The sequence below is a fragment of the Dyadobacter flavalbus genome, from assembly GCF_006149045.1.
Taxonomy (GTDB): Bacteria; Bacteroidota; Bacteroidia; order Cytophagales; family Spirosomataceae; genus Dyadobacter; species Dyadobacter flavalbus.
The window spans coordinates 57,672-143,846 of the sequence record NZ_VBSN01000010.1 but is presented as its reverse complement, the minus strand read 5'-3'; the positions used below and the strand labels follow the sequence as shown (position 1 = coordinate 143,846).

The 86,175-nt window shown below is 44.5% G+C and carries 87 protein-coding genes (1 of these 87 cut by a window edge); 49 read left to right on the top strand and 38 right to left on the bottom strand.

The window, feature by feature from the left end; all coding sequences use genetic code 11:
* Positions 1 to 41 precede the first annotated feature (41 nt).
* Together FEM33_RS01500 and FEM33_RS01495 are read right to left on the bottom strand one after the other, a co-directional pair.
* Positions 42 to 392 carry a TolC family protein gene (locus tag FEM33_RS01500; protein ID WP_229214026.1) on the bottom strand — a complete coding sequence of 117 codons (351 nt, stop codon included), beginning with the start codon at positions 390 to 392 and terminating at the stop codon, positions 42 to 44.
* 115 nt (positions 393 to 507) lie between these two features.
* Positions 508 to 1,743, bottom strand: a complete 1,236-nt coding sequence (locus tag FEM33_RS01495; protein ID WP_138281049.1) for a spore maturation protein — start codon at positions 1,741 to 1,743, stop codon at positions 508 to 510.
* 102 nt (positions 1,744 to 1,845) lie between these two features.
* Here FEM33_RS01495 and FEM33_RS01490 point away from each other — a divergent pair, with 102 nt between their 5' ends.
* Positions 1,846 to 2,340, top strand: coding sequence for a hypothetical protein (locus FEM33_RS01490; RefSeq protein ID WP_229214025.1), 495 nt, complete (start codon positions 1,846 to 1,848; stop codon positions 2,338 to 2,340).
* Between the two features lie 75 nt (positions 2,341 to 2,415).
* Here the strand turns inward: FEM33_RS01490 and FEM33_RS01485 are convergent, their stop codons facing one another.
* The 3 genes from FEM33_RS01485 to FEM33_RS01475 form a co-directional block, all read right to left on the bottom strand.
* A complete protein-coding gene (locus tag FEM33_RS01485; RefSeq protein WP_139010345.1) occupies positions 2,416 to 3,318 on the bottom strand; it encodes a sugar phosphate isomerase/epimerase family protein in 903 nt (300 codons plus the stop codon).
* 3 nt (positions 3,319 to 3,321) lie between these two features.
* Positions 3,322 to 4,581, bottom strand: a complete 1,260-nt coding sequence (locus FEM33_RS01480; protein ID WP_139010355.1) for a Gfo/Idh/MocA family protein — start codon at positions 4,579 to 4,581, stop codon at positions 3,322 to 3,324.
* Positions 4,582 to 4,936: 355 nt separating this feature from the next.
* Complete coding sequence (locus FEM33_RS01475; RefSeq protein ID WP_139010344.1) at positions 4,937 to 6,463, bottom strand: S8 family serine peptidase; 1,527 nt, start codon at positions 6,461 to 6,463, stop codon at positions 4,937 to 4,939.
* Positions 6,464 to 6,627: 164 nt separating this feature from the next.
* Here FEM33_RS01475 and FEM33_RS01470 point away from each other — a divergent pair, with 164 nt between their 5' ends.
* From FEM33_RS01470 to FEM33_RS01435, 8 genes are all read left to right on the top strand, one after another.
* Positions 6,628 to 7,917, top strand: a complete 1,290-nt coding sequence (locus tag FEM33_RS01470; RefSeq protein ID WP_139010343.1) for an aminopeptidase P family protein — start codon at positions 6,628 to 6,630, stop codon at positions 7,915 to 7,917.
* Between the two features lie 282 nt (positions 7,918 to 8,199).
* Positions 8,200 to 9,048, top strand: coding sequence for an EboA domain-containing protein (locus FEM33_RS01465; protein WP_139010342.1), 849 nt, complete (start codon positions 8,200 to 8,202; stop codon positions 9,046 to 9,048).
* Positions 9,049 to 9,060: 12 nt separating this feature from the next.
* Positions 9,061 to 10,089, top strand: coding sequence for a TatD family hydrolase (locus tag FEM33_RS01460; protein ID WP_139010341.1), 1,029 nt, complete (start codon positions 9,061 to 9,063; stop codon positions 10,087 to 10,089).
* A 1-nt stretch (position 10,090) separates the two neighbouring features.
* Complete coding sequence (gene eboC, locus FEM33_RS01455) at positions 10,091 to 10,960, top strand: UbiA-like protein EboC (RefSeq protein WP_161597047.1); 870 nt, start codon at positions 10,091 to 10,093, stop codon at positions 10,958 to 10,960.
* A 153-nt stretch (positions 10,961 to 11,113) separates the two neighbouring features.
* Positions 11,114 to 12,292: a 3-dehydroquinate synthase gene (locus tag FEM33_RS01450; protein ID WP_139010340.1), complete on the top strand. Its 1,179-nt coding sequence runs from the start codon at positions 11,114 to 11,116 to the stop codon at positions 12,290 to 12,292.
* Between the two features lie 42 nt (positions 12,293 to 12,334).
* Entirely contained in the window at positions 12,335 to 13,537 is a 1,203-nt protein-coding gene (gene eboE, locus FEM33_RS01445; RefSeq protein ID WP_139010339.1) for a metabolite traffic protein EboE, read from the top strand.
* On the top strand, positions 13,530 to 14,894 hold the full coding sequence (locus tag FEM33_RS01440) for an alkaline phosphatase family protein (RefSeq protein WP_139010338.1): 1,365 nt from the start codon (positions 13,530 to 13,532) through the stop codon (positions 14,892 to 14,894). Before eboE ends, FEM33_RS01440 begins: the two co-directional genes overlap by 8 nt.
* 195 nt (positions 14,895 to 15,089) lie before the next feature.
* Positions 15,090 to 16,301: a saccharopine dehydrogenase family protein gene (locus tag FEM33_RS01435; protein WP_139010337.1), complete on the top strand. Its 1,212-nt coding sequence runs from the start codon at positions 15,090 to 15,092 to the stop codon at positions 16,299 to 16,301.
* 282 nt (positions 16,302 to 16,583) lie between these two features.
* On the opposite strand, the gene folB is transcribed toward FEM33_RS01435, so the two are convergent.
* From folB to FEM33_RS01420, 3 genes are all read right to left on the bottom strand, one after another.
* Positions 16,584 to 16,934, bottom strand: coding sequence for a dihydroneopterin aldolase (gene folB, locus FEM33_RS01430; RefSeq protein ID WP_139010336.1), 351 nt, complete (start codon positions 16,932 to 16,934; stop codon positions 16,584 to 16,586).
* 6 nt (positions 16,935 to 16,940) lie between these two features.
* Entirely contained in the window at positions 16,941 to 17,945 is a 1,005-nt protein-coding gene (locus tag FEM33_RS01425) for a DivIVA domain-containing protein (RefSeq protein ID WP_139010335.1), read from the bottom strand.
* Positions 17,946 to 18,052: 107 nt separating this feature from the next.
* The gene (locus tag FEM33_RS01420) at positions 18,053 to 18,952 is read right to left on the bottom strand and encodes a WD40 repeat domain-containing protein (RefSeq protein ID WP_139010334.1); all 900 of its coding nucleotides are present in this window, start codon (positions 18,950 to 18,952) and stop codon (positions 18,053 to 18,055) included.
* A gap of 97 nt (positions 18,953 to 19,049) precedes the next feature.
* Between FEM33_RS01420 and FEM33_RS01415 the strand changes: the two genes are divergently transcribed.
* A complete protein-coding gene (locus FEM33_RS01415; protein ID WP_139010333.1) occupies positions 19,050 to 19,685 on the top strand; it encodes a 4'-phosphopantetheinyl transferase family protein in 636 nt (211 codons plus the stop codon).
* On the opposite strand, the gene FEM33_RS01410 is transcribed toward FEM33_RS01415, so the two are convergent.
* Positions 19,682 to 20,530, bottom strand: coding sequence for a transglutaminase-like domain-containing protein (locus tag FEM33_RS01410; RefSeq protein ID WP_139010332.1), 849 nt, complete (start codon positions 20,528 to 20,530; stop codon positions 19,682 to 19,684). The two genes, FEM33_RS01415 and FEM33_RS01410, sit on opposite strands and share 4 nt — an antisense overlap.
* A gap of 212 nt (positions 20,531 to 20,742) precedes the next feature.
* On the opposite strand from FEM33_RS01410, the gene galE reads away from it, so the two are divergent.
* Genes galE through FEM33_RS01375 form a run of 7 tightly spaced genes read left to right on the top strand, consistent with a single transcriptional unit; the run spans position 20,743 to position 27,843 of the window.
* Positions 20,743 to 21,762 (top strand): UDP-glucose 4-epimerase GalE, encoded by a 1,020-nt coding sequence (galE, locus tag FEM33_RS01405; protein ID WP_139010331.1) that lies wholly within the window; start codon positions 20,743 to 20,745, stop codon positions 21,760 to 21,762.
* Positions 21,759 to 22,814, top strand: a complete 1,056-nt coding sequence (rfbB, locus tag FEM33_RS01400; protein WP_139010330.1) for a dTDP-glucose 4,6-dehydratase — start codon at positions 21,759 to 21,761, stop codon at positions 22,812 to 22,814. The genes galE and rfbB overlap by 4 nt, the downstream gene beginning before the upstream one ends.
* A gap of 27 nt (positions 22,815 to 22,841) precedes the next feature.
* Positions 22,842 to 23,708 (top strand): glucose-1-phosphate thymidylyltransferase RfbA, encoded by an 867-nt coding sequence (gene rfbA, locus FEM33_RS01395; RefSeq protein WP_139010329.1) that lies wholly within the window; start codon positions 22,842 to 22,844, stop codon positions 23,706 to 23,708.
* Positions 23,709 to 23,750: 42 nt separating this feature from the next.
* Positions 23,751 to 24,395 (top strand): O-methyltransferase, encoded by a 645-nt coding sequence (locus tag FEM33_RS01390; RefSeq protein ID WP_139010328.1) that lies wholly within the window; start codon positions 23,751 to 23,753, stop codon positions 24,393 to 24,395.
* Positions 24,396 to 24,427: 32 nt separating this feature from the next.
* Positions 24,428 to 26,914, top strand: a complete 2,487-nt coding sequence (locus FEM33_RS01385; protein ID WP_139010327.1) for a LysM peptidoglycan-binding domain-containing protein — start codon at positions 24,428 to 24,430, stop codon at positions 26,912 to 26,914.
* 13 nt (positions 26,915 to 26,927) lie between these two features.
* Positions 26,928 to 27,521, top strand: coding sequence for a DUF3109 family protein (locus tag FEM33_RS01380; RefSeq protein WP_139010326.1), 594 nt, complete (start codon positions 26,928 to 26,930; stop codon positions 27,519 to 27,521).
* Complete coding sequence (locus tag FEM33_RS01375; RefSeq protein WP_139010325.1) at positions 27,481 to 27,843, top strand: MGMT family protein; 363 nt, start codon at positions 27,481 to 27,483, stop codon at positions 27,841 to 27,843. The genes FEM33_RS01380 and FEM33_RS01375 overlap by 41 nt, the downstream gene beginning before the upstream one ends.
* Before the next feature lie 49 nt (positions 27,844 to 27,892).
* On the opposite strand, the gene FEM33_RS01370 is transcribed toward FEM33_RS01375, so the two are convergent.
* The 3 genes from FEM33_RS01370 to FEM33_RS01360 all read right to left on the bottom strand — a co-directional run bounded on the left by FEM33_RS01370 (position 27,893) and on the right by FEM33_RS01360 (position 30,760).
* Complete coding sequence (locus FEM33_RS01370; RefSeq protein ID WP_139010324.1) at positions 27,893 to 28,288, bottom strand: hypothetical protein; 396 nt, start codon at positions 28,286 to 28,288, stop codon at positions 27,893 to 27,895.
* 237 nt (positions 28,289 to 28,525) lie between these two features.
* Positions 28,526 to 29,098, bottom strand: a complete 573-nt coding sequence (locus tag FEM33_RS01365; protein ID WP_139010323.1) for a hypothetical protein — start codon at positions 29,096 to 29,098, stop codon at positions 28,526 to 28,528.
* A 186-nt stretch (positions 29,099 to 29,284) separates the two neighbouring features.
* Positions 29,285 to 30,760 carry a sodium:solute symporter gene (locus FEM33_RS01360; RefSeq protein WP_139010322.1) on the bottom strand — a complete coding sequence of 492 codons (1,476 nt, stop codon included), beginning with the start codon at positions 30,758 to 30,760 and terminating at the stop codon, positions 29,285 to 29,287.
* 106 nt (positions 30,761 to 30,866) lie between these two features.
* Here FEM33_RS01360 and FEM33_RS01355 point away from each other — a divergent pair, with 106 nt between their 5' ends.
* From FEM33_RS01355 to FEM33_RS01345, 3 genes are all read left to right on the top strand, one after another.
* Positions 30,867 to 31,142 (top strand): ATP-dependent Clp protease adaptor ClpS, encoded by a 276-nt coding sequence (locus tag FEM33_RS01355; RefSeq protein WP_139010321.1) that lies wholly within the window; start codon positions 30,867 to 30,869, stop codon positions 31,140 to 31,142.
* Positions 31,143 to 31,232: 90 nt separating this feature from the next.
* Positions 31,233 to 31,847 (top strand): recombination mediator RecR, encoded by a 615-nt coding sequence (gene recR / locus FEM33_RS01350; RefSeq protein ID WP_139010320.1) that lies wholly within the window; start codon positions 31,233 to 31,235, stop codon positions 31,845 to 31,847.
* A gap of 28 nt (positions 31,848 to 31,875) precedes the next feature.
* Positions 31,876 to 32,586, top strand: coding sequence for a superoxide dismutase (locus tag FEM33_RS01345; protein WP_139010319.1), 711 nt, complete (start codon positions 31,876 to 31,878; stop codon positions 32,584 to 32,586).
* A 169-nt stretch (positions 32,587 to 32,755) separates the two neighbouring features.
* Here the strand turns inward: FEM33_RS01345 and FEM33_RS01340 are convergent, their stop codons facing one another.
* Complete coding sequence (locus tag FEM33_RS01340; protein WP_229214024.1) at positions 32,756 to 34,099, bottom strand: tetratricopeptide repeat protein; 1,344 nt, start codon at positions 34,097 to 34,099, stop codon at positions 32,756 to 32,758.
* Positions 34,100 to 34,292: 193 nt separating this feature from the next.
* On the opposite strand from FEM33_RS01340, the gene FEM33_RS01335 reads away from it, so the two are divergent.
* On the top strand, positions 34,293 to 34,838 hold the full coding sequence (locus FEM33_RS01335; RefSeq protein WP_139010318.1) for a TlpA family protein disulfide reductase: 546 nt from the start codon (positions 34,293 to 34,295) through the stop codon (positions 34,836 to 34,838).
* Between the two features lie 65 nt (positions 34,839 to 34,903).
* Here the strand turns inward: FEM33_RS01335 and azu are convergent, their stop codons facing one another.
* Positions 34,904 to 35,401: an azurin gene (gene azu, locus FEM33_RS01330; RefSeq protein WP_139010317.1), complete on the bottom strand. Its 498-nt coding sequence runs from the start codon at positions 35,399 to 35,401 to the stop codon at positions 34,904 to 34,906.
* A 104-nt stretch (positions 35,402 to 35,505) separates the two neighbouring features.
* On the bottom strand, positions 35,506 to 36,108 hold the full coding sequence (locus tag FEM33_RS01325) for a DUF6962 family protein (protein ID WP_139010316.1): 603 nt from the start codon (positions 36,106 to 36,108) through the stop codon (positions 35,506 to 35,508).
* Positions 36,109 to 36,211: 103 nt separating this feature from the next.
* On the opposite strand from FEM33_RS01325, the gene sucD reads away from it, so the two are divergent.
* The 8 genes from sucD to FEM33_RS01285 all read left to right on the top strand — a co-directional run bounded on the left by sucD (position 36,212) and on the right by FEM33_RS01285 (position 45,428).
* Positions 36,212 to 37,090, top strand: coding sequence for a succinate--CoA ligase subunit alpha (gene sucD / locus FEM33_RS01320; RefSeq protein ID WP_139010315.1), 879 nt, complete (start codon positions 36,212 to 36,214; stop codon positions 37,088 to 37,090).
* 147 nt (positions 37,091 to 37,237) lie between these two features.
* The gene (locus tag FEM33_RS01315) at positions 37,238 to 38,332 is read left to right on the top strand and encodes a DUF4271 domain-containing protein (protein ID WP_229214031.1); all 1,095 of its coding nucleotides are present in this window, start codon (positions 37,238 to 37,240) and stop codon (positions 38,330 to 38,332) included.
* A gap of 42 nt (positions 38,333 to 38,374) precedes the next feature.
* Complete coding sequence (locus FEM33_RS01310; protein ID WP_139010313.1) at positions 38,375 to 39,157, top strand: uroporphyrinogen-III synthase; 783 nt, start codon at positions 38,375 to 38,377, stop codon at positions 39,155 to 39,157.
* A 129-nt stretch (positions 39,158 to 39,286) separates the two neighbouring features.
* Positions 39,287 to 40,264, top strand: coding sequence for a PorP/SprF family type IX secretion system membrane protein (locus FEM33_RS01305; RefSeq protein WP_139010312.1), 978 nt, complete (start codon positions 39,287 to 39,289; stop codon positions 40,262 to 40,264).
* A gap of 352 nt (positions 40,265 to 40,616) precedes the next feature.
* Positions 40,617 to 41,690 carry a T9SS ring complex lipoprotein PorK/GldK gene (porK, locus tag FEM33_RS01300; protein ID WP_139010311.1) on the top strand — a complete coding sequence of 358 codons (1,074 nt, stop codon included), beginning with the start codon at positions 40,617 to 40,619 and terminating at the stop codon, positions 41,688 to 41,690.
* A 125-nt stretch (positions 41,691 to 41,815) separates the two neighbouring features.
* Positions 41,816 to 42,631: a type IX secretion system motor protein PorL/GldL gene (porL, locus tag FEM33_RS01295; protein ID WP_139010310.1), complete on the top strand. Its 816-nt coding sequence runs from the start codon at positions 41,816 to 41,818 to the stop codon at positions 42,629 to 42,631.
* 99 nt (positions 42,632 to 42,730) lie between these two features.
* Positions 42,731 to 44,323: a type IX secretion system motor protein PorM/GldM gene (porM, locus tag FEM33_RS01290; RefSeq protein ID WP_139010309.1), complete on the top strand. Its 1,593-nt coding sequence runs from the start codon at positions 42,731 to 42,733 to the stop codon at positions 44,321 to 44,323.
* 37 nt (positions 44,324 to 44,360) lie between these two features.
* A complete protein-coding gene (locus FEM33_RS01285; protein WP_201747680.1) occupies positions 44,361 to 45,428 on the top strand; it encodes a gliding motility protein GldN in 1,068 nt (355 codons plus the stop codon).
* 100 nt (positions 45,429 to 45,528) lie between these two features.
* Here FEM33_RS01285 and FEM33_RS01280 read toward each other — a convergent pair whose 3' ends face one another.
* The gene (locus tag FEM33_RS01280; RefSeq protein WP_139010308.1) at positions 45,529 to 46,134 is read right to left on the bottom strand and encodes a hypothetical protein; all 606 of its coding nucleotides are present in this window, start codon (positions 46,132 to 46,134) and stop codon (positions 45,529 to 45,531) included.
* Between the two features lie 116 nt (positions 46,135 to 46,250).
* The gene (locus FEM33_RS01275; protein WP_139010307.1) at positions 46,251 to 46,922 is read right to left on the bottom strand and encodes a DUF4230 domain-containing protein; all 672 of its coding nucleotides are present in this window, start codon (positions 46,920 to 46,922) and stop codon (positions 46,251 to 46,253) included.
* A 44-nt stretch (positions 46,923 to 46,966) separates the two neighbouring features.
* Between FEM33_RS01275 and miaA the strand changes: the two genes are divergently transcribed.
* Positions 46,967 to 47,893, top strand: coding sequence for a tRNA (adenosine(37)-N6)-dimethylallyltransferase MiaA (miaA, locus tag FEM33_RS01270; RefSeq protein ID WP_139010306.1), 927 nt, complete (start codon positions 46,967 to 46,969; stop codon positions 47,891 to 47,893).
* A gap of 43 nt (positions 47,894 to 47,936) precedes the next feature.
* On the opposite strand, the gene FEM33_RS01265 is transcribed toward miaA, so the two are convergent.
* The 4 genes from FEM33_RS01265 to FEM33_RS01250 all read right to left on the bottom strand — a co-directional run bounded on the left by FEM33_RS01265 (position 47,937) and on the right by FEM33_RS01250 (position 51,564).
* Positions 47,937 to 48,233 (bottom strand): rhodanese-like domain-containing protein, encoded by a 297-nt coding sequence (locus FEM33_RS01265; RefSeq protein WP_139010305.1) that lies wholly within the window; start codon positions 48,231 to 48,233, stop codon positions 47,937 to 47,939.
* Between the two features lie 26 nt (positions 48,234 to 48,259).
* Positions 48,260 to 50,128, bottom strand: a complete 1,869-nt coding sequence (locus FEM33_RS01260) for a T9SS type A sorting domain-containing protein (RefSeq protein WP_229214022.1) — start codon at positions 50,126 to 50,128, stop codon at positions 48,260 to 48,262.
* Positions 50,106 to 50,903 carry a PASTA domain-containing protein gene (locus FEM33_RS01255; protein WP_139010304.1) on the bottom strand — a complete coding sequence of 266 codons (798 nt, stop codon included), beginning with the start codon at positions 50,901 to 50,903 and terminating at the stop codon, positions 50,106 to 50,108. The genes FEM33_RS01260 and FEM33_RS01255 overlap by 23 nt, the downstream gene beginning before the upstream one ends.
* 67 nt (positions 50,904 to 50,970) lie before the next feature.
* Positions 50,971 to 51,564 (bottom strand): riboflavin synthase, encoded by a 594-nt coding sequence (locus tag FEM33_RS01250; RefSeq protein ID WP_139010303.1) that lies wholly within the window; start codon positions 51,562 to 51,564, stop codon positions 50,971 to 50,973.
* Positions 51,565 to 51,748: 184 nt separating this feature from the next.
* On the opposite strand from FEM33_RS01250, the gene hisB reads away from it, so the two are divergent.
* From hisB to FEM33_RS01230, 4 genes are all read left to right on the top strand, one after another.
* A complete protein-coding gene (gene hisB / locus FEM33_RS01245) occupies positions 51,749 to 52,873 on the top strand; it encodes a bifunctional histidinol-phosphatase/imidazoleglycerol-phosphate dehydratase HisB (protein ID WP_139010302.1) in 1,125 nt (374 codons plus the stop codon).
* A gap of 335 nt (positions 52,874 to 53,208) precedes the next feature.
* On the top strand, positions 53,209 to 53,568 hold the full coding sequence (locus FEM33_RS01240) for a hypothetical protein (protein WP_139010301.1): 360 nt from the start codon (positions 53,209 to 53,211) through the stop codon (positions 53,566 to 53,568).
* 103 nt (positions 53,569 to 53,671) lie between these two features.
* A complete protein-coding gene (gene can, locus FEM33_RS01235) occupies positions 53,672 to 54,319 on the top strand; it encodes a carbonate dehydratase (RefSeq protein WP_139010300.1) in 648 nt (215 codons plus the stop codon).
* A gap of 50 nt (positions 54,320 to 54,369) precedes the next feature.
* Entirely contained in the window at positions 54,370 to 55,947 is a 1,578-nt protein-coding gene (locus tag FEM33_RS01230) for a SulP family inorganic anion transporter (protein ID WP_139010299.1), read from the top strand.
* Positions 55,948 to 56,074: 127 nt separating this feature from the next.
* Here FEM33_RS01230 and FEM33_RS01225 read toward each other — a convergent pair whose 3' ends face one another.
* The 8 genes from FEM33_RS01225 to FEM33_RS01190 form a co-directional block, all read right to left on the bottom strand.
* Positions 56,075 to 56,530 carry a hypothetical protein gene (locus FEM33_RS01225; RefSeq protein WP_201747679.1) on the bottom strand — a complete coding sequence of 152 codons (456 nt, stop codon included), beginning with the start codon at positions 56,528 to 56,530 and terminating at the stop codon, positions 56,075 to 56,077.
* An 18-nt stretch (positions 56,531 to 56,548) separates the two neighbouring features.
* Positions 56,549 to 56,989, bottom strand: a complete 441-nt coding sequence (locus FEM33_RS01220) for a hypothetical protein (RefSeq protein ID WP_139010298.1) — start codon at positions 56,987 to 56,989, stop codon at positions 56,549 to 56,551.
* Positions 56,990 to 57,043: 54 nt separating this feature from the next.
* The gene (locus FEM33_RS01215; RefSeq protein ID WP_139010297.1) at positions 57,044 to 57,586 is read right to left on the bottom strand and encodes an RNA polymerase sigma factor; all 543 of its coding nucleotides are present in this window, start codon (positions 57,584 to 57,586) and stop codon (positions 57,044 to 57,046) included.
* 204 nt (positions 57,587 to 57,790) lie between these two features.
* Positions 57,791 to 58,744, bottom strand: a complete 954-nt coding sequence (locus FEM33_RS01210; protein WP_139010296.1) for a transketolase family protein — start codon at positions 58,742 to 58,744, stop codon at positions 57,791 to 57,793.
* 56 nt (positions 58,745 to 58,800) lie between these two features.
* Positions 58,801 to 59,658 (bottom strand): transketolase, encoded by an 858-nt coding sequence (locus tag FEM33_RS01205; RefSeq protein ID WP_201747678.1) that lies wholly within the window; start codon positions 59,656 to 59,658, stop codon positions 58,801 to 58,803.
* Between the two features lie 90 nt (positions 59,659 to 59,748).
* Positions 59,749 to 60,204, bottom strand: a complete 456-nt coding sequence (gene bcp, locus FEM33_RS01200) for a thioredoxin-dependent thiol peroxidase (RefSeq protein ID WP_139010294.1) — start codon at positions 60,202 to 60,204, stop codon at positions 59,749 to 59,751.
* Positions 60,205 to 60,209: 5 nt separating this feature from the next.
* Positions 60,210 to 62,168 (bottom strand): M23 family metallopeptidase, encoded by a 1,959-nt coding sequence (locus tag FEM33_RS01195; RefSeq protein ID WP_139010293.1) that lies wholly within the window; start codon positions 62,166 to 62,168, stop codon positions 60,210 to 60,212.
* 54 nt (positions 62,169 to 62,222) lie between these two features.
* Complete coding sequence (locus FEM33_RS01190) at positions 62,223 to 62,834, bottom strand: fumarylacetoacetate hydrolase family protein (RefSeq protein WP_139010292.1); 612 nt, start codon at positions 62,832 to 62,834, stop codon at positions 62,223 to 62,225.
* A 286-nt stretch (positions 62,835 to 63,120) separates the two neighbouring features.
* Between FEM33_RS01190 and FEM33_RS01185 the strand changes: the two genes are divergently transcribed.
* The 3 genes from FEM33_RS01185 to FEM33_RS01175 all read left to right on the top strand — a co-directional run bounded on the left by FEM33_RS01185 (position 63,121) and on the right by FEM33_RS01175 (position 66,726).
* Positions 63,121 to 63,741: a C40 family peptidase gene (locus FEM33_RS01185; protein WP_139010291.1), complete on the top strand. Its 621-nt coding sequence runs from the start codon at positions 63,121 to 63,123 to the stop codon at positions 63,739 to 63,741.
* Between the two features lie 112 nt (positions 63,742 to 63,853).
* Complete coding sequence (locus tag FEM33_RS01180) at positions 63,854 to 65,077, top strand: hypothetical protein (RefSeq protein WP_201747677.1); 1,224 nt, start codon at positions 63,854 to 63,856, stop codon at positions 65,075 to 65,077.
* Positions 65,074 to 66,726 carry a DUF8832 domain-containing protein gene (locus FEM33_RS01175; RefSeq protein WP_139010290.1) on the top strand — a complete coding sequence of 551 codons (1,653 nt, stop codon included), beginning with the start codon at positions 65,074 to 65,076 and terminating at the stop codon, positions 66,724 to 66,726. Before FEM33_RS01180 ends, FEM33_RS01175 begins: the two co-directional genes overlap by 4 nt.
* Before the next feature lie 8 nt (positions 66,727 to 66,734).
* Here FEM33_RS01175 and FEM33_RS01170 read toward each other — a convergent pair whose 3' ends face one another.
* Positions 66,735 to 67,391, bottom strand: a complete 657-nt coding sequence (locus FEM33_RS01170; RefSeq protein WP_139010289.1) for an HAD family hydrolase — start codon at positions 67,389 to 67,391, stop codon at positions 66,735 to 66,737.
* Between the two features lie 362 nt (positions 67,392 to 67,753).
* Between FEM33_RS01170 and FEM33_RS01165 the strand changes: the two genes are divergently transcribed.
* The 4 genes from FEM33_RS01165 to FEM33_RS01150 all read left to right on the top strand — a co-directional run bounded on the left by FEM33_RS01165 (position 67,754) and on the right by FEM33_RS01150 (position 70,511).
* The gene (locus FEM33_RS01165; RefSeq protein WP_229214021.1) at positions 67,754 to 68,170 is read left to right on the top strand and encodes a hypothetical protein; all 417 of its coding nucleotides are present in this window, start codon (positions 67,754 to 67,756) and stop codon (positions 68,168 to 68,170) included.
* A 12-nt stretch (positions 68,171 to 68,182) separates the two neighbouring features.
* Positions 68,183 to 68,656 (top strand): hypothetical protein, encoded by a 474-nt coding sequence (locus FEM33_RS01160; protein WP_139010288.1) that lies wholly within the window; start codon positions 68,183 to 68,185, stop codon positions 68,654 to 68,656.
* Positions 68,657 to 68,838: 182 nt separating this feature from the next.
* On the top strand, positions 68,839 to 69,339 hold the full coding sequence (gene ispF, locus FEM33_RS01155; RefSeq protein WP_139010287.1) for a 2-C-methyl-D-erythritol 2,4-cyclodiphosphate synthase: 501 nt from the start codon (positions 68,839 to 68,841) through the stop codon (positions 69,337 to 69,339).
* A 38-nt stretch (positions 69,340 to 69,377) separates the two neighbouring features.
* Entirely contained in the window at positions 69,378 to 70,511 is a 1,134-nt protein-coding gene (locus FEM33_RS01150) for an amidohydrolase family protein (RefSeq protein ID WP_139010286.1), read from the top strand.
* Position 70,512: 1 nt separating this feature from the next.
* Here FEM33_RS01150 and FEM33_RS01145 read toward each other — a convergent pair whose 3' ends face one another.
* The gene (locus FEM33_RS01145) at positions 70,513 to 71,622 is read right to left on the bottom strand and encodes a tetratricopeptide repeat protein (RefSeq protein WP_229214020.1); all 1,110 of its coding nucleotides are present in this window, start codon (positions 71,620 to 71,622) and stop codon (positions 70,513 to 70,515) included.
* A 155-nt stretch (positions 71,623 to 71,777) separates the two neighbouring features.
* On the opposite strand from FEM33_RS01145, the gene FEM33_RS01140 reads away from it, so the two are divergent.
* The gene (locus FEM33_RS01140) at positions 71,778 to 73,028 is read left to right on the top strand and encodes a M16 family metallopeptidase (protein ID WP_139010284.1); all 1,251 of its coding nucleotides are present in this window, start codon (positions 71,778 to 71,780) and stop codon (positions 73,026 to 73,028) included.
* Between the two features lie 192 nt (positions 73,029 to 73,220).
* Here the strand turns inward: FEM33_RS01140 and FEM33_RS01135 are convergent, their stop codons facing one another.
* Positions 73,221 to 74,513: a M16 family metallopeptidase gene (locus FEM33_RS01135; protein WP_139010283.1), complete on the bottom strand. Its 1,293-nt coding sequence runs from the start codon at positions 74,511 to 74,513 to the stop codon at positions 73,221 to 73,223.
* A gap of 91 nt (positions 74,514 to 74,604) precedes the next feature.
* Here FEM33_RS01135 and FEM33_RS01130 point away from each other — a divergent pair, with 91 nt between their 5' ends.
* The gene (locus FEM33_RS01130) at positions 74,605 to 75,723 is read left to right on the top strand and encodes a glycosyltransferase family 4 protein (RefSeq protein WP_139010282.1); all 1,119 of its coding nucleotides are present in this window, start codon (positions 74,605 to 74,607) and stop codon (positions 75,721 to 75,723) included.
* A gap of 12 nt (positions 75,724 to 75,735) precedes the next feature.
* Here FEM33_RS01130 and FEM33_RS01125 read toward each other — a convergent pair whose 3' ends face one another.
* Positions 75,736 to 77,142, bottom strand: coding sequence for a tetratricopeptide repeat protein (locus FEM33_RS01125; RefSeq protein WP_139010281.1), 1,407 nt, complete (start codon positions 77,140 to 77,142; stop codon positions 75,736 to 75,738).
* 78 nt (positions 77,143 to 77,220) lie between these two features.
* Positions 77,221 to 78,219, bottom strand: a complete 999-nt coding sequence (locus FEM33_RS01120; protein WP_139010280.1) for an NAD-dependent epimerase/dehydratase family protein — start codon at positions 78,217 to 78,219, stop codon at positions 77,221 to 77,223.
* Positions 78,220 to 78,377: 158 nt separating this feature from the next.
* On the opposite strand from FEM33_RS01120, the gene metG reads away from it, so the two are divergent.
* Positions 78,378 to 80,453 (top strand): methionine--tRNA ligase, encoded by a 2,076-nt coding sequence (metG, locus tag FEM33_RS01115; protein WP_139010279.1) that lies wholly within the window; start codon positions 78,378 to 78,380, stop codon positions 80,451 to 80,453.
* 61 nt (positions 80,454 to 80,514) lie between these two features.
* Here metG and FEM33_RS01110 read toward each other — a convergent pair whose 3' ends face one another.
* From FEM33_RS01110 to FEM33_RS01100, 3 genes are all read right to left on the bottom strand, one after another.
* Positions 80,515 to 80,850, bottom strand: coding sequence for a hypothetical protein (locus FEM33_RS01110; protein ID WP_229214019.1), 336 nt, complete (start codon positions 80,848 to 80,850; stop codon positions 80,515 to 80,517).
* Between the two features lie 232 nt (positions 80,851 to 81,082).
* On the bottom strand, positions 81,083 to 81,505 hold the full coding sequence (locus FEM33_RS01105; RefSeq protein WP_139010277.1) for an Hsp20/alpha crystallin family protein: 423 nt from the start codon (positions 81,503 to 81,505) through the stop codon (positions 81,083 to 81,085).
* A gap of 257 nt (positions 81,506 to 81,762) precedes the next feature.
* Entirely contained in the window at positions 81,763 to 82,038 is a 276-nt protein-coding gene (locus tag FEM33_RS01100) for an Rdx family protein (RefSeq protein ID WP_139010276.1), read from the bottom strand.
* Between the two features lie 403 nt (positions 82,039 to 82,441).
* Between FEM33_RS01100 and FEM33_RS01095 the strand changes: the two genes are divergently transcribed.
* From FEM33_RS01095 to FEM33_RS01075, 5 genes are all read left to right on the top strand, one after another.
* Positions 82,442 to 82,858, top strand: coding sequence for a hypothetical protein (locus FEM33_RS01095; RefSeq protein ID WP_139010275.1), 417 nt, complete (start codon positions 82,442 to 82,444; stop codon positions 82,856 to 82,858).
* A gap of 211 nt (positions 82,859 to 83,069) precedes the next feature.
* Positions 83,070 to 83,582, top strand: a complete 513-nt coding sequence (locus FEM33_RS01090) for a hypothetical protein (protein ID WP_229214018.1) — start codon at positions 83,070 to 83,072, stop codon at positions 83,580 to 83,582.
* Positions 83,569 to 84,432 (top strand): sensor histidine kinase, encoded by an 864-nt coding sequence (locus FEM33_RS01085; protein ID WP_139010273.1) that lies wholly within the window; start codon positions 83,569 to 83,571, stop codon positions 84,430 to 84,432. Before FEM33_RS01090 ends, FEM33_RS01085 begins: the two co-directional genes overlap by 14 nt.
* A 4-nt stretch (positions 84,433 to 84,436) precedes the next feature.
* Entirely contained in the window at positions 84,437 to 85,093 is a 657-nt protein-coding gene (locus FEM33_RS01080; RefSeq protein ID WP_139010272.1) for a response regulator transcription factor, read from the top strand.
* 95 nt (positions 85,094 to 85,188) lie between these two features.
* A complete protein-coding gene (locus FEM33_RS01075; RefSeq protein ID WP_139010271.1) occupies positions 85,189 to 85,869 on the top strand; it encodes a type 1 glutamine amidotransferase domain-containing protein in 681 nt (226 codons plus the stop codon).
* An 11-nt stretch (positions 85,870 to 85,880) separates the two neighbouring features.
* Here the strand turns inward: FEM33_RS01075 and rfbC are convergent, their stop codons facing one another.
* A protein-coding gene (gene rfbC / locus FEM33_RS01070) for a dTDP-4-dehydrorhamnose 3,5-epimerase (RefSeq protein ID WP_139010270.1) crosses the window boundary here: on the bottom strand, positions 85,881 to 86,175 show its 3' portion. Its footprint extends 257 nt past the window's final position; 295 of the gene's 552 nt are visible here — the last part of the coding sequence; its start codon lies off the right edge, out of view; it ends in the stop codon at positions 85,881 to 85,883.

Below are 86,175 nucleotides of genomic sequence, written 5' to 3'. Positions count from 1 at the left end.
AAGGGCTGTTACCTTAAATGTTTCAGCGGAAGAAGGAAAAATCAGACAAGTGGCATCCATGATAAGTCTGAACGCCTAAATGGTAATTTACAATGCACATACATACCACCAAAATTGGGGAAGAACCCGAAACTGAACCCCTGCCCGGCACTGAAGCTTACGCTCGGAAACCGCTGCCATTTGGACTGCTGGTAAATGTTGTTGTCCGACTGCACCTGAAGTTCCGCCTGTTTCACCTGCGGATTGGTTTCAAGCGCAATCCGGATACAATCTTCAAGAGAGTACGTATTTGCCGGCTGGTTGACATTGTTTTGTGCAAAGGCTGCCGGCAGTAACATCATTCTGAAAATCAGAACGGAAACAAGCAGGAATCTGGAGAAATGTTTCAGCATAAACTGTCCGTAGTTAGATAATCAATATTACGCCTTCCATTAAAAAACAGCCATCCATTTTGTACGGACGGTTACTTCAAAGGGTAAAACGGTAACTGGAACGGAGCAGGAAATTTTAGTGAAAAAACAGGTAACCCAGCCATATTCCGGCCAGAACGCCGATCAGATCGGCAATTAACCCCGCTACAATGGCGTACCGCGTGTTTTTGATGCCGACAGAACCAAAATAAAGCGCTACAATGTAAAGGGTCGTATCTGCAGAGCCATTGAAAATACATACGAGACGGCCAATAAATGAATCCGGCCCGAATTCTTTCATCGCATCGATCATCAGCGCTCTTGCCCCGCTCCCGCTCAGCGGCTTCATGAGCGCAACCGGCAAGGCATCCGCAAAGTCGGTATTCAATCCGGACAATGAAAAAAGCCATTTCAGTCCTTCAATCAGATAATCCATGGCGCCGCAGTTCCGGAACGCACTAATGGCAACGAGCAACCCGACGAGGTAAGGAATGATGGTCACGGAAGTTGTAAAGCCGCCTTTTGCGCCTTCAATAAAAGTTTCAAAAACATTGACCTTTTTATACATTCCCCAAAACAGAAATCCGGCTACGATAAACAGTAATATGGAATTTCCTGTCAATACGGAAATCAGTTCAATCTGTTCTTTCGGCAGGCCGGACAAATACCATAATGCAAGCCCGATGAATGCCGTTACACTTCCGAGCCCGAGCATAACGGTCCGGTTGAAGAGATTAATCTTTTGCCAGGTTGCCGTAATGATCATACTCACAACCGTCGTGACGTAAGTCCCGACCACGCACGGAATGAATACGTCGGAAGGACTTGCAGCGCCCAGAATGGCCCTTTGCGCAATAATGGACAACGGAATTATCTGCAGACCGGAGGTATGCAGCACCAGAAACATGATCTGTGCGTTGGAAGCCGTGTCTTTACTCGGATTGAGTTCCTGAAGACTTTGCATGGCTTTAAGCCCGAACGGCGTTGCGGCATTGTCCAGACCGAGCATATTGGCCGAAAAATTCATGATCATTTGTCCGTTTGCGGGATGATCTTTCGGGACTTCGGGAAAAAGTTTATTGAAAAACGGGCCTATAAATCTGGCAAGCACATTGATGATCCCGGCTTTTTCGCCCACGTTCAGAATACCCAGAAAAAACGTCATGACGCCGGTCAGCGGCAAGGCAATATCCATAACTGCAACTTTGGCCATTTCCAGCATTCCTTCCGTTATCGCCTTGAAAGTCTGAACATCGCCGGTCAGGATGAATTTTAAAGTGGCTAACAGAAAGGCAATTACAAAGAATGCAACAAAAATATAGTTCAATGCCATGGTTTAAGTAAAAGATATGAGGCGGGATATCGGCGCTTGGTTTTAAATGTAACTGGTAAAATATTTCATTTAATGCAAATAACAAAGGTATATTGCAAAAGCATGTCGACCTTTAACCAAATGATTCTTGTCATGAAATATTACAGCTTCTTCATTTTACTGGCCATGCTTGCCTGTAACCAACAAAATAAGCAGGATAGCAAAGCAGAACCGTCCATGAAGGTAGTCAATGACACCATCAATACGGAAAGAACGTCTGTAAATTCTTCGCCTGTGGCGAGTTATTCGGAAAAGGTGAAAGATCCGCTGAATGACTGGAAATTTGCCGTCGATGTGTATGAAACAAAGTCAACTTTCGATTTTCTTGTTAAAATGAAATACAAGGAACTGGAAGCCGAAGACTCGATAACGATTCCGAATTTCGGCATTGAACCCAAAGTGGAAATCCGGAAAGGCGACAAGGAACAGTCGTGCATCATCGGTTTTCTGGACAAGAACAAGGAGTTCAAATCTTACAAACTGGTGCAGATCACTAACAAGCAGCTGAAAATTTCAACCCTGCGCCATTATGCAAGAACGCGTTACAAAGTCAAGTAAAACTGTTTTTCAAAAAGCCGTAAAATCAAAAGAGCCTGAAATTTCAGGCTCTTTTGATTTGGTAAAATGATATGATTACGCTTTGAAGACTTCATCCATTTTTTCACGGATCGTCAGCAGCCGTTTTCTGTCTCCGCCTGCCACTTCCGCAGAAGCCCATCCGGAATAGCCGATTTTCTGAAGCGCTTTGTTTACGTCGGCCCAGTTACAGTCGCCTTCCATAAACTCAACGTCAAAACCTTTCCACAGGCCAAGCTCGTTTTGTTTCTTGAAGCTGAATTCTTTCAGGTCCAGTTTCAGGATGCGCTTGTCCAGTGCTTCAATCCAGGAAGCGGGCCAGCTGTAACGCAGTACATTTCCTACATCGAAATACCAACCGACCATCGGATGATTGAACTCGTCGACATAGCGTGCGGCTTCCAGCGGGCTCAGCAAAAACTGGTTCCAGACATTTTCGAAAGCGATTTTAACGCCTGTTTCTTCTGCAACCGGCAACAGCTTGCGGATTTCCGCCTGCGAACGCTCGTATGCTTCTTTGTAACTCACACTGGCATTGACAACACCCGGCACCACCAGAACCGTTGTTCCGCCATATTGCTTGGTATCGCGCAATGCTTTTTCAATGGATTTCACGCATTCTTCCCTTTTCTTCGGATCAGGATCGGAAAGCGGCAGTTTCCAGTGCATCGAATTGACAGTTCCCGGCAGTTCCAGACCTGTTTTGTCTCTTGCTGCCAACACTTCTTTCATATCCAGATTGTCCGGCGAATCCAGTTCGACACCGTCATAGCCCAGATCTTTCAGCAGCTTGAACTTGTCCATAATGGAAAGTTCTTCTTTGACCATTCCCCATTTCAGACTTTTTTTGATCATTGGTCTGGCCATCGGGGCGGCCGTGGCTTCGGAAACCAGCGTAGTTCCCACTGCTGCGGCCGTAGCCGCAAGCGCAGTGTTTTTCAGAAATTCCCTTCTTTGCATATATTATGAAAAAGCAGTGATACCAGGTTTGGCAACTTCAACAACCGGCGGTTTCATATCAAAGCTGTATGTATCCGGTCCGAGTTTTTCTGTTGAGTTCATTGCTTCATTCCAGGTAATGCGTTTTCCGGTGTAAGCGGCCATTCTTCCCATGATGGCAAGAAGGGTGCTTTGCGCCATGAATTCGCCGTCATTCACATGCTTTCCGCTTCGGATGGAAGCAAACAGCTCGTTATGTTCTGTCTGGTACATATCATTCTGTACACCTTCGTATTTCCATGGATTCTGTCCGTAGATTTCGTGTACGTTACGCGCGCAGTTCACCATGGCGCGTCCTTTTGTTCCGATCGTTTCCACCAGATAACTGTTTTCGCAGTTGGCCTGCTGTCTGGAATGATGGAATCCTTTTACGCCGTTCTCATATTCATATGTTACAGCAAAGTGATCGAAAATGTTTCCGAACAATGCATCCGTACGAACTTGTCTTCCGCCGGTTCCAACGCATGACAAAGGCAGCTTTCCGCCCATTGCCCATGACATCATGTCAATGCTGTGAACGGCCTGTTCTACAATGTGATCGCCTGCCAGCCAGGTATAATAAGTCCAGTTGCGCAGCACATATTCAGCATCTGTCCAGCCGGCAACGCGCGGGAACGACCAGAGTGTTCCGGTATCGTACGTATTGTAAACAGCAGAAATATCGCCTACCGCGCCGTCCAGGATTTTCCCGAAGCTGGCACGCTTTGGCTCATGGTATCTCCAGCAGAAACCGGACATCAGCGAAACGTTCTTCTGCTTGGCCAGCTTTGCAGCATCCAGGACTTTACGAACGCCGGGTGCATCTACGGCTACCGGTTTTTCACAGAATACATGTTTTCCTGCATTGATTGCAGCAGTAAGGTGCTCGGGACGGAAATGCGGCGGCGTAGCCAGAATAACCACATCGACGCCTGAATCCAGCACTTTTTTGAATGCATCAAAACCGATGAACTTGTGGCCTTCGTCCACCTTTACTTTCGCACCATGCACTTTGGTCAGGTTTTCAAGCGACGAATCCATTTTGTCCTTGAAAATATCGCCCATGGCATGCAGTACAACGTTCGGATCAGCTTTCAGGGCCTGGTTTGCAGCACCGGAACCGCGTCCGCCGCAACCGATCAAACCAACTTTCAGCGTTTCGCTGTTCACACCGGCGAATGCACGGTTCGGATTGAGAATGGTGACAGCAGGCATTGCGCTGCCGGCAAGTGCGAGTCCTGCCATTTTCAGAACGTCTCTTCTGGATGTACTCATTATTATCAGGGATTAGGTAAATAGTTTTGAACAAATTACGCCTGGATTTTTAATTACCAACTCAAATTCAGGAGTTTTACAAGATATAAAGATAACGAATATGTTATTTTTTTCTGCTAATATAAGTCTAAATTCCTATTGCGTGTTCGATCACACACAAAAGTTTATAATGCCGGTTTGTATTTTTGCAGTTTATATATTCGGCAACTGCCGGTTCGGCGGATTTAATGATTTCAGCTTCCGCTTCGAAAAAGCTGTTTGATAAAGCGTTAAAGACATAAAAGCTGCAATTCCGAAAGCACGCATTTACAAACCGGAAACTTCCTTAATTCCACTGCACTTCCACAACGGAATCCTTCAGATCGATGGTTGTAAATCGTTCGCCGTTCTGGCGTTTGAGTGAAATCTTGCCGTTCTGTATTTTTCCGACTTGCTGCGACAAAACGTCCTTGTCATTCTTTTTCCGGTAAATCGCAACCAGCGAGTCCTGACTGGCGACTTCTATTTCGCACGTACGGCCGCTTGCCGTAACAAGCCTCGAATTGTTCGGCAGATAAGGCGCTTTTGCCAGTGCAAGCGCACGGGAAGCCAGCGGCACGCCGTAGCCGACGTAATTATTTCCGTACGGATACAAATGCGCCGATTTTTCGATCAGCGAAAGCAGTTCCTTGTTGGTCAGGTTTGGATTGGCCTGTAAAAGGCAGGCTGCAAAGCCCGTAATGACCGGCGCGGATAGCGAGGTTCCGTACAGTGAAAAACAGGAAACATTGGGCTTTACATAAGGCAAAAACTCCGGCCCGGTGCTGCTGTAACCAATCCGGTTCCACAACTTCCCGTTTGTTGCACCTACGGCCAGAACGCCCTGCGCATCGGCTGGTGCGGATATGATTTCCCAGCTTTTATCCTCGCCTTCATTGCCTGCGGAAACGATCAGCATAATCCCTTTTTTGTCCGAAGCAATCTGTGCGGCACGCGTTATGGCACTCGTTTTTCCGTCCATTTGCGAAGGAACATAATTTTCTTTCGGGTCCGAAAACCCTTTTGCGTAGCCAAGCGAAGTGTTGATCAGGCGCACGCCCAGACTGTCCATCCATTCCATGGCGGCAATCCAGTTATCCTCTTCGCCTCTGTATTCGCGGAGCGAGTAATCGGTTCTGGCCAGATAAAATTTTGCGTTGATTGCCATTCCGTACTGCATCTGATCCTTGTAGTCCATTCCGGAAATAGCAGCCAGTACTTCCGTTCCGTGCATGTCTGAAAATGATTCCGCCGTACTGAACAGCAGATTTCCCGGGCGGCCGGGTTTTACATAATCCCTGATTCCCAGAATCCTGTTATTTGAAAATATTTTGGTCAGCGACATGGACGAATCCGCACCGTAAAAGCCCGCATCAATAACACCGATCGTTACGTCTTTTGCCGTAATGCCTTCTTTCAGAAATACATTGGCCTGAACCTGCGACATCACCGGTGCCATCTGTGCTTTTTCGATTGGCTGCGTACGGGCAATATAAAATCCCGGATCAATCGGAACGACTTCCTGCACGAAATCCAGCTGACGCACCTTCATGGCCTGCTCGCTTGTAAGTGTCGCGGATACAGCATTGAGCCATTTGGAACGGTTAATGATTTTTACGGATTCATTCTGAAGAGCAACTTCATACTCCTGTTTTACCGGCAGATCGGTTTCGTCCGCGTTGACAAGCCCGAGTTTTTGCCTGTTTTCCAAAGTAAGCATGGAAACGGCCGGCGCAGCATTCAGATCTTTATCTTTGAGATAAATCCAGTATTTGGAACTTGCGGATAATATACCAGGAATGAAGAAGAAGGCAAGTAAAAGAAATTTTTTCATGGAGCTGAATGTATAGTTGGTTTTTTTCCGGCTAAATAAAAACAAAAAAAGCGGGCAGCGGCAATATTTGTCAATGAAGAATATTAAGTCTGTTTATTCTGATATTCCGAACAAGATAAACGTAATTTTACAAAATAAATTACCAGTTACAAAAAATACACAACATGCGTTACTTCCCTGTTGACAAATCCCTGTTTATAGAAAACCGCCGGCGTCTTTCCGAATTGCTGAAACCCAGGTCTTTGGTTGTACTGAACTCCAACGACATCATGCCGACGAGCGCGGACGGTTCCATGGGATTCAAACAGAACCCGGATTTATTTTACCTTACGGGCGTCGATCAGGAAGAAACGGTTCTGGTTATTTCCCCGGATCATCCCGACGAAAAGTTCAGGGAAGTGCTTTTTGTAAGAGAAACCAATGAACTGATCGCAGTCTGGGAAGGCGAAAAACTCACAAAAGAGCAGGCACGGGAAGTTTCGGGCATCCGGTCCGTTTACTGGACGCATCAGTATGAAACTATATTTCAGGGAATCGTTTTTGAGGCCGAAAATGTATATCTGAACACCAACGAGCATACCCGCAACGATTCGCCGGTCCAGACCAGAGAAGCCCGCTTTGTGCATGAGTTCAGGGAAAAATATCCGGTTCATAATCTTGTGCGCCTCGCTCCGATCATGCATCACCTGCGCGCAATCAAACAGCCTGCTGAAATCGGGTTACTGCAGAAAGCGTGTGAAATTACAGGTAAGGGCTTTGACAGGTTACTGAAATTTGTAAAGCCGGGCGTTCAGGAATTTGAGGTGGAAGCAGAGCTGCTGCATGAATTTGTGCGCAGCCGTTCAAAAGGGTTTTCCTACCAGCCGATCATCGCTTCCGGCGCCAATGCATGCATTTTACATTATATTCAGAATAACCAGCCCTGCAAGGACGGCGATATATTATTACTGGATGTTGCCGCCGAATATGCCAATTACGGAGCCGATCTTACGCGGAGCATTCCGGTAAACGGCCGTTTCAGCAAACGTCAGCGCGAGGTTTATGACGCCGTTTTACGCGTATTCAAAGCTTCCAAAAGCATGCTGGTAACGGGCAATATATGGGATGAGTATCATAAAGAAGTGGGAAAAATCATGGAAAGCGAACTGATCGGCCTGGGGCTGCTGACCAGGGAATCCATTGAAAAGCAGGATCCCGACTGGCCGGCATACAAAAAATACTTTCCGCACGGCACTTCGCATTTTCTCGGCCTGGACATTCACGACGTCGGAAACAAATACCGCCGTTTTGAACCCGGAATGGTTTTCACCTGCGAGCCGGGAATATATATCAGAGAAGAAGGTTTGGGAATCCGTCTGGAAAATGATATCCTGATCACGGAAGACGGCAATCTGGACCTGATGAGCTTTATTCCGATTGAAGCGGATGAAATTGAAGAGATAATGAACAGCTAATGATTTCTTGTTGGCAGAAACAGCGAAACCGTTGTACAAATGCTGTACTATCTTTTCGGAACGAAAATCCTGAAAACAGGGCTTAAAGCAGCATTGATATTAGATTTTCATTAAAACTGGCAGCAATCATGATTTTAAATGAGACTTCCGGAAGCCAAAAGCGTTATAATAGCGGTAACGTAAACTTTATGTTAACAATACGGTTCTGATTTTTGAATAACACACCATAAAAGACGGATTGCAGGATAGTTTTCTGTAATCCAAGTATAAGTTTCATACGTTATGTCCGATTTCATAAAACAAAAACTCTGGGAAATAATTGTCCTGAACACCTCTGCTCAGGAAGCCGAATGGCTGCGGCAAAAAAGCACTTCCAGCCCGATGGAACTGATGACGGGATTTGTAGCCGTTCCGCGCTCTGTTTCAAAAAAAATCATCAGCATTCCTGCACAGGTTCAGTCAGAACTGAATGCAGCAATCAAAGGCTTTTCAGTCGAAAACTGGTCGCTTGCCAGGCTGAGCCGCGTATGGCTGCTGACGCAGCTGGATTCGTCGGACAAAGAAGCGTATGTCAAAAATATCGAGACGCTTTTTGATACGGCGGAAATGAATGAACTCGTGGCGCTTTACTCCGCATTGCCGCTGCTGGCTTATCCGGAACAGTGGCTTTTCAGGGCAACGGACGCCGTGCGTTCCAATATGGGTTTTGTTTTTGATGCCATTGCACTGCGTAATCCGTATCCTGAAATGCATTTCTCCGAACTTGCATGGAACCAGCTGGTACTGAAAACGATTTTCAACGACAAGCCCGTGCATCTGATCGAAGGACTTGGAAACCGGGCCAACGAAAAACTGGCTGCCACGCTTTCCGATTTCGCGCATGAACGCTGGGCGGCCGGACGGAGCGTTCCCTCGCAGGTCTGGCGACTGGTCGGAAAATACATCAATGAAGCTTTGTTGCCCGATATGGAACATTTGTTTCAGTCGAATGATCCTGCTGACCGGAAAGCTGCGGCACTGGCCTGCAGTGAATCGGATTTTCCTGCTGCAAAAGATTTATTAGCCCGTTACGGTGATCTTGAAAAATCTGTAAAATCCGGATCGCTGAACTGGGCGGAACTTGAATACTGATCATTATATACTATGTGCCTGAATCATAACGAAAATATACAGAACCCTTCTCACTTTGAAGAAAGTGAAGAAGCCAATGCCTCGCCCGCACACCGCGAAATTGCCTGGAACGAATACAAGGACCTGATTAAAGGAATGCAGTTTTTTGATCCGCATATTCACATGGTTTCACGTACAACAGATGATTACGAAGCCATGCGCCAGGCCGGAATCATCGCACTCATCGAGCCTGCATTCTGGGTCGGGCAGCCGCGTACGGGACTTTCCAGCTTCAAGGATTATTACAGCAGTCTGGTCGGCTGGGAAAGGTTCCGTTCTTCACAGTTCGGGATCAAGCATTACTGTACAATGGGCCTGAATTCCCGGGAAGCGAACAACGAACCGCTTGCTGAACAGGTGATGGAAATCCTGCCGCTTTACATTTACAAGGAAGGCGTCGTCGGAGTCGGCGAAATCGGTTTTGATGACCAGACACCTGCCGAAGAAAAATATTACCGTCTTCAGCTGGAACTGGCCAAAGAAGCAAAACTTCCTGTTCAGATCCATACGCCGCACCGCGACAAAAAGAAAGGAACGATACGCAGCATGGAAATTGCTTTGGAACACGGCATTGATCCGTCGTGGGTCATTATCGACCATAACAATGAAGAAACGGTAAAAAGTGTGCTGGACAATGGATTCTGGGCAGCTTTCACGATTTATCCGTTTACCAAAATGGGCAATGAGCGGATGGTGAAAGTGGTGGAACAATACGGGCCGGAACGCATTATGGTTAATTCCGCGGCCGATTGGGGAATTTCCGATCCGCTAGCGATTCCTAAAACGGCTGCGCTGATGAAAATGCGCGGAATTTCAGACGAAACGATCAAGCTTGTAACGTATCAGAATGCCATTGATGCCTTTGGCAAAAGCGGACAAATAGACGTTACCGATTTTGAGGCCGGACATGCAGTTGATCAGTCAGCCAAATTCCACGGTAACAGCATTTTAAGAGGCGGGCAGCAACCGGCTTCTGCCAAAGATTCCCTAGTCATTCAATAAAGTGAGCAGTTTAAAACCTTATATTCAATTAACAAGGCCGGCCAACCTTGTTACTGCGGTTTCGGACATACTGGCCGGAATGGCCATTGCCCAATTTACTTTCGCTGACCTTTCGGCGGGATTGCTGGTTGTTTCCACGTTGGGCTTGTACGGCGGCGGCGTTGTTATGAATGACGTCTTTGATGCCAAACTGGACAGCATTGAACGTCCGGAGCGGCCGATTCCGAGCGGGAAAGTTCCGTTAAGGTCAGCCACTTTAATGGGCATCAGCCTTTTGTTCCTTGGCGTACTGGCGGCCGCCATGTTCGGTTTTACAAGCGGAATGATTGCGCTTGTTGTGGCCGTGCTAACGGTTGTTTATAACCGGTTCGCCAAGCATTCCGTTTTTCTGGGACCGTTGTTTATGGGTTTGTGCCGCGGCGGAAACCTGCTTCTGGGCATGAGCGTGGTGCCGGAATCTTTTGATAAATGGGGCTGGATTGCACTGCTGCCTATTGCCTACATCGGTGCCATTACGCTGATCAGCCAGGATGAAGTGCATGGCGGAAAACGCAGGACGCTTTACATAGCCGCATTTCTTTATCTGATCGTACTGGCTTCCCAACTGGCGATTGCACGCAGTCAGGGCAATATCTTGCTGACACTTCCATTCGTACTGCTGCATGCATGGCTCATCGGGCGCCCGCTGTGGAATGCAGTCCGGAATCCGGTTGGACCGATGATCGGGAAAGCGGTAAAAGCCGGTGTGATTTACCTTATAGTCATGAATGCATCGTGGTGCGTGGCCTTCGGGTTGTGGCCGGTTGCACTGGCAGTTATGGCTTTGCTGCCGTTATCGATCTGGCTGGCGAAGGCGTTTGCCGTAACCTGATTTTTACCCCTCAATAATGGTTTTTTATCCCAAAAGAGTCATTATTAAACAAGTTGAGAATTAAATTTGATCAGGCATCGTTTAGGTAAAAACGCCTTCTTTCAACGTTTAGTTATTACAGCCCTTTTAATTTCAATTAGTACCGCTACCGGAATGCAAACCATACAACAAAGTTTTAAAGTCGAATACAGTTATGCTGTATTTTTCACACATTATCTGTTTGACCAGAAAAACCCTTTACTGAAAAATTTCTTCAATGATTATTCCGAACAGGGTTTTCAGCGCAAGGCACTGGTTATAGCTGATGAAGGATTCTTACATCATCATCCTGAAATCCCGGGTCAGATCAGTTCCTATTTCAGTGAATCCGTTCCGCAGGTTCAGCTGGCTTCGGAAATCATATCGGTTCCGGGTGGGGAAACTGCAAAGAACGATATCAATACTTTTAACCGGCTTGTAGAAGCTGTTGATACTTATGGCATTGACAGGCATTCTTTTATCATAGCAATAGGCGGAGGCGCCGTACTTGACCTTGTGGGCTACGCCGCAGCCGTTTCACACCGCGGTATCAAGCTGATCCGCATACCGACCACCGTGCTTTCCCAGAACGACTCGGGTGTTGGCGTAAAAAACAGCATTAATTTCCATGGCAAAAAGAATTTCCTGGGCACATTCGCACCGCCCGTCGCCGTATTCAATGACCTTACTTTCCTGAAAAGCCTCGACGACCGTGACTGGCGTTCAGGAATTGCGGAAGCCATTAAAGTTGCGCTTATTAAAGATGCAGGCTTTTTTGAATGGATGGAAGAGCATGCAACCGCACTTGCGCACCGCGATACGGAATCCATGGCTTATCTGATTCACCGCTGCGCCGAAATGCATACAGACCATATCGCAGGCGGCGATCCTTTTGAATTTGGTTCCTCACGGCCGCTGGACTTTGGCCACTGGGCAGCGCACAAGCTGGAATATCTGACCAACTTTGAAATCCGTCACGGCGAAGCCGTTGCCATCGGTATTGCGCTGGACTGCGTGTACGCGGCCAAAGCCGGCAGATTGCCGGAAGCCGATCTCAACCGTATTCTGGAAGTGCTGCATAAGCTTGGTTTTGAACTATATCATCCGAAACTTTCTGAAAACGATAAAATCAACCTGCGCAACGGCTTGCAGGAATTCCGCGAGCATCTGGGCGGACAGTTAACGATCATGCTTCTGGATAAAATCGGAAAAGGAACAGAAGTGCATGAACTTGATACAGAAATCATTTCTGATGCCGTAGATTTCCTGTCTGCATTTCAGGCTCAGTTGTCCGAATCCAGGGTTCTGGAATAATTATTTGTGCCGTAAAAGCACAGAAGCAGAAATATATGAACTATGAATACTCCATACGGACATTTAACTTACTGCAGCAACATTCATCCGGGCGAAAAATGGGCCGACCATTTCAGGTCCCTGCGTGAAAACATCCCTTACATTCGTGAGCAGCTTGCCGGAAATGAGCCGTTTGGCCTTGGTTTACGCATTGCAAACGATGCTTCCGTTGAGCTCTTCAAGCCGGAAGTTCTGGCCGAATTCAAAAGCTGGCTGCAGGAAAACAACGTTTATGTTTTTGTGATCAACGGTTTTCCTTACAGCGGATTTCATAATACGGTTGTAAAAGACGATGTGCATACGCCGGACTGGACCACAACCGACCGGCTTGTGTACACAATCCGGCTTTTCAATATTCTTGCGACATTACTTCCGGAAGGCATGCATGGCGGTGTTTCAACGCCGCCTTTATCGTACCGGCTCTGGTGGAAAACGGATGAAGAAAAACACGGAGCCGTAGAAACGGCAACCAGCCATATTCTCCATTTGCTTGACAAGCTGATCATCATCGAAAATGAAACCGGAAAGTCTCTTCATCTGGACATTGAACCCGAACCGGACGGCATTCTGGATAATACAACCGATTTCGTAAACTGGTACCGCGATGTGCTTTTACCAAAAGGCATTGCACATCTGGAAAGGACAAACGGCTTTTCTGCTTCACAGGCCCGGGAAACGATTTTAAAACACATTCAGCTCTGCTACGACATTTGTCATGCAGCCGTCGGTTATGAACAACCGGAAGAAATTTTACAATCGCTTGCTGAAACCGGCATTCAGGTCGGGCGGATTCAGGTGAGCTCGGCGCTGAAGGTGAACTTTTCAAATGAAAAGGAAATCAAGCTCAAAGCAATAGAAAATTTCAACGAGCCCGTTTATCTTCATCAGGTAGTTGCGAGAAATTCCGATAACAGTAAAAAACATTACCCGGACCTTGACAAGGCACTTTCCGACTGGAATGAAAATCAGGAAGAATGGCGCGTCCATTTTCATGTTCCGCTATTTATAAATACGTATGGCGTTCTGGAATCCACGCAGGACGATATTATAAAAACACTCGCGCTTCATCGTGAAAAATCTTTTTCTTCCTTTCTTGAGGTTGAAACCTACACTTGGGGCGTATTGCCCGAAGACATGCAGAAGCCAATCGGCGAATCCATCGTCAGGGAAATTGAATGGGTGAAGAAAATACTCAGTTATGAATAAAACAGTTGTTATTGACATAGTCGGGCTAAGCACCAGCGTAATCGGCGAGCATACGCCTTTTCTGAAGAGTTATCTTGAAAAACATCATCTGACGCGGATCAAGCCGCTGCTTCCGGCGCTTACCACTACTTCACAAAGTACTTATGTAACAGGCAAGTGGCCTTCTGAAAACGGAATCGTGGCAAACGGCTGGTATGATCGCGAGGATTCTGAAGTGAAGTTCTGGAAACAGTCCAACAAGCTTGTCAAAGGTGAAAAAATCTGGGAAGCAGCCAAAAAGCTGGACCCGAATTTTACCTGCGCCAAAATGTTCTGGTGGTATAATATGTATTCAAGTGCCGATTTCTCAGTAACGCCGCGACCTCAGTATCATGCCGATGGTGTAAAAGCGCCGGACTGCTACTCCTACCCGCCCGAACTGCGTGACGAACTGCAGAAGGAACTTGGCCAGTTTCCCTTGTTCAATTTCTGGGGCCCGAATGCCAATATCAAAGCGACCAAATGGATTGCAGATTCTTCCATGTGGGTTGAAAAAAAGCATAATCCGACATTGACATTAATATACCTTCCACATCTCGATTATTGTCTGCAGAAGTTCGGACCTGATTTTTCAAAGATCACCAAAGAACTGAACGAGATTGACACTACGGTGGAAGAACTCGTAAAATTTTACGAAGCCAGAAATGCGAAAGTAATCCTGCTTTCCGAGTACGGCATCAATCCGGTAAATAATCCGATTCATATCAACCGGCTTTTAAGAGAAGCAGGACTTGTTTCCGTCCGTACAGAGCGTTGGTATGAATTACTTGACGCAGGCATTTCCAAGGCATTTTCCGTTTCGGATCATCAGATCGCACATATTTATCTGAATGACGAAACGGTGAAAGAACAGGTTTTGAATATTCTTAAAAAAACACCGGGCATTGACCTTATTCTGGACAAAGAAGCTCAGAAACAGTATCATATCGATCACGAACGCTCGGGAGACATTGTGGTTCTGGCCAAGCCGGACAGCTGGTTTACTTATTATTACTGGCTCGACGATGCAAAAGCGCCGGATTACGCGCATTTGGTGGATATTCATCGAAAACCCGGATATGATCCCGTTGAAATGTTTATGGACCCTAAAAATCCGTTGATCAAATTGCGTGCGGGATATAAGCTGGGCCGTAAGCTGCTTGGATTCCGTTATCTGATGGATGTCATTCCGCTTGATGCAACGCTGATCAAAGGTTCTCACGGCGGCATCAATGTTTCCAAAGAATATTATCCCGTTTGTATTACGGACAATTCACTTGAAAAAGATGAAATTGAAGCCGTCGACGTTTACGATGTAATCTGGAAGCATCTGGTTTAGAAAACGTTTTCGTCTTTTTATCATTCCAATTTATTACTGCTTTAACCGGCTTCTTTCATCTGCTGAAAAGAAGGGTTTAAATTCTTTGTCCGCGGAAATTGAAAAATTAGCCGGCAAGTCTATATTTGCCGGTAGTTTAAAATTGACTTGCCGTTGTAAAACCGGACGGTCCGTCAGGTAATTAAAATATATATTATGTCCAAGGTTCTAATTATTGGTGCAGGAGGCGTTGGCAGTGTGGTTGCACACAAATGTGCGCTTAACAGTCAGGTTTTCACCGAAATCATGCTGGCAAGCCGTACCAAAGCCAAATGCGATAAAATAGCAGCCGAAATTCTCGAAATGCACGGCGTTAGTATTGAAACTGCTCAGGTCGATGCGGATATTGTTTCTGAAACGGTATTGCTGATCAAGCGTTTTCAGCCGAAAGTCCTGATCAACGTAGCATTGCCTTATCAGGATCTGACCATTATGGAAGCTTGTCTGGCAACCGGCGTTCATTATCTGGATACGGCCAATTACGAGCCGAAAGATGTGGCAAAGTTTGAATACAGCTGGCAGTGGGCTTATCAGGAAAGATTCAGGGAAGCCGGGTTAATGGCTGTACTCGGCTGTGGTTTCGATCCTGGCGTCACGCAGGTTTATACCGCTTATGCCAACAAACACCACTTTGACGAAATGCATTATCTGGACATCATCGACTGCAATGCCGGTGATCACGGAAAAGCGTTTGCAACGAATTTCAACCCGGAAATCAATATCCGTGAAATTACACAGCCCGGACGTTACTGGGAAAACGGCGAATGGGTCGAAATTCCGGCCATGTCCATTCACAAACCGATCGACTATCCGGGAATCGGACCGAAAGAAAGTTATGTGCTTTATCACGAAGAGCTGGAATCGCTTGTAAAAAACTTTCCTACTCTAAAAAGAGCACGTTTCTGGATGACGTTCGGCCAGGCTTATATTACACATCTGAACGTGCTGGAAAATGTCGGAATGACCAGCATACATCCGATCAAGTTCAAAGGCATTGACATTGTTCCCTTGGAATTCCTGAAAGCGGTACTTCCTGCTCCTGATACTTTGGGAGAAAACTATTCCGGCCAGACTTCAATCGGCTGCCAGATCAAGGGCATCCAGAACGGTGAAGAAAAGACTTATTACGTATGGAACAACTGCGACCATGCCAAGTGCTATGAAGAAGTAAGAGCGCAGGCTGTAAGTTACACAACCGGCGTACCCGCCATGATCGGTGCCATGCTGATGCTGACAAATGAAGAATGGATGAAACCGGGCGTTTATAACGTAGAAGAACTAAATCCCGATCCTTTTATGGAATTGCTGAATCAGCACGGCCTTCCATGGAATGAACTTATCAATGTAGAGCTTCCGCATGAGTATTGATTTGTCATGTTGAATGCAGTGCAAGTACAGTCATGAATTGTCATTTTTAGTCATGAATGGTCATGGATTGTCAATTATAGTCATGGATTGTTATTTGTTGTCATTATAGTCATGGATTGTCATTTTTAGTCATGGATTGTCATTTATTGTTAATGTTTACAATCCATGACAACATTTAACAATCCATGACAACACATGACAATTCATGACAACACGTGACTACCAATGACAACACGCGACTACCAATGACAACCCATAACCAGACGTTACAACATTGTGCAACTACCCTTCCATCGTAATAACTGCGCGGGTGCATACGCCACCAACCGGCGGGTTGAATTTGGAAACTCTTACGGTAATATTGGAAATCAACGGGTAATGCTCGCGGATTCTTTCTATGACGGTAAAACCGATATGTTCCAGTAGTTTGGCAGGTTCCTGCATGACTTTGGAAGCAATCTGGTAAATGGTTTCATAATTTACCGTTTCGCTGAGCTTGTCTTGTTGTGCAGCTTTTATAAAATCGGTTGTAATGATGATATCCAGCGCGTATTTGTTACCGATTCTCTGCTCTTCGGGATAATAACCGTGATATGCAAAAAATTCCAGTCCTTCCAGGCTTATCGTTCCCAATGTAAATCAGATTTGATCAAAAAATGAACCGCCTGTTTTCTTCGGCTGATTGCTTTCCGGCGTCCTTGGTCTGTTGATGCCCGGAGAAGTGTCTCTTGCTCTTTCCGCAGCACGATGCATTTCGGCCAGCGCTTCGTTGGCTTCATCTGCGGCGCTTCTTCTGGGTTCTTCCTGCACGCGGTACTGAATTTCGGCTAATGCCGGTTCGGCTACTGCAACCGGTTCCGGCTCCGGTTCAGGCTGCGGAGCGGTAACTTCTGTTTCCACTTCTTGCTGCGGTGCCGTTTCGGTTTCTGCAATACCATTTTCCAGATCACTTACATCAAAAATAATATCCGGTCTTTCGTCCTGCAAAATGATGTTTACTTCTTCGGTTTCCTCAACTTCTTCTCCGGTTTCTTCCGCTTCCGGCAATGCAACCGGTTTTTTCGGAATTTCTATTTCATTGATATGAAGCTTGATTTCTTCCATTCTATTTAAAATAGATTCTTTATCAAACTTCTGCTCAAAGCGTTCAACCGTTTCAACCGTAGAGTTGGCCAGAGATGAAAGCTGCACAATCAGATTGTCCCGGAAATTTTCAATAGCCTTGAAGTCACGTTCCTGCAACCGGATTTCAGCAGCAAATTCTTCTTTAAGCAGTCTCAGACGCTCTTCAGTTTCGGAAATGATCCGGCTTGTTCGGTTTTCCGCTTCGGCAACAAGGTCATCCGCTACCGAACGTGATTCTTCAATCCGTTTTTCGGCCATTTCATTTGCTTCTTTCTCGATCAGCCTGCTTGTATCCTCGGCCGCTTTCAAGGTCCGGAAAAGCGTGGATTCAATGTCCTTCAATTTACTAAGTTCCTTTTCAGCATATTCAAGCTGCATTTTCAGCAAATTGTTTTCGCTTGCAATGCGCTCCCATTCCTGAGACAGCGAGTTAAGAAAAGCGTCTACTTCATCGGGATCATAACCTCTGAAAATCTTTTCAAAAGTGTGCTTGCGTATGTCTATAGCGGAAATTTTCATAATGCACTTTATGCTTTGGTACTTGGTTAAAAACGGCCTTGTAAGTTAAAGATATATGTAGCATTTTTCAAAGTATTTGCCAATAATACCATATTATAAGTATTGCATCAGCCAATCTTCCATACTGAAATCATGCGGTCATCGCTGCACGAAACAAGCTGATTTTCAAAGGTTGTCCAGAGCAGTTTGTTAACCGACGTTCCATGCCCGGCATGCCTTGCACGGTCAATGATCTTTCTGAGTTTAAAGGTAGCTGTTTCCCAAACTTTTACCGATTTATCCATACTGCATGTTGCAAAATAATGACCGTCGGGGCTGAATTCGATATCATTGATCGCGTACAAATGTGCCGGAATGTCGGCGATCATTTCATAGCCGGCGGCAACATTCCAGATTTTGAGATGTGCATCGCGGCCCGTAGTAAAAAGATATTTGCCGTCCGGTGAATAGGTAACGGAAAAAACCGAATTTGAATGTGACCGGATCGTTTTCTTTAATTTAAAACCGTCCAGGTCAAAAATATGAACATTGCATTCGCTGTCGCCGGAAGCAAACTCGTTTGTTGCAGGATTAACCGAGATGGAACGGATGCTTTTGCCGGAAACCTTTATATGCTTCTGAACGGCAAAGCTGGAAATATCCATGACAATCATAACGCCGTCGCCCATGGCAAGCAACGCTTTACTGTCAGCAATCTGAATGTCAAAAATGGCTGCGGACGTGATTTTGGAAGTTTTTTCAATCTTGTTATTGACCGTATCAAGTACCTGAATACCTTCGTAATTTTGTCCGATCCAGAGCGAATTGCTGCTTTTGTCGAGTGCCAGCGCGTAAACAGAACTTCCCGCGCGTGCAGCCAGATTTCCAAGATCCGGCTTGTTCAGATCCCAATGGATCACAAAACCGTCACCGCCAGCCGAATAAAAACCATGATCCGTATGATCAGAAATAATTGTGTAAACACTGTCTCTGTGACCGGAAAAAGTATCTACTTTGTGAATATTCATTCTATTTATTTTGCGATAGAAATTCAGTTTTTCAAATCCGGGCAAAAGTATACAGGCCGGTTACAGAACTGAAATAAAAATTGTAAACAGAATTATCATGCCGCTCGTTCATTCCGAAAAGATACACCAAACCAGTACATTGCTGCTCTGGGAACTCACCGAAACCGAAGCAGAGCTCAGAAAAAAACTGGGCAATGCATACAATTCAGAAGATCTGCTGAAAATTACGCATCCGCAGAAACAGCGGGAATGGCTCGCAAGCCGTTTGCTCATCCAGCAACTTGCAGAACAGTTTGGCATTACTTACAACGGAACGCACAAGGACGAGCACGGAAAAGCATATCTGGTCAATAACGATTCGCATATTTCCATAACACACACATTTGAATACGTGGCCGTTGTCATTAACCCGTATTCAGCCGTAGGAATTGATATGGAAAAAACGGATGCAAAGCTGCAGAGAACTTCCAGAAAGTATCTTTCCGGACCGGAATTTGAACATGCAGGAAACGAACTTTCTGTACTTTGTACTTACTGGTGCGCCAAAGAAGCGCTTTACAAGCTTTACGGGAAAAAGAAAATCAGCTTCAAAGATTCCATTTACATCCAGCCTTTCAATCCTGAAATGCCGGTGATTACAGGAATCCTTACCGATGAGGACCGCGTTGTAACTTCCAGTATTTACCTGCGCTGGTTCAACGGCCATTGCCTGGCCATTGCATTATCGGATTAGTTTTCGCCCGTATCGTCCAGCGTAGACTTCAGTATTTTTTCAATTTCCTTTATTTTATCCTGCTCGCTGGTTTTTTCGTAAGACAAGATAAGGTTACGCAGCACGCGCTGCACGATTTCCAGATTTGTGCATGGCTGGTAAAAAATATCCTTCGGCTTGATGTTCAGCTGCGCGATATAATGGTCAATATCGGTTTTTGAAAAGATAATCCCGCGGTTGAATACATTGATGTAAAACTGCGTCTTCTCACTCTTGTACGTAAGCACAAAAAGATTCGGCAGATTAACGCCATAAACCGGCATGCCGAGCTTTCTGGCAATAAGCAGATAAATAACGCAAAGTGTAATCGGGTTGCCTCTTTTACTTTCCAGCACCACATTGATCATGGAATTGGAAGGCGAATGAAAATTCTTGGTATTGGCAGCAAAATTCATTACCCCGAAAAATATGCTGTTGATCCGCTTGATCTGGTCCACAGGATTCATTTCTTCCTGAAACTGGATCCATATATCGTAATAAAGCTGTTCAACGGTCGTCTTCAGCTTTTCCATCGAAAGGTCCGGATAATGGTACGTTGCAATGATCCACAAACCTTCCAGCAGATCCAGGCCGCCCCCGTTTTTCCATGCCTGCAGCCGGTCGATCATAATGCTCAGCTGGAGCTCGTGAATCAGTTCCTCAATTTTACGCTGAACGATCGGATTAAAGCTCTCGCCCCATTCTGTCTCCAGAAACGGGATCACATTGCCGCCCAAAGACAGGATTTTTCCTTCAACATGCTGGCTCACTTCATGATCTTCGTCATCAAGCAAGGATATCAGTGCCTTAATTTCGTTCTGGTTCATTTTCCTCAAATCTTCGTTTAACAACCAACGGATAAATAAAAACATTTTTTTTATATAGACATCTAATTTTCTGCTCCTGGCCGAAAAAAAATGCATTTCTAAAATAAAGGCATTGTTTGTAAATGTGCTGAAAATTCCGTTTCATTGTACGTTTTGTCCAGTTTTCAGTTAAAATCTATTCTACAACAAATTTTAAATCAAGATCAGACCGTATGAAAATTCTCGTTACCGGAGGAGCTGGATTTATAGGTTCACACACCGTTGTTGCCTTACATGAAGCAGGATTCGAGCCAGTCATTATCGACAATCTTTACAACAGCAATCTGAATGTCCTTGACGGAATCAGGCAGATTACAGGCAAAGATTTTCCGTTTTATGAAATTGACTGCAATGATTCGGAAAAAGTAAGAGCATTGTTTGAAAAGGAAAAGTTCGACGGCGTCATTCATTTTGCTGCGTACAAGGCAGTGGGCGAATCGGTGCAAAAACCGCTGAACTATTACGAAAATAACCTGATTTCCCTGATGGTGCTTCTGCGGGCCATGAAGGAATTCAATGTGCAGAATTTTGTTTTTTCATCGTCCTGCACCGTTTACGGCCAGCCCGAAAAATTGCCGGTAACAGAAAGTACGCCCCGCCAGCCGGCTACGTCGCCATACGGGAATACCAAGGCCATTGCCGAGGATATTATAAGAGATCATGTTTATTCGGCTCCGGGTCTGAAAGCGCTTTCGTTGCGCTACTTCAATCCGATCGGGGCGCATGAATCGGCACTCATCGGCGAACTTCCGAATGGCGTCCCGAGCAATCTGGTTCCTTTTATTACGCAGACTGCCGCCGGGCTTCGTCCGTCCTTAACCGTATTCGGCAGCGATTACGACACACCGGACGGTACTTGCATCCGCGATTTTATCCATGTTGTGGATTTGGCCAATGCACACGTAAAAGCACTTGATTTATTGAAAGAGAAGACTGAAGCCGATCATTATGATGTTTTCAATGTAGGAACAGGCGAAGGCTACACCGTTCTGCAGCTCATCAATACATTTGAAGAAGTAAACGGCGTCAAACTGAACTATACAATCGGGCCGCGGCGCGAAGGCGATGTGGAGAAAATATACGCACAGGCTGACAAGGTAAATAATGTAATGAAATGGCATGCTGAGAAGACAATGGCGGACGCCCTTCGTGATGCATGGAACTGGCAACTAAAAATAACTCCTCAAAAATGAAGAAAATTTTGATAACAGGCGGTGCCGGTTTTATCGGTTCACACGTCGTTCGCCGTTTTGTTAACTTTCATCCTGAATATCATATTTACAACCTGGATGCACTCACTTACGCCGGCAATCTTGAAAATTTGCGGGATATAGAAAATGCTTCCAACTATACTTTCGTAAAAGGCGATATTGTTGATGCGGACTTTATAGACAAGCTCATCAGCGAAAATGACTTTTACGGCATTGTTCACCTTGCTGCAGAAAGCCATGTGGACCGGTCGATTTCCGATCCGATGTCTTTCGTCATGACCAACGTTGTCGGAACGGTCAATCTGCTGAACGCAGCCAGAAAAGCCTGGAAGGACGATCTGCAGGAGCACCGCTTTTACCATGTTTCCACGGATGAAGTTTACGGGGAACTGCATGATCCCGGGACTTTTTTCACCGAAACGACAAAATACGATCCCCGCTCGCCTTACTCGGCTTCCAAAGCTTCATCCGACCATTTTGTAAGGGCTTATCATAATACCTATAAACTGCCGGTTGTCATTTCCAACTGCTCCAACAACTACGGCCCGAATCATTTCCCTGAAAAACTGATCCCGCTGATGATTCACAACATCATTCAGCAAAAGCCGCTTCCTGTTTACGGAAAAGGGGAAAATATCCGGGACTGGCTGTTTGTAGAAGATCATGCCATTGCCATTGATGTTATTTTTCACAAAGGCGCAAATGGCGAAACGTACAACATCGGCGGCCATAACGAATGGAAAAACCTGGACCTTGTGCTGTTGCTATGCAGCATTATGGACCGCAAGCTTGGCCGCGAACAGGGTGAAAATGCAAAACTGATCACTTACGTTACAGACCGTGCAGGGCATGACCTTCGTTATGCAATCGATGCAACGAAATTATCCGAAGAACTGGGCTGGAAGCCGTCCTTGCAATTTGAAGAAGGACTGGAAAGAACTGTCGACTGGTATCTGAATAATCAGGAATGGCTGCATAACGTCACCTCCGGGAATTATCAGAAGTATTATCACGAAATGTATCAGGACAGATAGTTCAATTTTAAATCCTCAATTCAATCTATGAAAGGAATTATTCTTGCCGGAGGTTCCGGAACAAGGCTGCATCCGCTGACGCTGGCGGTAAGCAAACAGCTTATGCCCGTTTATGACAAGCCGATGATTTATTACCCGCTGTCCATTCTTATGCTGGCGGGAATACGTGAAATCCTTATTATTTCCACGCCGCATGATTTGCCACATTTTGAAAAACTGCTTGGAGACGGCAGTCGTCTGGGCTGCACTTTCAGCTATGCCGTTCAGCCAAGTCCGGACGGGCTTGCGCAGGCTTTCATTATCGGTGAAGAATTCATTGGCAATGACAAGGTTGCGCTGATCCTGGGTGATAATATTTTCTATGGTTCAGGGTTGTCGGGACTGCTGCAATCCAACAATGATCCGGACGGCGGCGTTATTTTTGCCTATCAGGTTCATGATCCTGAAAGGTACGGCGTTGTGGAATTTGACAAGCAGAACAATGTCATTTCGATTGAAGAAAAACCGGAAAAGCCAAAATCCAATTACGCCGTTCCGGGCTTGTATTTTTATGATAACGACGTAGTTGAAATTGCCAAAACCATTCCGCCTTCTCACCGCGGTGAGCTTGAAATTACGGATGTAAACCGTGTGTATCTGGAACGCGGCAAACTGAAAGTCGGTGTACTGAACCGCGGAACGGCATGGCTGGATACCGGCACATTTCAGTCACTGATGCAGGCCGGCCAGTTTGTACAGGTCATAGAAGAAAGACAAGGCTTGAAAGTGGGCTGCATAGAGGAGATTGCGTACAGGATGAACTTTATAACTGCAGCCCAATTGCGGGAAATTGCAAAACCGCTAGTAAAAAGCGGATATGGTACCTATCTTGAGCGCATCGTAGCCAATGTCTGACATTTTCCGGCTGCGCTGCATTTAGTTTAGATTACAATTATAATGATGTTTCTGGCCGAGGAAATTGAAGCATATTCCGTCTTGCATACGGAAGAAGAGAGTGAGTTGCTGAAGTCTTTGAATCGTGAGACTCATGCCAACGTTCTTAGCCCCAGAATGTTGTCCGGACATCTTCAGGGAAGATTATTATCCATGATTTCAAGAATGATCCGTCCGGAACGGATTCTTGAAATCGGTACTTATACCGGTTATTCGGCCTTGTGTCTGTGTGAAGGGCTTGCTCCGCAGGGCAAACTGATCACGGTGGACATTAATGAAGAGCTGGAAAATTTCACTCGCCGTTTCTTCGACAAATCTTCCTTCGTCGATAATATTGATTACCGGATTGGCAATGCTATCGATATCATTCCTACCTTAGACGACTCTTTTGATCTCGTTTTTATTGATGCAGACAAAATTAATTACAAGGCTTATTACGACCTTTGTTTTGAAAAGGTACGAAAAGGCGGTTTTTTGATTGCAGACAACGTATTGTGGAGTGGAAAAATCATTATACAGGAAAATACGAAAATAGATAAAGACACGCAGGCGTTATTAGATTTCAACCGGGCAGTTCACGAGGACAAGCGTGTTTCCAACATTTTGTTGCCGGTCCGCGACGGTCTGATGATCCTTCAGAAATTATAATTTACCTATTTCCCAGCCAAGCTTTACATGATATGGCCAGAACTATTATTGAAAACTTCAAAAAAACCACATTTGCATGCCTTTTGCTGCTTGCTGCCATCAGCAATGCCAACGCTCAGAATTATCCTGACATTCCATCAAGCGTTTCATTTGGAGGAATTACAGTAAAATTTGACAGAAGTGCACAGGGAATTATTGAAGAGGATATCAGAAACCTGATGTCCAACAAGAAGTTCTGGGAAGAAAAGCTGGACCGGGCCATTCTTCATTTTCCGATTGTCGAAGGCATATTGATGGATGAAGAAGTCCCGATTGATTTCAAATACCTGGCCGTACAGGAAAGTTCATTCCGACCTGATGTCATTTCCACATCTAATGCAGTTGGTTACTGGCAGTTCAAGCCGGAAACAGCGCGCGAGCTGAATCTGCGTGTTGACAATGATGTCGATGAAAGAAAAAATATCAGTTCTTCGACACATGCAGCGGCATGGTATCTGAAAAGAAACAATCAGCAATTCAATAACTGGGTTACAACGCTTTATTCCTACTATCAGGGCGCCGGCGGTGTTAAAAAAGTAATTCCTGCAAGCTGGGCCTATGCCCGGGAAGTTACATTGTCAGGCAAAACAGACCGGTATGTACTTCGCTTTTTTGCGCATAAGATTGCGCTGGAAGCCGGCATTGAAAGATATAAAACCAGCAACCCGTTTATCCTTATAGAAGCAGTTTACGGCAAAGGCCAATCGCTCGACCAGATTGCGTCTACGCTGGGAATTTCTGTCGTGGAACTTAAAAATTACAATCGCTGGCTGAATGAAGATAAAATTCCCGGCGACAAGGAATACATGGTTACGATTCCCGTACCCGCTGCTCAGATGGCGGCAGTACGCGAGAAACTATCTTTGCCGCCGCAGCAAACTGCCGTAGCTTCTGTTTACGAGGATTCGGGCTATCCGGTCCTGAAAAAATCCGCTTCCCGTTCTTCCAACCCGAATGCACCCGAAAGGTATGAAATCAACGGATTGCCGGGTATAAAAGCCCGTGCCGGCGACAAGCCAAAAACACTTGCACAGGCAGGCGACATCAGAATGCCCAAGTTCATGCGCTATAACGATATGGTTGCTGAAATGCCTTTGATCCCCGGCAAAGTATATTACTTGGCAAGAAAGAATAAAAAAGCATCAACGCCGTTCCATACGGCGCGCCCGGGTGATACGTGGCACAGCGTTTCGCAGCAATATGGCGTCAGATTGGTAAATCTGTTAAAATACAACCGTACAACCAGCCGCAATTATCCGATCGAGACCGGACAGGTTTTGTATCTGACCAAAAAGCGGCCGAAGAAGCAGCCGGTTGAAATCATAGCCCCGCCGCAGCCATCGCCTGCCGTAAAGGATTCTGCCATTGCAGCAAGCAAATCGGCGACTTCAACATCCATTGCATCTTCCGGGACCATTCCTGACAATCCTTCCGGCAGAAAGAAATATACGCCAGTACTGGTGGAAAAAAGTGAAAGCAATGCGCCGGTTAAAACCAATGAGCCAGCTGCAACCACAACAAGGCCTGCAACTGCATCCGCTGCGACCAAACCAGCTGCAGGCAATCCGGGTGAAAATGACAGGGTTGTAATTATCACGCAAGACAATGCTGATGCATCTTTCAAATCGGCCGATGAGGAAAAGCCGGAAGCCAAGTCAACGGTTCCTACCAAGGTGATTACGCCGAATGATACCAGAACCACGACAACTTCTGTTTACCTGAGACAAAGGGCAGCAGCCGAAGCCCGCGAAAAAGCGGCAAGAGAAGCTCAGACAAAAGAAACTGCCGAGACAAAAGCTGCGGCTGAAACAAAAGCTATTGCTGCTGCAAATCCTGCATATCATACGGTTCAGGCCGGCGAGACTTATTTCAGTATTGCCAAAAAATATGATCTATCCATGAAAGAACTTATGGAAATGAACGGCGGTTCAGGTCAGAGGAATCTGGCCAGAGGTCAAAAACTGCTTGTGAGTAAAAACGGTAGCGTAAATACCGCTTCTGCGCGGAATGAAGTCGAGGATAAAGAAGATATGCCTGAAAAAGTGGTAATCAACCGTCCGGAAGCTTCTGCTGCGTTCAAAACCCCGGAAGAAGTAAAAGAAGACAACAGGTCGGCTGCAAGCAGCGGAAGTGAATTTCATACGGTTCAGGTTGGCCAGACTTATTACAGCATTTCAAAATCATACGGACTTACAATTAAAGAATTGCTCGCGTTGAATGATCTGGATGATTATGACAGACTTAAAACCGGGCAGCGCCTGCGTGTCAGAAAAGATACAAGCAGTGATGTCAGAAAAACACAATCATCTTACCAGAACACACCGTCTGCAGGAACCCAGATTCATACGGTTGCAGCAGGTGAATCGCTGTTCCGGATCGCCCAGACTTACCGGACCAGTGTAGAAGACATTAAAAAATTAAACAATATGTCGGGAAACAGTGTTATGGTAGGACAGAAACTAAAGATACCTCAGCAATAGGTATAAATATTATATGATACTGATTGAAAATACCTGCATAAGTGATGATGTAGAAGACCAGTTTTTTGTCTGTAACCTGGACAAATGCAAAGGTGCTTGCTGTGTGGAAGGTGATTCGGGCGCACCGCTGGATGAAGTGGAACTTGCTATTCTGGATCAGATTTATCCGCATGTTGAACCTTACCTTTCGGAAGCGGGAAAAGAAGTAATTGCAAAAGAAGGCACTTACACGACAGACTGGGAAGGAGATTTCGTAACGCCTGTCATCAACGGAAGAGAATGCGCGTATGCCATTTATGACCAGAGAGGCATACTGAAATGCGGCATTGAGGAAGCATTCAATGACGGAAAAATAGATTACAAAAAACCGATTTCCTGTCACCTTTATCCGATCCGGGTAACCAAATACGAGCAATATCACGCGCTGAATTACGACAGATGGGAAATCTGCAGTCCGGCGTGCGGGCTTGGAAAAGAATTAGGTGTTCCGGTATACAAGTTCCTGAAAGAGCCGCTCATCAGGGCCTACGGAACCGATTGGTACGATCAATTAAACCAGGAAATTCATGAACGCCAGGAAGCAAGAGCCAAAGAACAGCAAAGTTGAAAATCCTTTTTTCAGTGACGTTTATGACGTAGTCCGTCAGGTTCCGGAAGGCCGCGCAACGTCGTATGTCGCAATTGCTGCTTATCTCGGCAATAAAAGAGGCGCAAGAATGGTAGGCTGGGCAATGAGCAGAACATATGGAAGACCGGACGTTCCTGCACACCGCGTCGTCAACAAGGAAGGTGAATTAACGGCAAGAGACCTTTTCGAAACGCCGACCACGATGCAGGAAAGGCTTGAAAGCGAAGGCGTGGAAATAAATGATAACAAGATCCGGAACTGGGAAGAACGTTTCTGGGACCCGGAAAAAGAACTGCATTAACGAAAAAGATCTTTATCGGCTGATAAAGATCTTTTTCGTTTTATGAACCTTAATTCAGTGAAATGTACTTATCGTTTTTACTCTGGATTTCTATTGTTTTAACTACTTTTTGCTTGTTGTAAAACAGCTCGAACGTATATTTTCCCTCATTCATGTCATTGAGGTTAAAGACACGGCGGTACTGCGAATCTTTATCATTGTAAACCTCAGAGTAATACAGATGGCCGTTTTTGTCTTTCAGAATAATTTTCAGCTTGTCATCAGAACTTTTATCAACTGAAAGCTTTACTTTATTGCCTTCTGCAAGTTTATACAAGGAGGCCTGAATGGTTTTCCGGCCGGCCGTTTCTTTTTCTTCACTGTTTTTTTTGTCGGTAGTGAATGAAGCCAGGGACAATGTGTACGCTGCAGCGCAAAGGAAGTTTGAGATTAATGAGATTTTCATGGCTATGATTATTTATAATTGAACGATACATCCGCATCGCTGAACTATAAATAAAAAAGGATGTGCCAGAATCCGGTTTTATAAAAACCAGCCCGGCACATCGATAATATAACCTATTGTTTTACAGGTACTTAAATTCAATTTCCCATCATTCCCGGATTAGCAGCCGGCTTTCGCTGATGTTCGGAAGCGAACGTTTGTATTTAAAACCGAACGGTTTGAAACATTGCAGAAAACTCAGATTTTACCTCTGCTTTCATTGGCGATCTTTTTGATCATGGGCAGCTTGCTGGCGGGGATCAGGTGCTTATAGTCCCAAAACGCGGATACGCATACAATTTTCCATTCACCGTTTATTTTTTCCATTAACCTGACCTCTTTGCTGTGATGAAAATTCTTTTCCATTTTATCACTGTTGAACTGGTCCCAGGTCAAATAAGCCACATTATCATCAAAAAACTTGAACTTCATGTTCTTTCTTTCGACGATCGGGTGGCTGGATACGGGTTCGGGATTGTCCGAAATATACTTCCCGATTTGCTTGTTGATGTCCTCCCAGCCTACGTTGGAATCGAATGTGCCGTCGTCGTTGCTCCATGCCTGAAATGCATAATCGGTTTGCGCGTAATTGGATTTCCAGGCGTTATAATCTCTGGCAAAGAATGATCTTGTTTCATTTTCAATCACTGCGGTAATGGCCTTTTTCTCTTTTTCCAGATTGGCTTCGCGGGCAGTTTCTTCTTCCTTGGCCTTGTCTTTACATGACGTGCAAAGAAGTATTCCCAATAAAATAACTGACAATGTTTTCATTTTGTAAAAGTTTAGTTTGTTAAATAATTAACTCAACTTAATCTTTTAATGAACATCCATCATTGGGCGTGAAATCACGTCTTATTTTATCAGAAAGTTAAGATTTTTCTGTATAAATACAAGAAAAATTACTTGGACGGTGTAACCGTTTTCTGTGAAACGATAATTTAAAATACAGGCATAAACCTATTTTACGGGCGAGTATGGAACATATCTTTTCGAGTTGGGATCATGCAGGATCCACAAGCCGACAAATGTAATTAACCCGTTGATGATCAGACGTTCAAAGCCGAATTTGTAACCGTTAAACCATTCGGCGGAATGATCGTTGATGACGTATGTTAGAATCGGTGCAATCACGCAAACCAACGGAACCCAGCGATCTTTAACGGGCCTTTTCAGAAATGCGCCGAAAGAAAACAATCCAAGCAACGGGCCGTAAGTATAGCCGGCCAGATCGAACACAGCCGTAATTACTTCTTTGCTGTTCAATCGGTTAAAGATGAGTATAACAAGATAGAAAACAACCGAAAATCCCACGTGAACCCAGAATTTGATAGTTGAACGCTTTTCTTCCGGCCTTTTTTCGATCTGCATAAAATCAATGCAAAAAGCAGTTGTCAGTGCCGTAAGTGCCGAATCGGAACTGGCGTACGTTGCTGCCGTGATTCCAAGCAGAAAAGTAATGCCCACGACCAGTCCTAAATGGTTCAGCGCCAGCATCGGATAAAAATCATCTGTTTTGGCAGTAACCGGAATACCTTGCGCTTCAGCATATACGTAAAGCAGCGCGCCCAGCGACAAAAACAAAAAATTGACGATCACCAGAACGACTGTAAACCAGAACATATTTTTCTGCGCTTCACCGATGTTTTTACAGGTCAGGTTTTTCTGCATCAGATCCTGATCGAGACCGGTCATTACGATTGCAATGAAAACACCCGCAAAAAACTGCTTGAAAAAGTTCTTCGGATCATTGAAATCCCAGTAGAATATCTTTGAATAGCCGCTGCTCTGGACTGCATCCCATATTCCGCCGAAGCCATCGAGATGAAGTTCACTGGAAACCAGAACAATCGTCAGAATGACCGCAGTAATCAGGAAAAATGTCTGAAGCGTATCGGTAACAATAATGGTTTTCACGCCGCCTTTAAAGGTATAAATCCAGATCAGGAATATCGTAATGGCCACGGCAACTTCAAAAGGGATGCCCAGCGGCCTAAACAAAGCCAGCTGAAGAACCTGCGCAGCCACATAAAGCCGCACCGCCGAGCCGATTGTGCGTGACAGAAGAAAAAAAGCCGAGCCGGTTTTATACGACCAGAAACCGAAACGCTGTTCGAGATACGAATAAATGGAAATCAGATTAAGCCGGTAATAAAGCGGCATCAGCACCGTTCCAATCACCAGATAACCCAGAATATATCCGATCACAACCTGAAAGTAGGAAAACTGGATGTTGGCAACAGCGCCCGGAACGGACACAAACGTGACACCCGACAAAGAAGTACCAATCATACCGAATGCCACAAGGTACCACGGAGACTGCCTGTTCGCTGTAAAGAAAGTATTGGTATCAGCACCTTTTGATGTGTATATAGAAACAGTAATCAGCATCCCGAAGTAAACAACAAGGATGATCAGCGATACATATGGATTCATTAAAGCGGGTATTTATGTATAATACAGGCGGATTAAAAGACACTTAAAACTTCCGAAAATCGCCGTTTTTAATTAGATTTGCTAATCAAACAGAAATTTGGTTGTTATGCAAGCGCTTACAGAAACAGAAGTAGAAATTCTGGATAAAACAGTTGATACTGACATAAAAAGGCTCGTAATATATAATGACGACGTAAATACTTTTGACTGGGTCATAGACACTTTGATAGAAGTTTGCGGTCATACGAATGAGCAGGCCGAGCAGTGCACGCTGATTATCCATCATAAAGGCAAATGTTCCGTAAAGGAAGGCGCATTTGAAGAACTGACAGGAATGCGCAACGAAATCTGCAGAAGAGGCATTTCGGCAGAAATCCATTAGCCTCCATATTAAATAATTGCTGGCGTTTTATTGAACATAAAATGCAGTGATTCAGAACTTACACTTATATCAACACTCTGAACTTTTCACATGAATTATCCCTCACGTCTTATTGAGGATGCCGTAAGTGAAATTTCCCGCCTTCCGGGAATAGGAAAAAAAACAGCTCTGCGCCTGGCGCTGCATTTGCTGAAAAGAGAAGAAGAACAAACTGTGGCTCTTTCGGAAGCATTGCTGAATATGCGCATAAAAACGACGTATTGCGCCAAGTGTCACAACATTGCTGACGATGCACTTTGCAATATATGCAGCAATCCAAAGCGCGATCATTCTATTATCTGCGTTGTAGTTGACACCAGAGACGTGCTGGCCATTGAATCCACTAATCAGTATAAGGGACTTTATCATGTTCTGGGCGGGATCATTTCTCCGCTGGAAGGTATCGGCCCCAGTGATTTGCATATTGATTCCCTGATCAGTCGTATTGAACATCCGGAAGAAAACGAGCCTGTAAAGGAAGTTATTCTGGCATTAAGTCCTACAATGGAAGGCGATACGACGGCATTTTACCTGCAGAAAAAATTAAAACCGGCCGGGATCAAAATGAGTACCATTGCCCGTGGCATTCCTATCGGGGGCGATCTCGAGTATGCGGACGAAATCACGCTCGGACGTAGCATCGTAAGCCGGGTGGCTTATGATTGATTACCAACAATTAACTAATTGCATGATTATGAACAGAACAGATTTTTTGCGTACACTGGCCGGCAGTACTTTTGCAGCCGGAGCACTGGCAAATCAGGTTTTCGCAGATTCAGCTGCATCAATACAGGCCGAAACGGCTCCGTTCAAACAAGCTCCGCTACCTTATGATTTTGGAGCACTGGAACCAAGTATTGATAAAATGACCATGGAAATCCATTACGGAAAACATCATGCAACGTATGTCAAGAACCTGAACGATGCCGTAAAGGGAACCGAATTCGAGAAAAAATCATTGGACGAAATTCTTAAAACGGTCAGCAAGGCGCCGGCTGCCATCCGCAATAATGGCGGTGGACACTGGAACCATTCTTTTTTCTGGGAAGTAATGGGTCCTAAAAAAACGGGCACGCCTTCCGGTGCGGTTGCAGATGCCATTAACGGGCAGTTTGGCTCAATGGACAAGTTCAAGGAAGAATTTGCAAAAGCTGCCACAACACGTTTCGGCTCGGGCTGGGCATGGCTTGTTGCGAAAGACGGCAAACTGGCAATCGGTTCAACGCCTAATCAGGATAATCCTTTAATGGATGTTTCGGATATTAAAGGAACACCTTTGCTGGGGCTGGACGTTTGGGAACACGCCTATTACCTGCATTATCAAAATAAAAGACCGGATTATATCAAAGCGTTCTGGGACGTAGTAAACTGGGACAAAGTGGCTGAAAATATGAAGAAAGCTTAAAAGGAGAAGGGAAAAATGGAGGAAAGGAAGAAGGGATAAAAAAGAACAAAGGGAAATGGATGAAGGATGTATTAACTATTCCTTTGTCCATTTCCCTTTTCTCCTTCAACCCTTTACTCCCATCTTCCCTTTCTCCTTCAATCCTCTCCTCCCTCCTCCTTTCTCCCTTTTAATTACAAAAACTCCCGATTACTTTGTAAGCCTGCTGATAACCGAGTTCTCCGGCTTTGCTGAGGTCCAGGCAGCCGTCGTTGATTTCTCCGAGGCTGTTTTTCAGTATCCCACGCAGATAATATGCTTCCGGATAATCGGATCTTAATTTTATAGAACTTGTAAAATCAAGTACAGCGCCCATTTGGTCTCCGCTTGCAGAACGGATCATGGCACGCGAAAAGTAAGCGGAGGAATAAGTCGGATTCAGCTCCACTGCCCTGGTCAGATCCTCGATTGCACCTTTTGCATCCCCTACTCTGGATTTGTTGACGCCTCGTACAAAATATGCTTCCGAACGTTCGTTCGTCAGGTTTTCCATTTTGATATTTTCCTGAACTTGCTCGCGCAATGCATCCAATGCTTCTCGGCTCAGCTTTCCGGCATATGCCGTTTTTTTAGGATCACCAACGTAAGCATTTTTAAGTTCAATCGCTTTGGTCAGGTCCATAATGGCGCCACGGTGATCATTTAATTTGCCTTTGGAAAAACCTCTTCCGTAATAAGCCTGATAATTGTCCGGGTTTAACTGAATTGTTTTGTCAAAATCAATGATGGCACCCTGAAAATCAGAGACCCTGTTTTTGGCCAGCCCGCGGTTATTATAATATTCACTATCGTTCGGACTCAGTTCAATGGCACGGGTAAAATCGGCAATGGCACCCTGATTATCCCCGAGTTCAAGTTTCGCAAGCCCGCGCCCGGCATAAGCGCCGATACGTTTTGGACTCAATTCAATTACTCTGGTAAAATCCGCCAGACTGCCCGCGTATTCCTGCAGATCCTGCTTGCAGTTTCCTCTTGCATACAATGCGGCAAGTTCGTCCGGATTCAGCGAAAGCGCATGATCCAGATCGATCAGAGCATTCCTGTGTTTCTTAAGCTTGGCATAACTGACGCCGCGATTGTAGTATGCTTTCGGATCTTCCGGATTCAGGTCAATGGCTTTGGTATAATCTTCAACAGCCGAACGAAAATCATCCTGAAGACTTTTGCTTACGCCGCGGCTCTGGTAATACAGCGCCATTTTAGGGTTCAGTTCAATGGCGCGGTCATAATCCTGAACGGCGCCGCGATGGTCTTTCAGATTGGCTTTGGCCAGCCCGCGGTTGAAATAACTCGGCGCGTGGTCCGGATTCATGGAAATAACCGTTGAATATGCCTGCATGGCGCCGTTGAAATCGCCGGTTCCGGCTTTTGTATTTCCTTCTTCAAAATACTCGGCTGCCGAACGCTGGGCAAACACTGAAAAGGGCAAAAGAAATGCACTGAGAGAAATAATGCCGGAAAATAAAACTTTCATGTATGTAAACCTTTTCCTCAAATCACGGATGTTCATATTAATTCTATAAAAGTATTCAAATTCCCAATCAGCATCAAAAAAACAAAAGGGCTATTTTTTGAAAGGATTTTATAAATCCGTTTAGCCGGAATATGGTTACTTTTACCGGATAATAGAATGATTTACCGATTTTTAACATCCGTTACACTGCATCATGACTTCTGCCTCGAAAAAAATTGTTATTGCCTTATCCGTAATCCTTGCCGTAGGGGCCATTTATTTTGCCTTTTTCAAACCGGTCGGCGAAGCAGCTGATCCTACCGCTTCTGATGCACAGCAAGCCGAAGAACTTTCATCGGTCTATCTTTCCGGATTAAAAACGCTGGAAGGCGAAACAGTGGAAATGGACGAAAACAAGCTGATTTTCCTGAATGTATGGGCAACGTGGTGCGGACCGTGCAACATGGAAATGCCGGGCATACAGAAGTTGTATGACAAATACAAAACGCACGAAAAAGTGGCCTTTTATATTATTTCAGATGAAAATGCAGAAACGGTTAATCCGTTTATCGAGAGGAAAGGTTACAAACTTCCGTTTTACCAGTACGCCGGTGCTTATCCGCCTTCGCTGAACGGCAATGCGATTCCGCGAACGTACATTATTCACAAGGGAAAAATTCTCGCGCAGGAAATAGGCGCCTCGCAGTGGGACCGGCCGGAAATTACAGACCTTATCGACAGGCACCTTGCCGATATTTAACTATTCTGCATAAAAAAATGCGCTGATTGTTCAACCAGCGCATTTTTTTATGTATTATTTTCAGACTATTCCACAATGAAGCTGCCTTTCATCAAAGCATAATGTCCGGGAAAGCTGCAGATAAAAGTATAAGTTCCTTTTTTAGGAGCAGTAAACTCAACGGTATCGCTTTCACCGCCGCCAACAAGCTTTGTATGCGCAACGATGCTTGCTTCTTCAGACTTGGGAATGTATTCCGTTTCTCTTGCAGCCGCAGCTTTAGAGCCAAATGCAGCAACATCTACGCCGGGCTTAAGAAGCACCCAGTTATGTCCCATTGCAGTTTTGGCAAGTTTACCGGCATGCACCAAAGTAAGTTTTACTTTTTGTCCTGCTTTCACTTTGATTTCTTTCAGGTCGAACTGCATAGCATCCGTTCCTTTTATAACGATGGCTTTTGTTTGCTTCACATCGCTTATTTCTGTTTTAGCTGAAAGATTTTTAGCATCCACAGGGTTAATTGCAGCTGCTCCGAAAGCCAAAACCGAGGCAAGAAGCAATACGCCATACTTGGTCCTTTTCATATTCTGAGTATTGATAAACTTGTTTGTTTTAAATTAACTGGTGCAAGTTAATACACGGCATTTTAAAAAAACAATCCATTAACAAATGTTTGAAAACTTATATTTCAGAATAGAATTTTATACTGGTCTCTTACCGCCCTTCCGACGCAGATTACGGATAAAACCATCATATAATGATTAATATCCACCGGATCCATCGGAATCGGCAATTTTCCGGATTTGGTGGAAAGTGCAAGCAGCATCATTGAAAATACAACCCATAAAGCACTTTTCTGTCGGCTAGCCAGCCCGACGCATGAAATAAGCAAAGTTACCAGAATACAGAAAGATTTGATGATCAGACCGACATATTCCACCCGGAACCAGGTTATGCAGTAAAAAAGCAGCAAACCCAGGCCGATTGTGGAGCCAAAGAGGAAATTACCAGCTTTATATCTCATAATCAGGCACCAGGACGCCGATACAAGGCAGAATGCACCCAAGGTCATTTCGCCTGCAATAATAAAGTCGCGAACCGTTTCAAAACGCTCAAAGCCTGCATAAACCAGAAGATCGGTCAGTGCGCCGAGTGCAATGGAAAACAGGAATATGCCCCAGAGCCACTTGCTGGTTGCCGGCTGGCTCCTGAAATACCTAGAAAAAATAAATAAACTGGTAAAACTTAGAACTAGGTTGGAAAATATATGGGGATTGCTGAGTATATGCATAAATAGGCGTAATAATATCAAAAAAGCAATTTACAAATTCTGGCTACATTTTGCTACTTCGTCCTTTTCGTTCTACTTTTACCAAAAAAACTGATTTACCAACATGAGCGTTTTAGTTAATAAAAATTCTAAGATTATAGTTCAGGGATTTACCGGTTCTGAGGGTTCTTTTCACGCCCAGCAAATGATCGAATACGGTACCAATGTCGTAGGCGGCGTCACTCCGGGCAAAGGCGGGCTTTCTCATTTGGAAAGACCTGTATTTAACACTGTTGACCTTGCTGTACGTGCAACCGGTGCAGATGTATCCATCATATTTGTTCCGCCGGCATTTGCTGCTGATGCTATTATGGAATCCGCTGATGCTGGGATTGGCGTTATTGTTTGTATTACCGAAGGTATCCCGACCAAGGACATGATGCAGGCAAAAGAATATATCAAGAACAAGAACTGCCGCCTGATCGGCCCGAACTGTCCGGGTGTAATTACCGCAGAAGAATGTAAAGTAGGTATCATGCCTGGTTTTATTTTCAAAAAAGGAACTGTAGGGCTTGTTTCAAAATCGGGAACATTGACTTACGAAGCGGTGGATCAGTTGACGCGTGCCGGACTGGGACAAACTACGGCAATCGGAATCGGCGGCGACCCGATCATTGGTACAACGACCAAAGAAGCAGTAGAATTGTTGATGAACGATCCTGAAACGGAAGCGATTGTCATGATTGGCGAAATCGGTGGAAGCATGGAGGCGGAAGCGGCCAGTTACATTAAATCGACAGGAAACAAAAAACCGGTTGTGGGTTTTATTGCCGGACAAACTGCACCAAAAGGACGCAGAATGGGCCATGCCGGAGCAATTATCGGCGGAGCAGACGATACAGCGGAAGCAAAAATCAGGATTATGAAAGAGTCCGGAATATTTGTAGCGGAATCGCCTGCACTGATCGGCGAGACCATGCTAATCGCTCTTGGAAAGAAATAACATTCTGCTTAAATATAACTTTATAAGAGGGCTGGGGAAACCCGGTCTTTTTTTATACCGATGAAGTCCATTTTTCCAGTATTTTTTTGGGCTTTCCTGGCGCTATTTTCCCTCAACGGAACAGATGTCCGAAGTGCAGTGAAAGAAATGCCGCCTTCACAGTACTTTCCTATTTATGATTATCAGAATGACTGGCTTGTATACAACAGCCATTATAAAAACTATGTCCCTTTCTCACAGGAAATAGATGAAGGTACCCGATTTGTAAGCTTGTATATCGATCTTGTCAAGAACAGGAAATATGCATTGCTGCTTAAAACAGAAAGTGAAAGTTACCTTTTTCTGGAAGGCGCCCTGCAGAACAAAATAGCGGCGGATCAGTGGCAGAAAATCAGCATTGACAGTCTGTACAAGATTTACAAAAAGGATGAATTGTTACTGACAGTATACGGATCGCCCGGCATTACGGACAAAAGCCTGCTGCTTTGCAACGAAAAAAAGACCAATGAAGCGGGCGTAATTGAAAACACACGTTCCAGTTTCATCAATATCAAACCGATCTCATTTACGCCATTTGGTAATTTCGCCGCCATTTCGCTGCTGATTATCCTGATTCTGAACGCCTGGATTTTCAATCTTAATCCCTTGTCTTTTCTGCGCCTGATCAATCCGTTCGAATTTTTCAATAATGATCCGAGAGACCAGCTTTCCAAAGTAAACAAGGCTTACAGCAATACGATTATCTTCTTTGTAGTAATCATCGCGATGCTGATGAGTTTTGTAGTTATTTACTTTTCGGCAAGCAGCCTCAATATATTTTCGCTCAGCATGATTTTGTCGGAAAAATCAAATACTGTTCAGATCATGCGTGATTTCTTTATACTGTCGGTCCTGTTTTTTGTACTGATCTATTTCAAATACATTTGCATGGTTTTAGCAGGAAATATGTTAAACCTTGATAAACAAGTAGATATAATTTTTGTAAAGCTGGTACAGTCTTCCTATCTGTTTTATGTACTGATTTTCCTGCTCATTCTGATGATGAGCACCAACCACATCAATCTGACCGCTGAAACAAGGCCGTATGCATTGCTTCCGTTTGTTTTTTTCTATTTGGCCCGGTTTATCGCTTTGTATGTTGTTACCAAGCCGCCGGGCTCGTTGATTAATCTGTATTTATTTTCGTACCTTTGCGTGATAGAAATAATCCCGCTTATTGTCAGTGCCAAGTTTGCTTTATAAATCGGTGACGATGAAACGGGAATTAACTAATGAGGATTATACATGAGTGATACCATCAATTTTGATCAGGAAAGACTAAAAAAAGTAACAAGCCTTTTGGTAAGTCAATCCAGGCCAGCCGACGAGAATTCACCTTATTATGAATTAGCCAAGAAGTATAATATCAAAGTAGATTTCCGGCCATTCATACAGATCGACGGCGTTTCTTACAAAGACTTTCGCAAGCAAAAGATTAACATACTGGATCATACGGCTGTTATTTTTACAAGCCGTAACGCCATTGATCATTTCTTCCGTATTTGCAACGAAGGCAGGATTGAAGTTCCGGCTACAATGAAGTATTTCTGTATTTCGGAACAAACGGCTAATTATCTGCAGAAATACATCGTGATCCGGAAAAGAAAAATTTTTACCGGCACCAAAACTGCTTCTGAACTGATTGAGCTGATGCGCAAGCATAAAAAGGAAAAATTCCTGTATCCATGTTCGGACGTAAGGAAAAACGATATTCCGGAATTTGCCGATACGGAGGAATTTCACTTTGTGGAAGCAACCATGTACCAGACGGTTTCCTCCGATTTGTCCGATCTGGAAGATGTTTATTACGATATCATTGCCTTTTTCAGTCCGTCCGGTATCAAGTCACTTTTTGATAATTTTCCTGATTTCAAACAAAATTATACCCGTATTGCCGCTTTCGGCCCTACAACGGCAAAAGCAGTGGAGGATGCAGGATTATTTCTCGACATACAGGCACCGTTGCCCAATGCGCCTTCCATGACCGGAGCACTGGATCTCTACATTCGAAAAGCAAATAATATCTGACCATAAATCGCAAAAAAGCCCCGGAAAATTTCCGGGGCTTTTTTGCGATATTATCAATTTTTTTAAGCAATATGCGTTATAAATGAAATCCGAAAACTACCGGCGTGTTCTTAAACCAATTCCATAGGCATGACTTTGACGTCTATTATTCGAAGTACTAAATATAACCTGCTGCTTGCAATATTACTCTTTACAATGCCACGTGTAATGGCACAGAAAGATGCCCAGTTCAGTTTATTTTCCTTGAATCAGCTTTATCTGAACCCTGCCGCTGCCAGAGCCGGCAATCTGACCCAGTTTCAGCTGACGCACAGAACGCAATATGCAGGGTATCAGGGAACCAACACGAATGATGACGGCGGGGCACTTTCCACACAGTTGTTTTCGTTCAGTATGCCGGTTAAAAATTTCGGTATCGGATTTTATGCATTAAATGACAAAAGCGGGCCTCGGACTGATCAGGATTTCAAGATTTTGGCAGCATATCATTTTCCTCTGGCCGGCGGCAATTTTCAGGTTGGGGCCAGTGCAGGTTTGTTTCGACAGTCTATTGATTATGGCAAGCTGAGAGCCCGGGACGAGGATGATCCGCTGATTCAGACCGGCGTTATTTCCGAGATCAATCCCGATTTTGCAGTCGGAGCACGTTATGAAAGTGATGCTTTCTATGCCGGTGTTTCTTTGAACCATCTTTTGAAACCAAAATATCAGATCGGTTCCGAAACAGCAACAAACCCGCTTCCAAGAACACTGTACTTCAATGCAGGTGTAAATATCGGATTGGGTTATCTGCTCGACATTCAACCGATCGTGCTTGTAAAGTCTGACATCAGCACGATTTCGGCAGAAGGCGGTGCAACGGTTACCTACAACAAACGTTACTGGGTTGGTGCAACATACAGGCAACAAGATACTTATGCCATTCTGATGGGCGGTTTATATCTGCTTCCGGACCAGTCACTCCGATTATCCGGCGCATATGATTTTGTAATCGGAGGAAACAAGGTAAAATCCCCTTCGTCTTTTGAAGTAATGCTGTCTTATGCATTGCAACCGCCAAAAATGGGCAAGAAGACCATCATCAGAACACCGCGTTTCAGGTTCTAGGCATAGAAAATTATTTCCATAATATATTGGGTTTGTATACTGACGGGAGCAAAAAAATAAGTTTTAATCGATTAAACATTATTTTTTATAACCCACTTGGTAATTATGGAGAATCAGTTTGACAAACTTAATTTATATTTGTAAAGTAAACCAGTGTATACCAATTGCAATTTTCTTACGTTAACTCGTTAAATGTCTGATTAAGCAGGATTAAGGAAAGCTTCTTCCACTTGTTTCGGCTTGCGAATTCTTACTTAGGATTGTTACTTTTTGTTTTACTTTCAGTATACTATATATCATTGGTCGACGTTTTTAGGCTAACATTTTATTATTTAAATTTTATAAAACCACTATGAATGTGAAAGTGTTCTATCGGAATGGAGTCAAAAGTCTGCTTTTGATAGCCGCTCTTATGCTCATGCAAAGTTGCGGATTTATCAAGAGTAAATTTGGCAAGGGAGGAAAGGAAGAAAGCGGGATTTCAAATGGAGAAATTACAGCAACTGCACGTAAAGGTTACAAACAAACGACGCCTGCAGGAATGGTAGTGGTTCCGTCCGGTTCTTTCGTAATGGGCCAAGCAGACGAAGACATTGCTTCTTCAATGAACAACATGAACCGTCGGGTTACCATCAGTTCATTCTTTATGGATGATACTGAAATTACCAATAACGAATATCGCCAGTTTGTCAATGCCCTGCTTGTTGATTCAGTTTCGGTGCTTGGCGAAGAAGAAATCATGTCGAAATACTATCCTGATACTACGGTATGGAAAAAGGATTTTGCTTATTCCAATGGTGATCCGTTTGTTGAATATTATTATCAGCACCCGGGCTTTGATACCTATCCTGTTGTTGGCGTAAGCTGGATCGGTGCAGAGTATTTTTCCAAATGGCGTACCAATCTTCTGCATGATTTTCAGAATAAAGAAGGCCAGTTCAACTCCACAGGATTTCGCCTTCCGACCGAAGCGGAATGGGAATGGGCTGCCCGCGGGGGACGCGCCGTTGCCAAATATCCTTGGGGAAATCCTTATACAATGAATGCAAAAGGATGTTTTCTGGCCAACTTCAAGCCGCAAAGAGGAAATTATGATGCAGACGGCTATCCTTATACAGCGCCTGCCAATGCTTACAACCCGAATGACTTCGGATTGTATAATATGGCCGGAAACGTCGCCGAATGGACTTCTGACGCATATACTGACAATGCAACTGCAATCGTGTGGGATATGAACCCGCAGTACAACAATCCGGACGAACCGCGCAAGGTTGTTAAAGGCGGATCATGGAAAGATATTGCTTACTATCTTCAGACAGGTACACGTACATTCGAATATGAAACAGAACGTCGTGCTTTTATAGGCTTTCGCTGTGTAATGGACAATGTAAACGATCGTGGCGGTGCGGGAGCACGTCGCCGCTAAACTTACTTTTCCTAAAAAAGAAGCAGTGTTCTTGTACTCTGCTTCTTTTTTACGGGCTTTTTAAATCAATTCAATTCTTTTCTTTATCAATTTCTATTTATTCACAATAACTGATTTTATTTCGTATGGCTAAGAATAGCGGACCTAGTTTTTTTTGGGATAAACTGGTACCAACCATATATAGCGCGGGTGCTGCCGTTGTTATTTTAGGAGCTTTATTTAAAATACAGCACTGGGACGGAGGAGGCCCGATGTTGACCCTTGGTCTGGGAACTGAGGTTTTGATATTTTTACTTTATGCAATCCAGACATTAACGCAGTCTGCGGACAGAGATCCGGACTGGACTCGTGTGTATCCTGAACTTGCTGATGATTACAACGGACCGGCAGTTAGCCGTCTTTCAACAACCGGCGGAAGCGGAGTAACAGCCAAACTTGACAATATGCTTGACAATGCAAAAATTTCACCTGAGATTTTTGATAGTCTGGGCAAAGGTTTCAAAAATTTGTCGGATACAGTTGGTAAAATCACTGACCTGACGGATGCTACGGTTGCAACCAACGATTATGCCAAGAATGTAAAGAATGCATCTACTGCAATCAACGATATGAACAAGTCGTACGGAGTTGCTATTAATGCGATGACTTCTATGGCGGACGCAACCAAAGATGCACAATCCTATCGTGAGCAGTTTCAGCAGATTACCAAAAATATGGGTGCCTTGAATGCAGTTTATGAACTTGAATTGCAGGATACGACCAAACACCTTAAAGCAATGAACGCATTTTATGGTAACCTGACGGCAGCAATGGCAAATATGGCTGATGCTACCAAAGAATCTCAGGTATTCAAAAACGAAATGTCTAAACTGACAACCAATATTTCGTCTCTGAACAGCATTTATGGCAACATGCTGACTGCCATGCGTGGAAATGCATAAAAACATGAGTAACAGACTATTTGTAAGTTACCCTGGGTAATTACAGCGGCTTGTTATAAAATTAATTATTTAATCACTGATAACTGATTACTGAACAATATGGCAGGTGGAAAAGAAACACCCCGTCAAAAGATGATTGGCATGATGTATCTGGTACTTACCGCAATGCTTGCGTTACAGGTAAGTTCAGCCATTATAGAAAAATTCATTCTTCTGAACAATTCTTTGGAACTATCCTCCGGAGCAGCTAATAGAATAAACCAGGAAACTGTATTAAAAATAAAAGCAGCAGTTGAAAAATCGGGAAACCGCTCTGCTGACGTAGCAGTAATAAAGCAAGCCGATCAGGTTCGTAAATATTCTTCTGATATCATCAATGATATCAATGCTTTAAAGGAAGAAATAACTGCAAAAGCAGGCGGCGGACTGAATGAAGAAGGAGCTATTAAAAATCCTGAAGAAGCAAGTAAAGTTGCGGAACTGATGGTGGGAGGCAGAAAAAACGGAAAGGCATATCAGCTGAAGAAAACGCTGAATGACTATACTGCGGAACTGAATTCCATGGTTCCTACCAAATTTCAGCCACTCGCAATGGACGGAAAGGATGATCCTGTTGCAAAAGGCAATAAAGACCAGAGAAACAAGGATTTTGCTGAATTGAATTTTGAAGAAACACCCGTAGCAGCTGCTCTGGCGGTTCTAAGCCAGAAACAGACTGACATACGCCGTATGGAAGGTGAAGTTCTGAACTATCTTGCAAGCAAAGTTGGTGCTGCGGATATCAAGTTTGATCGTGTACTTGCTATGGTAAGTGCAGATGCCAAAACGGTTGTTGCAGGTACCAAATTCAAAGGTCAGATGTTTATTGCTGCTTCTGCATCGGGAATTACACCGCGCATGAGCCTAAACGGTGCAGCCGTGAGAGTAGAAAATGGCGTAGGTTTGATCGAATTTACGGCTCAGGGCGGCGGTTACAACGCAGAAGGAATTGCCCGGAAAGAACTTCAGGGCAGAATCACAATTCCTACTCCGTCCGGAAGAGATACTACTTATGTGATGAGACAGGAATATTTTGTAGTTAAGCCTTCTTATCAGATTGAAACCGGAACGTTGCCACCCTTGTATTTGGGATGCGCCAACAAACTTAGCATTCAGAGTCCGGCTTTGGGTGCACTTTGGGCACCGAACTTTTCAACAGACGGCGGAGAAATTATTCCAAGTGGCCAAAAAGGTAAATTTACAATTGTACCGAACAGAGCTCAGCTGAACATTACTGTAAGCAATGCAGGAAATGTTCTTGGATCGGAGCCTTTCAGAGTTAACCGTGTACCGAAGCCATCTCTTGAAATAAGAGTAAACGGGGCTGCATTTGACGAGCGCAAAGGCGCGCCGGCGTCTGGTGCAAGAAGTATTCAGGTGGTTGCCGTTGCGGACGAAAGTTTCAGAAACTTCTCTCCCGAGGATGCAAAATTCAGAGTTTCTCAAGTGGAAATTTCTCTTGCCCGCGGAGCCCGTCGTATCAACGGCGTTACACTGAATGGCGGCGGAGGATCCATTTCATCTCTGGCACAACAGGCACAACCCGGCGACCGTTATGTAATTTCTATCTTGAAAGTAGAACGTCAGAATTTTAAAGGTGCTGTCAGCGAAGTTGAAATGGGAAATCAAACTCGTACGGTTCCATTATACTAATTTTTCTAGTTGTGCGTTGCTTAGACAATACAACCTTATGTATGATATGAGAAGAATGAACGGAAAAACGATTGCATGGTCATTGCTGTCTTTGTCTCTGGGAACCAGTGCTGCTTTTGCTCAGGAAAAAGTAGATTCTACTGCAAACCAGTTTTCTGCCCGTCCGATTGAAGACGGAGATGTAATGATGAAGAAAACGTTGTGGAGAAGAGTTGATCTTAAGGAAAAACAGAACATTTCCATGTTCTCCAAAAATAACGAGATTACACGCTATCTTCTGGATGCTGCCAAAGCAGGATTGATTGATGCTTATACCAATGACTCTTGTACAACCAAAATCACACCGGAGGAATTGCACAAGCGCATTCTTATTCCTAACCAGACTGCGGGATTATCCGCAGAAGAACTGGCAGCAGGTTTTGGTGAACCAGCCAAAACAGACGACAGCTGGGGTGCTGCTCCCAAAGCAGATGCAACAAAGCAGACTCCTGCTGCAACGGATGATGGCTGGGGAAATACCGCTAAAAAAGATGCTCAGAAGGAAGAAGCAGTAGACGATGGCTGGGGACCTCCAAAGAAAAAATCTACCAAGAAAAATGCTAAAAAGACTGAAGTTGCCAAAGAAGAACTGCCGGCTCCGGAAGCACCAAAAGTAGATACTTTTCAAACGCAGGTTGCTGCCACCGAAGAAGAATACTTTCCTGATCAGTTGACGATTCTGGAAATCAAGGAAGACTGGACTTTTGATAAAAAAAGATCACGTCTGTACAATGATATTCAGACATTGTCCATCGTTCTTCCGTCTGAACAGACTTCTACGGGTTTGGAGCTTCCGGTAGCCTCTTTCCGTTACAAGGATGTTGAAAGACTGTTCAGAAGTGATCCTAAAAAGTATATCTGGTATAATACGCATAATACGGCCCAGAACAAAAACCTTGCAGATGCTTTTGATCTCCGCTTATTTTACGGCCGTATCACAAAGTTTTCAAATGCTACTGACAAAGCATTTCTGGACATTTACAACGGCGAAAAAGAAGCACTTATCAAATCCCTTAATTACGAACAGGAGTTAATGGAACTGGAGCATGGTCTTTGGGAATACTAAGATTTCATTTTAATAAAGTAAGTTCATAAAAAGCAAAAGGCTCCAAATGGAGCCTTTTACTTTTTAGCAGTATTTGAAATTATTTAATCCTGCCATGTCTTCATTTTTTTACTAGCTTAATTTTCTTGCCAAATTTGGTATCCTTGTCCGTTAAGCCAAGTGCAGCAATGGTTTCTTCGTAACTCTTCAGGTTGATTTGCCCGTTCATCCTGCCCAGTATGGTTCCCGGAATAATGACAACACGAACGTCTTCAAAATTACGTTCCGGCGCACTTTCCAGATTCTGTTCCGACCAGTCCGTCTGAATAAGCTGAACAAAAAAAGTACTTTCTTCAATGCCATGAATAAAGGTAAAGTTACTTAACGTGTTGTTGCCAAAACTAACTATGCCAGGAAGCGGCCAGTATACGCCTTGTGCCTTGATATAAACAAGTACTGCAGACGATTGCAGCAGACTGTCATCAGCTGCTGTCAGCTCAGAAATCCCTGTGATGTAACTACCCGTAGAATCCGTTGCATCGGCGCCTGAAGAAATAATCAGTGCTCCGCCTCCAGACGTTCCGTCTTCTCCGGCCGGGCCCGCAGGTCCGGCTGCACCGGTATCGCCTTTTTCGCCTTGTGGCCCAACTTCTCCTTGCGGACCTTTACAGCTAACCATAAATACCATTAAACCAACCCAGGCAATCAGTAATAATCTTTTGAACATAATGTTAAGGTTTATAAGTGAATTAAATTAAAGGTGAAATTGTAACAGTTAATACGCAGGAAAATTGGATTGTGACGAGAGAAAGCCAGTTCCAGCCATAAATTATATAAAAAAAACTACTTATCCTTCTCGGTTTTTAAAAAATCAATTTCGGCTTCTGTCAACCGGTAACTTGCGTACTCTTCCAGCATGATTCTGTTACTTTCCGAAAGCTGAAGTTCAATTTTCCAGTTCATGCTTGCTGCAAGCTGGAACATCATCAGCTGCACCTGATTTCCTGCTATCCGGGGCAGATCGCTTTGCATAGCCTTGTCATTCATGGTCTGCTTTGCTTCGTTCAAAATAGCCGTGTAATCATCACTCTGAAAGCGGTTCAGCCAGCCTTGTTCAATATCGTAAAACTTGTAATCCGTATCGATTGATAGAATTTCAGGCTTTGGAAAGAAATCAATTACAATCCGGCGTTCACCTTCCACATGATGAAACTTCAGTTTTGAAAAATCATAACCGACCAGCACTTTTGCTTTGGCTATAATCAGTGCCTTTTTCCTGTCATTGATCAGGTTCCAGATGTTTTTATCATTTTCATAATTATAAATTTCAGTAAAATACCCTTCGGCCATCACGACCTTAAACACTTTCTCAATTCGCTCGATCAAAACGGTCGCTTCATGCCTGGATACGGATTTATCAGATTTGCGGTTTAGAAAAAACGAGTATACTGCCGCCCCTCCTACTCCGCCGGCAAGGAGTGTAATAATTAAAAAAAGTAATGTATTCGACTCCATGGTATTTAATTTTACAGCAATTAAATTCAGATAAAAACAGCACAATGCCAAATACCCCCAAGAAATACCTGATTACAATTGCCGGGCCAACGGCGGTTGGAAAAACCGCATTAGCTGTAAAACTTGCAAAAGCACTCGGAACACAAATTATCTCGGCAGATTCACGGCAGTTTTTTCGTGAACTGAACATCGGAACGGCCAAACCTTCGCCGGCAGAACTGGAAGAGGTAAAGCATTATTTTATCAACACACATTCAATTGCGGAATCTTACAGTGCCGGTGATTTCGAACGGGATGTGTTGAAACTTCTGGAAACGTTATTTGAAAAATATGATTACATCATAATGACCGGTGGCTCGGGATTGTATATAAAAGCGGTTCTGGAAGGTCTTGACAACTTGCCTGCACCTTTGCCCGGCCTGCGCGAAATGCTTGCGAAACGGCTTTCCGACGAAGGATTTGAAACTTTACAAAATGAGATCAGGCAAATTGATCCTGCATTTTCGCAAACAAAGGAAATCGCCAACCCGCAAAGAGTCTTGCGGGCACTGGAAGTTTTTCATACTTCCGGAATCCCGATCAGCCAGTATTATATCAAAGAGTACAGCAAGCGCCCGTTTGAACAAATCCTGATTGCAGTAGATCGTGACCGCGCGGAATTATACAACCGCATAGATACGCGGATGGACGTGATGCTGGAAGAAGGGTTGATTGAAGAAGCAAAGGACCTGATTGCTTACAGATCGCACCATGCACTGCAAACGGTGGGTTATAAAGAAGTTTACGGCTTTCTGGACGGCCATTATGACAAAGAAGAAATGATCCGGTTACTGAAACAGAATTCCAGAAGATATGCAAAACGCCAGTTAACCTGGTTTCGTCACCAGGGAAATTTCAAATGGTTTCACGCAGATGATTATCAACTGATTCTGGAATACATTCAGCGCTGCATGACCATGAACAATGATTAAAAACGGGGAGTTCGAGAAAATACGCCTGAACTCCCGACCGTAATTATTCCTGTTCGCGGTAAGCAAGAATTCCGCCTGTGACATTTCTGACATTTGAAAAGCCCTGTGATTCCAGAAATCTGGCCGCCTTTCCGCTTCTTGCCCCGGAACGGCAGTGAATGATAATTTCCTCATCTTTCAAAGGTTCCAGTTCATCCAAATGATCGGGCAAATCACCGAGTGGTATCAAAACCGCGCCCAGATTATCTTCCTCGTATTCGTGCTCTTCACGAACATCATAGAAATTCAGACTTTCTCCTTTTTCAAGACGTTCTTTTAATTCTTCCACTGTAATGTCCATACCTGATATCTTTTTGTTAGAATAAGCTATTTTACTATTAACATCTTTTGAACCGATGATCGTTTCCCGTCCGATGCTTTTATGTGGTAAATTCCTTCTGTTAAAGTACCGACATTTGCCGATTGCATGTTATTTTCAGGAATAATGGTCTGAAGCAGTTTTCCCTGAACAGAAAGTATTTCTATTTTTTTCAGCGATTTATGATTCCAGTTCAGCGTGCCTTTGTTCGGATTCGGGAAGAAAGAAAAGCTGTTGTCCAGCGCCGGTTCGTTTCCGGTAACAACGCCGGTTGCTTTTTTTCCAAGGTAAGGACGGATCATGATGCTGCCGTTCAGCCCGGCTTCTTTAACCCATTCCGTTCCAAGATTATAAAATACGTGATCTTTGCCCAATAGAGAATTGCGGTCAAATCCAACGGTAACGGGCTGCTCGTTGATCTGCAGCCAGCCTACGTAAAATGTGTCGGGCACTGCAACCGGACTGGCGAATGCGTAATCGATAAAACCATTGCGCGTACCGGAATAACGTACTCCAACAGAACGCTGCGCAATCATCTGGTCGGGACGACCGTTTCTGTTGCTGAAAATCTGAACGGTAAATCCTTGCCCAGCAATATCCTTGTTGAAAGCGACCATAGCCATTCTGACGCCGCCGATTGTATCCGGCTTTGAGAGCATATACCGTACTGCCACGCGGCTCAGTTTCTGATTGATCTGAACGCCGTATTCTGCACTGCCGTCATCAAATGCGTAATAATCACTTAAATCAATTCTGGAAGTGATCGTGTCATTGCTTTTCAGATTGACATTCGGGATTGTATCCGTTGTGGTTACAAAATATTTTAAAAGCAGTTTCACACTGTCAACGTTTGCAGCGGGCGTAACCGGCGTCAGCTTTGTCTGCAGCACTTTTGGTTTCAGTGATTCCACATAAATGGACCTTTGCACATTTCTGAAATATTCGGTGCCTTTGGACTGATCCGAAATGGTGAAAGTGCCGGTCAGGATATTGAAGTTGTTGAAATGATTGACAATGTCCGTTCCGACTGAATCGGAAACTGCCGATTTCGGATCCACCCGGTATTGCCGGAGCGGCATGGACGTATATTTTTTCAGATATGGCGTAAGCGGCTTTCTTAAAGCGACATCAAAGATATACGGTTGTTTTGAGGATCTTTTTGCATTAAGATGAACATAATCCAGATGCCATGTATCGTAAGGCCCCGAATTTCTTCCATACGACCGGAAACGAAACTGAAAAGCATCATACAAATAAGCCGGATCTGTAATTTTGACAAACTGTTCAATAAAGGAATTCGTGAGGTTATAACCGACCTGTTTCCATACCGTAACCCATTCATTGGACCTGCTTAGAAATTCGAGCTGAAAATAATCGCTGGAATCCGGCAATTCGCCAAGCCCTTTCGCCATCCAGTAAAAACTGATGTAAACAGAATCAGCTGCTGTTTTACCCGACAGATTAACAGGCTGGGAAGTAAGCGTGTCCGTAAAGCCCTGATTAAGCGGATTGATCAGGTTATAAGGAGTGCCGGTGGCATTCAGACCGTCAAACGTGGCAATGTTAAGCGACGGATGCGACGAAGTCAGGGAATTATTAATGTATACACCGCTTCCCGGCAGCCAGTTTTTACTTCCCGGCGTTGCATTTTTTACCGATGAAAAATCATCAAAAAACGGAAGGTTCAAAGATGCCTGCGTACGAAGAGGACTTTTTGATTCGAATGCATTCGCATTGCTTTTATCGTCGCCGCCAAGCGGAACAAGCTGCAACTGGCCGTAAGAATACGAACATTGCAGCAATATCCAGGCCCAGATAATCAGAATGCGCTTGCTGCTGTTAATCAAAGAACTTTTATTTTGGTAGGTCATCCTCATTCTCGGCTGGTTCAACTGCCTGTGGCGTTACCCAAAGATCAATTACGTCTCCAATTCTAACACTGTTGCCGGCATCCGGATTCTGTCTTACGACTGTACCGGCGGCTTGTCCTTCTTCTGCAGGAATTGTCATTTGTTGTCCTACTTTCAGTCCTGCGCCGATGATGGCGATTTTAGCTTCATCCAGCGGCATATCCAGCACGGAGGGAGCTTCAAACTGCGCAGTTCCAAGCCCTTCGCCAAGTTCAAGATCAATTTTGGAACCTTTGGCAATAGGCTGGCCGGGAAAAATCTCCTTTCCGTTAAACATTTGCCTCAGTACCGCATTTTGCGCCATATCCGGAACATAGGAAATATTCCCTTCTTCCAGGCCGACACTTTTCAGCAGCATCTGTGCACTTCTGTGCGTCATATCGGTCAGCTTGGGCATTTTGATAAGCGGAGCGGTACGGGAAACTACGGTAACATATATTTTCCGGCCCTCTTTAACCTTTTCTCCGGGCTGCGGATATTGTGAAATAATCGTAAGTGCCGGAACATTGGCGACGAAAGTACAATCGCTTACTTCATAGCGCAGGTCCCTGCTGTCCAGAAAATCTTCAAGTCCTTCTACGCTTTTCTTTTTCAGGTCCGGAACAGTTATAGCTTCTCCATGATTGGTAGTAAAAGGAAGATATACGAAAAAGAATCCCAGAAAAAGAACCAAAAGCAGTGAAACGACGATTCCGATATGTATTAAAAGATCCGTTCTGGATTGTGTGCTTATTTTGGCCATGAATTTACTGTATGCGCGATTTTTATAAACGGTAAAAATAAACGTAATATTCCGAGTTGCAAATATACTAGGCCGTATATGCGCCAAGAATTCTTTTTATATACTTGCCCAGAATATCAAATTCAAGGTTGACGGTATCGCCTTTTCTGAGCGAATGAAAATTCGTAAATGAATAGGTATAGGGAATAATCGCTACCCGGAACGAATTCTGTTCTGAATTGAAAACGGTAAGACTGACGCCATTGATACAGATTGAACCTTTTTCAACCGTAATATTTCCTGTGGAAGGATCGTATTCAAAATCAAAAAGCCAGCTTCCGCCCCTTTCTTCAACGGCAATGCAGGTGGCGGTCTGGTCTACATGTCCCTGAACGATATGGCCGTCAAACCTTCCGTTGGCCGGCATGCAGCGTTCCAGATTTACCTTGCTGCTTTCGGTCAGAGAGCCCAGATTGGTTTTCAGCAATGTTTCTTCAATGGCTGTAACCTGGTAAGTATCGCCTTCAACGGCAGTTACCGTAAGACAAACGCCATTATGGCTGATGCTCTGATCAATTTTAAATTCCTTTGCAATCGGCGATTGAAAGGTGAAAGTACGGTTTGTACCCTGTATTTCTATTTTTACAACTTCCGCTGTGGATTCTACAATTCCTGTAAACATTTTCGTACTGATGTTTTTAAACTGCAAAGTTACGATTTCCCGGCAACTCTTTCAGCAGTAAAGAACGTGCCGGCTTATACTAATACTTCTTTATAACTTTTCAATTCCACTTAGTTTGCGAACTTTGCACAAGAAAGAAATGCCTGCGTATTTCCTGTAACATGTATTCAATATAAAACCATTGATGAAAAAAGTCTTGTTTATTGATCGTGACGGAACGATCATTGTCGAACCTCCTACCGATTTTCAGGTTGATTCTCTGGAAAAACTGGAATTTTTACCAAAAGCCATTTCCAGTCTCCGCCGCATTGCAGAAGAAACAGATTATGAACTTGTCATGGTGACCAATCAGGACGGGCTTGGAACGGATTCATTTCCGGAACCTGATTTCTGGCCTGCCCATAATAAAATGCTTCAAACGCTGGCGGGTGAAAATATTCACTTTGTTGCAGTACATATAGACAGAAGTTTTCCTGAAGACAATCTTCCAACGCGCAAGCCGGGAACCGGATTGCTTACGGCCTACTTTTCCGAGGAATATGACCTTGCAAACAGTTATGTCATCGGTGACCGGCTTACAGACGTACAGCTTGCCGTCAATCTGGGAGCAAAAGCCATTTTGTTTGGTTCTGACGTGCAGGACAAACAAATCTCTGGTGAAATGAATGCCGCAATCAGCTATGTTTCAAATGACTGGGACGCGATTTATGAACACCTGAAACTGCCTTCGAGAAAAGCTTCAGTAGAAAGAAACACCAAGGAAACGCAGATAAAAGTAGAGCTGAATCTGGACGGCAGCGGCAGATCGGACATTCATACCGGGCTTGGATTTTTTGACCATATGCTGGATCAGCTTGCAAGACATTCCGGCGCGGACCTTGCGATACATGTGGAGGGCGATCTGCATATCGACGAACATCATACGATTGAGGATACTGCTCTGGCTTTGGGCGAAGCGTACCGCCAGGCAATCGGCGATAAAAGAGGCATCAGCCGCTACGGTTTTCTGCTGCCTATGGACGAAGCGCTTGCTCAGGTTGCCATTGACTTTTCCGGGCGTCCATGGATCGTTTGGGATGCAGAATTCAAAAGAGAGAAAATCGGGGAAATGCCGACCGAAATGTTTTTTCATTTTTTCAAATCCTTTTCCGATACTTCACTATCCAACCTCAACATCAAGGTAGAAGGCCAGAATGAGCATCACAAAATAGAATCTGTATTCAAGGCATTTGCAAAAGCAATCAAAATGGCCGTTCGCCGGGATTTGAAAGCGCTGGATTTTATGCCTTCCACAAAAGGAGTCCTTTAATTTTTTTTGGCAGCAAGTCTGATGTTTGGCTTTTTTGCCTATTTTTGTCCATATCAAGTCAGATTTATAACAAGTGTATCATGGAAATGACAATCATAATGATCATTTTTTATGTAGTTCTGCTGGGTTCGGCTTTCATTGTCGGACGATGGCTGGAAAATCATGAAAAAGGATGGAAAATTAAATAAGGGTTGTTTTTACGACCCTTTTTTGTGCATTCGATACAAACTTGCTTTTAGTACCTTTACAATACGGGAGTACTTTATACATTTTGCAAAGGCCCGAACGTTTTTTAGTCCTGCTGCTGTTCCGGAATCGTTTTAATATTTCATATTTTGCTAAGAACGCTTTGTCTCATATTGCTCACGGCCTTTCTGATCTGTAAAGCTACAGATATAGCCAGCTTTTTGCTGGTGAAGGAAAAGGTGCTTGTGGCCTGTGTCTCCACCGGCACGTGCAATGACGAAAATTCTGGCAATAGTGATGAAAAAGGTACCTGTGACGACACAGGCACCTGCGATAATGAAAAAACAGAAATTGAAAAAACGCTTGACGACCAGCTTTTGATTTCACATACTGTGCATTTTGATAAATGCAGCTTGTCAATTCCGCTAAAATCTTCTTTTTCCTATACGGTCAATTCAGGGAGTGAAATTTATCGTAACATCCTTTCCCCTCCTCCCGAGTCAGTCTGATTTCTTTCCGGTATTTCAGTAATATGCTGTCTGACAGATGAAACCTGGTTTCGTCTGAACCGGCTGTATATTAATTTATTCCATTCTTACAATTCAGGAAATCATGATTCATTCGTATAAATCACTTTTTGATAACAATAAAAAATGGGTTGCCAATACTACAAACGCAAACCCTGACTTCTTCAATAATCTGGCAAAAGGACAAAGCCCCGAGTATTTATGGATTGGCTGCTCCGACAGCCGTGTTCCGGCCAATGAAATTACCGGTACCATGCCGGGCGATATTTTCGTTCACCGCAACATTGCCAACATGGTCATTCATACGGATATGAGCATGCTGAGCGTACTCGATTATTCCGTAAATGTACTGGGCGTAAAACACATCATCGTGTGCGGTCATTACGGATGCGGCGGCGTGATTGCAGCCATGGGCAACAAACAGGTCGGACTGATCGATAACTGGCTTCGTCATATCAAGGATGTGTACAGGCTTCACAAGCAGGAGCTTAATGCCATTGAGGATACAGGAAAGAGAAGCGAGCGGTTTGTGGAGCTGAACGTGATCGAACAAGTACGTGATCTTGCCAAAACTTCCATTGTGCAGAATGCATGGGCAAATGGAAAACCGTTGCAGGTGCACGGACTTGTTTACGACATTAAAAACGGCATTCTGAAAGATCTTGATGTGTCGGCGGGTGACTGCAACGACATGGAAGATGTTTACCGGTTTGAAATGCCGGATTATGTCTGAGAAAAGCTGCGTCATTAATATTCAGTTACTTACTCTTTAGAATCAACCGTATGTCAGTGGATAAGAATAACTTTTTTTCCAACCTTAAGTATGATTTTCCCTCAGGGTTGGTCGTATATCTGGTTGCATTGCCGCTTTGCCTTGGTGTGGCGCTCGCTTCCACCGGAAGGCCGGATCTGCTTTTTTCGGGGATCATTGCAGGAATGATCGGCGGTATTGTGGTCGGCTCTCTCAGCGGCTCTGCGCTTGGCGTGTCTGGGCCGGCAGCCGGTCTGGTGGTCATTGTGCTCAACGCACTGGATACGCTGGGTAGTTTCGAAGCATTTCTGCTGGCTGTCGTGGTTGCAGGCGTTTTACAGGTAATTGCGGGTCTGATGAAAGCCGGGATTATCGGTTATTATTTTCCTTCTTCCATCATCAAAGGCATGCTTGCAGCAATTGGAATAACACTTATCTTAAAGGAAATTCCGCATGCTTTCGGGTATGATGCCGATTTTATGGGCGATGAAGCATTTGACCAGAAAGACGGCCAGAATACATTTACCGAGTTATTCAACGCAGTCAGATACAGCAGTACGGGCGCCATCATTATCTCAGCAGTTTCACTGGGTTTACTGATCCTTTTTGATAAACCTTTCATGAAAAGAATCCAGTTGTTCCGGTTTGTTCCCGGCGCATTGTTTGTCGTTATAACCGGAATTTTCCTGAATATACTTTTCGCAAACCTGATGCCGGGTTGGGCGCTATCGGGTGACCATATGGTACAGTTGCCGGTTGCTTCCAGCGCTAGCGAGTTTTTCAGCTTCTTCAAATCACCCGATTTTTCTGCCCTAAATAATGTCGATGTTTATACCATTGGTTTGACGCTCGCCATTGTAGCCAGTCTGGAAACGCTCTTGTGTGTAGAAGCAACGGACAAGCTGGACCCTTACAAGCGGAGTACGCCAACGAACCGGGAGCTGATTGCACAGGGAATCGGGAATATTACTTCCGGCCTGATTGGCGGGCTGCCTGTTACGCAGGTTATTGTCCGGAGCTCGGCCAACATTGATTCCGGCGGAAGGACCAAAATGAGTACGATCATTCACGGTTCCATTTTGCTTTTGTCGGCGTTGTTTATTCCTGCCTATCTGAACTACATTCCGCTTGCATCTCTGGCCGCCGTTTTATTGATGGTCGGTTACAAACTTTCCAAGCTTTCTTTGTATCAGGGCATGTATAAACTGGGCAAAGAACAGTTTATGCCGTTTATTGTCACCATTATTGCCATACTGAGCACGGATTTGCTCAAAGGAATTGGTATAGGAATGGTCGTGGCGATCTATTTTATTTTAAGAAAAAATTACAAGCATTCTTACCATTATATTAAGGAAAATCACCGCGACGGAGATGTAATTACACTTATTTTGTCGGAAGAAGTTACATTCCTCAACAAAGGAAGTATCAGTGCTACACTCGACAATCTGCCCGACGGTTCTACGGTTATTATTGACGGAAGCAAATCGCTGAACATTGATTATGACGTACTTGAAATTATCCAGGATTTCAAAAAACATTCAGCGCCATTACGGAATATTTCTGTAAAAACCATTGGCATTGATGAAGTCGCAGTTATCGGCGGACATTGATATTTTGTGATTATTTTAATCCAAAACAAAACAGGTCAGGAAAAATCCTGACCTGTTTTGTTTTAAGAATCTGTATTTATTCAAGCGCTGCGGATATAACCGGAACAAGCCCGAGCAGCCGGCTACTTTATCTTTGTTTCAGCCGCTGGATCAGCATATCGTTGAAAGTACGCTCGGCTTTATATAATTCGATTACCTGACTGGCAGAAATTACTTTAAGAAAACGGCCCTGATATTCTTTTTCAAGGTCGAGTTCCTTTTGCCGCAGATCCTGTACTTCTTTCAGATTGTTCATAACCTGATTATCCGTTTTTACCAAAGCCTTTTTGTTGTTGATAATCATTCGTTGCTCGCGGTGAATTTCCCTTCTCTTCTGCGAATACTCGTTATAGATCGGCCAGAACCCGGTCGATTGCTCAGGCGTCAGGTTCAGGCGATTCGTAATAATGGCAACTTTGGCATCCTGAATTCTTTTTATTTCATCCTCGGAACGGCCCTGCGCCCGAACCGATGTAACTGAACATAATGCAATGAACAGGAATGCAAAGATTTTATAGTGGTTTGAAAATAATTTTAAGTTCATCGTCTTTTATTGTTAGGGTCAGATCGTCTCAGCACCTGAAACCGGTTCATCAATTTGCTGGCGCAGCACATCCTCATCCAGGCCGTCCAGATAAAAAAGAACTGTTGAATCCGTGTCAAACGCTTTTTGAACAACTTTATGCTCGCTTAAATCGTAATAACTGATATTCTGGTCTTCCAGATAAGAAATGATCGAAGCATTGCTAACGCCGCTTAGCGGTTCCTGCCCGAGCGAGCCCTGGCGTTCCGGAACAGTAACCCATACCAAAGCCAGAATAAATGCCATTGCCGAAGCCAGGCCGAGCGATCTTTGCCACGACCAGCCCATGACCGGCCTGCGTACCGGTTCCGCCGGAATTCTCGACTGAATCATCTGCGGCAGCTTATCAAAATAGCCATCGGGGACGTTAAAGGGCGTTTCCCTTTTTATATCATCCAGCCGTATTCGCTTTTTGTCCATGATTATCTGTGTTTCTCTACTTGTAAATGTTTGACCAAAGCAATTGAAAATGGTTTAATCCGTTTCATTCAAAAAGTCTTCTATTTTTTTCGTCGCCCAATGGTACGAAGCTTTCAATGCGCCTACGGAAGTTCCTGTAATTTCAGAGATTTCTTCATAGGGCAGTTCTTCAAAGTATTTCAGGTTGAAAACAAGCCTTTGCTTTTCGGGTAATTTCAGCAACGCCTTCTGCAGTTTCAGCTGTACGGCATCTCCGCTCACCAATGGATCGGCTTCCAGCTTTTCACTCAGTTCATTTTCAATGTCATAGATTGGAATAAAAAACCTTTTTCTCTTTTTGTTCAGAAAGTTGATTGCTTCATTGCTTGCAATACGGTACAGCCAGGTATATAGTTTCGAATCGCCGCGAAAATTTTCAAGTGCCGTCCAGGCTTTTATAAATACATCCTGCGTAATGTCATTGGCATCGTCGTGGTCAACAACCATTTTACGGATCAGCCAATACACCTTTTGCTGATACTTGCGCACCAGCTGGTTGAAAGCGTTTCTGCGCGTTTCCGGATTTTCAAAAAGAGCTAATAATTCTTCGTCAGACATTTAATCAGTACTAACCTGTTGACCAATTTCAGGTAAACCTTTCGGGTTCATGATGTAACAAATCCCGAATCAACGCTAGTCAATAATAGTTTATTTTTCAATACACGGCAAATAAAATCCGAGTCTTGCAAAAGCAAACGATGTTTTACTTTTACAAGACCCGGCCATTTTTATTCGCTGTCAAAGCAACAGCAACTTGGTTTTTTACTTTCTTTCAATAGCGCGTTTAGCAGCTGCAACAATATCTTTTGCCGTCAAACCGTATTTTTCCATCAGCTGCGTTGGCGTTCCGCTTTCTCCGAAGCTGTCGTTTACGGCCACATATTCCTGCGGAACAAGCTTGTTCTTAACCAGAACCTGCGCAATGCTGTCGCCAAGACCGCCGATTCTGTTGTGTTCTTCTGCCGTAACCACACATCCTGTTTTCTCCACCGATTTCAGAACAGCTTCTTCGTCCAATGGTTTGATCGTATGAATGTTAATGATTTCAGCGTTGATTCCTTCCGCTTCCAGCTGCTCACCAGCCTGAATTGCTTCCCAGACCATATGGCCCGTTGCAAAAATACTGACGTCCGTTCCTTCATTGACCATCCATGCCTTGCCAATTTCAAATTTCTGGTCCGCAGCCGTAAAAACCGGAATAACCGGACGTCCGAAACGCAGATAAACCGGGCCTTCATGGTCAGCAATGGCAATGGTTGCCGCTTTGGTCTGGTTGTAATCGCAAGGATTGATCACTGTCATGCCCGGCAGCATTTTCATCATGCCAAGATCTTCCAGAATCTGGTGCGTTGCGCCGTCTTCACCCAACGTAAGCCCTGCATGCGACGCGCAGATTTTTACATTTTTATTGGAATAGGCAACGCTCTGACGGATCTGGTCATAAACGCGTCCTGTTGCAAAGTTGGCAAAAGTAGTGGCAAAAGGAATTTTGCCGCCGATGGTCAGACCGGCTGAAACCCCGATCATATTCGCCTCCGAAATACCGCATTGGATAAAACGATCCGGGTTTTCCTTGATAAAAGGTTCCAGTTTTAAAGAGCCAACCAAATCAGCACAAAGTGCCACCACGTTCGGGTTTTGCTTTCCGAGCTCATGCATCCCGGCACCAAAGCCGGAACGGGTATCTTTCTTCTCAGTGAAGGTGTATTTTTTCATTATATCTGATATTTTTATAAAACCGGATCAAGTATCAAACTGATGGTTTTGTATTTTCAATAATCACCCAAAGTTTCTTCCAGCTGGCCCAATGCTGCGGCAAGTTGCTCGTCGTTCGGTGCAACGCCGTGCCATTTGTGGCTGCCCATCATGAAATCAACACCGAAGCCCATGCCGGTATGAAGCAAAACAAGAATCGGCCTTCCGTGTCCCAGACGGCTTTTAGCTTCGTAAAGACCTTTCAGTATAGCCGCCATGTCGTTGCCTTCTTCAATGGAAATTACTTCCCATCCGAAAGCTTCGTATTTCTTGCCCAGATCGCGGTTGTTCATTACTTTAACCGTCGGACCGTCAATTTGCTGGCCGTTCAGGTCAATGAACGCAATCAGATTATCCACTTCGTGATGCGGGGCAAACGATGCCGCTTCCCAAACCTGGCCTTCCTGCTGTTCGCCGTCACCCATCAGCACATAGATGATGCCTTTGTCCTTGTTCAGTTTTTTGGCCATGGCAGCGCCCAGTGCAACCGACAAACCTTGTCCGAGCGAACCGGAAGCAATGCGGATTCCTTCCAGATGCTCATGCGTGGTCGGATGTCCTTGCAGACGTGAATCCAGCTTGCGGAAAGTTGCCAGTTCCTCAACAGGAAAATAACCGCGGCGTGCCAAAGTACTGTACCAAACCGGCGAAATATGTCCGTTCGACAGAAAGAAAAGGTCTTCACCCGTTCCGTTCATATCAAATACTGGTTTGCCGTCCTGCTCATTGAGCATCATGCGCTCGAAGTACAATGCCACCAATAAGTCGGTGCAGCCCAATGAACCTCCGGGATGTCCCGACTGGCAGCTGTGTACCATACGAACAATATCCCTGCGGACTTGCGAAGCTACTTTTTCTAGTTGTTCAATTTCCATTTTTATCTGTTTCTGTTGGAATGTCTTTTACTTGTTATTTCCAGGGTACAAAGGTCCTTAAATTAAGTATCTAAAATTGACCGTTTATTATTAAGTATTGCCAAGAATTTGATCCGTATGGTTTTTGGTATCCACTTTCTGGATAATTTCTTCAATCATACCGTTTTCGTCAATTACAAATGTAGTGCGCGCTGTTCCCATGTAGGTCCGGCCGTACATGCTTTTTTCAACCCACACGCCGTATGATTCCACAATTGCATGATCCGTATCGGCAAGCAAAGGAAACGGAAGACTGAATTTATTGATGAATTTGACATGTGATTTTTCATTATCAACGCTTACACCCAGCACTTTATAACCCTGGCTTAACAATTTGTCGTAATTGTCGCGCAGATTACAGGCCTGTGCCGTGCAGCCGGGCGTGTCGTCCTTCGGATAAAAGTACAGAATCACTTTTTCTCCTTTGAAATCCGAAAGTTTTACTTCCTTTCCATCCTGGTCCCTGGCTGAAAACGCAGGTGCCGGATCACCGACTTGAAGTTCCATACTAATTATCTTTTACGTTTTCTGACCTTTTTATGAACAACAACCGGCTCGGTCAGTTCTGTTCGCAAGATAGTACTATTTCCCGCCCTATCTGTTACTTCCAGCATTAGTTCTCCTTCAAAAGGCCGGTTTTCGTCCAGCTTTTCAGACCATATATACCCTTTTTTGGCATCAAAATTCATCAGTACCCATTCGCCGTTGACCAATGCCTTGTAAAAATCAATTCCCGATAACGGGTCCCATATATAACCTCTGATTCTTTTTTTGCTGTTTTCAATAAGACGGACTTTTGGTGGAACGGTATCCGCCTGAATAACAAATGTTCCGAGTTCGCGCGTATCAAATCGGATTTCGTTTTCCGTCCATACGCCGCCTGCAAAACGATATTCACCATTTACATACCTGTAAACACGCGTACGCGCTTTGTCATCGGGAACATTTTCCGGTGTGAACGAAACAGTGACAAAATCTTTGAGTGCAACGCCGCGGTTATTGATCGTAAGCGCATTGAAATTGCGTTGCCCGACCAGAAACAAGGTATCAAAAAGGCTGGTGTTCTGAAAACCTACAGACCATTTTTCACCCTGATAGGTAAATGCAGTTTCGGGATAAATCTGACTTCTCAGATAAGTTTTTACAACGGTATTGCAGATTTTCACAGAATCCGGCCGGTACAGCCGCAGGTCATTCAGAAAAACCGCGGATTCGCCGGCATAAAAATCAGGCTGCTTTTTGATTTCTTTTCCTCCGGCAAAAAAAGTGGCAAACGGGATTGAACTTCTGTAATATTTCGCCTTCACAGCCAGCGTATTTTCCTGAACGTCTGTTTGTACCCATTCCGGATTCACTTCCATGTCGTACGTTGGCAGCGGCGGATTCTGCGGTTCGCCTTTGATGTTGAAAATCAGTTCGGAAGAATTTTCATACGAATCCGTTATTCTGATCCGGACTTCATGGCTCAGTGTGTCCGTAATGTTGAGCTTGCCTTTGAATGATCCTGTTTTGTAAAGATTGAAATTGTTGCCGTCCGGAACGTAGCATTTCAGAAAACGCTGACCGGTTTTCTGTTCCGTTTCATAATCAATCAGATTGTTGTAATCGCGCGTCGAGGCATTGGGGAAAATCTCCATGTTGTAGGAAAATACCTCGTTCCCGTCCATTTTGATTTCTATGCATTGCAGGCCGTAACGAAATCCGGTTCCGGTCATCTGGTCATGTGCAACAAGATCCATGCCGATTATGCCCGTGGCCGTAACCGGATCAGGCAGCCGGTAAGTGCCGTCTTTCAGCTTCACCGGCGCAAACACTTTGCGGTCAAACTGCCCGTTCACACGCCCGTTGATATCCAGTGGCCGGATCGCCAGATTTACAAACTTCGGTGGCGTAACGTCCTTTATTTCATTAAAACCGAAATATAAAGGATTCAGGTAATTATCTTTCGAATCACGGATTTCAAAATGCAGGTGCGGACCCGCAGAGCCGCCGGTATTGCCGGAAAGCGCAATGACTTCTCCTTTTTTAAACTGGAACTTCCCGGGCTCGGGAAAAAGATCTATTTCGAACGTCTGCTTTTTATACTGTTCCTCGCGCACATAACGCGCAAGCGGATCGCTGAATTTCAGCAAATGGCCGTATACCGTAGTTTGTCCGTTGGGATGGCGCAGAAAAATGACATTGCCGTACCCGCTTCTCTGAATGGCTACTTTGTAAACATAGCCTTCTGCAGCGGCATGTACCGGCAATCCTTCGCGCTGCTCCGTTCTGATATCCAGACCGGCATGAAAATGATTGCTTCTCAAATCGCCCAGACCGCCGGCAAGCGTATTGGCCAGGCCGGGACGTATCGGAAACTGATAATAACCTTTTGGATAAGACTGCTTTTGTGCAAATGAATGATGGTAAATATGAAGCAGGACCGCCACGAAAAAACCGGTTCGGACCAGCGCACGAAAATAGTATTGCATGAAAAAAACGGTAATAATGAACGGCCCGGCAGCTGTCGGATGATTAAGAACGATTTATCTGACAAATAATTCCAGCATTTTTTTACCTTCAATGGAAGCCGTGAGCTTATCCCCTATCTGCACGGACGACACGCCTTTCGGAGTTCCGGTGAAAATCAGATCGCCTTTTTTCAGCATAAAAAATTTGGATACAAAAGAAATAAGGTAATTGATCCGGTAAAGCATCATGGAAGAATTACCGCTCTGCCGCGTTTCGCCGTTTACATCCAGACTGAAATTGATGTTCTGAATATCCTCATAATCCGAAACCGGAACGAAATCCGAAACCGGCGCCGATCCGTTAAACGCTTTTGCCAGTTCCCACGGCAAGCCTTTGCTTTTCAGTTCCGACTGCAGGTCGCGTGCGGTAAAATCAATGCCGATGCCGATTTCATCGTAATATTTATGCGCAAATCTTTCTTCTATGTTTTTCCCAACGCGGTTGATTTTTACAACCAGCTCCACTTCATGATGAATATCTTTGGAAAAATCAGGGTAAAAAAACGGTTCTCCCAAACGGATCTGGGCTGTTTCCGGTTTCAGGAATATAACTGGCGCATCCGGTTTCTCATTATTCAATTCAGCGATATGCTCTGTATAATTACGGCCAACACAAATGATTTTCATGGATTGCAGATAAAATTTTCAGTGGGACAAACTCGAACGGATTAATCCTGCCAGGCAGTTTTCATCCAGGACAAAACTACTTACAAAGCAGTCAGTCACATAATATTTGCCGTATTTTTTCGCCCTTTGCTGCCTGCGGTTTATGTCCCATGAAGTTGATTTATCTTTCCGCGCCGGTTCTTTTCCGCAAACAATTCTTACTAATTTTAGGTAAAGTATCGTTATTGTGCAGAGATAAGGCCATAGCCGCAACATGATCTTTACAGAATAAATATCAAGCTTACGCATGAAGAAGCAATTTCCTTTTTACCTGTTTAAAACTTTTTGTACGCTTGCCCTGGCCATTCTTGTTTTTTCCTGTGACACGCTCCGCAAAACGCCGGCAAGACCTGCTGCTTCCAGGTACGGAAAACCGCGTTCGAGCGTTGCCCGGAGACCGCCCGCAAGAACGCCCGTCAGAAAACCTTCAGCTACGGCAAGGCAAACTTACAAACCGAGAACCAGTTTGTCCTCCGGTGATATTCCGCAGGTTGTGAAAGTGGCCCGGACTTACTCCGGAACGCCTTACCGCTCCGGCGGAAATGACAAAAACGGAATCGACTGTTCGGGGCTTATCTGTTCTGTATACTCTGAAATCGGCGTAAAAGTCCCCCGAATTTCATGGCAGCAATCGGAATTCGGAAAGGAAATAAGCAGACTGGAAGACCTGCGCGCCGGCGACTGGGTATTTTTTGTTCCGGAATCGGGCAAGGAAGGCTATGTTTCCCATGCCGGGATCGTGACGGATGTACGCAACAGGCAGGAAATCATCTTCATTCACGCTTCTACTTCAAAAGGTGTGCGTGAAGACAATCTTTTTTCCAACTATTTCAAAGGACGGTTTGTCAAGGCCATGCGCCCGTTCTGAAAACCGGCCATTAAATAAATTTATGGATTCAAGCAGGAATTTATTAGATTGTAAATCATGATTTTAAACGGGATAAATTTAAATTTCCTGTCTCAACTTCTCCCACGTTCCTATGAGTGAATTCACGATCAGCCCTCCGCCCGTTGAAGGAAAACGCATTGTTTCTCTGCAGGGCAGCCCTTCTGTTCCTGTTTACATTTACGCAACTGTTTTTGCTTCGTTCTGTGTCATTACAGGACTCATATGGGATATTTGCTGGCACATCAGCATTGGCCGTGACGGATTGCTGTCTCCTCCGCATCTGGTTATTTATCTCGGAGCCGTTGTTGCCGGTCTTTTTTCCGGCTTTGAAATCCTGCGAAGGACATTCCGGGGAAGTGTTCAGGAAAAATCCGCCAGCGTAAAAATCTGGGGATTCTTTTACAGCTCGCTTGGTTCGCTGTTCTGCGTTTGGGGCGCCTTGTCCATGCTGGCATCCGCACCTTTCGACGACTGGTGGCACAACACGTACGGACTGGACGTAACCATTCTTTCGCCACCGCATACGGTACTGGTTCTCGGAATTATCGGAATCCAGTTTGGGGCGATGATCTGCGTGATTGCTACCAAAAACCAGTTTAAAGCCTTTAAGCTTGCCAGTTTTGAACTCAGAAAAGTACTCGACAAAAAGCTGTTCCGGCTTTTTGCCCTCTCTGCCGGATTCCTGCTTACCATCTGGTTTACGCTGCTTTCCGAAGAGCTGGGCCGAATGCAGACGCATTCGTCCAGTTATTACATTTTTGCTTCCGCCGCTTTTCCAATCCTGTTAATGGCAGCGGGCCGAGCCGTCAGTCACAAATGGACCATAACTGCCGTTGCAGGCGTCTATACCTTTCTGATGCTCGCCACTTTCTGGATTATACCGCTTTTTCCCGCCGAGCCCAAGCTCGGGCCTATTCTGAATCATTTTGATCATTATCAGGGCTATCAGTTTCCATTGCTCCTGATCATTCCGGCGATTGTGCTTGATATGCTCCGTAACCGCTATGCATACTACAACGACTGGAAACTTGCACTCATTCTTGCTACTGCTTTTCTGCTTGTTTTTTTGGCAGTACAATGGTTTTTCGGCGCATTCCTGATGGAATCGCCTTATGCAAGAAACTGGTTTTTCGGTAGTCATTACTGGTATTTCGGCAACAATCCAGAATGGGAATACCGTTACAAGTATGCTCCGTGGAATCTGGAAAGCACGCCCGATTTTTTGAAAGGTATCGGCATTGCATTCCTTGCAGCACTGATCTCAACGCGTATCGGTTTGGCATGGGGCAACTGGATGCATAAAATTCAACGATGAAAAATATTCTCTTTTTTATTCTGCTGCTTATTGGCGCCAGTGCCAAAGCGCATATCGGAAGTTCCGGCGTTCAGATGCAGGGACAAGCCGGGCCCTACACAATCCTTGCAAGCATTCAGCCGCCTGACGTTATTCCCGGAACTGCCCGTCTAACCGTTTTTGTAAGCAACGGAAATGCAGATAAAATCCTGGCGAGGCCCATTTACTTTTATTCAGGCGACAAAGGCGCTCCTTCGCCGGATGAACTTACGCAGGTTCCCGGACAAACCGGTCAGTTTCAGGGTTCGATATGGTTAATGGAATCGGGTTCTTCAAGCGCACAGATCCAGATTGAAGGCGATAAGGGAAAAGGTGAAATCATTATCCCGATTATAGCCGTTTCCACTGCGCAGCGGGATATGCCCAAACAACTTGGCATCGGGCTCAGCATTTTAGGCGTTCTGCTGTTTCTGCTAATGATCACAACAATCGGCGCCAGTGTAAGCGACGGGATATTAAGGCCCGGAGAAGTGCTTACTGCCGCACAAAAACGTAAAAAATGGATGAATATGGGCATTGCAACGGTTGTATGCGCCCTGATCCTGTACGGCGGAAGCAGCTGGTGGGATAACTGGGCAGCCGATTACAAGCAATGGCTTTACAAACCGCTTCAAGGCAATACCAAAATCCTCGGTTCAGAGAACAATCCGGTTTTTCAGCTTGAAATTGATACTACTGGCTGGACGGCACAATCCAAAGGCAGCATGCTGAGTACATTGATTCCGGATCACGGCAAACTGATGCATACATTTCTGGTCCGGATTCCGGGCATGGACGCCTTTGCGCACATCCACCCGGAGCGAAAAGATACACTTCGCTTTGAAGCCGCACTTCCGGATTTGCCCGCCGGAAAATACCTTGTTTATTCCGATATCGTTCAGTATTCCGGGTTTGCCGAGACGATTGTAGATACGTTGGTCATACCCGCTCAGATCCAGAGCAAAACGCAGCCGGCAACCGTTGCGCAGGAAGATACCTATACGTTAACCGATCCGCTGGATTCGCCCGGAAGGATTCCGTACGATGCCAATGTGGTCATTTGCGGCAAGCCCGGAACCAAAACCGTTTTCAAAGACAGTTCGTATGCCGTTTGGGAAGGGAAACCCGACAAACCGCTGAAAGCCGGAATTCCTTACGAGCTTAATTTCGAAATTTTCAATCCCGACGGAAGTCCGTGCCTGCCCGAACCTTATCTTGGAATGACCGGTCACGTTGCCGTTTTCCGGTCCGACGGCTCGGTTTACATTCATCTGCATCCCGGCGGTTCCTTTTCAATGGCAGCCGGCCAGACATTCAAAAACCGCATTTCCGACACCGCCAACATTGCAAAAAGACCGTCGCCCGCTATGTTCCGCGACAGCGTTGACCGGCATCTTGCACGTTTGAAATCCATGTCCGTGCCGGAAAGAGAAGAATTTCTAATGACCGAAATGGGCATGTACGATACCGCAGGCACCGGAATGACGGGAATGGAACACAGCAACCGGATCACTTTTCCCTATTCATTTCCAAAGGGCGGCCGCTACCGCATTTTCCTACAGATAAAACGCAATGACAAAGTACTTACAGGCGCATTTGACGTCAGAGTAAACGATGCCGCTGCTTTATAAAAAGTGATTTATAACAATCCGGCCACTTTTTTGAACGTCATTTCATTGTAGTTTTCTACATACATGTTGCACGGAGGCAATTCTTCCTGCGTATGCGAGCTCAATACGCCCACTACGCGCATACCGGCATTCAGCGCGGCCGAAACACCGGAGTAAGAATCCTCGAATACGATGCAGTTTTCCGGATCAACATCCAGATTTTTCGCGGACTTCAGATAAATTTCAGGATCAGGCTTGTGCTTTTCCACATCTTCACTCGTAAGAACGGAACCCAGGTCTTTGCCGATCAGGACTTTGCTTACTATCAGCTCGAAATTGGCATACGGCGCAGAAGTCGCCACGCCGATTTTCACTCCGTTTTCCTTTAAGTCACGAATGAATTTTGTAATGCCTGCAATGGGTGAAATATGCGGACCGTACAGCTCACGAAACAGGCTTTCTTTTTCATTTTCCAGTTCAAGAAGTTCTTTTCCTTCCACTTTGCGATTAAGAAAATGGCTCAGAATGTAACTGTTGCTTTTGCCAAACATATGATCGGCAAAGTCCGCATCCGTCGGAGAAAGGTTCCGCTTTGAGAAAAATTCCCGGAAAGCCATGGAATGATACGGGTTCGTATGGCAGATTACGCCATCCATATCAAAAATAACTGCTATTTCTTTTTTCATTTTGTAAAATTAATCATTGAATATCTTTAATCCTGTAACCTTCATTTCGTTGCTGCAACTGCATAATCCGGTTTTCTGATCAAAACACCGGCATACGGCTTCCGGCATACGGGCTTCCGGAAAACAGAACATGAAAATCAATCCTGCAATAAACATAAAGAATTTCATTGATCTTGTCGAAATACTTTGTTCTTTTATAATTATAATCCCGGTTGATCTGCAAGTACTTAGTATGCAACAAGTAACTTGAATATTAATTACAGTATACTTGCCCACCATTTTATCCAGACAACTTTAATATTATTAAATTGCCGCGTATGAATGAACTGGAACAAATAAATCGGAATACAGGCCAATCTTTTATGAATAGTCCGGCCGGCAAACTGACTTCCCTGGAAATTTATGATAAATACGGCGCAATGGCTTACGGCATTATTCTGCAGATCATCCCGCAGCCTCATCTCGCGCAGGAAGTGCTGATCAGTGTATTTTCTTCGCCTCTGCTGCAAAGCTGCAACAGTTATCCGTTTACCTTTGCCGTATGCATTATCAAACTGGCGCGTGCAAAAGCTGTGGAAGCCAAAAGAAAACTTGCGGGCGCTTCATCCCCGGCTCTGGACATCCGCAGTGACGCAGCGGAAAATTCTCCGCAGCAGGTTTTTGATCTTGCTTTCCGTCAGGGATTTTCACCGGAAGAAGTGGCAGAAAAACTGAACATTTCCAAACCCGAGGTACTTCGCTCGTTACATGCATTCTTTAAATCAAACCGCGATGCTTAAACTGAACATACATTGAATACGCAGGATCTTATAAAAAGCGGGATTCTGGAATCTTATCTGCTCGGACTTGCAAGTCGGGAAGAACAGGAACTTGTACAGCAAAAAATGCTGGATGACCCCGAACTTGCTGCTTATGTAACCCATCTTGAAAATGACGTGCTGAGCTACTTTGATGCAAATGCGGTGTCTCCGCCGCAGGACGTACGCGAAATTGTGCATCTGAGAAGCAGAAAGGGCAATGCTCAAAAAAGAAAGCACGTTTTCAACCGCATTCCCAAAGAAGAAAATTATAACAAAGGCCCTTACCTGGAAGTTGAAGTAAGCGATACGTATATCAAAGTGCATAAATACTGGCGCCCGGCCTTTATAATCGTATTTATCCTTTCAAAAATATTCCTCATTGCAGGACTTTATTATTACTTTAAATCTTCCGGCCAGGAACAGGAAATCCTCAGACTGAAAACCCAGATTCAGCAGCAAAAGTAATTCCGGCGGTTACGATCTTACATTTTACCATTCACATTTCACTTTTCACAAAACTCTTTTACTTCAATTTGACTCCACAAGCTGCATTTTCATGCTGCATTACGGAATTATTATATTTGTCCGGAAGTATACTTTATCATAAAGAACTTTTATACTTGTTTTCGTACTCTTAAAAATCAAAGATGTTTCCCTTTCGTGTTGGACAAGGCTATGACGTGCATCAGTTGGAAGAAGGCAGGCCGTTCTGGCTGGGCGGTATTCTGATTCCGCATACACATGGCGCAAAAGGCCATTCAGACGCAGATGTCGTTTGTCATGTGATATGCGATGCGCTGCTGGGCGCTGCAAATCTACGTAACATCGGCTATCATTTTTCGGATAAAGACCCGCAATGGAAAGGGGTTGACAGCAAGATTCTGTTAGCAAAAGTGCTGGAAATGATCCGGGAAAAAGGCTACGAAGTCGGGAATATCGATGTGACCGTCATTCTTCAGAATCCCAAATTAAACCCGCACATTCCGGACATGAAGGCATGTCTGGCCAAGGTGACGAATATTCCTGAGAACGATATTTCCATCAAAGCAACGACTTCCGAACAGCTTGGATTTGTAGGAAGAGAAGAAGGCATCGCCGCTCAATGCGTAGCGCTGATTTACATTCCCAGTGCTTTTCAGGCAAGCTGAACTAATGCAAACATGAAATTTTACGCAAAATATATTTTATGAAAAGACTGTTACTCTTTCTGCTTTTTTCTTCCGGCATCGGTTTCACTGCGGACGCACAAAATGCTTCCGAGGTTACGCAGCCGCTCGGCTTTGAAGAATACGATCCGATTTCAACGCTGAAAGTAGAGGAACATATCTTGAAGCGTGCCAAATTTCCATTTATCGACGTCCATAATCATCAGACGCAAATGCCGACGCAAGACCTGAAAGCATTGTCGGCACAAATGGACAGCCTGAACATGGGCATCATGATCAACCTTAGCGGAAGAGGCTGGTCGCAGGAATGGAGCGAAGGAACAGCCACGCTCAAAGGATCGCTTGATAACATCGCCAGAAACGAACCCAAACGCATAGCTGTTTTTACCAATCTTCAGTTTAAAGGATTCGGTGAAAAAGACTGGACTTCAAAAGCGGTAAAGCAGCTGGAAGAAGATGTAAAAATGGGGGCAAAAGGACTTAAAATATACAAAAGCCTTGGTTTTAGCGGAATAAGAGATGATAAAGGAAACCGTGTTGCCGTAAGTGACGCAAGATTACAGCCCGTATGGCAGAAATGCGGCGAACTCGGCGTTCCGGTTCTGATCCATACGGCGGACGTACCGTCATTCTGGGACCCGATGGACCGCTATAACGAACGCTGGCTGGAACTGAAAACGCATCCCGGCAGGCGCAGGGACAAAAACGATCCCGTTCCTTTTGATTCGCTCATCGCCGAACAGCATCACATTTTCCGCAGTAATCCGAAAACGACTTTCATAAACGCGCACATGGGCTGGTATCCTAACAACCTGAAAAAACTGGACAGCCTGATGATTGCATTTCCGAACATGTACGTGGAAATCGGCGCGGTGATTGCTGAACTGGGAAGGCAGCCCAGAAGTGCAAAAAAGTTCTTTGAAAAATATCAGGACCGCGTTCTTTTTGGAAAGGACAGCTGGGTCCCGTCCGAATACTCAACGTATTTCCGCGTGCTGGAAACCGAAGACGAATATTTCCCCTATCACAAAAAGTACCATGCTTTCTGGCGCATGTACGGCATGGGACTTTCCGATGAAGTACTGAAAAAACTGTATTATAAAAATGCCTTGAAAATCATTCCCGGCCTGGACAAAAGCTTGTTTCCAAATTAAGCTACTTAAAAGACTTGGCTTCCTTGATCACCGCTCTATATTCAGCTTTTTCAAGGCATTTTTTATAGTAATCCTTAGCTTTCTGCCTGTTTCCGGCCCGTGCTGAAATGCGCGCCAGTCCAGCGTATGCCAGTGCGTGATATTCTTTGGTATACTGGTCGTCATGCGGGGTTTTCAGCGCAAGCAGATATTCATGCTGTGCAGCAGCATCGTTATTCTCACCTTTTTCTTCCAGGATTCCCTGAAATGTGCGCCATGCTGCCGGATAAAAACCCGTATTTATCTTCCTGAGAACAGCCAGATCCTTTGCCGCATTTTCATACTTCCCGGCAAGCAACAGCGATTCGGCATTTTTCATCCGGAATACAGGGTTATGAGGATACCAGTTCACAAGCTTTTCGGTATAAAAAGCAGCCTTTTCTGGTCTTGATTCATATTTCAGGTACAAATGCGCCAGGTAAAAACAGGATTCGGCACGTGTAATGGTGCCTACTTTGGTTGCATTGTCAATTTGTTTGAGCCCCAGTGCCTTGTTGCCTTTCTTGAAAAAAATCAGCAAAGGCTTCACAATCGGATGTTCTTCGGGATATACTTCAATGTAATAATTATACATGCCGGAAGTAAAGTAGAATTCCGGATTTTTGCTGATCAGTTTCATGCCTTCCGTAAAGGCGTTATAGGCTTTTTTGCCCTCGCCCGCCGCATTCACCATTTCGCCGCGGTAGTTATAAAGCATCGCCATATACCCGCGTGCGACCATCGTATAAAAAACTGCTTCCGGGTCCGTGCTGTTTTTTCCGAATTTTTTATTGATGGATTCCAGGCATAGTTCCAGTTTTTGAAAATATTCCTTCGATTTCACCGGATTATCCTTGATCGGCAGGTATTTCCAGAAAAGGATAAAGGAGTCCAGAATATGAGAAACCGGATGATTCGGGTACTTTTTTTCAATTTGATTCATATAAACCCCGGCCTCGTCAAACTCGTAATTATAGATTTTATCCAGAGTGTTCTGAACATTTTTCAAAGAAACCGGATCATTCAGCAGCTGGGCACGCGAAGGCAATGAAAAGGAAAGGAGAATTGTCAGTAAAAAAAGAAATCGAAGCATATTTTGCATGGCCTTTACTATAAACTCAAAATGGTTTGGTGGTATCCCGACTGAACACTAGCTTTGTTTATAACCCTGATTTGTTTCAACGGGTTTCTGCGGCCTGTTTTATTTTAACCATTTTCGGGCCGATAAATTATTACAAATCTGAAATTATGATCCGTTACAAGCAGTTTACACTGGATAATGGCCTGAAAGTTTTTGTTCATGAAGATTTTTCAACGCCGATGGCTGCCGTTAATATACTGTATAACGTAGGTTCAAGGGATGAAGATCAGGAACGTACCGGATTTGCGCATCTTTTTGAGCATCTGATGTTCGGCGGCTCCAAGCATATTCCGAGCTATGACATTCCGGTTCAGAATGTCGGAGGCGAAAACAACGCATTTACTTCGCCGGATATTACCAATTATTACATTACGTTGCCCGCAGACAATGTAGAAACGGCATTCTGGCTGGAATCGGACAGAATGCTCAGTCTTTCCTTTGACCCGAATGTACTGGAAGTCCAGCGCAAAGTCGTCATTGAAGAGTTCAAGCAAAGGTATCTGAATCAGCCTTACGGCGACATGTGGCTCAAACTGAGGCCGCTTGCCTATAAAGAACATCCGTACCGCTGGGCAACGATCGGGAAAGACATCGAGCACATCGAACGTGCCACAATGAATGACGTGCAGGATTTTTTCTTTCGTTTTTACCGTCCGAACAATGCCATTATGGTCGTGGCCGGCGCTGTGACGTTTGAACAGATTGAGGAACTGGCACAAAAGTGGTTTGGCGATATTCCGGCCGGACCGGCGTATGTAAGAAATTTACCGAAAGAACCGAAACAAACCGAAGCAAGGCATCTGGAAACATCAGCCTCTGTTCCTTTGGATTCACTGATCAAGGTTTTTCACATGCCGGGCAGATATGAGGACGGATTTTATGCCGGCGATTTGCTCAGCGATATTCTCGGACGAGGCAAATCTTCGCGTTTGTATCAGCAGTTATTAAAGGAAAAAGCCATTTTCAACAGCATCAGCGCAAGTGTGACTTCTTCTTTGGATCCCGGTTTGCTGCTTATCAAAGGCAATCTTAACCCGGGTGTAAAGCTTGAAGATGCGGATGCTGCGGTGAAGGAAATTCTTCAGGAACTCGTTGAAAACGGAGCGACAGACGAAGAAGTTACAAAAGTTAAAAACCAGTCCGAAGCTTCCCTTGCTTTTTCCGAAGTGGAACTGCTGAACAGGGCTATGAACCTCGCTTTTGCAGCCAATGCCGGAAACGTGGAATGGGCCAATAATGATGCAGAAATCATCCGGAACCTGACTTCCGCCGACATTCACGAAGCTGCCAGAAATATCCTGAAACCGGAAAACGCCTCGACATTGTACTACCGCGCAGAACAGAAAGCATTGGCTTAACTTTTAGCTGTTGGCTTTTAGCTATTGGCTTTTAGCGCTTAGAACTGTTTTAATAGAAAGTTATTAAAGCGCTGAAAATAAAATCGAGCGAAGCAGCTGCTTCGCTCGATTTTATAAAAATTGCCAAACAATTCTTTGTTAATACAATTATCTCTAAAAGCTAATAGCTAGCCGCTAACAGCCAAAAGCCACTCAACTCTCAGGCAGAAACGTTAAATAACTGAAATTTTCTTCCTTAAACATTTCCTGCGCGATTTCCTGTAACTGCGTTGCGGTAATCTGTTCGATTTCGGCGAATATTTCCGGAAGCGAATCCACACGGCCAGTATCCAGCAAACTTTTTGCCATCATCAGCATAAAACTCATGTTGCTTTCTTCCGACATCGCAAGCTGGCCCATCAACTGAACTTTGGTCTGATGAAGCTGCAAAACAGACAAGGGAACTTCCCGGATGCGTTTCAGTTCTTTATGGATCAGTGAAATGCTTTTATTCAGCTGCTTCTGTTCGGTACCAAAGAAAATCCCCATAAATCCGGTATCCAGATACGGCGTGTAATTTCCTTCAATGGAATAAACCAGACCGTACTTTTCGCGCAAAGAAAGGTTAAACCTCGAATTCATGCCCGGGCCTCCGAGCAAATTCACAAGCATGAAAAACGGAAGCCTGCGGTCGTCGAGTAATGCAAAAGCCGGCTGGCCCATGGCGCATTGTGCCTGTGAAATGGAGCGTTCTTTCTGTTCCTGAACGGGCGTATACAAAACCGGCGGCTTGCGTTCGCGAGTTGTTCTGCGATGCGGAACTGCTCCGAGATACTTTTCCGCAACGCGCACTACTTTTGAAAAAGGCAGTCGGCTGACCGAAGAAACCACAATTTTTTCCGTATCAATATTGTCATTGATAAACTTGAAAAGCTGCTCTTTGCCAAAGGAATTGACCGTCTCAGCCGTTCCCAGAATATTGTAACCCAAAGCATGATCCGGAAAAACAAGCTGGTCAAAATCGTCCTGAATAGCATCTTCGGGCGAATCCACATACATGGACATTTCTTCCAGAATCACATTTCTTTCCCGCTCGATCTGTTTTTCAGGAAATACGGAATGGAATGTAATATCCGCCAGCAAATCCATGGCTTTTTCAAAATGATCGTCCAGAACGGAAGCGTGAAAGCAGATTTTTTCTTTTGTCGTATAAGCGTTCAGCTCACCTCCGACATTTTCCAGCCGGTTAATGATATGATAGGAACTGCGTTTTTCTGTTCCTTTAAAAGCCATATGTTCCCAGAAATGCGCAAGTCCCTGCTGATGAGGCAACTCGTCACGGCTTCCGATATCCAGCATGATGCCGCAATGCGCTATCTGCGTGTATGGAACCTGTTTATGTGCTATGCGGATCCCGTTCGACAGCGTATGTATCTGATATTCTTCTGTTGGTAAAATAGAGGATATTTTAGGGTCAGTCCGTTTTTGAACGTTATTTCTTTTCATTCCAGGTAAACACAAAATACGCTCCAATAATTTTCGGAGGTATCCACAAAATTACAGACTTTTGCTCTGAAACCCTTATCAAGTATCAGTTATGCGGATCGGATTTGACGCCAAAAGAGCTTTTGCAAATAAAACAGGCCTTGGAAATTACAGCCGATTTGTCCTCAACGCCCTTTCTGAATATGCTCCGGCCAACAAATATTTTGTTTATGCGCCAAAAAATAACCGGAACCTGTTTCCTGAATTTCCGGAAAGAGCCATTCATTACCCGGAAACTTTTCTGGACAAGAAATTATCTTCCTTATGGCGCTATGCAACGATAACCAGACAGCTTAAAAAAGATAACATCCATATTTTCCACGGCCTCAGCAACGAGTTGCCGCAAGGGCTGCATAACGCCGGGATAAAGTCGGTTGTAACGATTCATGATCTGATTTTTGAAAGACTGCCGCATGTTTTCAAACCGCTGGACCGTATGATTTACAGGCATAAATTCCGGTCTGCATGCGAGCGCGCGGATACTGTTATTGCCGTAAGCGAACAAACCAAGCGCGACCTCAACGAACTCTACAGGATTGATAACAGCAAAATCAAGATTGTGTATCAGGATTGTAATCCGTTATTCAAGAAGCTGGTTAATGAGCAGGAGAAAGACCGCATTACCGATTTGTACGGTATCAGATCACCTTACATTTTGAGCGTCGGCACGCTGGAAGAAAGGAAAAATCAGCACCGGCTTGTGGAAGCATTCGCCGCTATCGGCAAAAGGGATTTCAAGCTTGTTCTGATTGGAAAACCGACTGCATACATTAAAAAAATACAGCAGATTATTTCTGAAAACAAGCTGGAAAAAGAAGTTGTAATTTTACAAAACGTTCCGACGGCGCATTTGCCGGCATTGTATCAGAAAGCAGCCGTTTTTGCATATATATCTGTTTATGAAGGCTTCGGAATTCCTATTCTGGAAGCATTGCACAGCGGAACGCCCGTACTTTCCGCAAAAGGTTCCTGCCTGGAAGAAGCCGGCGGCCCCGGCGGTTTGTATGCCGATCCTTATCAAACAGAAGACATCAGCAAGCAGCTTGAAAAACTGATTACTGATGTCCAGTTAAGAAATTCCCTTACAGAAGCAGGGAAAACACATATTACTCAATTCTCCGGTGAAAAAATCGCAGCCCGGCTGATTGATATTTACAGTAAGCTGAGCTGATCCGGCAAACTTTTATTTTTCACGGTACTGTTCAATAATCCTGAACAAAGCTTTCTGTTTTTCCAGATCGGGAAAGAAATCAAACAGCTGCACGTGTGCATCGTAATTCAGTGTCAGTGCGATTTCAAGATTCAGCAATGCCTCGCGGTACTCGCCGCCGTGGATCTGATAAACCGTCATGCGGTAATACAAATCGGCTTCTTCGGGCATTTCGTCAATGGCAGCCTGCAGAAGATCACAAGCCCTTGCATAATTTCCCTGTTCAAAAAGCACATGCGACCATTTCAGCCAGATATCCGGATTGGAAGGTTCAATTTCAGCCGCTTTTTCAAAAGCTTCAAAAGCCGAAACCACATTTCCGACCTTGAACTCGGTTTCAGCAAGTGCCAGCCAGTAATCAGGGTTCAGTTCGGTGATTTGTATCGCCTTGCGCAGAAAACCGACGGCTTCATACCAGCGGCCCAGCTCACTGAAACAGATTCCCAGTCCATACCAGCCATCATCCCACTGACTGTCCAGTTTTACGGTCTGACGATAATATTTGATCGCCGTTTCAAACTCGCCCAGTTTTTCATAGCATGTTCCCAGGCAGCAGCAGGTTTCCGGCTGTTCGCCTTCCAGTTCAATGGCTCTTAAATACTGATCTTTGGCATCTTCATACTTTTCAAGGTTCATGTATGAATTCCCGAGCTGAAAGAATGCCGACGCAAAATCGTCTTTGATCAGCGTGGCATATTCATAGGCATTTACCGCGTCTTCATATCTTTCGAGCTTGCTGAATGCAATTCCGAGATTGTACCATGCATGCTGTGAAAAAGGGTTCCGGTCTACAAGTTCATTATAGTAATCCAGATGACTTTCCAGCTGCCCGATCAGATCAAGGCAATGCGCCAGTTCGTACAATGCACTTTCATTGTTCAGGTTGTTGCGAAGCGACTTTTTATAATATTTGATCGCATCCTCGTATTTTCCCCAGTTCTGGTAAGTCTGACCAATCTGAAAATAAATTTCGTCCTGATCTTCCACGCGCTGAAGCAGATTTTCCAGTACTTCAATGGCTTCTTCGTATTCGCCCATCATATTGGAAATAGCCACCTGCATAAACGATATTTCAATGTCTCCGGGATGAAAAAGGGAAGCCCTTTCCAGAATTTCCTGCGCAAGGTCAAATTCACCCCTGTTTGCATGAAGCTGAACCATGCTTAGCAGCAGGTCAAGCGAATACGGATAATCCGTAAGCCCGAGTTCACATGCTTTATAGGCTTTGTCCCACTCTCCTTTTTCTATATAATGAACCGTAACCTTTTCGTACGTATCCAAATCAAAAAATACCGGCTCACTGGTTTTCAGCATTTTTTCAAACCTGAGCAATGTTTCTTTCAAATAATCCTTTCTTTCCCCGAAATTTTTCTCCATCATACGAACCGCTAGATTAGATTTGAGGGGCTTACGCACCACTAAATAATAAAAGAAAGTTATAAAATAATTCCCCGTAATTCAAATCCTGCCCAGCAAACTTTCGCTGACACGGGCAACCGTTTGTTCAATCGGCTGAAACTTAAAATCTAACGCCTTTCTGATCTTTTCATTGTTGTACCGGATCCTGCGGGCTGCCGATTGTGCAGTTTCTTTGGTTATCAGCGGTTTTGTACCCAGCAGCCAGGTCCTTACAGCTTCCACCCGCCAGATGATTCCGGCAAGCCCGGCTCCTACCCGGAATGAAGGCCGCTTTTTGCCCATGGCATCGGCTATATGGTTAAACAAATTCTGATAAGAAATACTTCCCGCATTGAGCAGAAATCTTTCTCCTGAAATATCGGACAAAACGAGCCGGAAAACGATTTCCGCAACATCCAGAACATCCACGTAATTGGCGATTCCTTCTGTATAAAACGGTTTTTCCCGGAATACGTAACGGAAAATCTGCGTACTGCTTTTTGTCCAGTCGCCTTCGCCCAGGATCAAAGTCGGATTCACAATAACGGCATTCAGCCCTTCGGCAATGCCGCGCCATACTTCCAGTTCGGCAAGATGTTTGGTTTTTGCATATTCGGAGTTCTCGGGCGATTCTTCCCAGCGCTGGCTTTCATCCAGCACCGTATCCTGTCCCGGAATTATTTTTCTGGAATCGGGCCGGCCCAGCGCAGCAATGCTGCTTACATGACACAATTTCCTGATTCCCGATTTCAGGCATACATTGACAACATTGGCGGTTCCTTCCACATTTACCTTGTACATATTCTTTTTGTCCTTTGGAACAAAAGAAACGACAGCTGCCGTATGCACCACAAAATCAATGTCCTGCATGGCTGTCTGAAGTGAAGGAATATCCAGAATGTCGCCTTCGGTCCACTCGATCCGGGATTCAATGTCTGCCAAAAGGCTTCGGTCAGAATCTTTTCTGTAAAGGCCCAAGACGGTATGACCTTCGGCAAGAAACCTTTTTGCAACAGCACTACCGACCAGTCCCGTTACGCCGGTGATTAGAACTTTCATAAACAGCAAACAAATTGTAGGTTCCAAAGTTCGTAGTTTAAAACCGGTTTTGTTATAAAAACTACATACTGCAAGCCTTTTTGCTAATTTTACGTTTCAGAAACCAGCGGGATGCGATTTTCATCCGCAACATACATTTTATAAACATTAGCTAAAAAATGCCCATTTCCAATCCAAAAAGATACACAGTTACGGCAGCCCTCATTTACGCCAACGGCCCGATCCATATCGGACATCTGGCCGGCTGTTACATTCCCGCAGACATCTATGTGCGATACCTGCGCTCCAACGGAAAAGAAGTAGCATTTATAAGCGGAACGGATGAACACGGCGTTCCGATCACGATACGCGCGAAAAAGGAAGGACTTACGCCGCAGCAGGTTGTAGACAAGTATTACACGCAGATTGATGCCGCATTCAAGGAACTCGGCATTTCCTTTGATATTTATTCACGCACGAGCAAGCCTGTGCATCATGAAACTTCCCGGGAGATTTTCAGGGATCTTTACGATAAAAAGGTTTTTGCAGAAGAAACGACGGAGCAGTATTTTGACGAAACCGCGCAGCAGTTCCTGGCCGACAGATACATTGTGGGAACCTGTCCCGTTTGCGCCAATCCCAATGCATACGGCGATCAGTGCGAACGCTGCGGCTCCACATTAAGCCCGCTGGAACTGAAAGATCCGCGTTCCATGCTTTCGGGTGCGAAACCCGTTCTGAAAGCAACCAAAAACTGGTACCTTCCGCTGGACGCCATGCAGCCGCAAATTGAGGAATACATCAACGGCCATACGGAATGGAAAACGAATGTTTTCGGCCAGTGCCAGTCGTGGCTGAAAGACGGCCTGAAACCGCGTGCCATGACGCGCGACCTGGACTGGGGAATCAGCGTACCGCTTCCGGATACCGAAGGAAAAGTTTTGTATGTATGGTTTGAAGCGCCGATCGGCTACATTTCGGCAACGAAAGACTGGCTTATCCAGAAAAACGGTTCGGACGAAGGCTGGAAAAAATGGTGGCAGCATTCCGGAGACAATCCGGAAGAAGAAACCAAACTTGTGCATTTTATAGGAAAAGACAACATCGTTTTCCATTGCATTATTTTCCCTGCGATGCTGATGGCCGAAGGCCATTATATCCTGGCCGACAATGTTCCTGCCAATGAATTCATGAACTTGGAAGGTGATAAAATTTCTACTTCCCGGAACTGGGCGGTATGGCTGCACGAATATCTTCAGGAACTTCCCGACAAGCAGGATGTACTGCGCTATGTACTGACAGCCAATGCGCCCGAAACCAAAGACAGTGAATTTACATGGAAAGATTTCCAGACACGCAACAACAGTGAACTCGTAGGTATTTACGGCAACTTCATCAACCGTGCCATTGTTCTTACACAGAAATTCTGCGACAGTAAAGTGCCGGCAGCCGGCGAACTGCAGGAAATTGACCTGAACGTACTGAAAGAACTTGCGGCTTTTCCGGCCCGCATTGCTGAGTCCATGGAAAATTTCCGTTTCCGCGAAGCGCTGACGCTCATTATGGATCTGGCCAGAACGGGCAACAAATACCTTGCGGATACGCAACCCTGGCATGCCATTAAAACCGATCCTGAAAGAGTAAATACCATCCTGAACATTGCACTGCAGATTTCAGCCACTTTATCCATCGTTTCGGAACCGGTTCTTCCGTTTACGGCCGGAAAAATCAGTGAGCAGCTCGGACTGACCGGGAAAACATGGCAGGATGCCGGAAAAGCAGATTTGCTGCAGGCCGGACAGCCAGTTTCCGAAGCAAAACTGTTGTTTGAAAAAATTGAAGATCACGTAATCGAGAAGCAAATCCAGAAACTGCATGAAGCCAAACGCCTGAACGAACTGGAAGGCAAAACGGTTGCGGCGGTCAAGCCTGAAATACAGTATGATGATTTTGCAAAAATGGATATTCGCGTCGCGACTATCATCGAAGCCGAAAATGTCCCGAAAAGCAAAAAACTGCTGAAATTGTTAGTGGATATCGGTACGGAAAAAAGAACGGTGCTGAGCGGGATTTCGGAACATTTCAAAGCAGAGGAAATTATCGGGAAGAAAGTTTTATACCTCGCCAATCTTGCCCCGCGTAAAATGATGGGAATGGAAAGTCACGGCATGATCCTGATGGCCGAGGACCGCGACGGCAGCCTGGCGTTTGTACAGCCGGGCAAAGAAGTATGGAACGGCGGAACCGTCAACTAAGTTTCACGACCAGCCGATCAGAACTGCAAAACCGGTTCTGATCGGCTGATTGAATTTTTATTTATACGTATTCTGCTTTCACCTTATCGTAAATAGCGTAGACTTTATCCACCAGAACCTGACATTCCCTGTCTGTCAGGTGGTCAATCGTATTGCGTACTTCATTAGCCACCACTTTACCTTCTTCATCCAGCTTGGCTCCTTTGTGTTTGATAAGGCCAAGAATACTTTCCCATTCACCCAGCAGGGTTTCCGAGAAGTAACGCGGCTCGATAATATTGAAGTAAGCATATTGTGACATCAGTTTTTCTTTCAGCTTTCCTTTGGCGCTTGAAGCCTTCAGTTCATTGACAAGTTTTGTCAGTTCGGTGTAAGCATAAATATTTGATTTTTGCATAACGTTGGGCATGAAGAGTTAACTGAATATGCTTTTAGAGTACATATTTAGCAACTTTTTCAACAACATCGCAACGGCGTAACGCATCTGTACACAATCCATTGGCAACGTTCAATTTATCCATTTAATACTACAATAATTAATTAAAACATCGAATAAATTTAATATTGAATTTAAATAAAAAAGCTCCGGACACCTGTGCATCCGGAGCTTTCAAAATCATTATTTATAATTAATAACGTTCAATGTCCACTTTTCTGTGATAATCACCCTGTTCGTTTCCGTAAGGAAGGAAAAGGACAAGTTGGCGTGAAATATCGTTATATTTAGCTGAAATATTTTCTACATCCACTCCTTCCGGAATTACAAATGTATTGATGAAACGGACTGTTTTCCATTGCTCTTCGTCGGAAATATTCTCCTGCGAGAAGATTGGCAACAAATGAAAAAGCTTAAGGTTATTCGTATTCTTTTTTCCTTTTACAACTTCCAATTGAAGATCCTCAACCTCGATGCCTGGAATTTTTACAACTACCTCAAAACCGTCCGATCCTTTTTCAAGCTTTATAGCGGGCTCACTCATTCCACCATTTATTGTGTTAATAAAATCGATATTCATCAACATTTCCTGGGGTATTTTCAGTTTGCTTTCCATAGCTATCGCGTTTAAGGTTCACAAGTTTTACTTAGTAAATAGAAAACTGCGTGCCAGACTTCATTACTTTCAGAAAAAACAGAAATTTAATCATAATAATGAAAGTATTAAGTATCCGGCAAGCACTTTCTGAGCCTTATAACTCCATATTCGGCATAATTGGTATTTAATCCTAGCAAAATTTACGACCTGCCAAACTTGCAGGACAAAATCCACAGCAGCGCCATTTTGTCCTGTTTGCCCCTTTTCTCCCGTTTTTACCTGTCGCTGTGTCCGAGGCTGCGTTCCGGATCTATCACGTCTCTTACCCTTTGTTTCAGTTCTTTCGGCTCGGGAAAACGGCCTTCCCGCTTTCTGTCCCACAGCAGGGTTTCGTTCAGGTGCACCGTATATCTGCCGGCTACTTCCGAAGGCACCAGCTGAACGGCATGCAAGTCATCCGTAAAAGTAGTAAGCAGTTCCTGTGCGATCCATGCAGCACGCAGGAGCCAGCCGCATTTGGGGCAGTATTCTATGGTTATGGTCGATTTCATAGCAAGTCACGATCAAGGCTGTTGTCAAAATAAGTTCGTTTTATTTTAAACTTAAAAAAGTCGCAAAAGATCTCTCTCACGACTTTATAATATAACCTAACCCTGTATTTACAATCATTTTCCTGCTTGCGGATTTCTAAATTTACTATAATTTCCTATCGAGTTCTAGCGTGAATTTCCCCGGTCTGACGATCACGTAACATCACTTCCGCAATTGGTAATAACCCTTAAAGTGCCAGGTAAAATTACGTGATTTACGAACCCTTATTCCATAACATGTACTGTAAATCAATATATTATAAAAATACCGATTAATCAATAGCCCGATTCTTGCTTGGTGTTGAGAATCCCGCTGGTTACATTTACATATATTGTTCTACTTAATCTTTTTATTAATAAATCCATGGATACTAAAAGATTTACGGGTAAAGAAGGTGAACTGGTATCGGCCGAAGCAGCATTGAGATTAACTAGTCTGTATCAGGCCAGACAGAATAAAATTCTGGAACGCGGCGATAAGTATGTCAAGGCAGAATTTTTCGGGATTCACACTTTCAATGAGTTGATCAGCATGCATGGAGATAAATGTGCCGGTTTCAGAATTTATTACGGAATCCGGGAAGAAGAGGAAGATGCTTCTGAAAACAAACGCTTGATAGGCAGAGAGATAATGAAAAAACCTACATCAAGGTTAATTCTTGTTCCTGTGGACGAAGACGGAAATGATCTGACAGCCAGCGCACAACTGGGCGGACTGAAAGATATGCCTGCTATGAAAGAGGTGATGCTTGGCGGGCCTCTCTGCCCGAGCCAATGCTAGGGCAGGCTATTAAATATATACATGTATGTTTCCCGTATATCTGACATATTGTACCAAAAACCCTGTTGGATGTATAGCTGTATTTATCACACTATTGCCCTTGATATTAATAATTTACAGAAAGGCATACATTGATCCTTCCTTTAAGTTACTTTTACTATATCTGATTTTCAAGCTGATTATTGATGTAATTATGTTTCACACAGCAGCAATGCATCAGAATAACTTATTGTATTTTAACATTGCCATTCCTTTTTACTATTCTTTTCTAAGCGGAATGTTTTATTTCAAATTCAGTTCCATAACTTTCAAAAGGTTTCTGATTGCATCCATGATCGGGTTTTTGATCTTTACAGTCTGGGACATACTGAAATCGAATTCACAGCTGCACGACCTCCATAATCACAGAGCTGTACTGTTTGCAAAGACCGTAGAAGGAGTTTTAATCATTGCGCTCGTTCTGTTGTTCTTTTACGATATTATAAAATCCCTGCAGATTCCGAACCTGCTTACTTTTCCGTTTTTCTGGGTTTGCTCGGGATTGCTGCTTTATTATTCCAGCTTTATATTTATTGCACCTGTTTTCCATTACACGGCCACCTGGAAAAACTCATTTGACCTGGGAATTGCCAATACGATTCCTACCCTGTTTGAAATCTTGTGCGCCTTGTTTTTTAGTATTGGTATTTATCACTTTTCCACAGCTGATTATGCAAAACAGTGAAGAATTGAAATGGGCATTACTTGTTGCTTCACTGGCAATGCTGACAATGGCATTCTGCATGATCTCCTTTGTGATGTACTATCAGAAAAGAAGGTTTGAAGAAGAGAAAAAAATAAACGATATTGAAAAGAATTACAACCGTTTACTGCTCGACACGGCACTGAATTCAGAAGAGACGGAAAGGCGCCGCATTGCACAGGATTTACACGATGACATTGGCACGATGCTCTCGCTGACCAAGTTAAGCCTGAACCAACTGATTAAAATGGCTGGAAATTCCCGGAATGAAAAAGAAGATCAGATCATGCGAAAATCCCAGTCCCTGGTTGAAGAAACCATCCTGCACGTAAGACGCATCACGCGCGACCTGGTTCCTACTACGCTGGAACGTTTCGGGTTACTGGAAGCCATTGAAGAGTTTATTCATAAACTGGCAGAGGATAAGAACCTGACCATTTCCTTTCATGCCGGCATGGAGGAATTTCCCAGACAGGCACAAAAACTGGAACTGACACTTTACAGGATCATGCAGGAACTGGTGAACAATGCTATCAAACATGCAAATTGCACCCGCATTGAAATTACACTGGAAATCAGGGAAGAACTGATTGGACTAAGGGTTACTGACAACGGAATCGGGTTTGATCCCGAGAAAATGAAAGAAAGCAGCATGGCAGGACTCGGGCTGCTTGGCATAGAAAGCCGTCTTGCTATTTTAAACGGTACGGTGCTGTACGAAAAGCCGGAAAAAGGCGGAGCAAGCGCTTTTGCGCAGATTCCCGTCATGCCGGTTGCAGATGTCAAGCTGGAACCCCTACACCCTTTCCGCAGAGAACGTGTGAATGTATAAAGTTATGAAAACGCTTAAACTTGGAATTGCAGACGATCACGAACTGTTCAGAAAAGGATTCATTTCCATGCTGAGCAGCGTTCCTGATTTTGAATTTATCCTGGAAGCTGCAAACGGGCAGGAACTTCTGGACAGGCTGCCGGGACATACGCCGGATATTGTGTTTATGGATCTGCAGATGCCCGTAATGGACGGCATTCAGGCGACCGAAGCGGCATTTGAACGTTTTCCGAATATCAAGGTTATCGTCGTTTCCATGTATAACGAAGACCGGTTTGTCATTCACATGCTGGAAAAAGGAGTGCAGGGTTATCTTCTGAAAGATACGAGTCCGGATGAGGTAGAAAAAGCAATCCGCCGGGTTGATGAAGAAGGATTTTATTATAATGATTTTGTTTCCAAGGCTATGCACCGGAAAATGGTTACCCGCCAGATCAACAAGCATCCTTTTTTCCCGAATGCCTGCAACGTAGCTTTGTCATCAAGAGAAAAAGAAGTGCTGCAGCTGATCTGTGACGGACTTTCCACAACCGAAATCAGCGACAAGCTTTTCATCAGCGTGCGTACCGTAGAAGGTCACCGGCTGAGAGTTCTTGAAAAAACAGGCACCAAAAGCACAGCCGCCGCCGTTGCTTTCGCTTATAAAAACCAGCTTCTGTAATTATCCCGCAGCCCTCTTCATCATTGCCCTGTATTACGACTGGAAACTACTGTAAAATTATGGTATCTTTCCAGAAGTAATATCCGGCATTTAATATGAAAGTCCTTATCGCCTGCACCAATCACCAGACATATCCTACCAAAACGGGCAAGACAGGATTGTGGCTGAGTGAGCTTACTCACTTCTATGAAAAAATGGCCGGCAGGCGGGTTCTGATGGATTTCGTAAGCCCGCTCGGCGGAGAAATCCCGATTGATGAAAGAAGCCTCGATTTCAAAGACGAATGCAATGCAAAATACTGGGAAGATGCTGTTTTCAGGAACAAGCTTTCCAATTCGCTTACTCCTTCGCAGGTACAGTCGGAAGATTACCGCCTTATTTATTTCACCGGAGGCCACGGCGCACTCTGGGACCTGACCGAAAACAGCGAACTGCAGGAAATTACGGCAAAAATATACGAGCGTAACGGAATGGTTTCTGCCGTTTGCCACGGCGTATGCGGATTGCTGAATGTCAGATTGTCCGACGGCTCATGGCTGATCAGTGACAAATACCTGACCGGCTTCTCCAATATTGAAGAAACATTGATGCGTTTTGTCAGTGAAGTGCCTTTTTACCTGGAAGACAAACTGAAAGAACGCGGCGCACATTATACCAAAGCCATGATCCCGTTTGTGGAATACATTGAAATGGACGAAAGGCTTATTACAGGCCAGAATCCGAATTCGGCCCGTAAGGTTGCCTCGAAAGCGCTTGAAGAACTCTTCGAAAAGTAAAACTGTATTTATTAGTAGCTTGCTTTTATTTCAGCAATAATCGTTTTGAAATCCGGTAGGATCACGTCTTTTTCAGAAACAATCGGATTTTCAACGCCCCAGTTTATTCCCAGATCAGGATCGTTCCACAGGATTCCGGACTCGGATTCCTTGTTGTAAACATTCGTGCATTTATAACTGAAAATAGTATCTTCCAGCGCAGCGAACCCGTGTGCAAATCCTTCCGGAATATAGGCAATGTTGTGCGTATCGCTTCTGAGTTCAAATATTTCGTGCTGGCCGAATGTCGGTGAATCCGGGCGGATG

Coding starts and splice junctions, on each gene's coding strand:
- FEM33_RS01125 (WP_139010281.1), bottom strand. CDS start 77,142: ATGATGGAGAAAAATTTCGGGGAAAGAAAGGATTATTTGAAAGAAACA.
- FEM33_RS01490 (WP_229214025.1), top strand. CDS start 1,846: ATGTCGACCTTTAACCAAATGATTCTTGTCATGAAATATTACAGCTTC.
- bcp (WP_139010294.1), bottom strand. CDS start 60,204: ATGGAACTTCAAGTCGGTGATCCGGCACCTGCGTTTTCAGCCAGGGAC.
- FEM33_RS01100 (WP_139010276.1), bottom strand. CDS start 82,038: ATGAAATCGACCATAACCATAGAATACTGCCCCAAATGCGGCTGGCTC.
- FEM33_RS01185 (WP_139010291.1), top strand. CDS start 63,121: ATGAAGAAGCAATTTCCTTTTTACCTGTTTAAAACTTTTTGTACGCTT.
- FEM33_RS01355 (WP_139010321.1), top strand. CDS start 30,867: ATGCAAGCGCTTACAGAAACAGAAGTAGAAATTCTGGATAAAACAGTT.
- rfbB (WP_139010330.1), top strand. CDS start 21,759: ATGAAGAAAATTTTGATAACAGGCGGTGCCGGTTTTATCGGTTCACAC.
- FEM33_RS01080 (WP_139010272.1), top strand. CDS start 84,437: ATGAAAACGCTTAAACTTGGAATTGCAGACGATCACGAACTGTTCAGA.
- FEM33_RS01280 (WP_139010308.1), bottom strand. CDS start 46,134: ATGTTCAAAAGATTATTACTGATTGCCTGGGTTGGTTTAATGGTATTT.
- FEM33_RS01205 (WP_201747678.1), bottom strand. CDS start 59,658: ATGGAAATTGAACAACTAGAAAAAGTAGCTTCGCAAGTCCGCAGGGAT.
- FEM33_RS01145 (WP_229214020.1), bottom strand. CDS start 71,622: ATGCTTCGATTTCTTTTTTTACTGACAATTCTCCTTTCCTTTTCATTG.
- miaA (WP_139010306.1), top strand. CDS start 46,967: ATGCCAAATACCCCCAAGAAATACCTGATTACAATTGCCGGGCCAACG.
- FEM33_RS01210 (WP_139010296.1), bottom strand. CDS start 58,744: ATGAAAAAATACACCTTCACTGAGAAGAAAGATACCCGTTCCGGCTTT.
- porL (WP_139010310.1), top strand. CDS start 41,816: ATGGCTAAGAATAGCGGACCTAGTTTTTTTTGGGATAAACTGGTACCA.
- FEM33_RS01360 (WP_139010322.1), bottom strand. CDS start 30,760: ATGAATCCATATGTATCGCTGATCATCCTTGTTGTTTACTTCGGGATG.
- FEM33_RS01175 (WP_139010290.1), top strand. CDS start 65,074: ATGAAAAATATTCTCTTTTTTATTCTGCTGCTTATTGGCGCCAGTGCC.
- FEM33_RS01095 (WP_139010275.1), top strand. CDS start 82,442: ATGGATACTAAAAGATTTACGGGTAAAGAAGGTGAACTGGTATCGGCC.
- FEM33_RS01215 (WP_139010297.1), bottom strand. CDS start 57,586: ATGTCTGACGAAGAATTATTAGCTCTTTTTGAAAATCCGGAAACGCGC.
- FEM33_RS01475 (WP_139010344.1), bottom strand. CDS start 6,463: ATGAAAAAATTTCTTTTACTTGCCTTCTTCTTCATTCCTGGTATATTA.
- FEM33_RS01335 (WP_139010318.1), top strand. CDS start 34,293: ATGACTTCTGCCTCGAAAAAAATTGTTATTGCCTTATCCGTAATCCTT.
- eboE (WP_139010339.1), top strand. CDS start 12,335: ATGAATACTCCATACGGACATTTAACTTACTGCAGCAACATTCATCCG.
- FEM33_RS01305 (WP_139010312.1), top strand. CDS start 39,287: ATGACTTTGACGTCTATTATTCGAAGTACTAAATATAACCTGCTGCTT.
- FEM33_RS01075 (WP_139010271.1), top strand. CDS start 85,189: ATGAAAGTCCTTATCGCCTGCACCAATCACCAGACATATCCTACCAAA.
- FEM33_RS01435 (WP_139010337.1), top strand. CDS start 15,090: ATGTCCAAGGTTCTAATTATTGGTGCAGGAGGCGTTGGCAGTGTGGTT.
- FEM33_RS01465 (WP_139010342.1), top strand. CDS start 8,200: ATGTCCGATTTCATAAAACAAAAACTCTGGGAAATAATTGTCCTGAAC.
- FEM33_RS01110 (WP_229214019.1), bottom strand. CDS start 80,850: ATGCAAAAATCAAATATTTATGCTTACACCGAACTGACAAAACTTGTC.
- FEM33_RS01285 (WP_201747680.1), top strand. CDS start 44,361: ATGTATGATATGAGAAGAATGAACGGAAAAACGATTGCATGGTCATTG.
- FEM33_RS01265 (WP_139010305.1), bottom strand. CDS start 48,233: ATGGACATTACAGTGGAAGAATTAAAAGAACGTCTTGAAAAAGGAGAA.
- FEM33_RS01425 (WP_139010335.1), bottom strand. CDS start 17,945: ATGAAAATTTCCGCTATAGACATACGCAAGCACACTTTTGAAAAGATT.
- FEM33_RS01250 (WP_139010303.1), bottom strand. CDS start 51,564: ATGTTTACAGGAATTGTAGAATCCACAGCGGAAGTTGTAAAAATAGAA.
- FEM33_RS01390 (WP_139010328.1), top strand. CDS start 23,751: ATGATGTTTCTGGCCGAGGAAATTGAAGCATATTCCGTCTTGCATACG.
- FEM33_RS01220 (WP_139010298.1), bottom strand. CDS start 56,989: ATGGACAAAAAGCGAATACGGCTGGATGATATAAAAAGGGAAACGCCC.
- rfbA (WP_139010329.1), top strand. CDS start 22,842: ATGAAAGGAATTATTCTTGCCGGAGGTTCCGGAACAAGGCTGCATCCG.
- FEM33_RS01375 (WP_139010325.1), top strand. CDS start 27,481: ATGAACGCCAGGAAGCAAGAGCCAAAGAACAGCAAAGTTGAAAATCCT.
- FEM33_RS01380 (WP_139010326.1), top strand. CDS start 26,928: ATGATACTGATTGAAAATACCTGCATAAGTGATGATGTAGAAGACCAG.
- FEM33_RS01085 (WP_139010273.1), top strand. CDS start 83,569: ATGCAAAACAGTGAAGAATTGAAATGGGCATTACTTGTTGCTTCACTG.
- FEM33_RS01495 (WP_138281049.1), bottom strand. CDS start 1,743: ATGGCATTGAACTATATTTTTGTTGCATTCTTTGTAATTGCCTTTCTG.
- ispF (WP_139010287.1), top strand. CDS start 68,839: ATGTTTCCCTTTCGTGTTGGACAAGGCTATGACGTGCATCAGTTGGAA.
- porK (WP_139010311.1), top strand. CDS start 40,617: ATGAATGTGAAAGTGTTCTATCGGAATGGAGTCAAAAGTCTGCTTTTG.
- FEM33_RS01345 (WP_139010319.1), top strand. CDS start 31,876: ATGAACAGAACAGATTTTTTGCGTACACTGGCCGGCAGTACTTTTGCA.
- azu (WP_139010317.1), bottom strand. CDS start 35,401: ATGAAAAGGACCAAGTATGGCGTATTGCTTCTTGCCTCGGTTTTGGCT.
- FEM33_RS01135 (WP_139010283.1), bottom strand. CDS start 74,513: ATGAAAAGAAATAACGTTCAAAAACGGACTGACCCTAAAATATCCTCT.
- FEM33_RS01255 (WP_139010304.1), bottom strand. CDS start 50,903: ATGGCCAAAATAAGCACACAATCCAGAACGGATCTTTTAATACATATC.
- sucD (WP_139010315.1), top strand. CDS start 36,212: ATGAGCGTTTTAGTTAATAAAAATTCTAAGATTATAGTTCAGGGATTT.
- FEM33_RS01260 (WP_229214022.1), bottom strand. CDS start 50,128: ATGAGGATGACCTACCAAAATAAAAGTTCTTTGATTAACAGCAGCAAG.
- hisB (WP_139010302.1), top strand. CDS start 51,749: ATGAAAAAAGTCTTGTTTATTGATCGTGACGGAACGATCATTGTCGAA.
- FEM33_RS01225 (WP_201747679.1), bottom strand. CDS start 56,530: ATGAACTTAAAATTATTTTCAAACCACTATAAAATCTTTGCATTCCTG.
- FEM33_RS01105 (WP_139010277.1), bottom strand. CDS start 81,505: ATGGAAAGCAAACTGAAAATACCCCAGGAAATGTTGATGAATATCGAT.
- FEM33_RS01440 (WP_139010338.1), top strand. CDS start 13,530: ATGAATAAAACAGTTGTTATTGACATAGTCGGGCTAAGCACCAGCGTA.
- porM (WP_139010309.1), top strand. CDS start 42,731: ATGGCAGGTGGAAAAGAAACACCCCGTCAAAAGATGATTGGCATGATG.
- FEM33_RS01165 (WP_229214021.1), top strand. CDS start 67,754: ATGAATAGTCCGGCCGGCAAACTGACTTCCCTGGAAATTTATGATAAA.
- FEM33_RS01180 (WP_201747677.1), top strand. CDS start 63,854: ATGAGTGAATTCACGATCAGCCCTCCGCCCGTTGAAGGAAAACGCATT.
- FEM33_RS01170 (WP_139010289.1), bottom strand. CDS start 67,391: ATGAAAAAAGAAATAGCAGTTATTTTTGATATGGATGGCGTAATCTGC.
- FEM33_RS01190 (WP_139010292.1), bottom strand. CDS start 62,834: ATGAAAATCATTTGTGTTGGCCGTAATTATACAGAGCATATCGCTGAA.
- FEM33_RS01140 (WP_139010284.1), top strand. CDS start 71,778: ATGATCCGTTACAAGCAGTTTACACTGGATAATGGCCTGAAAGTTTTT.
- FEM33_RS01120 (WP_139010280.1), bottom strand. CDS start 78,219: ATGAAAGTTCTAATCACCGGCGTAACGGGACTGGTCGGTAGTGCTGTT.
- FEM33_RS01370 (WP_139010324.1), bottom strand. CDS start 28,288: ATGAAAATCTCATTAATCTCAAACTTCCTTTGCGCTGCAGCGTACACA.
- FEM33_RS01325 (WP_139010316.1), bottom strand. CDS start 36,108: ATGCATATACTCAGCAATCCCCATATATTTTCCAACCTAGTTCTAAGT.
- FEM33_RS01195 (WP_139010293.1), bottom strand. CDS start 62,168: ATGCAATACTATTTTCGTGCGCTGGTCCGAACCGGTTTTTTCGTGGCG.
- FEM33_RS01365 (WP_139010323.1), bottom strand. CDS start 29,098: ATGAAAACATTGTCAGTTATTTTATTGGGAATACTTCTTTGCACGTCA.
- FEM33_RS01500 (WP_229214026.1), bottom strand. CDS start 392: ATGCTGAAACATTTCTCCAGATTCCTGCTTGTTTCCGTTCTGATTTTC.
- FEM33_RS01275 (WP_139010307.1), bottom strand. CDS start 46,922: ATGGAGTCGAATACATTACTTTTTTTAATTATTACACTCCTTGCCGGC.
- FEM33_RS01315 (WP_229214031.1), top strand. CDS start 37,238: ATGCCGCCTTCACAGTACTTTCCTATTTATGATTATCAGAATGACTGG.
- FEM33_RS01230 (WP_139010299.1), top strand. CDS start 54,370: ATGTCAGTGGATAAGAATAACTTTTTTTCCAACCTTAAGTATGATTTT.
- FEM33_RS01470 (WP_139010343.1), top strand. CDS start 6,628: ATGCGTTACTTCCCTGTTGACAAATCCCTGTTTATAGAAAACCGCCGG.
- can (WP_139010300.1), top strand. CDS start 53,672: ATGATTCATTCGTATAAATCACTTTTTGATAACAATAAAAAATGGGTT.
- metG (WP_139010279.1), top strand. CDS start 78,378: ATGCCCATTTCCAATCCAAAAAGATACACAGTTACGGCAGCCCTCATT.
- FEM33_RS01130 (WP_139010282.1), top strand. CDS start 74,605: ATGCGGATCGGATTTGACGCCAAAAGAGCTTTTGCAAATAAAACAGGC.
- galE (WP_139010331.1), top strand. CDS start 20,743: ATGAAAATTCTCGTTACCGGAGGAGCTGGATTTATAGGTTCACACACC.
- FEM33_RS01480 (WP_139010355.1), bottom strand. CDS start 4,581: ATGGCAGGACTCGCACTTGCCGGCAGCGCAATGCCTGCTGTCACCATT.
- FEM33_RS01485 (WP_139010345.1), bottom strand. CDS start 3,318: ATGCAAAGAAGGGAATTTCTGAAAAACACTGCGCTTGCGGCTACGGCC.
- FEM33_RS01090 (WP_229214018.1), top strand. CDS start 83,070: ATGCATCAGAATAACTTATTGTATTTTAACATTGCCATTCCTTTTTAC.
- FEM33_RS01415 (WP_139010333.1), top strand. CDS start 19,050: ATGCCGCTCGTTCATTCCGAAAAGATACACCAAACCAGTACATTGCTG.
- FEM33_RS01150 (WP_139010286.1), top strand. CDS start 69,378: ATGAAAAGACTGTTACTCTTTCTGCTTTTTTCTTCCGGCATCGGTTTC.
- FEM33_RS01340 (WP_229214024.1), bottom strand. CDS start 34,099: ATGAAAGTTTTATTTTCCGGCATTATTTCTCTCAGTGCATTTCTTTTG.
- FEM33_RS01410 (WP_139010332.1), bottom strand. CDS start 20,530: ATGAACCAGAACGAAATTAAGGCACTGATATCCTTGCTTGATGACGAA.
- FEM33_RS01310 (WP_139010313.1), top strand. CDS start 38,375: ATGAGTGATACCATCAATTTTGATCAGGAAAGACTAAAAAAAGTAACA.
- FEM33_RS01385 (WP_139010327.1), top strand. CDS start 24,428: ATGGCCAGAACTATTATTGAAAACTTCAAAAAAACCACATTTGCATGC.
- FEM33_RS01460 (WP_139010341.1), top strand. CDS start 9,061: ATGTGCCTGAATCATAACGAAAATATACAGAACCCTTCTCACTTTGAA.
- FEM33_RS01450 (WP_139010340.1), top strand. CDS start 11,114: ATGCAAACCATACAACAAAGTTTTAAAGTCGAATACAGTTATGCTGTA.
- FEM33_RS01420 (WP_139010334.1), bottom strand. CDS start 18,952: ATGAATATTCACAAAGTAGATACTTTTTCCGGTCACAGAGACAGTGTT.
- recR (WP_139010320.1), top strand. CDS start 31,233: ATGAATTATCCCTCACGTCTTATTGAGGATGCCGTAAGTGAAATTTCC.